We start from the raw sequence: 115,343 nt of genomic DNA on the forward strand, positions 1-115,343 counted from the left end.
GCGGAATGGAGACGGAGGAGGAGATAAAGGAGTCAGGGGATAATCTGAATTATTTGTTTCAACTGGGGCTTTTAAAAGCTGATTTTTCAGAGCGGAACCGGTTATACATATATCACTTTTTGGAACAGGGAGATATTTTCCGGACATTTTACTCTAAATATAAGGGAATCCCGGATACGCGTCCCATAGTGGAACGAGGTACGGTTATACTGACAGAAGCGGGGAAAACGGCTGTCTTAGTTGGCAGAGAATAAACGGTGCCGCATAAAAATCCGATTATAAAAATCCGATATCGGTGGATCATAACCGATATCGGATGCATTTTACAAGTCTGAACTCTTTTTCTATTCAGTGAATTCTTTTAGAGCTTTGCCCATACGCATAATTCCATCAGATATTTTGTCTTCCGGCATATTAGAAAAGTTTATCCGAAGGGTATTGCGCTTTTTCGTGTTGGGGAAAAAGGAGTTTCCGGGGACAAAGGCCACGTTGTGTTCAAGACATTTTTCGAGCAGCTTTACAGTGTCTGTTTTTTCATTCAGCTCAATCCAGAGAAACAGTCCGCCCTCGGGCCTGGTGAATTTAATATCTGAGGGAAAAGCGCGGTGTATGGCTTCTATGGCTGTGTCGCGCCGTTTCCGGTATACTTCACGTATTTTATCAATATGAGCGTCAATATCATATTTTTCCAGATAGGCAGAGATGACCATCTGGGCTATGGTGTTGCACTGTAAATCTACGCCCTGTTTTACCAGGACATATTTGCGGATGACTTCTTTTTCTCCCGCGATCCATCCAATCCGGTAACCAGGGCAAAAGATTTTTGAAAAGGTACCGGTGCACAGGACATTGCCTGTTCGGTCAAAGGATTTGATGGAGGGCAGGAATTCACCTTCATATCTCAGCTCACCATAGGGATTATCCTCTACAACTGCCACATTGTATTTTGCGGAGATTTCAGCAAGCTGCTGTCTGCGCTTGAGACTCCAGGTCCTTCCTGTGGGATTTTGGAAATCAGGGACCACATAGATCAGCTTTGCGGTGGGGTTTTCCTTCAAAACTTTTTCCAGTTCAGATATGATCATTCCGCTGTCATCTGTGGGAACCTCCGCAAAGCTGCATCCATATGCCTTGAATGCACTGATGGCGGCAAGATATGTAGGACTTTCGCACAGTACCACATCTCCTTCATCCAAAAATACCTTTCCCGAAAGATCCAGGGCCTGCTGGGAACCGTGCGTGATCAGTATGTTTTCATGGCAGAAGGAAGTGCCAAGCTGTGCGTTCATACGTGCAGCGATCCACTCCCGGAGGGGCTGATATCCTTCTGTGGTCGCATACTGCAGAGCGTGTTCTCCGTTGTGGTCCAGCACATAATTGTTGGCAGCTTTGATCTCCTCAATGGGAAACAGTTCAGGAGCCGGCAGGCCTCCTGCAAATAAAATGACTTCCGGCTGTTCTGTGAGTTTTAAAAGCTCCCTGATCTCGGAAGCGGTTACATATGACATTCTTCTTGCGTATTTATATTCCATGGAAATACTCCTTTAAAAATAATTATAATATTGGGTTTATTTCGTTTTCTGTTAAGGGATCACTCTCTGCGTGGGCTGTGATCAGTTCCCTCATCACATCACATAAAATTTTTACGCCGCGGACGATCCTGTCCCTGGGAGGAAAGGTATAGTTTAACCGGATATAGCCTTCCCCTTTCTGTTTGGTCAGGTATGCAGGCATGCCGGGCAGAATGGCAACACCGTTTTTGGCAGCCTGTGAAGCCAGCTGGTCGGCTGACAGGCCATCCGGAAGTCTGCACCACAGATAGTATCCGCCGTTTGGTATATTCCAGGAAAGCCCGCGGGGAGCATATCGGTTCAGGGCCTCCACCATCATATCCCTTCTTTCCCTATATTCCTTTCGTATGAATTCCACATACTTTTCCATCTCCCCATTGACAATAAAACGCTCCACAATCTGTTGTGAAATACAGCAGGAATGTAAATCTATAAGCTGACGGATACCGGAAAAATGGTGGATCAATTTCCTGTCTGCACAGATCCAGCCCAGACGAAGCCCGGGATAGATGGTTTTGGAAAAAGAACTGAGATAAATCACATTTCCGTTGGTGTCCATGGATTTTAAGGGGGCTGTGGTCTGGCCTTCAAAACTCAGTTCACTGTAGGGGTCATCCTCCAGAACGGGCACAGAATATTTGGCAGCCAGCTCCAGCAGCCGGACTCTCTTGGCAGTGCTCATGGTCACGCCGCAGGGGTTATGATAAGTGGGCATGGTGTAGATCAATTTCGGATGGTAGCGCATTAAGAGCTGTTCCAGTATCCTTACATCCATTCCGTCATGCTCCATGGGGACTGCCATAAGCCTGGCACCCATGGAACGGAAGCTCTGGATCGCCGGGAAGAAGGACGGTTCTTCAATCAGCACAATATCGCCGGGATTCAGAAAGGCACGTGCCGCAAGGTCGATACCTTCCTGGGCACCGGAAACGAGCATGATCTCGGAAGGATGGCAGAAACAGGAGCGCTTCTGCATGTATGAGGCCATGACCTTGCGCAGGGATGAAAAACCTGCCACAGGAGAGACCAGCATTCCCTTCGGGTTGGATAACAGCTCATGTTCAATTCCTTTGAAAGCCCGGACAGGCGGATTTTCAAAAGAGGCAATACCGGCGGCAAAGGATATGACATCCTTTTGATTCGCCATTTCCAGATATTTGTTGACATCAAAGGTGTCGCGGTTTTTTAGATAGTCGCTGAACAAATACTCCCACATGGGTTCTCTGCGGGAATCCGTTTTGCGGATTTTTTGGTCAGTTCCTCTGATGGCTGTGGTGCCCCTTCCCACATGGGAGGCCAGCAGACCATCCGCTTTTAATTCTTTATACGCGTTCAGTACAGTTGTCCGGTTCACGCCCAGTGTATCCGCTAACTGACGTTCCGATGGGAACTGAAAGCCATCCGGGATCTCACCGGAAATGATCTGGGCCTGGATCTGTTCTGTGATCTGTCTGTATAAAGGTGTCTTTTTTGATTTGTCTATTTGAATTTGCATGGGTTCCTCCAATTGGTTTGGTCCAATTTGTATTATATACAAGGATTGGTGGGGCATCAACCACCAATTGAACTTAATTTTTTACCACCAATTTGAAAGATGGGAGGGGGACTTTTGTTTTATATGCCGCCTTTACGCAAAAGCAGGACCATATTTTCGCTGAAGAAAGTAAATCCGGATCGGAGTATGACCAGCGTTCTTCAGGGGATTGTTTTATTGCAGACAGAAAATATGTATGCTATATTTTATATAATCCTAAGGATCGTAAATGTAATATATACAGCATGATTTTTTATCCGAAATATGAGTGAAAGGGGTGTATTACCGTTCTCTATGCCGCTGCCGGAATGTAAAGTGTGCTGGCGTATGCGGGTGAACGGTAACAGTGGTATTTTATTATGTATGAACTGATACAGATCGGAGAGCGGAGTTATTATATCCAGAGTCCGGCAAAAATCGGGATCTATCTGGCAAATGATCAGGAGGTTTATCTGATCGACAGCGGCAATGACAAGGATGCAGGGAGAAAAATCCGTAAAATTCTGGAGCAGAATGGCTGGTCATTGAAAGCTATCCTAAACACACATTCCAATGCAGACCATATCGGCGGCAACCGTTATCTTCAGCAGCAGTACGGCTGTGACATATTTGCAAATGGGATGGAGGCTGCTTTCACAAAATACCCGCAGCTGGAGCCGGCGCTTCTGTATGGCGGATATCCCTTTCAGGATTTAAGGCATAAATTTTTGATGGCAGCTCCCAGTGAGGCGAAAGAGCTGACAGACAGCGGCTTTCCAAAGGAGATAGAAGTGATTCCTCTGCCGGGGCATTTCCTTGATATGGTAGGGTTCAGAACCCCGGACCAGACAGTGTTTCTCGCTGACTGCCTAAGCAGTGCAGCTGCTCTGGAGAAATATCAGCTCACTTTTATTTATGATGTGGAAGCGTACTTAAATACACTGGAACGAGTAGCGGCTATGCAGGCGGAGATGTTTGTTCCGTCTCATGCAGAGCCTGTAAAAGATATCCGTCCGCTGGCAGAATGCAACAGGAAGAAGGTTCTGGAGATTGCAGATCATATCACAGAGATCTGCCGGGAGCCAATCACATTTGAAGCATTGCTGCAAAGGCTCTTTTCCGATTATCAGATTACCATGACCTATGAGCAGTATGTGCTGGTTGGAAGTACAGTCCGTTCTTATTTATCTTATTTGAAAGACAGCGGAAAAATAGAGGGATACATTGAGAATAACAGTCTGTTGTGGAGAAAAATTCGGGAGGAAGGATAACCATGTCGGAAAAACATCTGAAGTTCAGATACGCGGAAAGAAAAGACACAGCTCTTATACTGAAGTTTATAAAAGAGCTTGCCGCTTATGAAAAGATGGAACATGAGGTGATCGCCACAGAAGCGGTTTTGGAGGAGTGGATATTTGACAAAAAGAAAGCGGAAGTGATTTTTGCAGTGGTAGATAATGAAGAGATAGGTTTTGCACTGTTCTTTCATAATTTTTCCACCTTTTTGGGACGTGCGGGGCTTTATCTGGAAGATTTATATGTAAGGCCAAAATACCGGGGAAATGGCTATGGAAAGGGAATATTGAAAAAACTGGCTCAAATTGCAGTGGAGAGGGGATGCGGGCGCCTGGAATGGTGGTGCCTGGACTGGAATAAACCAAGCATCGACTTCTATTTATCATTGGGAGCGGAGCCAATGGAAGACTGGACCGTTTACCGTATTGCCGGTGATACACTGAAGCAGTTATCCGTAAAATAGAAAAACAGTTACTTTTATCTCGGCCCAGAGGGCTGCCGTACTACCACGGCAGTCCTTTTTTGTTTTCACAAATCATAAGTGCGTCGGAAAAATGTCGAAAAACGTCGGAAAAGTGATTGACAATATTGAATACAAGAAATATAATAACTGTATACAGGTGATATGCGGGAGGAGGAATATTATGGAGTTAACGCAGGAACAACAGAATATGCTGGACGGTAAGTATGGGGAAGGTACAGCATACGCAATGAAAATCCAGGTAGCTATCGGAGAATCCTTTGATGCGCCCCGGATGGTGCCCATAACAAGGGCACATGTAGCTCTGTCCAATCAGGACGCGGATTTGTGGTTCGCGGAGAAACTGCTGAATGCAGGTGCATACTGCAGGGTCTCACCGACAGTGAACCCGGGGTTCTGTATTTCATTCTTTCAGGAGCGGAATATGGTGTCAGAGGAGGATGCTGATTTTATGCAGAGGACACATAACGCATATAAGGGGTTAGGTGCGACTCTGACATATAACTGCACTCCCTATGTTGCAACGAATGTCCCCAATTTCGGAGAGATCGTGGCTTTCTCGGAATCCAGTGCGACACCCTATGTGAATTCCGTGTGGGGAGCCAGAAGCAACCGGGAGGGAGCAAACAGTGCGTTATGCGCAGCCATCACGGGCTTTGTGCCGGAGTACGGTCTGCTTCTTGATGAGAACAGAAAGGGAAATATTCTGGTAGAAGTTAAGGCAGACATGAAATCCGATTTTGAGTATCATCTTCTCGGATACTGCGGACGAAAGATCGGAAGCGGGATTCCCGTATTTACCGGGCTTCCGAAACACATAGGGAAGGAAGCACTGACCAATCTGGGGGCCCAGCTCAATACTTCCGGTGCTTATGGCATGTACCATATTGTCGGCTGTACACCGGAAGCCCGGACTTTGGAACAGGCTTTTGGGGGAAAGGAACCGGAGCGCACAGTGACCATTACCAATGAAGATTTAGAGGAGATTCTGGAGGAAATATCAGCTGAAGGTAACAGGAAAATTGATTTTGCAATGTTCGGATGCCCCCATTTTACATTGGAACAGGCAAAGCATATCGCCGGAAGATTACAGGGTAAGAAACTGAAGAAAGAGATGTGGATTCTCACATCCTATCATGTGAAGGAATTGGCTGACAGGATGGGCATTACAGAGGTGATCGAGAAAGCCGGGGGGTATATTGTACCGGATTCCTGTCCGGATCAGCCCTGCTGGAAACATTTACAGGGAAAGACAGGCGTTACGGAATCACCCAAGTGTGCATATTATCCCAAACGCAGAGGAATCAATTTCGTCATACGTGATCTGGACACATGTATTGATGCAGCACTGAACGGGGAGGTGGTCTGATGGAAAAGAAATTCAGATGTCATAAAATTTCAGAGGGGATTGTAGAAGGGGAAGCCTTGGTATCAGGCGATAATATCATGTTTTATCTCATCGAGCCGGACACGGGTAAAGTCATTGAGCCGGCCCATGCACTGGAAGGGCAGAGTATAGCGAAAAAGATCTTGATCTTCCCAAGTGGTAAAGGTAGCTCCGTAGTTCAGGCAGACGGTCTTTTTCAGCTTAACAAAAAGGACAATGCGCCGAAAGGGATGATCATCAGATATCCGGAAACCGTTCTTGTTTCCAGCGCCATCATTATGGATATCCCCATGGTGGATAAGGTGGATGAAGCGTTCTATGAAACAGTAAAATCAGGGGATCACATTCGGATCAATGCCGATGCAGGTGTAATAGAAATCTTAGATTAATGTTTCCGCGCGGGATGCGCAAGGAGGATAAAGAATGAAAAGATTAGCGGTTTTATTGGCTTGTGCACTTTGTGTTACCACTCTCTACGGATGCGGCAGCTCCGGCAGTGATGAGAAGAAAGAGGGGGCATCTGACACAAAACAGGAGCAAAAAGAAGAAGGCCGGCAGGAGGAGAGCCAGGAGGCGGATGCAGAGCTTGACGGGCTGGACCCTATCACCATAAAGTTTGCCAGTATAGGACCCGAAAGCGGTACCACACAGGCGGACGGGGAAGCTAAGTTTATAGAATATGTGGAGAAAGCGTCAGGGGGAAAGATTAAAGTGGACCATTATCCCAACGGAGCGCTGGGAGGAGATACGGAGATGCTGGAGGGCTGTGCCATGAATACGATCCAGGTCTGTAATCCTGCTATCTCTGTACTGACCACATATGATGAGAAATTTGGTATTCTGGATATGCCGTTTTTGTTTGATGACTATGAGTCCGAATTAAAGGCAGTGAACGAAGGTAAGCTGGGTGATGAATTTGACAAAATGCTGCAGGGCACTGGAATCTGCATCGGCGATACTTATTATTTTGGAGGTTACAGAGGGTTAAGCAACAGTGTGCGCCCGGTAGAATCGCCGGATGATATGAAAGGTCTTAAAATCCGTGTTATGGAGAGCCCTGTATATATTACAGCCTTTACGCTTATGGGAGCAAATCCCACACCGATGAGTTTCTCAGAGCTGTTTACAGCACTTCAGAACAAGACCGTGGACGGACAGGACAATGACCCGTCACTGACTTATACTTCACAATATTATGAGGTGCAGAAATATTACAGCAATCTGGAACATACCATATCCATCGGCTGCCTTGCCATGAGCGAAGAGTGGTACAACGGTCTGCCGGATGCCTATAAGAAAATTATTGACGAAGGGATTAAACAGCAGTCTGAGCTTGTCACAAAAGAGAGCCTCGAAATGTATGAATCCTACCTGAAACAGCTTGAGGATGCAGGCATGGAGGTGACAAAGATCACAGATGAAAACCGTGAAAAATTCAAAGAAGCGGTAGAGCCCATGTATGAAGAATATAAAGAAAAACTGGGGAACGAAATTTTTGACATTGCACAGGAGTTTAACAAGTAGACCGGACGGCAGCAAAAGGGGGAAGTTTTTTGAAGAAGGCTAAAGTTCTTGTTACCATATGGAATAAAATCGAAGAATACTTTCTCGTTTATTCCTTGATCCTGATGGTGGCGCTTGTTTTTATTCAGGTCATTATGAGGTACATATTTAATAATTCCCTGAGCTGGAGCGAGGAGCTGGTCCGCTATATTTTTATCTGGCAGATCTGGCTTGGCGCCAGCGTGGGGGCAAAAAACAATGACCACATCAGGATTGAAATATTCAGTAATAAATTAAAGCAAAAACCAAGAGAGGCACTGGAGATTGTCATTAACCTTATGATCTTTGTATTCTACCTGTTTCTCATATGGCAGGGGATTCAGTATCTAAAGACCGTGATCTCTACAAGTATGACTTCCACAGGACTGCAGATACCGTTATGGATCGTGTATATTTCACTGCCGGTTGGGTCAGCGGCTGTGGCAGTCCGTCTTGCCTGCAGGGTGGTATATGAAATCACACATTTCGGACATCTTCCTGTGCAGGAGACATCACAGGCAAAGGGGGTGGAGTAGAGTATGGAAATAGCAGTATTGTTCGGCAGTTTCTTTATCCTGCTTCTTTTAAGTGTTCCGGTGGGACATGCCATCGGAATCTCGGGTTTACTGAGTTTTCTTTTATGTACAGATTACTCACCTATGGTATTTATTAAAAGTTCCCTGTCAGGTACAGATTCCTTTACGCTTCTGGCTGTTCCGTTTTTTATGCTTGCCGGAAATCTTATGGCAACAGGCGGAATTGCCAAAAGAATCGTGAACTTTGCCGACAGCCTTCTCGGCTGGATGACAGGAGGTCTCTCTATTGTGACCACGATTGCCTGCATGTTTTTCGGCGCTGTTTCCGGTTCTGCCGTTGCGACAACCTCTGCCATCGGCTCTTTCATGATACCGGAGATGGAGAAAAAAGGATATGACAAAGACTTTTCAGCAGCATTAGCGGCAGCGGCGGGTTCTGTAGGCGTTATCATTCCGCCCTCTGTGCCTCTTGTCATTTACGGTGTGGCTGTCAATGCATCTGTCAAAGACCTGTTTACAGCAGGTATCTTGCCGGGCATCATGATGGGCATTGCCATGATCATCGTCTGTGTCATCACCTCCAAAAAACATGGATGGAAAGGTGACGCAAAACGCCCGGAACTGAAGAAGGTGTGGAAGGCATTCAGGGAAGGGTTCTGGGCACTGCTGATGCCGGTTATTATCCTGGGTGGAATCTACAAGGGTATCTTTACTCCCACAGAGGCATCTGTGGTATCGGTTGTCTACTGTATCTTTGTCAGTATGTTTGTGTATAAAGAAATGGACCTGAAGGGCCTGTATAAAGGATTTCTGGGAATCGTGAATCTTTGCGGCATTACCCTGTTTATGATGGGGTTTGCCAATGCTTTTTCCTATTTCCTTACCATTGAGCAGATCCCTAACAGACTGACGGAACTGTTCCTGGGAATCAGTCATAATAAATTCGTGATCCTGCTTATGATCAATATTCTGCTTTTGATCGTGGGATGTGTGATTGACAATATTCCGGCTACAATCATTCTGGCCCCTATTCTTCTGCCGGTCGTAGAAGCGATTGGGATGAGCCCTATTACATTTGGTGTAATGCTCACCATGAACCTGGCGATCGGATTCATTACCCCGCCGTACGGCATCAATCTTTTTATGGCAACTGCCGTTTCGGGGGTTCCCATGGATGCCATGATGAAGAGGATAGGCGGTCTGCTGGTATCGCTTCTGGTGGTATTGATGCTGATCACCTATGTGCCATGGTTTACAATGGGATTCCTGGGATAGGAGAAGCCTAAAGGAAAGCGAGGTTGGAAATGCCGCTATTATTGCCTGAAGATTATGATATAAAAATCCCCCCTCTTTACAAAGTACGCCAGGTGTTCGGCAGAGATACTCTGCCGGACATCAAGGCGGCAGTGCAAAAGGAGTTTCAAAGGGAAGAGATACGTGATAAAATAAAACCGGGAATGCGTGCAGCAGTTGCTGTAGGCAGCCGTGGTATCCGCAATTTGCCGCTGATCATAAAAACGATTCTGGAGGAACTGAAAATACTTGGCGCAAAGCCCTATATTGTCTCCGCCATGGGCAGCCATGGAGGGGGAACCGAGGAGGGACAGAGAGAAGTTCTGTATGGCTATGGGATTACGGAGGAAGCCATGCAGGTACCGATCATCACTACTACAGAGGTGGTATGTCTGGGAGAGATTTCAGGCGGAAGAAAGGTATATTTTGACAAATCCGCTTTGGAAGCGGACGTGATCATTCCGGTCAACAGAGTGAAGCTGCATACGGATTTTGTGTCCGACATACAGAGCGGCCTCTGTAAAATGCTTGTCATCGGTCTGGGTAACCACAGGGGATGTACGGAGATTCATGAGGCTGATTTTTCCATATTTGGGGAAGTGATAAAAGAGGCAGCATCCTTGATATTGGAGAAGGCACCGGTTGTTTTTGGGGTTGCCGTTTTGGAAAATGCCTATGATGAGACTTGTCGGATCGAAGCTGTCCCGGCGGAGATTCTGATCAGACGGGAAAAAGAGCTGGTGAGGGAAGCAAGAAAAAACATGCCGGTTCTGATGATTCCGAAGATTGATATCCTCATAGTTGAGGCTATCGGAAAAGACATATCAGGAGCCGGATTTGACCCCAATATCCTTGGGAAAAGTTATATTCTTAAAGAATTTGTCCTGCCGGTTCCAAGGATAGACAAGATGATACTTCTGGATATATCCCCGGCCTCCCATGGTAACGGAATCGGTCTCGGGATATTTGATATCATCACACGGAAAGTCTTTGAGCAGCTTGATTATGAAGCTATGTATGCAAATGCGATTGCGGTAAAATGTGTGGATGACTGTAAAATCCCACTCATAGCCGAGGATGAGGAAGAAGCGGTGAAAATCGCAGTAAAAATCCTGAGAAATGCGGATAAAGAGAATCTCAGAATCGTAAAGATAAAAAATACCATCGAGCTGGAAGAAATTATGGTATCCCATGCGCTTCTGGGGGAAGTGGAAAAAAATCCCTGCCTGGTTCTGGAAAATAAGTCGTGAGATGAGGAGGCCGAGATGAAGGTCAAAGAAAATTTGTGGGAAACGATCCGATATGGAAAGCCGGATGCCCTGATCAATGAATGGGAGGCATTCTCTTTTATATCGGATCCTGTTACAGCATATATGTCTGTAGCTGAGAGGGGAAAAACGAAAGTAAATCCATGGGGAGTGACCGTATACTGGGGGGAAGACGAACCGGGCTCCATGCCTCTGATCAATGATAAGACAAAGGTATGTAAAGATATCTGCAGATGGAGGGAATATGTGAAGGTACCGGATATCAGAAAGGTTCCCATGGACTGGAGTAGAGCGGTGGAAGATACCCGGAGGATACGCGGGGAAGGCAGGCTTTCTATAGCTATGATGGCCTCCGGTTTGTTTGAACAGACCCATGCGTTAATGGGATTTGAAGACGTTTTTATTGCCATGCTGGAGGAACCGGAGGCCATGCATGAACTTCTGGACTGCATTTTGGATTTTAAATTGAACTGGTGCCGGATGTTGGTAGAAAACTGCAGGCCTGATGCCGTTCTCTTTCATGATGATTGGGGTTCTAAGAAAAGTCTTTTTGTAAGCCGGGATACATGGGCTGCATTTTTTAAAGAGAGATACAGAAAAATATATGGTTATCTCAGAGAAAACGGGGTACTTGTCATCCACCACGCGGACTGTTACTGTGAGACGATCGCAGAAGATATGGCAGAGATCGGTGTGGATGTATGGCAGGGTGTTACTCCTGAGAATAATATTCCGAAAATGCAGAAACGCCTCAGAGGGAAAATGGCTTTCATGGGCGGACTGGATGCATCCGTGATCGATGTGCCGGATCACAAGGAGGATATCATAAGGGGGGAGGTAAGAAGGGCCTGTGAGGAATACGTGCCTGGAGGAGGATTCATTCCCTGTCTGACATACGGAGGTGATGACGGCAGTATTTATCCGGAAGTGGATGAGATTGTCAAAGATGAGATTGCAAAGTGGAGCCGGGCATATTTCCACAGTTAATGACCGGGATTTACAAAATGCGTCAGGAATGCGGCTTGACGGAGCAGTATAAATGATGCTAAACTAATCCTAGTCTAAAAGCAGGTGGTAAAATATGGAAGTCAGTAATTTTGTAAAGAAAGGAAGTACCAGAAATCGTACGGAGATTGCCTATGATAAGATAAAGGATTCCATATGCAGTGGTGCGATTAAGCCGGGGGAGATTCTCAGTGAATCCCAGATTGCGGCAGAGCTGGAAATGAGTCGGACGCCTGTCCGGGAAGCGCTGCGCATACTGGCCAGTGAAGATTTGGTAGTGATTAAAAACGGCATTGGAGCCTATGTGACAGAGATATCGGAGAAAGGAACGAAAGATTTGTTCGCCGTCCGTAAGCCTCTTGAGATATTGGCATCCAAGTCTGCCATCCATAACATAACAAAAGAGGAAATCCGGCAGATGGAAGAAATCTTCCAGAAGCTGCGGGTACTGGATGAGTCAGGGGCCCGGGTGGACAAAAAGATGTTCACGGATATGGACTGGGCTCTTCATGATTTGATCATTGACAAGTGTGACAATCAATATGTAAAAAATATTATGGCAAACATCAATGCCAATATTAAAAGGCTCCAGATATCGTCCTTCTATGCATTAAATGATATGCAGGAAAGTACGGCCCAGCATCTGAGGATTTTGCGTCTTCTTGAAAAAAAAGAAGAGGACGCGCTTGAGAAGGCGCTGGCGGATCATGTGGAGTGGTCTATGCGGGCGCTTCTCAGAAGCTGAACATAAGAGCTGTTGTAAATAAGGCTGTCTATGATAAGGAATTTATCATAGACAGCCTTATTGTATACCGCATTGTTCATTTTACAGGGAACCGGTATCAAAAACCGGTTCAATATATTCTTTGATCAATCCAATCCTGTCTTTTGCCTTTGGTGTAAAAAGAGCGGCGATGGAAACCACCAAGTTTTTCTCTTTGTTCACATAGATCGTATTTCCCCCGTCTCCCATGGCAGCAAAAGTATTCGCATTCTCATCGCATAGCCACCATAAATATCCATAGGGAAGATCCTGTTTTTTCCATCGGCTGTGTTCTTTTGTACTCTCGTCTATCCAGCTTTTGGATACGATTTCCCGGCCCTCCCACATGCCGCCGTTTAAATATAATTGTCCTATTTTTGCCATATCAGCCGGTGACAGGGTAAGCCCCCAGCCCGCTGCGTTGTTGCCGGCCTCATCCGAGACCCAGCCGCTTATATCCGTGGCGCTGTTGAACGCCATCTGTTCCTCTTTGCTGTGAAAAATAATATTTTTTTCAACAGTGATTCCCAGAGGAGAGAATAAATGTTCAGATGCAAAGGCAAAGACAGAGCAGCCCGAGGTCTTTGCGAGGATACCGGATAAAAGGTCCGGCCCGATGAGCGGTGCATAACGGAATTTACCAATCTGTCCTTTGCCGCCCAATTGCTCAAGGCTGAATTTCACCCAGTCATCGCTGGTAAAATATTTTAGGTAGGGGGCAAATTTGTATTTGTAGGGTGCAGTCATTGTGAGCAGGTTTTCAAGGGTAATGTTCCGGATGGAGTCCATAGTATTCTTCACAGTGTATTCCGGGAAAAAATCCAATACCTTCTGATGGATGTTTTTGATATATCCCCGGTCCAGCGCGATTCCGATCAATATGGACAGAATGCTTTTGGTGACTGAGTAAACATGAATGCGGCAGTTGGATGTGCAGCCGTTAAAGTAGTTTTCATATTCTGTTCTGCCGTTTTTTAAAACAACGATGCCTGCAGTATTGCTGTAATCCCTGCAGATGGTTTTTTCAAGTTCTGTAATCTTTTCCTGATTCATTTTTTCTCCTTACTGTTTGGGTGAAATGATGCCTTTTTCTTAACGGGATAATAAATTTCCGTGGTCAGTTCGCTTTCCGATGAGACCTGGGAGGGGTCGGTGATGTACACTTCGCAGAGCGGGCCGTTTCCCTCGTATCCTTCCATCTCTGCCCATCTCCGCTGCTTTGCATAGACAGAGGGCAGCGCGGAGTAGGGACCGTGCAGGACAGTTTTTAGGCAGAGACCGGGAGTGTGGTTCCTTGTCCCTGTGACATATTCTTTAACCGGAATGGCAAATTCGGTATCCAGGCCAAAGGGACTGAATTCCTCACTGTGGAACAGTACCATTGGAGGCGCGGTGACTGTCAGTTTATTCTCCCGGATCACTTTGAATAATCTTCCGTAGCATTTTGCATATTCCTGTGGATACTCGCCTTCCCGTACCATCTTCCGGACAGACAGAAGATACATTTGGGGAACCTCCGTGAGCTGGATCTCAATGGTATCCAGATAGGACATAATGGATTTTCCCTGCTTTAGGTTTTCTATATCCTGATTCATCTGTTCCAGGGTTTTTTCATATTCCAGGAGCTGTTTTTTCATGTCCTGCTCCTTTTTTATAAGCGCGAGGCAGAGAGCTTCCTCCGGCAGTTCTTCGGAATGAAGAATGGATTTGATCTCATCCAGAGAAAAGCGGTAGGATTTCAGACGGTTGATGAAGAGCATGGTTTCCAGCTGGCTGATAGAATAATACCGATATCCGTTTTCCGGATCGATCTCTTCCGGATGGATCAATCCGATTTCCGCGTAGTAGCGGAGTGTCTTGGCAGACACCTTGCAGATGGATGAAAATTCACCTATTGATAACAAAGCATATCCTCCTTGCGGCGTGTTTCTGATCACCCTTATGTTACACCTTGCCCTAAGGGCAAAGTCAACAGGGAATATAAAAGAAAAGATGTAAATTTCTGCCAATATTTGTTATAATGAATCTGTTACAAATTATGTGGTAAAGTAGATGAGAAGATGGGATTATTAAAGTTTGAATCAGAACCGGAGTTTGGGAAACTGGCGGAATATGTATCTGCCTGTCAGCCCTGCGGCGCATTAGAGGCAGAAGGATACTGTGCGCCGGAGAAAAGGCTTTTTCGGGAATATACCGGGTTTACTGTGGATTTTCTGTATGCATCTGTTCAGTTGGATGACAAAAAGATATTTGAGGACTACGTTTTGTGGTTTTATGAGCTTCTCTGTCCTGTTATGGCAGATATGCCGAAACATAGAGTGCGTGCCCTTCTTCTGAGCCACTTTTCAGTGGTCGAAAACGGCGCGGAGCAGATTTTTGCCGGGGCAGGGCTGAAAAAACTGAAAAGGTTTATCGGGTACGGGAAGAGGGCTGCAGCAGACGCCGTAGTGACAGAGAAATCTCCGGAGCCGTTAAGGTACGGGAAATACGAAAAAGAGCGGCAGCGGTACTTAGATGCGCTTATGCGGTCAGATACAAAAAGTGCAGTCGCTGTGGCAGCGGAGTTTTTACAGACCGGAATTCCTGTTGAGGATATTCTGGTGGAAATCTTGGGGGAAACCATGAGAGGGGTGGGAGAGCTATGGCACAGCCATCAGATTTCCGTGGACATGGAACATTATTGTACATCCACCACCCAGCTTGCGTCAGCGCAGCTGTATCCTGTTATTTTTCGGCAGAGGCGGAAGAAGAAAAAGGTACTGGCAGCATGCGTGGGAAGTGAGCTGCATGAAATGGGAGCCCGCATGACAGCGGATCTTTTTGAATACAATGGATGGGACAGTATCTATCTGGGGGCGGGGGCAGATATTTCTTATGTCCTGAAACAGATACAAGACCACAGGCCTGATCTGGCGGCGTTTTCAGTGACTATGCCTCAGTATTTGGTTCAGTGCCAGGAGATGGTTGACAGGCTGAAAGCATGTTATCCTGACCTGAAGATCGCAGTGGGAGGCAATGCGTTTCAGAGTTTGAGTAAAATACAGGGGAACTGGAGGATAGATGTATATGCCCGGGATGCAAGGGAACTTGTGCGGTGGGCGGATGATACATTTGCAGATGAGATATGATTGGTTATCTTGCATTATGTGATTTGCACTGGAAGATTACGAAAGTAATCCGCAGCATTCCTGTAAGCCTGGCAGAGCCGGGACAGGATGCAAGGGAGATTTTTGCGGACAGGGAGGTTCTGGACAGGCTTTTGGAGCAGGATACAGAACAGATGGTTTCTGCCCGCAGGCAGCTTCGTGGAAAAGAGCACCTATCTGTATTTGTCACAGTAAAGCCTGTCAGGGAACAGGTACTGCTGTCTGTATACGATATGGAAAATGCAGACTGGCTGCCCCGGATGGCAGAGCTGCAGCTTTCTGCCCTGGATGAATTGGCTTCTCTTGGAACAGGACCTTACGGGGAGTCATATTTTGAAATCCAAAAGGTAAACAACCGGCTCATCAATTCCCAGAGAGCGCTTGCAAAAGCAAATGTACTGCTGAAAGAGACGCTAGAGGAGATGCGCAGGGCGGAAAACACCATTGAGATCCTTAAAAGAGATCCGGTTACCAATCTTCTCACGGAGAAGATATTTTATGAACGGGCACAGGTAATGCTTGAGGAGAATCTGGGACAGGCGTTTGATATAATCGCAGTGGATATAGAGCGGTTTAAAATTATCAATGATGCATTCGGAACGGCTGCGGGAAACCAGCTTCTCAGCGATCTTTCCGTCTGCTTACTGGATATCAGAGTGGACGAAAAGTCTCTGTTTGCAAGGATAAGGGCAGACCTTTTTGCGGTGCTGGTTCCCCGTGAAGAAGGGGTGTATGGAAGGCTGGAACACAGTCTTAACTGTTTTTTGAAAAATTATCCGCTGCCTATGCGCCTCACTGTAAAAATCGGCGTTTACCAGATTGAAGAGCGGGATATTCCTGTGGAAAGAATGTGTGACAGGGCATTTATCGCAGCAGGCAGCATTAAGGGAATGTATGCGGAAAAGATAGTCTTCTACAATAATGCCATGCGGGAAAAAATGCTTTTTGAACAGAAGATTTTAGATACCATGGTTGAGGCGCTTGAACAGGGACAATTTCAGATCCATCTGCAGCCAAAGGTCAGAGTAAACACAGAGGAAGTTGTTGGCGCTGAGGCTCTGGTGCGATGGGAACATCCGGAGCTGGGGCTGCTGTCACCGGCCGACTTTTTGCCTGTTTTTGAAAGGAATGGATTTATCTATTCCCTGGATCTGTATGTCTGGCATAAGGTCTGCTCTGCCATGCAGCGGTGGAGGCAGATGGGAGGAGCGGATATTCCTGTGGCCGTAAATGTTTCACGCATGGACATCTATCATGGAGACCTTCCGTCCCTCTTTACTGAACTGGTAAAGGATTACGGCCTGGAGCCGAAAAACCTTCATCTTGAGATAACGGAATCCGCATACATATCAGATTCCAGGCAGCTTCTTTTGGTAGTGGAACAGCTCAGAAAAACAGGATTTGTGGTTGAGATGGATGATTTCGGAAGCGGATACTCGTCCTTGAATATGCTGTCAGAGCTGCCGGTTGACGTGCTGAAGCTGGATCTTAAATTTCTGCGCACAGGGACAGATGCCGGTCGAAGACACCGGATCATGCAGGCGGTCATTGACTTGGCCCATACGCTCCATCTTCTGGTCATAGCGGAAGGTGTGGAGACAAAAGAAGAATCTCTGCTCTTGGAAGAGATGGGCTGTCAGTATGCACAGGGATATTATTATGGGAGGCCTGTGCCGGAAAATGAATTTGAGAAACGTTTTCTTCATTTGGAGTGCCAAAAGAAAGAGTATTAAATCCCGGAAGGTATATAATAAGAATATGGATTTATTAAGGTACCCTGAATAAAAATGGAGGAAACAATGAGTAAGAAGCTTAAAATAACAATACGTTTGGTTTTACTGTTTTTCATATTAGCGGTGGGAGCGGTCATTCTGTATATAAAAAAGACAGCGCCGCCCGGTGAGGAATGGATCGCATACAACAATGATAAGGTCATAGAAGCCATTGACAGACAGCTTCAGGCCATAGATACGGATTCCCTGATCAGAGAAAAAGAGCAGTATGTGGTCGGAAAAAGTATTGAGGAGATCCAGAAGGCTGTAAAAGAAGGGCAGATCACCTATGAGGAGCTTACAGCGGTGTGCTTATACCGTATAAAAACGCTGGATCAAAAGGAAAAGGGGTATAATTCGGTCATATCCATCAATGAACATGCTATGGATGAGGCAGCAAAAAGAGACTCCGGTATCAGGGAAACAGGGAAAGAGACCTCCGGAATTTACGGTATCCCTGTCATGCTTAAGGATAACATCAATACTTCTGACATGCCGACCAGTGCCGGAGCGGAGGCATTTTCCGCTTTCTGCCCGTCTGAGGATGCCGAACTGGTAAAAAAGCTGAAGGAAAATGGTGCGGTTATTTTAGGGAAAAACAATCTGTCTGAGTTTGCAAACTATGTATCCAGTGTTATGCCATCCGGATACAGCGGAAATAAAGGGCAGACGGTCAATCCATTCGGGCCGCTGAAAATATCTCCCTCCGGTTCAAGCAGCGGCAGCGCGGTGGCGGTTACAGCGGATCTGGTTCCGGTTTCCGTAGGTACAGAGACGGATGGCTCGATTGTGGCTCCATCCTCCGCTAACTCAGTGGTAGGATTCAAGCCCACCAGAGACAGCATATCAGGGGAGGGAATCTTGCCTCTGATCAGGAAAATAGATACAGCCGGGCCCATTGCAAAAAGTGTGACGGATGCCGCCATCGCTTACGAGGGGGCGACAGGTGCACAGATATCCCAGGATTTTGACAAAGATGCTTTGTCAGGAAAAACCATCGGCATTGTCTCATATGAATATAACGATGCCGGGATGCTGTCAGAATTAAAAAAGAAACTGCAGGAACTGGGGGCAGACACTGTTGACGTGGAATTAGATGCCGGTAAGGTTACTGTTTTTAATCTCATCCATCTTACCTTCCGAAAAGATTATGAGGATTACGCGGCAGAGTATGGCCTTCCCATGAAGACTTTAAAGGATTTGCTGAGATACAATGAAGAAGAACCAAAGAGAAGAATCAAATACGGGCAGGACTGGCTGGAAGAAGCGGAAAATGCTCCGGGTACGGATGATGAGATCAGCAAATCCATTCAGACTGCAGATCAGGTATTAGACACACTGTTCCGGGAAAAAAATCTGGACGGAATCGCCTTTTTGAACAGTACGGCTTCCACATACCCCGCAGCGGCCGGATATCCGGAATTGACGGTACCGTTTGGTGCGGATAAGAACAACGTGCCGCAGGGAATAACCTTTGCGGCTCGGCCGGGAGAGGATGAAAAGCTGTTAAATTTGGGGTATAGTTTTGAGAGCCATGTAAATGGACGTTTAACACTTTAGGGAAGAAAGCCGCCGCGGGGAAGTAAAACATGTCCCCATGGCGGCTGTTTTTATACTGTTTTATCCACGTTCCAGAGATTTTCTGAGGTATCTGGCGGTGATGGTATCGGCGTTTTGGACCATTTCCTGAGGCGTTCCGGTAAATACCACACGGCCTCCGCCTGTTCCGCCGTCAGGCCCCACATCAATAATATAATCTGCCTGTTTCATCACGTCCAGATTGTGCTCGATCACAATGACTGTGCTGCCGCGCTTTACAAAGCTGTCCAGAAGTCTCATGATATTCTTCACGTCTGAGGCATGCAGACCTGTGGTGGGTTCGTCCAGCAGATAGATGTTTCCCTTTTTATCCAGGTGTTTTGCCAGCTTTACCCTCTGACGTTCTCCTCCGGAGAGGGTGGACAGGGGCTGGCCGAGGGTCAGATAGGACAGTCCTGCCTCTATCATGGCCCGGAGCTGTTTATGGATTTTTTTGTTGTCCCAAAAGAACTCTGCAGCCTCCTCAGCGGTCATATTTAAAATGTCCAGTATGTTCTTTCCCCTGAAGCGGTAGGACAATGCCTCGTCGCTGTACCGGCTTCCCTCGCAGACCTCGCAAACAGTGGTGACAGGGTCCATGAAGACCAGTTCTGTTACAACCATACCTTTGCCCTTGCAGGCAGGGCAGGCTCCCTTGCTGTTAAAGGAGAAGAGGGCGGCATCTACTCTGTTTTCGGCAGCCAGCAGTTTGCGGATATCGTCAAAAAATCCCAAAAAAGTGGCGGGAGCGGAGCGGCCCGTGGCAGTGATGGGAGACTGGTCCACCAGTACCACACGGTCTTCGTACTGCTTTGCGAATACATCCCGGATAAGACTGGATTTGCCGGAGCCGGCCACGCCTGTGACCACGGTCAGTACATTGGTTGGAATGTCAACAGATACATGCTTCAGGTTGTGGATATCCGCGTTCCTTACGGGAAGGAACTCTTTTGCTGTTCTCGGATTTTGTTTGACGGGAATGTATTCTGACATGGCGTTTCCCGTCAGGGTTTTTGACCGGAGCAGTCCTTCATAACTGCCCTGGTAGAGAATCTGTCCGCCGTTTCTGCCTGCCAGAGGGCCTACATCAATGACCTCATCGGCTATGGAGATCACATCCTTGTCGTGCTCCACCACGAGGACCGTGTTGCCTTTGTTCCGCAGGCTCTGCAGAAGTTTGGTCATGCGGTGGACATCCCGCGGATGCATTCCGGTGCTTGGCTCGTCAAAAATGTAGGTCATGCCTGTAAGAGAACTTCCCATATAGCGCACCAGCTTCAGACGCTGTGCCTCACCGCCGGAGAGCGTTGTGGATTCCCGGTTCATGCTCAGATAGGGAAGTCCGATCTCAATCATGCGTGTCAGGGAAGCAGTCAGGGTATTGACAATGGTTTCGCCTCTGGGGTCTTTGATCTCCCGCAGGACGTTGCAGAGCCTGGTAAATTCCATATCACACATTTCATCAATGCTGTATCCGTTTATGCGGCAGGAGAGCGCTGCGGGATTCAGGCGTTTTCCGCGGCAGACAGGGCACTCCCGTTCTTTTACCAGCTTCTTCAGACGGAGGAGGGAGCGGTCGCTGGAGTTTGACAGGTCACGTTTGATGAGCAGACGGTTCAGGTGGTTGTAGATGCCTTCTATCTTTTTGTTTATCTGTGTTCCGCCTTTTTCATATGCTCCGTACAGCAGCAGGTTTTTCTCTTCTTCGGAATAATCCCCCCACTTTTTATCAAGATCAAACAATCCGCTCTGTGTGTATTGCTTCCAGTACCAGTTGCCGGAATGGAAGGCAGGCAGTTCCACCATACTTTCATTCCAGCTCTTATCCGGATTCAATACCTGGTCCATGTCCAGATCCAGGATCTTTCCGATACCGGAACATTCCGGGCACATACCGTTGGGGTCATTAAAGGAAAAATAAGATGCCGTCCCCACGTAAGGTTCTCCGATACGTGAAAAGAGCAGGCGCAGCGCAGAATACATATCACTGATGGTCCCCACTGTGGAACGCGCGTTCCCGCCCAGCCTCGTCTGGTCTATGATAACAGAGGCAGTGAGATTGTCTATAAAATCCACTCGCGGTTTTTTGTATTTGGGCAGCCTGCCCCGGATAAATGCCGTGTAGGTTTCATTCATCTGCCTTTGGCTTTCCGCGGCTATGGTGTCAAATACAATGCTGGATTTGCCGGAACCGGAAACACCGGTAAAGACAACTATCTTTTCTTTTGGTATTTCTAAAGATACGTTTTTTAAGTTATTCTGCTTTAATCCCTGGATGATGATCTTATCCTTATGAGACATATCGTTCCTCACTTTCATTTAGACATATGATCCATTATAACAGCATAAGAAATAAATATCCTGACTTTTTTTGCTGTTTTATGACAAGAGCAGAATAAGCCTCCGGTCAGACAAGGATTCCGTCCTGTACGGTTATGATCCGGCTGCTGCTTTTGGCTGCTTCGGGCGAATGGGTCACCATAAGGATCGTCTGCCCGCTTCTGCGGTTGATATCACGAAGCAGGTCCATGATTTCCGCTCCGGTTTTGCTGTCCAGATTTCCTGTGGGTTCATCCGCAAAGAGGATTTCAGGGTTTCCGATCAAAGCGCGGGCGATGGCCACACGCTGCTGCTGGCCTCCGGATAATTCCCGGGGCGTATGCCTGCGCCGGTCCGTCAGACCTGTGACCTCCAGAATCCGGGAGAGCTGTTCTTGGTGATTCGCTGTCTTTTGGCCGTCCAGAAGCAGGGGGAGCATAATGTTCTCTTCCACATTCAGATTGGGGATGAGATTGTAGAACTGAAAGACAAATCCAATTTTCCGCCTTCGTATCCGGCTCATCTTTTCATCATCAAAGCCTGAAATATCGGTTCCGTTCAGATATACATGGCCGCTGGTAGGCGTGTCCAGCCCGCCGAGAATATAGAGCAGTGTGCTTTTCCCGGAACCGGATGGTCCCATAATGGAAACAAATTCACCGCGTGTCACCTGCAGGGAAATATCTCTCAGCACTTTTGTGACCGCATTTCCCATGGGAAATTCTTTTATGAGATGTCTGCCCTCAATGGCAGTTTCGCTGACTGTATGTTTCATGTTATATCCTCCCGTTAATATATTATTCACTTTTGATCTCCTCCACCAGTTTCATCTGCCTGCTTTTGACGATGGGCACAACTGAGCCCAGCAGTGTGATTACAATTCCCATTGCTGCGGAAAAAAAGAAAGTGACGGCATTTAGTCTGGGAACCATTGAGATTTTGGGTCCGGCTACCAAAAAGATGGTTTGTATTTCAAGATAAGAGACAAAGACAGCTATGGCAGCACCGATCAGCCCGGAAGAAAAGCCTTCTGTCAGTGTCATTTTTATATTCTGGCGGCTGCTTAACCCTACAGATTTATACATGGCAGTAATTCGCCGCTTTTGGATATAGTTGATCAGCAGATTATTGATGATACCTACGGCGGCCAGCAGTAAAATAAAATAAGTCATGCTGTGCATGGGCTGTAAGAAGGTGCCCACAGTGGAAAGGGCGTCGGTGTTGAATTCCTCCACCGTACGGCTCCAGTTTGCCGTTTCACCAAACAGACTGCGGATCTGTACCATGACTGCATCCGGGTCAGCGGCAGTGTAGGCGAGAAAGTCATATGCCTGAGCTCCAAAATCCGAAACTGCGCAGGCAGAGGGAATGACTGCCTCCGCATCGGTAGCCCTTGATTTGAAACTGCCGATCACCAGATAATGATACCGGTTCGTGCCGTTTGACAGAACAAGGGTATCTCCCTTTGAAAATCCGGTCTGCTTCATACAGTCTTCGCTGAGAAGGATGACGCGTTCAGACCCAAAAGCAGCGGCAGCCCGGGACTGCTCTGTATTTTTCGTATAATGGATGGCAAGCATGGAGCTGTACAGGTCCAGGTCATCCGCCGCCTCTACACGTCCCAGGGCGATACCTTCTGCCTGCAGCCGGTTATCCAGGATATGGAGCGGGAGCACTTTTTCAACCCCATCCATCCCTTTTACCTGTTCTACAAATGCCGGTTCCATATGCCCGTCAGCAAATCCCTGAAGTTCGGCGCCCCTGAATACATCGCTGACGTAAGTGGTTACAAAATCCCCCACAACGGATATGGCAATCACAGCGGAAATGCTGATGAACAGAAGTGTGATATTTTGTATCACATTTTTATTGCCGCGCATATTGCGGGCAGCCAGTTTCCCTTCGTTTCCCAGAATGATTCCGTAAATACGCTCCAAAACCACGGCAGTCCGATCTGTGAGCAGGGGTACAAGGATAATGGCAGCCGCGATCAGTCCCAGAAGGGATATGCCTCCCATGAGGTACAGCATATCTCCGGAGACAGTCCTTGGAAGGATGACAGAGAACAGGAATAACAGGATGCCGGCCGCGGCAGTCAGGCGTCCGGATATCTGCTTTTCCTCCGTAATACCCAGAACCACTTCTTTTACAGGCAGGCGGCTTGTCCGGTGTATGGGCAGCCACGCAGATAAAAGAGAGGCGCTTACAGCCACAGCAAATGAGAAAATAACGCTGAAAGGGGTGATGACAGCCGGAATCTCAATGCCTTGTGAGAGGGAGCAGCTCATGCCCTGCAGAATGCATTTCAGGACCAGTATCCCTGTCGGAATGCCGAGCAGTCCGCCGATACATCCGTACAGGCTGCTTTCCAGCATGAGAATGCCTGTGAGGGTTTTTTTGGCTGCCCCGATGCTGCGGAAGGTTCCGATTATGGGGAGCCGTTCCAGGGTTATCACTTTGTAGCTGCTGTAAATGATGAATATACTCATGGTCAGCGAGAAAAAGCTGATGAGGAAAAAGGGCATGGACTTTTGCCGTGCATCGGCGGTTACCTGGTCTTCGCTGAACGTTTCGGTTATCCGGTATGTTTCAGCCGGCAGGGCTGTTTCCAGATCTTTTTTCAAAGTCTCTGCGGAAACTCCCTGGGAGGGCTTAATGAGAATCTCGCTGTATCCGTCTGTATAACCCAGGAGGCTGTGCAGAAAGGAGAGGGGAAGCAGCGCGGTGGCCCCTCTTGTATGCCGCAGGAAGAAGGTGTCATAGGCGGCAATCTCAGCTACATCCAGTTTTATGGATTCCCCGTTTATCTGCAGGGTTATGGCATCTCCTTTTTGAATGCCGTATTTTGAGGTGAATCGGTCCGGCAGAATGATTCGGCTGCCGGAGAAATCCGAGATATCTTTCCCGTCAGCGAGCCGCGGGGGATTGATCTTTTTAAGTTCTGAAAGCTCGGCGGCTGCCAGGTCAATGGTCTCGTAATAACCGTTTTCGTGGTACAGAGCACTGCCCTTTAGTATACCGGCTTTCGCGTCAATGGACAAAAGATCGGGAATCTCATCGGTATGGATGAGACCTTCTTTTGCGGACACGGAAACCGCCGCGCTTCCCGCCATTCCCCGTGCCATTTTTTGCTGGGCACTTTCATAGGAAGCGCCAATGGAGAAGGAGACAAACAGCAGAGTGGACGACAGGAGTATGGACAGGATCATAACGCCTGTCCTCATCTTTTTTTCTTTCACATTTGTCAGAATGTATTTTATAATAATCTTCAAGATACACCTACTTTCTGCCGGAGGAATCCTTTGATTCCTTCAGGGCGTTTAGAATTGTTGTATGTAGTTTCCAGATGCATACGGCGGTCTTTTTCCATTTCACTTTCTCACCTCCCGGTATTAAAGAAAAAGGCTGACAGTTATCATAGATACATGATAAACTGTCAACCTTAACGGGAGTTGCAGATAACCTTAATTAACCTTAATGCAGAGGAAATGCGATCGTAAATACAGTTCCCGTGCCGGGAGAACTGGAGACGGAAATCCTTCCGCCGTGGAGTTCCACAATATCTTTTGCTATGGCAAGACCAAGCCCGGTTCCTTCTCTTTTCTGTTCTGTGGAGGTTCCACGGTAATACCGCCGGAAGATCTGTTTCGTTTCCGCGGCGGTCATCCCTTTTCCGTTGTCACTTACGGTTATCTGCAGGGTGGAATCGGGGACAGAGACGGAAATGGCAGCTTCCGTATCCGATGTTCCGTGGGCAAAAGCATTGAGAATCAGGTTTTGGAATGCTCTTGTGAAAAGTGTCCGGTCAAAGGAATAGGGAATCGTCTCTGCGGCAGCTTCAAAGCGGATCGTGCGCTGTTCATATTCCGGGGAGTTGAGAAGATCGATCACCAGTTCTTTTAAAAAGCGCACAATATTTTCTTCCCGGGGGTCCATGGGAACCATATTGTTTGTCAGCTGATAAGTGAGCTTCAGGTCATTGATCAGTGTTTCCATGTAGGCGGAGTTTTTCAATATGATGTCTGCATACTGCCTGCACTGTTCTTGGTTTATACTGCCGGAGTCCAGAAGCAGTTCCGCGTAACCTTTTATCGGTGAGAGGGGTGTTTTCAAATCATGGGTGATATTGGCGATCCATTCCTCCCTCATCCGGTCCGTTTCAGCCTGCAGGCGGTCGCTTTCCCTGATTTCTTGGTCCATCTGGTTCAGACTGTCATAAATCTCGAAAAAAGTTCCCTTTCCCTGAACGGGAAGATAGCTGCGCGCAGCGATCTCCCGGATGGAGTCAGTGAGCTGCTTCACGGCCTCAGCGGTCCGAAAGCCGTAGAGCATGCCGGATATAGAGAGGACGAGAAAGAGTATGGCTGTCACCGGCAGGATCACAGCCTTACCGGCAGTAAAATGCTCTCCGTTCAAATACATGGTGACTTTGGAAACTTTCACAGGAAAGAAAAGGATGTAACTGTATTCTCTGTCCTTAAGTGACAGGGTTTTTATAACTGCTGTAAGGCTGCTGCTTTTGAGCCTGCCTGTTTTGGAGATGGAAAGCAGGCTTGCAGCAGAGTAGGATTGCTCAGCCTGACTCGGTTTTTGATAATGAAAAAGCTCAAAACCGGTGGAGTCGAGAATCTGAATGCCGATTTCATTTTCCCGAAGAAGTTCCAAGCCGTTTTGCTTAACCCCGGGGCCATCCTCTTTAAAAATGATCTGCTCCTGGAAGCTGTCGGAAAACTTCACGGGCCAGTCACTCCGCACAAAGGTACCGTCGGGTTTTCGTAAGGTGATAAGCCAGCAGATGAGCGCTGCCGCTGCAAGAAGGGTTCCCAGCAGAGACAGGAAAAAAATGAGATACATATGAAACATGGTGCGGCATCCTGATTTTTTCATCTAATCAGTCCTTTTCCTGAGCTTGTATCCCAGGCCTTTCACTGTGATCAGTTGTCTGGGTCTGGAAGGGGCATCCTCTATTTTTTCCCGCAGATGGCGGATGTGTACCATAATGGTATTGTCACAGATGCTGCTGTACTCCCCCCATACCTGTTCATAGAGACGCTCTTTGCTGATGATTTTATCCGTATTTTCCATAAAATAGGCGAGGAGAAGAAATTCCCTTCCTGTCAAGGGGAGCTCCGCACCGGATTTGTATGCCCGTCCGCTCTCCCTGTCAATGGTAAGAGGACCCGCACTCAGAACAGCGGTGCTGCAGGAGAGACCGGCCGCATATTTCTGCCGGCGCAGCTGAGCCTTGATTCGGAAAACCACTTCCCGGGGACTGAAGGGCTTGGTGATATAGTCATCACCGCCGCAGGAGAGCCCTAATATTTTATCAATTTCATCGTTCTTTGAGGAGAGGAACAGGATGGAACAATAAGAGAATTCCCGGATCTTCCTGCAAACCTCCAGTCCGTCAAGGTCCGGAAGCATAATGTCCAGAATCATCACATCGGGCTGAAATTCCCGGCAGACTGCCAGCGCATCCATTCCGGTACAGGCCTTCCGGATGTTTCGGAAACCGTCCTGTATCAACACCTCTTCCAGCAAATCAGCGATATCTTTTTCGTCATCTACCAATAGGATCTTTTCGTCCATAATTTCCACCTGTTCTTTCTGCGTAGGGATTTGTGCTGCTGTTATGCAATATTATATTTCGTAAATGAAAAAGATACAAGACTAAAGATGCGCGGAATGCAAGACCTGTGGATCAAGCAGAAATTATGCCATAAATCAGGGTATCCGAAGCAGCACGTCTCACGGACTTTCCATGATATAAGTCCGTTTATATCGCGGTGGAATGTCAGGAGAGACTGGATATGAGCTGTTTGGAGACAGCGCGGACGGTTCTGTCATCTGGCATGAGGTGGCAGAAGCAGGAAAAGAATTTGGTCTTCGCCAGCTGGGAATGCGCAGTCTGATGCTGAATCATCTGCAGGCGTATTTTCCGACTATCTGGGTAGATTTTATTCCGGCGGTTGTTCCTGGCGCAGAAGCACTCCATCGCTCTCCTGTGGACTTTGGCTGGGAACATCTGGTGGATAAAACCCGGGATTTTCCGGGTAAGGATGCTGTTTTAGAGGAAGCGGCTGATCCGAAAACAAAATGTGTGACCCTGGAATGGAATACAGAGGACTGTATAACTATCTTCACATCTCTTTTTGATGAAGACGAGGAACCTTTTGAACAGATGGGGCTGCCGGTAAATACCTCTGATTTTTCAAGTGCAATCCCTCAGTTTATTCCGGCATTTAATAAGAAACATGAAATGATAGGTCTTGTATCCAACCGGGGATACAGCTGCCAGTTCAGAAAGGTAATCTCCTTGGCAGACCTTGACATCCGTTATACTCAGGAAGGAACCGAAGTTTATGTACTGTACGGTTCTGAGGGCTGCCGGCAGATGATGGTCCGCGCAGTAGTTACCCGCACACCGTACAAAAAGGATAATCGAAAATAAAGAATGCAGGATGGGACAGAAAGGCGGATGGTTTGCATCCGCCTTATATGATTTGTAAATGATCAGAGCCCCGTTACTTTTTCCGTCTTTTGCCAGCTTAAGAATCAGCTATGTATCCATCTCAGAACGAATTCCCCAATCGTCATAACCAATAGAGTCTATGCACACTGTTACTGCACATGACTTAACCCGGCATGCCATGCTGGGTTTTTAGGGGCTTTTTGCTTTATATCTGCAGAACCATTTCTGCCGGAGCGCCTCATGAACTTGCAGGAGAAAAGCAGAGCATAAAGAAGCCCATAGTATTTCCTACCCCGTTTTGGTATAATAAATACACTTACATAAAACTAGTTCAGTTAGCTGAACAGTCAGATAATACCAATGAAATATGAAAGTGAGAGCAGAGAAATGATAGATCTGTATTACGCGGAAGATGACGAGACTGTTGCACAGGCGGTAAAAGAATATCTTGAGCAGGAAAACTTCCGGGTAACGGTTTTTTCCATGCTTGCGGGCATGAAACAGGCATTGAGAAGCAGGCAGCCGGACCTGGTCCTTTTAGACTGGAACATGCCGGATGGGCAGGGGAGCGAACTGTGCGGCTGGCTCCGCGCGAGATGGCCCTGGCTGCCTGTGATCTTCCTGACTGTCCGCGGCGATTCCCATGACGTGGTTGGCGGATTTCAAAAAGGTGCCGATGATTATGTTGTCAAACCCTTTGAACTGGAGGTGCTGCACTCGCGTATCCTTGCTTTGCTGCGCCGTACAGGCCAGGTGAAAGTGAACTGTTATCATTGCGATTCCCTGACACTGGATATGGATAAGATGTCTGTTTTCTGTGATGGCGAGGAACTTGTTTTAAGCCAGCCGGAATACCAGATTCTTCTTCTTTTGATGGAAAACAAAGGAAAGACCGTAACAAGGAAACAGCTTCTGGAAAAAGTATGGGACAGCAACGGTAATTATGTGAATGATAACACACTGACGGTGACCATAAAACGCTTACGGGCAAAATTGCATCAGCCTGCATGTCTGAAAACCATAAGGAGTTTTGGCTACCGTATGGAGGATACGCTATGACACAACAAAAGAAACAGATGCTGATGACCATACTCCCCATAGTGGTCTGCGCAGCAGGAATCCTGTTTTTGAACAATATGTGGCAGTGCCGGTATGAGAGGGATTCTTACAGGGGTATTTCAGCGCTTTGTCAGACCATACTGGAAAATGACCCGGGAGCAGAAGAACTTTTACTTTCTTCTCTGAAAGAATATCAGTCACAGGAAGAGTGGAAAACCGGCAGAAATGTATTCCTGGAGCAGTTCGGATACACGGAGGAGGATTTTTCCGGCAGTAAAGGCTGCGGTGTATTATTTGCAGTCAATGCTGCTGTTTTAATATCGGCAGCATTTTTTCTGTCCTCCCGGTCTGCAAAAAAGCACATTGAGGTGAGGGTATCCGGGCTTACGAAATATCTGGAACAGGTTAATGCGGGAAAAACAGGGACCATTGTTCAAACTATAGAAGATGAATTTTCTCATCTGCAGGATGAAATTTATAAAACCGTCACCAGCTTGTATGTGACAAGAGAAAATGCATTAAAAGCAAAAGAACGTTTTGCGGATAATCTGGCCAACATTGCTCATCAGCTTAAAACACCGCTTACAGCGGCACTTCTATCCCTGCAGCTGATGGAGAAAACAGCTCCGAATACTTATACAAAACCTATCAAGAATCAGTTAGAGCGTCTGAACCGGCTGGAAGAATCCCTGCTGACTCTGTCTAAGATTGATTCCGGGGCACTGCTGCTGGAGCATTCACCTGTGGATGTTTACACTGTACTGAATCTGGCTGTCGAAAATCTGGAAGAGCTGATGCGCAGGGAAAAGGTCATGGCAGACATTCCGGACAAAGGATGCGTGGAATTTCAGGGGGATATGGAATGGACCATGGAGGCTTTGATGAATCTGATAAAAAACTGTGCGGAGCATTCTCCAGAGGAAGGCAGGATTCACTGTGATTATTCCCAAAATCCACTTTATACGGAAATTTTAATCTGGGATGAGGGGCAGGGGTTTGCCCCGGAAGATATTCCCCATCTTTTTGAACGGTTTTACCGGGGGAAGAGAGCCGTTAAGGGCGGAATCGGAATCGGGCTTGCGCTCGCCTGCTCTTTATTTGAACTGCAGGGCGGCACCCTTTCGGCCAGAAATCTGCCGGCAGGAGGCGCTTGTTTTGAAATCCGGTTTTACAGTCACTGAGATGTCATCTTTCTTTGTTATAATATAGCTGCGGGGCAATACAACTGCTTTCCCGCAGTTCGCAGACATATTTTACAGAAGGGAGAGATGAACTTTGGAAGTGTTAAATTGTATTGGAGTAAGGAAAATATACGGCAAAGGCAGCAGTCAGACAGCGGCTCTTAACGGGATTGATCTGTCAGTGGAAAAAGGAGAATTCGCAGCTATCGTGGGGGCCTCCGGTTCCGGAAAATCCACTCTGCTGCATATTCTTGGCAGTGTGGACCGGCCCACAGAAGGGAAGGTCATTGTGGAGGGAACGGATATCTCTTCCATGAATCCCACGCAGGCCGCCATTTTCCGGCGGAGAAAAGTGGGGCTGGTCTATCAGTTTTATAATCTGATTCCAACGCTTACGGTCGAAAAGAATATTCTTATGCCGCTTTTGCTGGATAAAAGAACTATGGACAGGGAGTATTTTAAACAGGTCATTACCTCACTGGGGATTCAGGACAAACTGGATGCCCTGCCCAGCCAGCTGTCCGGCGGGCAGCAGCAGAGAACGGCCATAGCGAGGGCGTTGATTTACCGTCCGGCTATCCTTTTAGCTGATGAACCAACCGGAAGTCTGGATCGGAAAAACTCCAGGGAGATTATTGATCTGCTGAAATTATCCAACCGGAATCTGGAACAGACGATTCTGTTGATTACCCATGATGAAAAAATAGCACTGGAAGCAGACCGTATCATTGCCATTGAAGATGGCCGCATTGTCAGCGACCGGAAGCGGGGGTAAAAGGTTATGTGGAAAGAATATTCCAGGAGTTACATAAAAAACAACCGGTCATCCGGTATCTCCGTTATGGTGGCTGCTTTTATATCCGCGTTGTTTCTGTCACTGCTCTGCAGCCTGTTTTATAACCTTTGGAAATATGAGGTCGAGAGGATTCAGATAGAGGAAGGAAGCTGGCAGGGGCGTATAGAAGGGAGTTTCGATGAGGATACGCTGGCTGCTGTGAAGAATTTTCCCAATATAGAAAAAGTGGTCATAAATCAGGAAGGGATAGAAGGGGAGAAGGCTGCAGTTGATCTTTATTTTGAAGATATGGGAACGATTCTTGAAGATCTTCCCAAAATCGCCAAATTAGCAGAGGTACCGCCGGAGGCAGTTTCCTGCCATCATTCCCTTTTGGCCATGTATCTCATTCGGGACCCGCAGGATACTGCTCCCAGACTGATCTTTCCGCTTTTTCTGGCGATAACCGCTATGGCCTGTATATCTCTGGTCATGATCATACACAATTCCTTCGCTGTGACTATGAATGCCAGGGTGCATCAGTTTGGCATATTTTCCAGTATAGGAGCTACACCGGGACAGATTCGGACCTGTCTGCTGCAGGAGGCTGCCGCATTGTGTGCAGTACCGGTAGTGTCCGGTAATTTACTGGGTATTATGATTGCAATGGGGCTATTGAAACTGGCAAATATCATGGCGGGAAATCTGGCAGAAGGACGTCATGAAGCAGAATGGGGATATCATCCTCTGGTATTTATATGTACATTTACTGTTACTGTTTTTACTGTCTGGCTCTCGGCCTGGTATCCTGCAAGAAAACTGAGCCGGCTGACACCACTGGAAGCCATCAAAAATACCGGTGAACTTCCTCTGTACAAGCGGAAGAATTCACGATTATTGTCTTTTTTCTTCGGGTTGGAGGGCGAACTTGCCTCCAATGCGCTGAAGGCACAGAAAAAAGCATGGCGTACTGCTACTTTATCTTTGACCTTTTCTTTTATGGCTTTTACGTTAATGCAGTGTTTCTTTACCCTTACTGATATCAGCACGCGAATGACGTATTTTGAAAAATACCAGAATGTCTGGGATGTGATGGTCACGGTAAAGGATACAGAGATGGATACATTTGGCGGGACAAAACAAATGCAGGAGCTTTTGGATGTGAGAAGCTGTACCGTATACCAGAAAGCGGAAGCAAAACGGTTGATCACAGAGGAAGAAATAAGCGGGCAGTTCCGTGCAGCGGGCGGTTTTGAAAACGCAGATCAGACCTTTGTGTCAGATACAGACAGCGGATGGATGATCCATGCGCCTGTGGTCATATTAGATGATGCCAGTTTTCTTTCGTATTGTGAACAGATTGGTGCAGAACCAAGACTGGATGGCGCTGTGATCCTGAATCGGATCCGGGACAGCAGGAATCCCAATTTCCGCGATCCTGATTACATTCCGTACCTGAAAGAAGACCGGGGAATTACTGTCCTGAGAAGTACAGCAGATGATAAGATGGCAGCAAAGATCCCTGTGATCACCTATACACAGGAGGTTCCGGTTCTGCGGGAGGAGTACGGTACATTGGATTATTATGAACTGGTACATTTCCTGCCGGTTTCCCTGTGGAAGCAGATAAAAACGCCGATTGGCGGAGCAGAGGAAGATTTTTATATCCGGGTACTTGCCGGGGAAAATGCGGCGATGGATGAACTGGACAGATTGGAAAAGGAGGTCACCCGGCTTGTGGGCAGCGGATATACAATAGTAAGCGAAAACCGCATACAGGAAAAGCTTTCCGATGATAAGATGAAAGATGGCATGATGTTGATCTTTGGCGGCTTTTGTGTACTGCTTGCTTTCATTGGAATCGGCAATGTGTTTTCCAATACGCTGGGGTTTGTGCGCCAGCGAAGACGGGAATTTGCCCGTTATATGTCCGTGGGGCTGACACCCGGAGGGATAAAAAAGATGTTCTGTGTTGAGGCTCTGATCATTGCCGGACGCCCGGTATTGGTGACCCTGCCTCTTACCATCCTTCTGGCTGCGCTTATGCTGAAGGCAAGTTACCTGGAGCCCATGATTTTTATAAGAGAAGCTCCATTCATACCTGTGCTGGCATTTATAATCGCTGTTTTTGCTTTTGTGGCGCTGGCTTATTATATTGGCGGGAAAAAAGTTCTGAGGTATAAGCTGGCTGATATTTTGCGGGACGATACCATGAACTGAACCGGCAGAGTGTTCACATGATCCCTGTCAGGGTTCCCTCTCGAATCCTGTCAGTCCAGGGAAGACAGCAGGAGTTTTCAGCTGATACCCACCGAAAAAGCGGTGGATTTGGCAGAATACACCTATATGGAGTATTATAAAACAATGGAGAGCATCGCTGTTATTATCAAAATAGCAGCGGTGCTCATTTTATTATCCGCTGGATAAACTCATCCATTGTAACTTCCCTGCCATTATCATATAATGTTAACACAGATATAAGCAGAATGACGACTACATACAGCAAAGGAAGGGCGGAAAACATATGAAAAAATCATTCAGGGGACTGCAGAAATACCGTATAAGATTAAAAATATTTATACTGTTCTTGATATTTGTTGTGATACCATATATTGTTTTGATTTTTGCTACATACAAAGTGTTTCAGGACTATGCGGGGGACAATTTCGGAAGCAGTATGCAGGAGACCATGATTTCCGTATCCAATCAGGTTTCCTCCTCTTTGAAGACATATGAAGACAGTACCATGTCTCTGTATCACAATGGAAGTATCGACCAGCTGGAGTCAGGAAATGCAGACAGGGATTTTATCGAACATTCCCTTGCGGCCTGTTGTTATTCCTACAGTGGTATTAAGGCAGCCTATCTGTCCAGTGGGGACGAGATATATTTCAGCGGAACCAAAGTGTATAAAAATCTGACAGATATCATGAAGAAATACAGCCGGGATATTTCGGAAGGCGGCGGGAAATACATGTGGTTTACATCAAATGAACTGTACGGCAAGGCCAGTACAAGACAATATATCCTTGCCAGGTCTTTAAACGGAAAGGAAGAGAAGAATATAGGTATCTTGTACTATATCATCAGTGACCAGATGATTAGAAGGGCATTTGACCGTCTGCAGATGGAGGATAATACAAAATATATGCTGGATGCGGATGGTACGGTTTTGTACAGTTCAGATAAGTCTGCAGTGAATCAGATAATGCAGACAGAAATTTTGGATTCAAAAAATAAGAATGGATATCAGATAACCGATGACGGCAGTGGAAAAAACGTGGAAGCTTACAGCAGAATGGAGAAGACAGGATGGGTTTTTATGGGGAGCGCCTCCATGGCATCTATGATGCGCTCCATGCAGCCATTGAAACAGGTGGTGGTGGTTATTTCCATTGTTTACTGTCTTTTTCTCATTTTGGTATTTTACACATTTCAAAGGTATTTTTTGAAACCGATCAGCGAACTGAAGTATGCGATGGATCAGTTTGCCAAGGGAAACAGAGAGGTACAGATGGGGGAAATAAGCAGCGGGGAGCTGAAAAGCCTGTCCGGTCATTTTAACAGTATGACAAAAAGGATCAATGAACTTATTCTGAACAATGAAAAAGAAGTAAACGAAAAAAATAATTTTAAAATGCAGGCTCTGGTAGCCCAGTTACAGCCTCATTTTCTGTATAATGCTCTGAACACCATCAAGTGGATGGCAGTGATCAATAAACAGGAAAATATCAGGAATCTGACGGAAGCCCTGATCTATATTCTGATGAATGCTGCGAAAAGTGATAAAGAGAATTATACTTTGAAAGAAGAGATAGAACTGATCAAGCGTTATGCTGTGATTCAGAAAGCCAGATTTATGAATTTTGAGATGGATTTTAACATTGAGGAGCAGGCGCTTTCGTGTCGAATCTTCAGATTTCTTATACAGCCAGTGGTGGAGAACGCTATCATACACGGGTTTAAACGTGGAATGACCCGGGGAGGGAAAATATCAGTATGTGCGTGGGTAGAGGGAGAAATCCTGAAGATCAGGGTTTCGGATAACGGATGCGGGTTCGATATGACAGAATGGAAAAACAGAGGCGCAGTGAGAGAAAACCACACCAATATCGGTCTTACTAATATCGAACAGATTATCAGTTTGGAATATGGCGGGGAATACGGAATGGAGATTACCAGTGAGCCGGAAAGAGGAACTGTGGTGGAATATAGACTTCCGGCAAAAGGAGAGGAGAGCAAATGATTCGTGTAATTATCGTGGAAGATGAAATTTTGTCCAGAATAGGGATTCAGTCTCTTCTGGAGGAACAAAAGGATATAGAAGTTGCCGGGACATTCGGATTTGCAAAGGATGCTCTTGAATATCTAAAAACCAATCTGGTGGATATTGTCATTACAGATATAGAGATGCCGGAGATGAATGGTCTTGAATTCATCCGTGAGATCAGGAAACAGGAACTGGCTGACGGAATTATTATTTTAAGCTGTTATGACAAATTTGAATATGCCAGGGAAGCCATCGCACTGGGGACAGATAACTATATTTTAAAGCAGGACATCAATGAAGAAAACTTAATGAAAGCTATCTGTGAGGTCAGGGAAAAAATATCCGGCAGGACAGGAGAACGGAGGAGGCTGCACAGTCTGGATGAAATACCGGCTGATGAAACAGACATAAAAGCAGTAGGCGTCATCAGATTAGAGCAGGATCATGTAGATGAAAAGATGATTCTGCATCTTTTAGATGGAATCATCAGCAGATATCACATGGGTTCCCTGATAGACTCCTATAACAGAAATCCCTTTATTGTTTTCAGGCTGCCGGCGTCCGTTCCAAAAGAGGAAAGGAAACGTATACTGGGTGATTATATAGAAGAAATTCAAAAAAATATACTTCAGTATACAAATAAACATCTTCTAATGGGAATCAGCAGAGAATTCAGGGATATGCAGGGAATCCCCGCAGGATATCAGGAAGCTGATGAGGCGGTGGAGATGAGATTTTATCATGAATCTATATCTGTATATTACAGCGAAGATATCTGCTGGTCCCGGGAGACACCGGAGTTTATGTTCAGCACCAAATCCTTTATGGAAAAATCCGGCCTGGAGATATTTGAAAAAGAACTAAACCAATTTTTAAGTACATGCAGAAGGAAGCAGATATGGGTGAAGACAGCCAGGGATGCGCTGAGTCAGGCCGTGAGCATTTTTGTCTACAGTATTTTGAAGGAATATCTGTATGATATGGCGATTGTCAGGAGATGGAGCGGAAAATACCCCTTTGTAGATGCGGTCACGACATCTGCATCGTGTACAGAAGTGAATAGAAAAGTTCAGGAACTGATCGGGCAGTTCAAAGAGGCGCTCACAGAGATTTTTGAAGAAGATGATTTTGGCAGGATACTTTCCTATATTGACAAAAATATCAGCACAGGTCTTCCCCTGGAGGAACTTGCTGAGCTGGGAAATATGAGTATCTCAGCGTTCTGCAGAAAATTTAAGGATAGAATGGGTGTGACCCCGGTACAGTATATCAACCAGAAGCGGATAGAGAAGGTAAAAGAAATGATAAAAAAATCCGGCTGTACTTTAGGTGAAATTGCTGCAGCCGCAGGCTTTTCCAATGAAAATTATATGGTGCGGGTCTTCAAAAAAATCACCGGAAAGACCATAACAGACTACCGCAGGGATATGGGAAACGTAAAATTTTGAATCAGGAAAGCAGATTTTGAACCAATAGGTGAAAGCGGTATAAATATTTGAATCAGACGGGGAAGATAGTTGATGGTTCTCTGCGTGATATTTTCCTATAATTATCGTAGATGAAAACAAAGGAAAAGTTTAAGGAGGTAAATTATGAACTGGAAAAAAACAGTATCATTCATCTGCGCAGTATCTGTGATGGGGGTTTCCCTGGCTGGGTGTGGTGACAATTCACAGAGTACAAAAGGAAAAGGAAATGCCGATGGTGAATCAAAAGAAAACGATGGCGGGGTGTCAGGTACCCTGACAATCTGGGAACATGGCTACGGTTTTGAGGCCAGCCTTCAGCAGATTATTGAGGGATTTCAGAAAAAGTACCAGGACGTGGAAGTGGAGTATGAAATCAAGGACGGGGACAACTATTACAGTCTTCTGTCAACCGCAATTCAGTCAGGGGAAGGGCCGGACATTTTCTGGACAAACGGAACTGCTACGGCAAATATGAAAGATTATGTATCAAACGAAGTGTGTATGGATTTAACGGATAAGGTAGATTACAGTCTTTTTGGTGAAGATGCAATGAAACTGACTGAGGTAGATGGAAAAAATTATTCAGTACCGTGGCTTACTATGGATACCAGAGCTGTATATTACAACAAGGATATATTCGAGGAAAACGGCTGGGAAGTACCGGAGAAATTCAGTGAATTTGAAGAATTGCTGGAAAAGATCAAAAAGGCCGGGTATACTCCCATATCCTTGTCAGGGGTAAATGTCTATTCCCTGCTGTTTACTTTTGAACCGATTCTCTCTGCAATGGATGTGGAATATACCAAGGGGCTGTCAGACTATTCTGTAAAAGCCACGGACAAGCCTGCAGCGGATGCATTAAATAAAATGCTGGAATGGGCAGACAAGGGATATTTCGGAGATAACTGGCTGGGTGTTGCAGACAATAATGCCCAGACACTGGCGTTTACTTCCGGAGAGGCCGTGATGGATATTGCAGGTTCCTGGGAAGCGGCAACGATCAGTGAAAATAATCCGGATCTGAATTACGGGGCGTTTGAAATTCCATCAGAAGAAGGCATCAGAGGTATGGTAGGAACACCGGCAAATGGTTTTTCAGTCAATACTGCAACAGAAAATGAAGCGGCGGCTGTTGCGTTTATGAATTATTGTGCTTCTCTGGATGCCCAGACTGTCTGGGTCCAGTCTCAGGGGGCAGTGTCTGCCAGTGACGAGATTGAGGCTTCCACTGAAATTGCCAAAGAAATCTCAGAGAGTGGCGCAGGCAATATTTATACAAGCTGGCAGTCTGTTCTTGTAAACCACTCAACAGACGGCACGGCGGTGAGTCTCTGGGACGAGGATTTTACAAAAATTTTCTCAGGGGACATTACAGTAGAAGAATTCATGGACAACATAAGCAAAGTTATGCAGTAAAGGCTGTGCTGCCGGTCCTCAAAAGAGAACCGGCAGTATTTTTAAGGAGACGGATGTATGAATAAAAGACATAAACAGGTTAAATTTATCCTGCCCGGGTTTATTTTTTATACCTGCTTTATTATCCTGCCGATTATCTATGTGTTTTATCTGAGTTTTTTCCAGTGGTCAGGGTTGGGCGAAATGAAGTTTAATGGGATTCAGAATTTTGTCACCATCTTTACGGATGAGAGATTTTCACCGGTGTTTTTTAATGCGTTATGGAACAATATAAAATATCTGCTCTGTGTTTGGCTTATTATCACGCCTTTTCAGTATTTGATGGCATATCTGTTTTTTATCAAAATTCCGGCTTACAAGTACCTGAAATTTATGATATTCATGCCATATGTCATCAGTACAACGATCATAAGCTTTTTTGCAACTCTGATTTTTAACCCCAATATAGGTTTCCTGAATAAATTCCTTGAGGCGGTTGGTCTTGAGCATCTGCAGGGAGCATGGTTCGGAGATCCGAACTGGGCCTTCAAACTGATGATCTTATTGATCCTATGGCAGGGAGCCGGTTCGGGAGTTATGATATTTTACTCGAATTTTATGGATATCTCCAAAGATGTCATGGAAGCCAGCAGGATTGACGGTTGTACGGAATGGCAGCGGTTTACAAGGATTCTGGTTCCGCTTTCTCTGCCGTCCTGTGCGTCGGTCATCACTATGAGCACGATCTGGGCTCTGGCTCTCTTTGACCTGCCCTTCATTCTGGGCGGTGCAAAAGGCGGGGTCAGCGGCTCTCTTGATTTTGTGAATCTGGTATTTTACCGTTACACTTTTGGCAGTGCTTTGAATGGTAAGTCCGAAATTGGATTTGGAGCATCCATCTGTGTGGTGATGTTTGCTGTCATGCTGATCATCACGACAATTCAAAACAAAGTCCTTAAAAAGTTTGAATATGACAATTAGGAGAATGGATATGAAAAAGGAGAAAAATACAGAAATACTTTCGCCGGGCGCCAGGGTTGTCAGATGGGTCTTGTCCATTATTCTGATGATATATACCGGAATCACTATTTTTGCACTGTCTATTACAGTGATGGATTCCCTGAAATCAAAAGGGGATATTGTAACTAATTTTGTCGGATTTCCGAAACAATTGACTATGGAAAGTTATTTCCGGGTTCTGAAGGAAGCAAACCTGCTACTGTATCTGAAAAATAGTGTGGTGCTTACGGTAGGCGGCACTCTGGGCTGCATTTTGCTGGCGGGACTGACCGCTTATGGAATTTCCAGATTTGATTTTAAAGGAAAAAATTTTCTGAGCGGATATTTTCTGATGGGTATGATGGTGCCGGTACAGGTCAGTGTACTGCCTCTGTTTCTGATTTTGAAAAGAATCGGCCTTCTGAACAACATTTTTGGAATGATGTTAGTGTATGCTTCAGGTATTTCCATGGCCTGCTTTATTTTCCAGAAATTTTTCCACACGATTCCTGTGGCACTAGAAGAATCAGCGCGGATAGACGGAGCAGGGGACTTCCGTATTTTTTTTCAGATTATTGCGCCGTTATGTAAACCGGTCGTAATGACGGTTGCGTTGATCACAGCAATTTCTCAGTGGAACGATTTCTATATGCCCATGGTGCTTCTTGGGAAGAAGACTTCAAATACCCTCACATTAGTTATCTATCAGTATATCGGCCAGTTCACAAAATATATGAGTGAATCCATGGCAGCCGTAGTTATCACGTTGATTCCTGTCATTGTGCTGTATTTCCTGTTCTCATCTAAAATTGTGGAAGGTCTGACAGGAGGAGCCGTCAAAGGTTAGAGGAAAATATATGGAAAGAAAAGAATTTGCACCGCTTAGCTTCTGGGCATGGAATGAGTTTATGGATGACGAGAGTATATGCCGCCGAATAGAGGAATTTCATGAGGAGGGCCTGCGTGGATTTTTCATGCATTCCAGGGCCGGACTTATGACTTCCTATCTGTCAAAAGAGTGGTTCCATGCCTGCCGGACAGCCGTGAAAAAGGCGGAAGAGCTGGGAATGGAGGCCTGGATTTATGACGAAGACGGATGGCCCAGTGGTTTTGCCGGCGGTCTGGTAAATGGCTGCGGACAGGAATATCAGGCAAAGTATATAAAAATCTGCAAAGCAGATGATGAAACAGCAGGACACCGCATATTGGCGTCCTTTCGAAAAACTTCCCACGGCTATGATTTTACAGAGCCGGCAAAGGCGGATGTGCTGTTTGTTTGTGTCACAGAACCGAATTATGTGGATTTACTGTCTAAAAAAGTTACGGAAAAATTCCTGGAAGTGACACACGAACGTTATAAAGAGGAGCTGGGTGAATTTTTCGGTACAGTAGTCCCCGGATTTTTTACGGATGAACCGCAGTATGACCTGCATGGGTTTCCTTACAGTGATGAATTGGAAGAATATTTCCGGAAACGAAATGGGTATTCCTTTTTAAAGTCCATGTATCTTTTTTTGGAAACAGAATCCCCGGAAACGGGGAAATTCCGGAAAGATTACTGGGATACGGTGCAGGAGATGATGGAATTTCATTTTGCACGGCAGATTTATGACTGGTGCGAAAAAAATCATGTGAAGTTTACGGGACATTTTCCAGGGGAGGACAGTTTTATCCAGCAAATGCAGAGCACGGCAGGCGTGATGCCAAAATATAAGTATATGCAGCAGCCGGGCATTGACCATTTGGGAAAGAGAATCACCTCTGTGCTCCTGACAAAGCAGGTTACCAGTGCGGCAAAGCAGTATGGGAGAAATAAAGTGCTTTCCGAGACTTTTGGCTGTGCGGGGTGGAATATTACTTTTGAGGAGATGTGTTATATCTGGGGCTGGCAGGCAGCCTCAGGGATCAATATCCCTGTATTGCATATAGGTGCCCACACAATGAAGGGAATCAGAAAAAGAGATTATCCTGCCTTTTATTCTTATCAGGAACCCTGGTGGGAGCAGTTTCATCATGTTGCTCATTGGATGGAAGGCATAGGCTATTTTATGGAAAAAGGAGAATGGACTGAGGATACATTGGTATTGAGTCCTTTAAAATCCATATATCTGCTCCACAGGGAACGAAGATCAGAGGCGGAACAAGAGTATGCGGCTTCCTACCGCAGCCTCTTGGAGAATTTGATGGATATTCAGGTAGGGTATGATATTGGTGATGAAGAAATCATACGTGACTGCGGAGCAGTGGAAGACGGGAAATTTATAGTTGGCAAATGTGTTTATCATACCGTAATTGTACCAAAGTGCCTGATATTGGAAGAAAATACGGTATGTCTCCTTAAAAAATTCAGGAGCCAGGGCGGAACTGTCTTGTTTACAGGGGAACTACCAAAATGCGGGCCTGCTGATATGACATGGGCCAAAGATTGTCATGTCATTCAAAATAGAAGAGGATTTTGGGATAAATGCTTCGCAGCATTACACAGTAAAAGGGATATGGTTGTCTTTGAGAAAGAAGGACTTCATATAGCGAAAGACCTTTGTGTATCGGTAAAACAGGCAGAAAAAAAATATATTTATATATGGAACCGTCATCAGGACAGCGTAAGGAAGCTGATGCTAAAGATATCCGGACAGCAAAAGGTTTGCGAAATAAATCCGGAGACTGAGGCCAGAACTTTTATGGAGGTGCAGTACAGCGGCGGAGATTCCATGGTGTATTTCCAGATGGAAGGCAGACAGTCCATACTGCTGGAAGCCGTGGAAGGGATGTCACATTACAGGGAGCCGGAAGAAATGTATACCTGCAGCCTCAGAGGAAACTGGAAGCTGTCCGGAAGAAATGCCCTGACTCTGGACTATGCGGCTTTCTCTTTTGACGATAAAATCTATTCAGAAGAAATGCCGATGGTAAAAATGCATCCTGAATTATACCGCAGGGCAGCAGAGGAAAAGGCAGATAAGTTTTATATTCGTTACAGTTTCCATAATGAAATGGAACATCCTGTTACGCTTCAGGCAGCAGTAGAAGATGATGACTGTATAGGAGTGTGGTGCAACGGAACTGAAATCACCTCATCCAGAGCAGACTGGTATATGGACGAAAAAATCCATGAATATTCTCTGGAGGGAAAATTGAAAGAGGGATGGAATACAGTAAAAGCAGCTTACCGTATCCCGTCAGAGGAAGTCAGGGACGTGGACGGACTGTTTGAGACGGAAGTAAACAGATTTTTTTATCCGGTTGAACCGGAGGCCATTTATATACTGGGAGACTTCTGGGTCCAGCCGCAGGCACTGCCTGTTCAAAAGCCGGCATATATACAAGTAAAGCGCTGTACTTTTAGTCTAAGGGACAGAAAAGAAATTTCAGGATTCCAGAACGTAACTACTCAGGGATGCTGGTTTTACAGAGGAAATCTGAAGACCGTGCTTGAGATTGATAAGATGGAGGAATGCATACAGTATCTGAAATTTTCTGACCTGAGGGCAGCAGCCGTTTTGATTCGATGCAACGGGCATTCTGAACTGCTTTATATGTCTCCTTTCAGGGTGAAGCTTACTCCAATGCTGAGAGAGGGGAAAAATCATGTGGAGGTAATACTGTATGGCACCAACAGGAATCTTTTAGGCCCTCACCATCACTGCAAAGGGGAAGTGTGCTTTGTGGGACCCAACACCTTTAAAGGTATTCGGGGATATGAGGATCATGTAGTAAGCCCGGATATAGATTTTGAGGATACCTGGACAGATTCCTATTCATTTCAGCCTTTTGGCGTGGGCAAAATTATACTTGAACAGAAAAAAGCGGTACGATCAGAAGGATGCTGATCAGTTAAGCTTCCGAAACCCCAAAGGCGTGACCCCGGTTATTTTCCTGAAGATAGAGATAAAATGGCTCGCATCCGCAAACCCCACCTTATGCGCAATATCCTGCACTTCCATACGCGGATTTGTGAGCAGATACTCCTTGGCCTTGTTGATCCTGTAAATAGTCAGGTATTCATAAGCGGAGCATCCCAGAAAACGGTGGAACAGCCGTGACAGGTACTGGGGCGAGATGTATACCTGGCGGCTGAGTTTCTGTACGGTCAGCTCGGAATGATAATTTGTTTCGATTTCCTGTATTGCCGGGGCCACATACCTCTGATACAGGGAATCTTCCAGAAGGTCGCGAGTATTGATACCATCTGCAAGAAACATCAGGAGCCGATAGCAGTCTGCCGATAAGGCCTTGACATCCATGGGCGGGTTCTCATATTTCTTTACTATGCCGGAAATAAAAGACGCTATCTCGGCGCCCTGCTCCTTTCCGATAAAGATAAACGGCCTGTTTCCTAAAAGTCTGGGAATGCTGCTTTCAATAGTCCCTGTAAAGGTGGCAAACAGGGTGAGCCATTCCTCTGTCTCCTTTCCATAGGAATGCTGGATGAACGGCGTGATCAATACACCTTCTCCCTCCTGCAGAAGGTATTCCTTTCCCTGTATGGTGATTCTGCCGCTTCCTTTTTCGGACTGGAGATAGTGGCAGAGCGGATAGCCCTTGGGACGGGAAGTGTGTTCCTGTACCCAGTGGTTTCCTATGGAATCAAAAGTAAACGGTTCGCTGACCGGTGTATTTCTAAAATAAATCGGCATTGTTCTCACCTGTTTCAAAATGTTATATTATTTAGCTTAACATATTACACAATCCTTTGTCTATCTATAATATAATCAAACTAACCGTAAGAGAAAGCAGAAGTAACGGTTCAGCTTGTCTGAATTGTTACAAGCAGAAATAAGGAGACAGGTGACATGAAAGGTAAATTTAAAAGAATTTTATACGGCGGGGATTATAATCCAAACCAGTGGCCAAAGGATATCTGGCAGGAGGATATGAGGATATTTAAGGATGCGCGGATCAACAGCGCCACCATCAATGTATTTTCCTGGGCAAAGATCCAGCCCTCAGAGGAAGTCTATGACTTCAGTGAACTGGACGAGATTGTGGAGATGCTGAGCCGGGAGAATTATGACATTGTGCTTGCCACATCCACGGCTGCGCTTCCCGCATGGATGGTGAAGCGGTATCCTGAAGTTGCAAGAACAGACTATGAGGGAAGGCATCACAAATTCGGACAGAGGCACAATGCGTGCCCGAATTCTCCGGTCTATCAGAAGTATGCGGAGGCGCTTGCAAAAGAACTGGCAAAGAGATACGGAAGCAATGAACATATTGCGTGCTGGCATATTAATAATGAATACGGCGGCGAATGCTACTGCGAGAATTGTGAAAAGGCATTCCGCGTCTGGCTGAGGAAAAAGTATGGAACCATAGAAGCTCTGAATAAAGCGTGGAATCTGGAATTCTGGGGACATACCATTTATGACTGGGATGAAATCGTACTGCCTAATGCGCTGAGTGAAGGGCTGGGGAGCGATAAGACGGCATTTGCGGGGATCTCTGTGGATTACCGCAGATTTATGTCAGACAGCATGCTGGGTAATTATGTGATGGAGCGGGATGCGGTACGCTGTTATGATAAAGAGACTCCAATCACCACGAATCTCATGGGAACCTACAAGGGGCTGGACTATTTCAAATGGGCAAAAGAGATGGATGTCGTGTCCTGGGACAATTATCCCAGCTATGACACACCGTGGAGTCAGACCGCTATGTGCCATGATCTCATGCGCGGTCTGAAGGATGAATCTTTTATGCTGATGGAGCAGACACCGAGCCAGCAGAACTGGCAGCCATATAATTCTCTGAAAAGGCCGGGACAGATGCGGGCCCAGAGTTATCAGACCATTGCCCATGGTGCGGATACCATCCAGTTTTTCCAGCTTCGCAGAAGCGTTGGCGGATGTGAAAAGTTCCACGGGGCAGTCATTGCCCATGTGGGTACTGAGGATACGAGAGTATTCAGGGAGGTACAGCAGCTCGGACAGGAACTGGAGATGCTGGGAGACCGGACACTGGATTCCGTCAATGAGGCAGAGGTGGGCATTGTCTTTGACTGGGATAACTACTGGGCACTGGAATATACTAGCGGACCGAATGTGGATCTGACATATGTAGACCAGATACACCAGTATTACCGGTATTTTTATGAGCGCAATATTCCTGTCAATATGATACCCTTTGACGCGGATTTTAGCAGGTATAAAATGGTTGTAGCGCCTGTTCTTTACATGGTGAAAGCCGGTATGCAGGAAGCCCTGGAGGATTTCGTAAGCAAAGGCGGCGTTCTGGTCACTACATATATGAGCGGAATCGTGGACCAGTCGGATAATGTATATCTCGGCGGCTATCCCGGAGTTCTGAGCAAAATGGCCGGAGTGTGGGTGGAAGAGATTGACGCCCTGGCACCGGAGCAGGAAAATACGGTGATCTTTGACGATGGTGTCAGTGTGCCCGGCAGATTGGTGTGTGATATCATACATCTGAGAGGGGCAGAATGCATCGGCCGTTATGGAAAAGATTTCTATGCAGAGAGCCCGGCAGTGACCAGGAATCTGTTCGGGGACGGATCCGTATATTACATCGGAACAGAAATGGACTGCCGGGGGCTTGCGAAGGTCCTTGACATGGCAGCAGAAGATGTAAGCGTTAAACCGGTTGTGGAAGAGAAGACAGGTCTTGAAATCACCTGCAGGAAGAAAGACGGACAGAGATATTATTTTGTGATCAATTTTAAGGATGAAGATTTTGAAATTCCCTCCTGCTTTGTGGGAAACACAGATGTGCTGACAGGGGAATGTGTGAAAAGCGGCGAGATGCTTTCAAAATATGATGTAAAGATCATCTGCACAGAAGATTAGATATTAGAATTATTATAAAGTTTCTGCTAAAAGAGGACAGTGACACTGAGAAGTGTGCGCAGTCCTCTTTTGGCATAGACGATGTATGGCCCATATGGATTGACAAAACCGAAAGATGGGATATAATGAAAATAGATTTTAACATAAACGGATTTATATAAATACATTTTTAGAGAAGGTGAGATATTGCCGCGGACACAAATCCCAAAAGAAGCCATATTGAAAGCCGCCCTGAGGAAACTGATCCGGGATGGGTATTCCAGCTTGAACATTAAAAGTATTGCGGAGGAGATTGGCTGTTCCACACAGCCCATTTCCTGGCATTTTGGCAATATGGAGACACTGCGCAGAGCGCTGGCAGAATTTGCTTTGAACTATGCCAATGAGAAAATGTACAGAGGCGGGAAACAGGGGATGGATGCCTTCTTTCATGTGGGCAGGGCTTACATAGAGATGGCATTTGATGAACCTAATCTTTTCCAGTATCTGTTTATGAACGGCGGAAGCGGAAACCGTGGAATCGGATTTAGACAACTTGTAAATACGGATGAGAAAAAAGAGATGATACAGCAGATCACAGTTGATCTGCAGATACCGGAAGAAAAGACCAGCCAGTTTTTTCATAATATGATAATCTACACACACGGTCTGGCCTCTTATATTGCCACAGGACAAATCACAGCACCCAAAGAAGAGGTGTGGGATATGCTCAAAAAAGCCGTCTTTTTGTTTCATGAGGAACAGGCGCAGTCAGAGAAGGGAAAAGAAGGATGAAAAAAACAATTTTATTTGTAATACTGGAGCAGTATGCGGATTGGGAATCAGCCTACCTGGCATCAGCGCTCTATATGCTGGGACAGGGAAAATATGAGGCAAAGACAGTATCCCTGACAACAGACAGGGTGGCATCCATCGGCGGTTTTCATGTGGTACCGGATTATGATATCTGCTCAGTGCCGGAGGATTATGAAGCTGTCATTCTGGTTGGAGGCATGTCCTGGAGAAATGCAGAGGCCGGGAAAATCGCGCCTCTGGCAAAACAGTGCTTTGAAAAGGGGAAGGTTCTTGGTGCAATATGTGACGCGTCAGCTTTTCTGGGAACCATTGGCCTTTTGAACCACGTTGAACACACAAGCAATGATTTAAATGACTTAAAACAATGGGCAGGTGAGGCATATACAGGGGAAGCGAATTACATTGCAAAACAAGCTGTGAGCCATAAAAATGTGGTTACCGCCAACGGCACAGCAGCGCTGGAGTTTGCAAAAGAGGTACTGCTCGCTTTAGAAGCGGCACCGGAGGAGAAGATAGTGGAATGGTTCCAGTTCCACAAACTGGGATATTATGCTTCCGCAGTGCCTAAGGACGCCAATAGCTGGAACGACTAGAGAAGAGGTGAGGTGCGGTGAAACGTTGTATTGCAGCAGCCGGAATAGCTGATAAACCAAATTGTGATTACAGGAGGATTTTTTATGACTATTCCGGAGAAAGAAATTTATCCCAGAACAGGCGATAAACAGACGATTTATTTAAAGAACGTGATCCATGATCCCAATATAACGGTTGGGGAATACACGATGTATAACGATTTTGTCAATGACCCGGTGCTGTTTGAGAAAAATAACGTATTATACCATTATGCCATCAACAGGGATAAGCTTATCATCGGGAAATTCTGTTCCATTGCCTGCGGCGCAAAATTTTTGTTTAACAGTGCAAACCACACATTCCGTTCGTTGTCCACATACCCGTTTCCTCTTTTCTTTGAGGAGTGGGAGCTGGATAAAAAGAATGTAACGGATTCCTGGGACAACAAGGGAGATATTGTGATCGGCAGTGATGTGTGGATCGGTTACGAGGCTGTTGTAATGGCCGGCGTAACCATCGGTGACGGGGCGGTCATAGGGACCAGGGCAGTGGTGACAAAGGACGTTCCGCCCTATACGATCGTAGGGGGGATACCTGCGAAACCTATACGAAAACGTTTTTCGGAGGAAACCGTTCAGGCACTGCTTGACTTAAGGTGGTGGGACTGGCCGAAAGAAAGGATCATGCAGAATCTGCAGGCCATTCAGTCCGGCTGTATAGAGAAGCTTTGAAAGTGGGGCCCTTCGGGGCCCTGCATGAATATCTCTGCCTGCCGGGGTATGGAACCGGCTGCCAGGGAAATATCAGCGAACGGCAGAGCTGTCCGCAGCGTTTTGCAGATATGGAGTGACTATGGAAAATGAGAGAAGAAACAGACTGACGGATCATCTGGATAAACTGCATACAACAGAGTTAGGGGCAATGCGGATCAGAAGGAATCTTGCCCTGGATACGGATCAGGTGACTGCATGGTGCAAAGAAAAAATAAGGTCGCCCCATGCTGTTATCACCAGAAAAGGAAAGAACTGGTATGTAAGCGCTGATGGCTGCGTCATTACGGTTAACGCCGGCAGTTGGACGATCATTACAGCACATCGGGAAATACATAGAGCGGATACATCCGTAAATTATATCAGCGGAAATAAAGCGGCATGGGAGGAAGCCTTTGAGCACAGGCATCCCGGCTGGGGAGAGGAAAACCATGTAAAATTAATGCATGAGAGGCTGCCGTTTTTCTGTCCGGATGTTATAAAAGAACTGGAACAAATAGATTTTAAAGAGAAAACCATATCCCAGTTTTGCTGCAACAACGGACGGGAACTGCTGTCCCTGATGCAGCTTGGGGCCAAAAATGCGGTGGGGTTTGATATTGCGGAAAATATTATAGAGCAGGCAAGAGACACCGCGGAGAAGGCCGGCATGGACAACTGCCGTTTTGTCTCATGCAATATACTGGAGATTCCTGAAACATATAACGGTCAGTTTGATTTTATTCTGTTCACCATAGGAGCGCTGACGTGGTTTGAGGATCTAAAACCGCTTTTTCGGAAAGTGTCAGACTGCTTAAAGCCAGGGGGAATCCTGTTAGTCCATGATTTTCATCCGGTGATGAACATGCTGCCATTGCCGGGGGAACCGGAATTTGATGAGAAACATTTGAATAAAACAGCGTATTCTTATTTCAGAAAAGAGCCATGGAAAGAGAATGAAGGGATGGGATATATGTCAGAGACATATGAATCCAAAACCTTCACCAGCTTTTCCCATACAATGGCTGATATTATCAGTGGGGTAAGCTGTGCAGGGATGCGCGTGCTGAAGCTGGAGGAGTTCGATTATGATGTGGGCTTGACTGAGGCATATGATAAAAAAGGATTACCGCTGTCTTTTCTTCTGACCGCGGAAAAATAACGGCAGGAGTGGGGCAATGCAGGAAAATAAAGAAGCAGAACGAAACAGGATCACATATTTGATATGGATCATAGTGACCATGATACTCGGCCTTTCATCGAGAAAATTCGGTCCTTATCTTCCGGTATTTGTCAGGGATTATGCGGGGGACACGCTCTGGGCATTGATGGTATTCTGGGGGATTGGATTTTTATTTGTAAAAATGTCCACAGGAAAGGTGATGGCCGCAGCGCTTCTTTTTTCCTACGCCATAGAATTTTCTCAATTATATCAGGCAGAGTGGATCAACGCGCTGCGCCATACCACTTTGGGTGGTCTGGTATTGGGGTTTGGTTTTTTATGGAGTGATCTAGTGTGTTATACTGTCGGAGTCCTGGCAGGCGGGCTGATGGAATATACTGCTGCCCCTTTCTTCTTCCGCAGTATCGTTTGCCTGAGAAGAGGAAAGGGGCGGCGGGAGTAAAACAATATTAGGCTATAGCGTTTCGGAGGCAATGACTGCGGCTCCTATGGCTCCGGCATATTGTGCCATTTGATGGGTATGTACCTCTAACTGCAGATATTCTTCAAGGGTCTTTCGGAATATTTCATATTTGGACAGGCCGCCTGTGAAGAAAACTTTTCCTTCCAGATTCATCTTCTGGGCAAAAAACGAAGTTCGTTTGCAGATGGCGTGTATCATTCCCAGTGCGATATTACCGGCATCCTCTCCCTCAGCCAGGAGACTGACAATCTCACTTTCAGCAAAAACTGTACACATACTGCTGATACTGGCTGGCTTTTTTCCTTGTACAAAAGTATCGATACTGTCCAGCGGTGCATCCAGAGTACGCATCATCATTTCTATAAATCGTCCTGTTCCTGCCGCACACTTGTCATTCATCAAGAAGTCTGCTACCTGCCGCTGTTCATTGAGCAAAATAGCTTTACAGTCCTGCCCTCCGATGTCTATGACAACCCGGATGGAAGGATTCAGCCAGGCAGCTCCTCTGGCATGGCAGGTGATTTCCGTGATTTTCTTGTCCGCCTGCTCCAAAAGTCCCCTTCCATAACCGGTAGATATGGTAAAATCCACACCATTTTGGGATAAGGCTTTGTATACGGTGTTCAGGCTTTCCTTTGGTCTGGCAGTTGTAGGCACCAGCAGGGCAGACACGATTTCGGTTCCGTCAAACAAGATTCCCTTTGTGGTTGTAGAGCCTGAGTCGATTCCTAGACTTAACATATGGTCCCTCCTACAACATTTCAAGAAATGCAGCCATTCTGGTATTCAGCTGTCCGATATCGCTGACGGAATAGTCAGTCTCCAGAGACATGTATGGCAGATGATAGGTTTCCGTTACGAACCGCTTGATTCCAATGGTTTCCACGTTATATGTATGACATGCCTGCAGTACAACATCAACGACTGCGTCCGGCCGGAATTCTTCGATAAGCTGTCCCATCAGTTTATATCTGCTGGGGTTAGGTGACATACAGGAACATCCTATATTCAGATAGCGTTTTGCCAACGCTTCATATACATCAGGATTTTGTTCATCTACCAATTCCTCCACAGATTTGGCTCCCCCGCAGTTTTCAAATACAACAACCACTCCGCCATTGTCTTCAATGGCCTTGATAACCTTTGAGGCCCCGCCGCTGACAGGGGAACCGGTGATCATGATTCTCGGTCTTTTTTCCAGGTGATTTCCTTCCTCATATTCTTTTTCGATTTTGTCACAGATGGCGTAAATTTCCAGGGCAGACTGTTTTTTGTCAAATTTAAAGGTGGCGCCGTAGAGTACTTTATATAAATCGTCTCCAAGCATGGGGGCAGGGTCTTTTTTCATGAGTTTGTAAAGACGCTTCAGTGCTTCCCGTTCCCGGTTTCTCTCTTTTATGGCAGCTCTGATTTGATCTTCTGTTATGATAACTTTAAATTTTTCCTCCAGGACTTTTTTGAAACGGATGATCTCATTCTTATACATGGTACATCCGTCCTCGCTCTGTCTGTTCGGCAGTTCCATCACGTGCACAGGTTTAAAATTTGCCAGATATTCGTACATCTTCTTTTTTCCGTCGCATGTAGTTTCCCCTACTACCAGGTCGGAGAAATAAAAAAACGGGCACTTATCTGTTTTGGCAAATCCATAACTGGATTTGATCAGCGGACAGAGATTTCTTGGCAGGTCTTTTTCGGCATCGGGAATGGTTTCATCAGAAGTTGAGCATAATCCTACTACAGCGGCGCCCATGGCGGCAGGAATTTCCTGTGGGAAGTAGGTACAGAAAACACCGACGATGGGGACACCTTTTTCCTTTAGACTTTTTATTCCCAGGAAAGATTTCTTTCTCTGCTCTGCAAATTCTTCGTATATTTCCGGTAAATCCTTGATTAATTCCATGTTTTTTCTCCCTCATGTTCTATGTTATTTTTAAGCTGTTCCAATTCGTTATTCTTTTAAAAATATAACGAAGGATAAATAAAAAAGTCCGGTATATGAAAACCATATATTATTCCGAAGCAATTTTCCTGACAGCATCTATGGCTGCCTGCACTTCCTCCTCTGTGTTATAATAGGAAAAGCTGAACCGTACAGCGCCCTGTTCGGCTGTTCCCAGTGCCTGATGCAGTCTGGGGGCACAGTGTGCTCCGGGTCTGGTGGCAATATCATAGACCTGGGACAGTTCATCACTGACTTCTGACGAATCATAATCCCAAATATTCAGAGCTACAATAGGAGCGCGCATCCATGTGGAAAAGTCCCCGTATACCGTTACACCATCTATATCCTTTACCCCCTCATAAAAGGTTCGGGTAAGTCTCTGCTCATGTCTGAAAATACGGTCCATCCCGGTTTTTTCAATAAATGCGGCGCCGGCGCCTAAACCGGCGATCCCATGTCCGTTCAGAGTACCCGCCTCAAGGCCTGTCGGCAGTTCTTTCGGATGTATCCTGTCAAAGGTCCGGATTCCGCTTCCTCCCACTTTTAAAGGTTTGATCTCCAAGTTACCGCACACAGCCAGTCCGCCTGTCCCCTGAGGGCCGAAGAGACTCTTATGTCCGGTAAAACACAATACATCGATGTGCATTTCCTCCATGTCAATGGGGAACACACCTGCAGTCTGGGAAGCGTCCAAAATAAAAAGCGCGCCATATGTATCCGCAATTTTACCGACTCTGGCAATATCGACTAAATTACCTGTAAGATTTGAGCCGTGTGTACAGACGATCGCTTTTGCGTTATCTTTTACAAGAAGCTCCAACCGGTCATAGTCAATACATCCCCTTGTGTCTGCTTCTGCAAAAGAAAGCCGGATCCCCTTTTCCTGTTCCAGCCGATAGAGGGGTCTGAGAACAGAATTATGCTCCAGATCGGTAGTGACAACATGCTCTCCGGGGCCGACCAAACCCTGTATTGCAGTATTTAATGCCTCTGTAGAGTTTAGAGTAAATACAACATTCTGAGCCTGCGGACAGTGAAACATCTCTGCCAGGATCTCCCTGGTTTCGTAAATCCTTCTGGAAGCTGTTAGTGCCTCCTCATGGGAACCCCTGCCGCTGTTTCCCATATGCATCATAGCCTGCAGCACTGCCTCTGCCACCTCCGGGGGTTTATGCAGTGTAGTAGCCGCATTATCAAGATAAATCATTTCCTTCTTGTATGATGTTTATAGAAGCTAAAACATCACATTTTCCTTTCTTTTAGTGATGTGACATAATACATTCAGATGCTGTGGACTTTTGATTTTCTTCTGTAGTCCAACTACTTAAAGGAGTGTATTGCCACGGTTTTATCTGAATCATTTATAAGCTGGATATTGCCACGAGGGAATTCCTTCCCGAGCATTTATTTCAATCAAGTCTATGAGGGTAAACACCTGTGGAATTGTCACAGTATCACACTCAGAAAGGAGATCTTATGATTTACGTAGGCATTGATATTGCCAAACTCAACCATTTCGCCTCTGCCATTTCTTCAGATGGTGAAATTATGCTTCAACCGTTCAAATTTACAAATGACTATGATGGCTTCCATCTGCTGCTTCACAAGCTCGATTCTTTCGATCCTGACAGCCTCATCATAGGTCTTGAATCAACGGCTCACTATGGCAACAACCTTCTTGAATTCCTTGTCAAACATAACTACAAGGTCTGTGTCATAAACCCTATCCAGACCTCGGCAATGCGAAAGAACAACATTCGCAAAACAAAAACGGATAAGGTAGATACTTACATAATTGCTAAAACTTTAATGATGGATCCTCACCGTTTCTTTTCGCAGCATGATCTTTCAATCATGCATTTAAAGGAATTGGGGCGTTTCCGCATGAAACTAATCAAGAAACGTACCCAGGGCAAGATTCAACTAGTCGTATGTTGATCAGGATTTTCCTGAACTGCAGTATTTCTTCAAATCTGGCATCCACCAGAAATCTGTGTATGCAGTTCTTAAAGAAGCACCTACGACCAAAGACATTGCTTCTATGCACCTGACCCATCTGTCACACTTGCTTGAGGTTTCCTCCCACGGTCATTTCAAGAAAGACACAGCGACTGAATTAAGGATTCTGGCACAAAAGTCTGTCGGTTGCAACGACAGTTCTATATCTACTCAGATAACTCAGACCATTGAACTGATCGAGTTACTGGATAGCCAGGTTCATGACGTTGAATCTGAAATGGAATTGATTGTCAATTCTTTGGCTTCCATCATTATGACCATTCCGGGCATTGGTTTTATCAATGGCGGAATGATACTGGGCGAGATTGGCGATATTATGCGCTTCTCCAGCCCATCAAAAGTGCTTGCATTTGCTGGTCTTGATCCGACTGTCTATCAGTCTGGAAACTTTAACGCCAGCCATACCAAGATGTCCAAACGTGGGTCTTGTCCCCTTCGCTACGCTTTGATAAATGCAGCACATAACGTTGTCAAAAACAACAAAACCTTTAAAGATTACTATGATCAGAAAATCTCAGAGGGAAAATCCCATTACAATGCCTTAGGTCATTGTGCCGGGAAGTTGGTTCGCATCATTTATAAAATGCTCACTGACAACGTTTCGTTTAATTTGGATTAATATCTGACCGTTCATATATATTTTTAAAAAGCACCCTATGGGAGCTCTATTAAAGTTAGCCATTTTTCCGGTCAGAAAATAAATATAATCTTTTGCTAATTTAGGGTTGACTTTTCATAGCTGGTCTCCTTTTACCAATATTTTTTGAACAGTTCCTCCACGATCAGGCCGGATTCCCTGTCAAAAGCCTCGTATTTTTCCAAAAAGCTGCGTCCTCTGGGAGTCAATACCGAACCTCCGCCATTCTTGCCCCCACTTTGCTTTTCTACCAGTTCAAACCCAAGCTGTTCCTCTGCATTGTGGAGTATCTTCCAGGCTTTGCTGTATGCGATTCCCATCTTTTTGGCGGCCGCATTCAAGGAGCCTTCCTTATCGATCAGACGGAGAAGCTGAGCGACTCCCTTTCCGAAAATCTTCTCCCCTTCCTCATTGCACAGCCGCAGTGACATACTGATTTTCAAGTAGTGATCCTCCCCTTCCGGTATACTGCTTATTTTTACATTATACCAACATCACCGTGCAGGAAGCAATACCTTTGGCATATTCCTTTCATGATATATTACGATCGTACTTCGTTTGTTTCCTTTAAGTGCTTGACTCTCACCTTACGTGATACAGTATAATCAGAAAAAAGAACAGACACACCGGTGTATGTTTGAAAGGCGGGATGTAATTATGAAGGAAAATCTGGATATGAGCAGGTATTTTGCTGCACTGGAGGCATTCAAAGAAGAACATCATGATGAGGTGATCAAATACTGGAAAACGGAGAAAGCCTTTGACAACATGATAAAACGATTCAGGAAAAAAGAAAAACAGATGGCCAGGGACGCCATAAAAAGCTTTGGGAGCATAGACAAATACACGGATGCCATGATAGAAAATCTCGGACATCTGACAGAAGTCGTTGAAGAACTCATGCGTATGTGATAAAATAACCCTCCACTATAACACCAGACTTGATATCCATGTTACGGTAGTCTTTGTAAGGAGGCATAAAAAAATGAACACATACAGGACTTCGGAAATTGCAGAAATCATCGGCGTACATCCCAATACGGTGCGTTTGTATGAAGAGCTGGGGCTGATTCCAAAACCCGGACGGCTTCCAAATGGCTACAGGGTATTTACAGAGCTTCACATAGAGCAGTTCCGCCTTGCCCGTCTCGCATTTCAGATCGAAGTGCTGCAGAACGGGCTGCGGAAGAAAATAGTACAGATGGTAAAAGTGTCTGCGGCAGGTGATTATGAGAAGGCACTGGAACTCACACGGGAATATCTGCTGCAGATTCGGCAGGAGATTGCCAACGCGGAGGAGGCCACCCAGATCGCTGAGCAGATTTTAGACGGCAGAACAGAAGAAAATCTGCACACCATGAAACGGAAGGAAGTGTCCGAATACTTAAATGTTTCCATGGATACCCTGAGAAACTGGGAGATGAACGGTCTATTGACAGTCAGACGCAGGCAGAACGGGTACCGCGTTTATACAGATGGAGATATCAAGCGCCTGAAGATTATCCGTTCCCTTCGGTGTGCCAACTATTCGCTGGAAGCTATTTTGACCATGCTCGGGCAGGTATCAAAAAATCCGGGGATAGATATCAAGAAAGCGCTGGATACACCGAAGGAGGATACTGAGATCATTACAGTGTGCGATAAACTGGTGACCTCCCTCACCGCGGCAGAGTTAAATGCGGAAAAAATGATGGAGAAGCTCACGGAAATGAAAATCAGATTTTCTGAACCCTCCATTTAACCGCCAATGTTTTTTCCTGTGATATCCTTGTCCTTGATAAAACAAGGAGGTAAAAGATATGCAGGAAGTAATCAAAGTAGAACAGCTCACCAAATCCTACGGTAAGCTGCATGCAGTGGAAAACATAAGTCTGTCCGTTGACAGGGGAATGGTATTTGGCCTGCTCGGAGCAAACGGCGCAGGAAAATCCACCACGATCGAATGTATCCTGGGAACGAAAAAAGCCGACACAGGGACGATTCGCATTCTGGGAGCAGACCCTTTTAAGGACCGGAAAAAACTCTTTGAAAGGGTAGGGGTACAGTTCCAGGAGAGCAGCTATCAGGAGCAGATCACAGTGGCAGAGCTGTGCCGGGTGACTGCCTCATTATACAAAGAAGCCGCTGACCCCTTTGCACTGCTTGCTCGGTTTGGAATTGCGGATAAGAAGAACAGCCCTGTCAAAGATCTGTCCGGAGGACAGAAGCAGCGTCTGTTTATTGTTCTTGCGCTGATACCTGATCCGGAAGTAGTTTTTTTGGACGAACTGACAACCGGGCTGGACGCAAAAGCACGGCGGGAGGTATGGAAAATACTTTCTGACCTGAAAGAAAAAGGTCTGACCATTTTTCTGACTTCACATTTCATGGATGAAGTGGAAGCTTTATGTGACGGTATCTGTATTTTGAAACGAGGAAAGATCGTTTTCTATGGAACAGTTTCAGAGGCGATAGAAAAAAGCCCGTATGAGAAATTTGAGGACGCTTATCTTTGGTATACAGACGAGGAGGAACAGGCCAATGAAAACATTTAGAACCATGCTTAAGACAGAACTGAAATTGTCACTGCGAGGAATGGATATGTTCATATTTGCCATCTGTGTCCCTGTTGTGGTGTTGGTGATACTGGGAATCATATACGGAGAAAAGCCGGCCTATCCGGGGGCAGACTATACCTTTTTGGAACAATCCTTTGGCGCCATTGCCACTATATCTATTTGCGCCGGCGGGGTAATGGGACTGCCCTTGGTGGTCTCGGATTACCGGAGTAAAAAGATTCTGAAGCGCTATCAGGTCACCCCGGTCAGTCCGGCCATGATCCTGTTTGTGCAGGTAGTCATTTATACCCTGTATGCAGTGGTTTCTTTTTTGCTGCTGTATCTTACAGGTGCGCTCTTTTTCGGGTATCGGTTTAACGGGTCAGTGCTTCATTTTCTGGGAGGCTACCTGCTGGTGCTGGTATCCATGTTCAGCATCGGCATGATGGTGGGAGGCATAGCGCCGAATACGAAAATAGCGGGTGTGATCGCCAGTATTCTCTACTTCCCCATGCTGATATTTTCCGGGGCAACACTTCCCTATGAAGTTATGCCGGCAGCCATGCAGAAGGCAGCCAATATCCTGCCTCTTGCACAGGGGATAAAATTACTGAAAGCAGCATCTCTTGGGCAGGGCACAGAAAATGTGACGGTATCGGTCCTCATTATGATCGTGATCGCGGTACTCTGTACAGGGATAGCTTTTCGATACTTTAAATGGGAATAAAGCGGATGCAGCAGTGCTTTGTATAGATTTTGCAGACCGCCTATGATACAATGAAGAATATTAGAAATTCAGAACCCGGTCCTATACAGGAAAAGCCGGTATGACTTTTTGATGTTGGAACTGTGGTATCTTATAGAAAGCGAGACTGCATTATGAGCGAACCTATACTTTTTAAGGCACGTGAGGAGTTCAGAGATTGGCTGAAAAACAATTGTATGACCAGCGGCGGCGTCTGGCTGCTTTTCGGAAAAACGAAGGAGCTGGTAACCGTCAAAGCCGGAGAAGCACTGGAAGAGGCTCTTTGTTTCGGCTGGATTGACGGCCTTATGAAACGGGTCGATGAGAAATCTTATGTGAAATACTTTTCTGCCCGCAGAAGCGGCAGCAAATGGTCAGAAAAAAATAAGGCGCTGGCAGAGGCTCTTGAAAAAAGTGGTTTGATGACGGATTTCGGAAGAGCAAAGATTGAGGAAGCGAAGAAAAACGGGCAGTGGGAGGGCACTGCCCTAAAAGTGGTTATAGGTAAAGAGCAGATAGACTCTGTGGCGGAACTGCTGAAAGGAAATGAACAGGCATATGCAAACTTCCTGAATATGTCCCCGTCAGTGCAGAAGACCTATACCAGAGCATATCTGGATGCCAGGACGGAGGCCGGACGCGTCAAACGGCTGGCGTGGATGACGGAGAGGCTGGAAAAGAATTTAAAACCCATGTGAAGGTTTTGCTCCGGACTGCCTGATCTGTCAGATAAAAAACTTTTTAATCCTCAGCGGGAATCAAATTACTGTTGTATTTGGTTTTGCCCGACATAACATCATCATAAAAGGTCTGTTTCCAATCTATGTAGTCAATGGAATCCTGAAGTTCCTGCATAGAGAGGAGCAGGTCTTTTCTTTTTTGCTCCAGAATGACTTTCCGCTTAGGTATGGAAGACTGCCCCTGGAGGCACAGAGCGAGATATTCTTTCATTTCTTTCAGGCTCATACCGCATTTCTTCAGACAGGTCAGACTTTTGATCCATGCAATATCATGCGCATCAAAGACACGGCGATTTGTCTTGTCACGTTTTACATTGGGAATCAGACCCTCATTGCAGTAGAATTTCAGTGTTTCATAATGCATGCCTGTTTTCTCACAGGCCTGTTTCATTGTATACATGATAACCTCCGTAAAATAGGAAAACTTAAAAAAGCTATTGACCGGTAGCAGCTACCGGAGAGTACAATGCAAATGATATCAATGGAAATACAGAATGTCAAGTTTGCAGTATGTTAAAAAACAGGAGGATTTGCTGATGTATAATATTAAGAAAAATTTTGGCTTCGGATGTATGAGGCTTCCCATGATTGACGGGGAGGTGGACCAAAGGCAGTTTTCAGAGATGGTGGACACTTTTTTGGAGGCCGGATTTAACTATTTTGATACGGCACACGGGTATCTGGGAGGCAAAAGCGAATTGGCACTAAAAAGCTGCCTGACCAGCCGGCAGCCCCGGGACAGCTATATCCTTACCAATAAACTGACGACGTTTTTCTTTGAAAAGGAAGAGGAGATCCGGCCGTTTTTTGAAAACCAGCTTGCGTGGTGCGGCGTGGAATATTTTGATTTTTATCTGATGCATGCCCAGAGTGCGGAAAACTTTGCAAAATTCAAACGCTGCCATGCGTATGAAACGGCATTGGAACTAAAGAAAGAGGGAAAAATCCGCCATTTCGGCATATCCTTCCACGACCATGCAGATGTGCTGGAACAGATTCTGACGGAATACCCGCAGATTGAAGTCGTACAGATTCAATTCAATTACCTAGATTACGATGACCCTGCAGTACAGAGCCGGAAATGCTATGAGGTCTGCCGCAAATATGGAAAGCCGGTGATCGTTATGGAGCCGGTAAAGGGCGGTAATCTTGTCAATCTGCCGGATGAGGCCAGAGCCGTATTGGATGAGTTAAAGGGCGGCAGTCCGGCCAGCTATGCAATCCGGTATGCAGCCGGATTTGACGGTATGATGATGGTGCTTTCCGGTATGAGTACCCTGGACCAATTGGAAGACAACATCAGTTACATGAGAGAGTTTCAGCCTCTTTCCCAGAAAGAAATGGACGCAGTGGATAAAGTACGGAATATTTTCCGCTCCATGAATCTGATCTCTTGTACTGCCTGTCGGTATTGTACAGATGGATGTCCGAAACATATATCTATCCCTGATTTGTTTGCCTGCATGAATACAAAACAGCTCTATCATGACTGGAACGCGGATTATTATTACAATAACGTCCACACAAAGAAAAACGGAAAAGCATCTGACTGCGTAAAATGCGGAAAATGTGAGGATGCCTGTCCGCAGCATCTTGAGATCAGGAATCTCCTGGAAGATGTTGCAAAAGAGTTCGAGAAAACCTGCCGTTAGGCAGCAATTATCTCCAAGAGACAACAGCGGGTTATCAGTGTGGCACAGCACGCTGCGCCTGAACCATCCGATTTTTGAGCAGACAGTTGTAGATGGAAGAATAGGATTGCAGTGATTGTGTGTGATAATGTATAATAAAGATAGTAAAAGATAGAAACAGAAATTCAAGAATGGAGTTTTTCGGATTATATGAGTATCTTCAGGACGAATTCCAGAAATTATTTTAGGAGATTGCTCATATGGAGAATTATGGAAGTATTGAAGTGAAGATTGATGAAATGCTCGAAAAGAGAAATTTAAGTAAAAATAAATTATGTTTTAAAGCACAATTAGAACGGAAGCAATTAAATAAACTTTACAAAAACGAAGCGGTAAGAATTGATTTCGGTGTTCTTTGTCGAATATGTTTTGCTTTGGATTGCGACATATCAGATATATTGATATATAAAAAGCCTGAGTAAAGGCCAATAATAAAAAGATGTAAAGAGGGGATTCTACTAATGAAGATACTAAGTATATCAGCAACCAATATTCAACATTCCCAAAAGAACAGCATGTCACTATTACTATGCAACAAAATAGCGGAATTTTTGAATTGTAAAGAAATACAATGTGAAGTAATCGATTTAAGAGACTATACTTTGCATCCGTGTATTGGATGTGGTAAATGTTTTAGTAGTAAAAGATGTAGTGCTGATTCAGATTTCAATAAGATTTACAATAAAATTACCAGGTCAGACGGAATCTTTTTTATTTCACCTCATTATGCTCCCATTCCTGCCAAACTTAGTATGGTGCTGGAGAAAATGGAGCAGATCACCTTTTTACATTGGTGGAAAGATAATACATATAAGTCTGAATTATATGGACTGCCCGCGGGAATAATTTCGCATGGTGGTGGGTCTGATTGGGCATTAAAAAGCTATAAAGCAATGGTTAATGATACAATCGCAAATGCTTTAGACACAATTCAATGTAAAGTAGTACCATATGACGAAGAATGGAATACTGGAATTTCCATACCAGTACAAAGAGTTATGGAAGATAGCGATATCTTCCCAATACAAGAATATGATTGGCCTATGATCGATCAAAAAATAAAAGATTATATCGAAATTTTCTTGAGAAAGATTTAATATTAATGAAAGACAGATGTTATTGTTGAATGTGTATCAGACGGCAATAATATTTAAAAAGAAGATAGGAATCACCGTTTCTACTGTTAATTGATTCGGTGATTCCTGTCTTGTTTATCCGTAGTTCTCGCTACATAATTCTTTCAGCATATGCATGAAGAGGTGTAAAAAGTTGTTTTAACTCCATCGGATATATCGGAAATATTAAGCGGAGGCGCAGGTTCTATTGATGTAAAATAAAAGCAGGCTGTCTATAGGCGGTGTATGACATGGCATAATGCATCTGACAGCGCTTCAGAAAACTCTTTTTTCCTGTCAATGAATGGAATATGTCCGGTGTTCCTTATTGTTATAAATTTCTTATAAGGTGCGGAAATAGCATTAAAATATTTAACTGCCATAGGATAAGGTGTTGTCCAGTCGCAGTCACCGGCAATGATGATAACCGGAGTTTCATACTGCAGTGTATAATCGTACATGGTTGATTTTTGGTCCGCTAAAAGTGTCTCATAAAGCGCACTGTTTGCTGCAATGAGACTGCCAAAACTGAACATCCATCTTAAATTTCGGAAGGTCATATACGGAGAAAAAAGCTGTAGGATGAGCATTTTACTGCTGTATTGGGAAGGCAAATACTTCTCTTTTAACTGACGGAATTTCAGCAGTTTTGCTGCTTCCGGTTTATCAAATTTTCGGCACTTCATTATCGGTTCAAGCATTTTTTCTATTTCATATGCATCCTGAGGGCGGCCCGCTGCATAAGCCAAGTGGACGGCTTCCTGTGCGGATACCTGTTCTGATTTTTTAAAATCCAGCATTTGGCTGACGGAAATACAGGCCAATACCTTTTCAGGGTGCTGACCCGCATAAATAGCACCGGGAAAGGTTCCCCACGAGTGCCCCATGAGGATAACCTTTTCTTTTTGAAACTCCAAACGAATATGATCGACAAGCTCATCTAAGTCCGACAGCAGTAAATCCAGAGTAGGTTTTGCGGCTGTTTTATTCTGATAAAAGGTATTTCCACAGCCCCGCTGGTCCCAGTGGATCACGGTATAATCCTGTTCCAGCTCTGCCTGCCAATCATAGGAATAATATGCCATCGGATTGCCTGGCCCTCCGTGCAGCATAAGAATAACCGGATTGGAACTATCCTGTCCCCGGATTTGTATGTACTGTTTTATTTTGCCTATGGTTATATATTCAGATCTTTGAATCCCTGTTTTTGAACGGATTTTATATTGATGGGCAAAAGTGATTTTGCCTGTAATGATCGTGAGTACAAATAATAATATACATCCCATCAATAGGAGCAGTATGCTTTTCATTGACTTTCATCCTCTAATACCCTTAATATTTCTTCAATAAACTGCTGCTGCCTGCGGATAATGGCAAACATGTTTTCTATAGTGATCCTGGAGATTGGAGAAATCGGTTCATTAGCATTTTCGTTACTCTTTTCCCCCTGTTTCAGTTCGCTGTATTCCATTTGCAGCTTCTCTTTTTGTGATTCCAGGGCCTGCCGGGCATTTTCGCGGGGGATTTTATCGATGAGAGATAATCCGCTGTACAGTGTTGTAGGATATAGGACAGAGGAAGCGCCCAGTGCATCAAATATTAAGGATTGCAGATAAGCTGTTCCCTTATCTGTGATTTTATATACAGCTTTTTGCCGGTGGCCCGTGTATTCCACATCAGCTATCTCAATATAGTTATCCTGTTCCAGTTTTTTTAACGCATGATATATGGAACCAACCAATACACCGCCCCATCTTTCAGCATCTGCCATGCTTATCTTTTGCTGAATATCGTAGCCGGACATAGGGTGTTCCTCTAATAAGCCGAGTACCAGTAACTTTGTCACAGTTTCTTTACCTCCGATTCATATACTCAATATTGAGTATACAACAATGAGGAAATTTGTCAAGGTATTTTACAAGACTGCATTATCCGTAATACTTTATAGGATTACTTGACAGAATCCACATTAGAATTTACAGTTAAAGACAAATGATAAGTTTTTCTACAGGCTGTTAATATGGTGGGAGAACTGATAGGAAAAAAGCTATATGCTTATATTTGACAGAGCATGGAAAAAAACGGATAAAGGATGAATATTATGAAAACAAAACTGGTTTGTTTTGATTTAGATGATATATTGATCAGAGGAATCCATTCAGTTATGCTCCCCTGCATCTTGAACGGCAAAGAGGAGGAACACGCCATAATCCAGGAACAGGAAGAAAACTGAAAAATAAGCAGGAGCAGAAATATATTATATGAATGTTTATGACAATATTTTCAAATTCAAAGGTTCCTGGAGATCCTACCAGGAACGGGTATTAAAACATGCGGATACATATCTTCAGGATGGAAAAATACATATTGTGGCGGCTCCGGGGTCAGGGAAGACAACCCTTGGTATTGAGCTTATAAGGAGACTGGGGTGTCCGGCGCTTATCCTGTCGCCCAGGCTTGTTATCCGGGAACAATGGCTGGAACGTATTCGGGAGGCGTTTTTGACAGAAGATGCGGAACACGGAAATATTCTGTCAAATGATCTGAAGTCTCCGGGATTGGTGACCTCCATAACATATCAGACCCTGTACAGCGGAATGAACCGTTATAAGGGTGAGCTGCAGGAGGAAGATACGGCGGGGGGCAGCCAGTCTGTGGATTTTTCCGGATTTGATCTGCTGGAGGCAGTCAGGACAGCCGGGATACGGGTGATTTGCCTGGATGAGTGCCATCATCTGCGCAGCGAATGGTGGGCTGCGCTGGAACATTTTATGCATGAGATGGAAAACGCCGGGGTGAAGGTCATATCTCTGACTGCAACACCGCCCTATGATTCCACACCGTCCCAGTGGGAACGGTATATACAGCTCTGCGGACCGATCGATGAGGAGATCATTGTTCCGGAACTGGTTCGGGAAGGGAGCCTATGCCCGCATCAGGATTATGTCTATTTTAATTTTCCTACCGGTGAGGAGGAAGAAAAAGTCAGGGACTTCAGAAACCAGGCGGAATCATTGCTTCAGAGCCTGATGGCAGACCGTGAATTTTTAAATATCATGGCTTCCCATCAGAAAATGCTGGATTATGATACATATGCGGAAACGATGCTGGAGGAACCGCCGTATGTATCCGCAATGCTGATTTTTTACACCGCAGCCCGGATTCCTTTTGATACAAGATGGAAAAAGCTTTTAGGCGTCAGGAATTTTCCGGAAATGGATGTGCACTGGATGGAAATATTACTGCAGAAGCTGCTGTTTGATGACAAAGACAGTTTTGTATGCGATGCGTATTACCGGGAAACACTGACGAAACAGCTGAAGAAGCAGCAGTTCCTCGTACGGCAGAGAGTCGGTCTTGTATTCAACAGTGGGATACAGAAATTACTCACAAACAGTCTGGGAAAGCTGGAAAGTATCAAGGCAGTTGTGAAAACAGAATTCAGGTCCATGAAATCAGAGCTGCGGATGCTGATACTTACCGATTACATACGGAAGGAATTTAAAACAATCATTGGAAACCCGGATGCGGAGGTCAAAAGTATCGGCGTAGTTCCCATTTTTGAGATGCTGCGCAGGGAAGTGGCACCGGACTGCAGACTGGGGGTTTTGTGCGGCAGCATGATCATTCTTCCGGTCACAGCGCTTCCCTGCCTGGAGGCCCTTTTGCGGGGAAGCACCGAAAACTGCAGTATGTCTGCCAGGGAGTTCGCAGACCGGGAAGGCAATCCGACGGGATATGCCCAGATAGATATCAGCGGCAGAACCTCTGATACGACAAAATGGATCACACAGGTTTTTGAAGCAGGATATGTGCAGGTTTTAATTGGCACAAAGTCACTGCTGGGAGAAGGATGGGATTCCCCGGGAATCAATTCCCTGATTCTGGCCAGTTTTGTGGGTTCCTATATTTTAAGCAACCAAATGCGCGGAAGAGCGATTCGTGTGATGCAGGGCAATCCGGAAAAGACAAGCAATATCTGGCATCTGGTCTGCATTGAAAACCAGAAAGAAGTGCGTGCAATGCGCAGGCTGGGATGCGATGAAGAAATGCTGTCGGAGGACTTTGCCACACTAAAACGGCGTATGAAGGGATTTATCGGGGTCAGCTATGATGGGACCAGTATTGAGGGCGGTATGGAGCGTCTGGATATTATCCAAGGTCCTTTTGACAGGAAACGAGTTTTGGTGATCAATCAAAAAATGGAGGAACTGGCCGGGAACCGTGAGGGGCTGCGGCAGAAATGGAACGATGCCATCTTGATGTATGACGGTATGGAGGTCATGGATGAAGTGGAAGTGGAACAGGGAAGGTTAAAGACAAAAGCTGTATTTTTCAATATTATGGGGCTGGTTTTTCTGGATGTAGCTTCTATGGTTATTATCCAGGGCATCCATATATGGGGAGAAAGTGCCGGCAAAAAAGATGTTTTTTCCCTGCTCCTGTATCTTGCTGCTATGCTGTTTCTCTCAATAGGCATGATTTTTCTGGTGTGGAAAGGGATAAAATATCTGACGCCGCTTCGATATTTACAGCTCATTGGAAATGGGGTGCTTAAGTCCCTGGAGTATAAAGGGCTGATTTTATCAGCGGCGCGGGTGGAAGCCAGTGACTTAAACGGCGCGTTTTATGAAGTATATCTAAAGGGCGGAAGCGTACGGGAAAAAGATATTTTTTCAAACTGTGTGGAAGAGTTTTTTGGTGTAGTGGATAACCAGCGCTATCTGCTGTACAGAAGGCACGCGGGTGTGGGAATGATGAAATATTTCTGTGTGCCGGAAATCTTTGCAAAGTCAAGGGAAGATGCCCTTTTGTTTTCAGAGTGTATGAAAAAGACAATGGGAAGTTATAAGCTTATTTATACCAGAAACCCGGAAGGGCGGAAGATTTTAATACAGGCCAGGGCCCATGCCTATGCAAACCGGGCTGACTGGGAAGTGCAAAGGCTGGTAACCGGGAGAAAGCGGAAGGTGAAGAGCAGGCTGGAATAAAAATAACCGATATACGAAAGTTTCCTATAACAGATATTCGTAGAGCATGTAGTCCGTCAATCCGGTGTCTTCATAAAACAACTGAATGGTATCCCTATATTGAAATCCCATGCTGCTGTAAAGTTTCTGCGCAGGGATATTGGTGCCGAGCACGTCTAAGCGGACTGCTTTTTGGCCGTTTTCCCCGGCAGTCCGAATGGCTTCCCGTACCATGAATTTCGCGATGCCCTGTCCCTGAAAAGCGGGAAGTACACCCAGTGCGTGCACTACGGTTACTTCCCGGGGATTGGCGGAAATACTCCACTGTATTTTTTCATATCCCTCTGTACTTTTATGATTTAAGATCATTGCAGCCGCATAAGTGCTGCCGGAGAGAAGTACATACAATTCTTTCCCGCGGATCGAGCGCATCAGAAGTTCATCCGATGGATAAATCCCCTTTTTCCATCCCGGTTTATATAAGGCAGAGTCCATCGAATCAATCAGCTGCCAATAAAAATCCCTCACTTTTTCCCATTCCGTTTCGTTTGCTGTATACAGTTCCATATGCAGAATCCCTGTCCCTTTAATTTATACAGCAATTGTATCACAACAGGTAATAGCAAAACAAGTACGGAACTTTTTTATTTTGACTGAAAATTGACTTTTCTGTGTTATAAGTCAGGTTATCATTTATAAGAAAAGGAATGTGATAAATATGAGCAGAACATACAAAATATTACTGATTGATGATGAGCAGTCAATCTTAGATATGCTGGCGCTGCAGCTTCAGTCAGAGGGATATAAAGTCTATACAGCGGCAAATGCAGATCAGGGACTGGAAAAGCTTTCCTGTGAGCCGGATATGATTCTTCTGGATATTAATATGGCCGGCATGAACGGGCTGGATCTATGTGCAAAGATCAGAGGATTTGTTGTCTGCCCCATTCTGTTTCTGACAGCGAGAATAACCGAACAGGATAAGGTAAACGGTCTGCTTGCGGGCGGTGATGACTATATCACAAAACCTTTTTCCATGGATGAGCTGCTGGCAAGAATGACAGCACACTTACGGCGGGAGGAGAGATATCACACAAAAACACAGGGCAGGTTCTCAGAAGAAATGATGATTGATTACGGTAAAAGAAAGATTTATATCAAGGGAAGTCCTGTAGAACTGTCAAATAAGGAATTTGAGATCATTAAGCTGCTATCCAGGAATGCGGGACAGGTATTTGATAAAGAACGGATCTATGAACATATATGGGGATTTAACGCGGAGGGTGACTGCAGTGTTATCAAAGAACATATCAGGAAGATCAGGATAAAGTTTGCCGAATATACCGATAAAACTTATATTGATACCGTTTGGGGAGTGGGGTACCGATGGAAAAATTAAACGGAATGATACAAAAAATGTCATTAAAAAAAGCACTTTTATCTATATCAGCCGTCAGTATTATTCTGATAGCGGCTTTATCTGTTGTGACCATCTTTTTACTGCTGAATTTGAATCAGAAAATTTTAAATACCAGGCCCATCACCATCAGAAATTCGGATATACAGTATGAAGCCGGCGAAAAGGAAGAAGGTGATTCACTGCAATATATCGTAAAACCGGATCAGTATGTATATGGAAAACTGACAGCGGAAAATCAATTGAAATATAATGTAATAACGTTTCTCATGGCAGCACTGCCGGTGTTGTATGTGGCCATCGGTTCCCTGGCAGTTGCCGTTTTTTATTATCAGGTAAAGCTGCGCGTTCCCATAGAAACCCTGAAGCGGGGGATCAGTCATATAGCTGACCAAAACCTGGATTTTGAATTGCATTACCATGCGGAAGATGAACTGGGTATGCTGTGCAGTACCTTTGAAAGTATGAGAAAAGAGCTGTACAAAAATAATCAGAGGATGTGGGAGGCGATGCAGGACAGAAAGGCTCTGACAGCTTCCGTATCCCATGATCTGAGAACACCGATTACGGTGATCAAGGGATATCTGGATTATCTCTCTAAAACCATGCTTAGAGAGCAGCTGACCGAAGAAGTATTAGAAATGACGCTTCATAACATGATGCAGTCAACAGAACGCCTTGAAAGATATGTAAGCTGTATCCATGACATTGAAAAAATAGAAGAAATAGAGATTGAAAAATCTTCTGTCTGCATGAAGGAGCTGATGTCATGTCTGGAAAAAGATTTTTCACTTATGGCTGAACAGCGAAATATCACTTTTGTGCTGGATAATAAAGCAAAAAAGGAAGTGATATACACAGATAAGAATATGCTGTTTAAAGTACTGGAAAATCTGTTCAATAATGCCTTACGGTTTACAAGAGACAGAATTCTGCTGACCATCACGGAGCATGAGGATGCGATCGCGTTTGTCATGGAGGATAACGGAAACGGTTTTTCACAGGATGAACTGGAGCATGCCGCTTCTCTGTTCTACACTTCCAATGGAAATGCAGATCATTTTGGACTGGGACTGTCAATATGCAAAATCCTCTGCGGGAAACTGGGCGGCAGCTTACATTTGAAAAATTCCCCGGACGGCGCCAGTGTCATAATTAAAATCAAAAAGTAATAGAACTTTTCAAAAAATTGACTTTTCTATGAAAAAATCTCCTTATACAAAGCGTAAGGAGGTTTTTTTATGGAAATCAGAATCGAACATTTATACAAAAAATATGGCGGACAGGAAGTTTTAAGAGATGTCTCTTTCAGGATTCCCGCAGGCATGTATGGCCTGCTGGGGAGCAACGGAGCCGGAAAAACGTCGTTCATGCGCATTCTTGCCACCATTTCAGAACCTACAGCAGGAGCGGTGACAATAAATGATATGGATATCCGAAATAAAAAAGAGATCAGAAAAATAGTAGGGTATCTGCCCCAGGAGTTTTCTGTTTACCCATCCATGAAGGTTTATGCTGCGCTGGACTATCTGGGTATTTTGGCTGAATTACCGAAAGCAGTGCGGAGACAGAGAATAGATACGGTTTTAAAACAAGTGAACCTGGAATCAGAGAAAAATAAAAAGTTTAAAAACCTTTCCGGCGGTATGAAAAGACGCTTCGGCATTGCGCAGGCGCTGCTGAATGAACCGGAAATACTGATTGCCGATGAACCGACAGCAGGTCTTGACCCGGAAGAACGCATACGGTTTTATAATCTTTTTTCCGAACTTGCAAAGGACAGAATCATACTTCTGTCAACACACATTGCCGGTGACATTGAGGCGGCCTGCTCCCGAACGGCGGTACTGGACCATGGAAAAGTCATGTTTGAAGGAAGTATTGCTGAAATGCGGAGGCTCTCAGAGGGAAACGTATATCTGACGGAAATAAAGCCCGGGGAAATAAATGATTTTAAAAAGAAATATAAAGTGATTCATCTGCAGCAGAATGGTCCTGATATCCTGTGCAGGTTCCTTTCCGACACAATACCCGCTGTAACACATGTTTTGTGTGAACCGACAGTGGAAGACAGTTACATGTATCTGCTGAAACAATGCGGGGAGGGAGAATGATATGCTGTACTTCAAAGAGTTGAAGAGAATTTGTTTTAGTGTTGTGTATGGTCTGTTTTTATTTCTGCTTGTTTTCGGATGGTATCAGAATTTTTATCATGCGACAGATAAGGAAATTCTCGCCTCCAAAGATAAGGATACCTCTTACCAGTCACAGATCACTGGAGGCTCCATTCTGGAAAAACCGGATAAAAATGCAGGATCATTCGGCAGGAAGAGGAAGGAGGTGCCGGATACCGTTATGCTTGGCGGAACAGACCATCTGCTGATGGAGTACCGTGAAAATTCTTATGCGGTGTATCCTTTTGGGTACTATAAAGAAGTTGTCTTAAATGACGCGGAACAGGATGAAATATTAAAAATATTATGTGAGATAACAGGACTTGACGAAGAGAATCTTTGGAATCTTCCGGATGATTATTTCCCGTATGTAAACGGTAATATCGTTCATTTTAAAGAAGATAACCCGGATGAAAACGGAACCATAACCATAGAGGCAGGGGAAAAAGAAGAACGTATACAAGAGGCAGAGGATAAGACAAAACATTTTGTTCCACAGGTATCCTATGACAGATTTAAAGAGCTTATGAAAAAAGCGGAGGATATGATCGGCAGAGGTTCTAATTACTCCATGGATATGCTTTTGACATATTATGGGCAGGCAGAAATGAATTATGAAGAAGCAGCAGAAGAGTACCGTAAGACGATTTATGAGGATAAAGTAAGCAGAGCTTTTGCAAGATTATTTTGTGATTATATAACGCGGTCTCTGGGGCTGTATCCTGTATTTGTGGCTGTTGTGTTCTGGATGAAGGACAGAAGAAATAAAATGAATGAGCTGATTGACAGCAGGCAGTTCGGTACTGCCAAACTTGTCATGGTAAGGTTTCTGGCTATGCTGACAGCGTGTATGCTGCCTGTATTCTTATTGAGCTTTGAATCCCTGCTGCCGCTCCTGCAATACTCTTCGGAATCCGGGATTTCAATAGATGCGCTTGCTTTTGTAAAATATATTCTCTGGTGGCTGCTGCCCACAGCGGCAGTTGTCCTATCGCTGGGAACATTTTTGACGATTCTTACATCTGCCCCGGCGGCTGTTTTAGTCCAGGCCGTATGGTGGTTTATGGATACCGGTATGACCGGATTGTGGGGAGATACAGGGTATTTTACATTGATGATACGCCATAATACACTGCGTGGTTCTGAACTGATAAGACAAAACTTTACAATCCTGTGGGTGAACAGAGGGATCATGCTCCTTTTTACTTTTATTTTTTTACTGCTTTCCTGTGTTATTTATGAGAGGAAAAGAAAGGGGAAATGCAGTCATGGGTATCAAGGGCAGAGATATTACAGGATTCTTAAAAAGAGATTTTTTACTGGCATTCAAAAGTAGTGTGATACTTGCACTCCTGTATCTTTTCTGCATTCCGATAATAAGAGGAGTGAAAAACCTGGACAGCATACAGTCAGCCCAATGTCTGGAACAGTCGGTATCCCTTATTGGAATCATTCTGTTTGTTCCGGTTACGAGATGGGAACACAGTCTGGGAATTAAGGAATTGATTTTGTCTAAGCCATGGACGTATGCAAAGACAGTTTTTATCCGTCTGCTGTCTGCGTTTTTTCTTGTTTCCTCCATGGTATCCGGATTCGCTTTCATGATGTGGCTGAACCATTGTGAATTTCCTTTTTGGAGGTTTGTATCTGTGGTGATCCTGCTTTCCTGTTTTCTGGGAATCTCCGGACTTTTTGTATCACAGATATGTCAGAATGTGGTTGTTGGGTACTTGTGGGCACTTGGATATTTTGCACTGTGCAAAATGGATGTTCTGAGCGAAGGAGATACGCTGTATTTATTTGGGCTGAGCGAAAGTGTGGAATCCGGCGGCAGGTTATGGTGCTTTTTGAGCCTGTCGATACTATTTTTGTTTTCGCTGCTGCTCCTTATCCGAATACAGAAAAGATGAGCTTTTCCTGTGTTCATTTCTTGACGCAGAACGGTAAAAGGATATAGAATGAAAGTAAAGAAAGGAATCAAAAATATGATATACACAACAGAATATAACTCACCGGTGGGACGGATCATGATAGCGGCGAAAGACGAAGCACTGACTGGTCTTTGGATAGAAAATCAAAAATACTATCCGGCATCTGTGAAAGAAGAAATGAAACAATGCGATGATCTGGCAGTTCTCGTACAGGCCAAAGACTGGCTGGACCGTTACTTTGCCGGAGAAAAACCGCAGATCAGGGAATTAAATCTGGCGCCTGTCGGAAGTGAATTTCGCAGAGCTGTATGGGAGCTTCTCACAGAAATCCCATACGGTGAGGTCACTACATACGGAAAAATAGCCGGGAAGGTAGCAAAAAGTCTGGGGCTGGACCGGATGTCTGCGCAGGCTGTAGGCGGAGCTGTGGGACATAACCCCATCTCCATTATCATACCCTGCCATCGCGTGGTTGGCACAAACGGCAGCCTGACGGGTTACGCCGGGGGAATAGATAAGAAAATAGCATTGCTGACACACGAGGGCATTTCCATGGATCGATTCTTCGTGCCAAAGAAGGGAACTGCTTTGTAGAGAAAGCAAAATGAATAAGGAGGATAAGATATGTCCATAGCAGTTGTATGGTCAAGTGCAAATACAGACGGGCTGACCGCGTCGGCAAAGGATGCATTTATTGAGGGAATCCGGGAAAACGGTACGGATGTGGAGGAAATCTATTTAAATGGACTGAAGCTGGAGCACTGCCGCGCCTGCGGCAATGGCTGGGGCGCCTGCCGGGCTAAAGGCGTCTGCATTATAAAGGATGATTTTGAGGAAACCTATAAAAAACTGGCAGAGGCAGACGGTATTGTGTGGATCACTGCCGTTTACTGGCATGATACAACAGAGGTCATGAAAGCATTTGTGGACCGCCTCAGAAGATGTGAAACGGCACATAACGGCTATTTAAGCCAAAAGAGATGCTTCCTGGCTGCCTGTGCAGGAGGAACCGGGCTTGGGGCTGTGGAATGCCTTCACAATATGGAGGAAGCACTCAAGCATATGGGAATGCGGGCTTACGACCGTGTTCCGGTGATTCGCTTCAATAAGGATTATATGCTGCCTGCACTCAGGGAGGCAGGAAAGATATATGCCGGGCGTCTTGTGGAAGGGTTTGATATGAGATATTAGGACTGCTGTACAGTGGGGGAAACTATGAGGCTATATAATTATGATACAAAGCTTCTCTTAAACATGCAGATACTTGTTGATAACCTGGAAGAGGACTATAATATCTCTTTTTTCTGCAGATGGCATGATGAGCAGAGACTGACCGGTGCTTCTATTTACTATGGGCAGAAGGAGCTGTCTTCCGACCTGGTTTATGTGGCAAAAGCAGAGGTATATGCCCGATTTCCGATTACAGAAAAAGGTATATGCCGGGTTATTGTGGGAAAATTGAAAGAAAAACCGGACGCTCTGTTGTGTTCCGTCATTGAACTTGAGGAATCTGTATGCTGGGAAAGTGTTTTTAACTATATACAGGAAATTTTTATTCGATACGCCTCCTGGTCCCAAAAGCTGGAGGATATATTAAACAGCGGCGGCGGACTCCATGAATTGTGTGTTTCTGCCATGGATTTTTTCCAGAATCCACTTTATATCCATGACAATAATTTTTATGTTCTTGCCATGCCTACTTGGGTCGTAGGTATGGGGAATATTCAGGTAGATGAGAATTCCGGTAATATTTTCTTCTCCCAGGAGAAAATACAAAAGCTGCAGAAGAGTCCGGCCTACATACAGACGCTCTCCACCCGCGGCGCACATATATGGGAACCTTCTTACGGAACCCATCGCATGCTTTATACAAATATCTGGACAAGTGACCATCATTACTGCGGTCGTTTTTTGCTCCATGAGCTGAATCGTTCCCTAAAGCCGGGTGATTTTCTTATGGTCAATCATTTTGCGACCTTTCTGCGCATGGCATTTGACCGCAATCTCTTTAAGCGAAACGATGTGACCTCTTTTGAAAAAATCATATTGAAGTTGATCAAAGGAGAGGCGATCGAACAGAGGTATTTGGTAAAACGTCTGGAAATGCTGGGGTGGGAGCTTACACACGAATATATCTGCTTGAAAATAGAAATACAAAAAGAAAGCAAAGAAATACTAAGACATCAGAAAATATGCAGTTCTGTGAATATCATATTAAAAGATGCACTTTCCATATCCGTAGAAAACGGAGCTTTAACCATCTGCAATCTGACGCTGTCACAATATTCTCGTACAGAACTTCCGGTCAAATTGGAGGGCCTGTGCAGAGAGATGAATCTGACCATGGGGTGCAGCAATCATTTTTATGATTTTACGGAAGTAGGAGAATACAGCCGGCAGGCAGAAGAGGCGATTCAACTGGGCCTGCAGCGGAAGCCCAAAGAATATTTTTTCTATTTCTCTGACTATGTACTTGATTACATTATCGGACATTTTACGGAAGAATTCAGCATTCGTTCCATATGTTCCGATTCTATACTTGCCCTGGTCGAGATTGACCGGCAAAAAGGAACGGAATATATGGAGACTCTGGCCAGCTATTTTAAAAACGGAGGAAACCAGACGCCTACAGCAAATGACCTTTTCATACACCGCAGTACGCTGATGTACCGTCTGGAACGTATTCAGAAGCTGATCGGAATAGATTTGGAGGATTCGGATACCAGACTCTTTATTCAAATCGCTATGCGTCTTCTGGGGTATCTGAATTAATTTATAAGGGATAACAGTTCAGGGGCTGTTGTTCCTTATTTTTTTGACTTTAATGTTCTCCGCATTTTGCGGAAATTTAAAAGTTATTTTAAAAATTCGGCGGATTTACATCGCTTACATGCGAAGATATAATGCAGTTATAAAAATTCGACGAGCGGAGGTAACATTATGGCGATTCCTTTTCATGAAGATGAGCTGACTGTAGTAGAAATATCAAAGGCATTCCGAGATGCCAGTGTACCGGTGTTTCATTATCCGATCACCATGAGAGAGGCCTGGAAAAGAATGGCTTTAGACAAAAAACCGGTATGGATGTGTACCGGTGTGGAAACTTTTAGCTTTTATCCGGATATCATTCCCGATAATCGTGCCAGAGGCTATGTCAATGACGGCGGAAGACGTATCAAAGAGGAAGAAAAGGGCGGAAGAGATATGTTCGGCATTGAATGGATTTATGTTCCTGTGGCAGAAGGTTCTATGGAAAAGCCGGGATGTCCCCACTTATTTGAGGATGCCAATGATTGGAAGGCAGCCGTCAAATGGCCGGATATAGATTCCTGGGACTGGGAAGCAAGCAAAAAAGAGAATGCAGAGTTCCTGAAAAATGACCAGTTCCGGTATATAACATTCCTGAATGGTTTTGGTTTTGAGCGTCTCATTTCTTTTATGGGATTTGAAGCGGCTGCCATGGCACTGGTTGACGAGGAGCAGCAGGATGCTTTAAAGGAGCTTTTTGACAGGCTGTCCGATTTATATTGCAGAATCATTGACAAATGCTGTGAGGCATATGATATTGACGGATTCATAATCCATGACGACTGGGGAACCCAGAGAGCGCCGTTTTTTTCTTTTGATACAGGCAGGGAACTGCTCGTTCCTTATATGAAAAAGGTGACGGACCATATCCATGCAAAAGGAAAGGTGGCCGAACTGCACAGCTGCGGTTGTAATGAAATGCAGATTGAAAATTATATTGCCGGCGGATGGGATATATGGGGGCCTATGAGCAATATAAATAATACACAAAGACTTTTTGAAGATTACGGAGATAAGATTATTCTGGGAGTAATGCCGGATCTTTACGATCCGAAGGTTGATTCTGAGGAAACCATCCGTGAAAAGGCGAATGCCTTTGTTCAAAAGTTTTGTTCTGACCCAGATAAAATCTGTATTATCAATCGGTACTTCGGGCCATATCTGCAAGGGGTATATGCAGAGGAACTTTATAAAGCATCTCGTATGAAATATGAAAACTGCTGAAACAGACTTAGGGAGGGGTAAATATGGGTGACGCTATCCGCATTCTTGTTACACTAGTCATGATTGCCATGATCTTGATCATTGTGGCAAGAAAGTATTATACTGCAACAGCTTTTCTTGGTATTGGATTTGTGGTTCTGCTGGTGACAACACTGATAACCGGCCAGAGTGCCATTGCCGAGGGCGGTTCCGGTAACGCGGTTGTAGATGTTTTTGAAGTAATGGCAAATGCTATTACCACATCGCTTGGTTCTACAGGCCTTGTAATTATGGTAGTCATGGGATATGTGGGCTATATGACGCATGTAAAGGCAGCAGAATTGTTCAGCATCGTAGTGGCAAGACCGCTGCGGAAAATAAAACATTCGGAAATATTGATTTTTGCCACTTTTGTGCTGGTCGTAATCGTGAAGCTTGCCATTCCTTCCAGCTCGAGCGAAGTTTCTCTTCTGATAGCAACTGTCTTTCCGGTTTTGATAGCTGTGGGTATCAGTAAAGAGACATCGGCATCCCTTTTAATGGTTGCAACAGCTATTGTCTGGGGGCCTTCCAACACGCTGGCGCTTACTGCTTTTAACGGTGCAGGACTGGAGAATATTTCTATTCCCGTTTATTTTGTGACAAAAGAGATTCTTCCGGTGATTTGTATGATCGTAGTGGGGACCATTGTATTTATTCTTGTGAACAAATACTTTGATAAAAAAGAAGGAGTGCTGGTAAGCCGTTCAGAACTTCCGGAATTAAAGGATGTGAAAGAGCTTGGGATTCCTAAATTCTATGCAGTTTTTCCGGTACTTCCGGTATTACTGGTGATTGTTTTCAGCCCTATTGTACAGCAGTATATTACAATCTCCGTAGTAGCTGCCAATTTTATGTCGTTCCTTTTGGTCATGATCATTGAAATTATCCGGAAACGTAATATACGCCGGACTTTTGAAGATTCCAAGGCTCTTTTTGAAGGAATGGGTAAAGCATTTGTCAGTGTCGTATCTATTCTTATCGGTATCAATGTATTTTCGGCGGCGCTGAATCAGGTGGGTGGTTTGAAAATACTGGCCGGAGCATTTGCGGGCGCCGGGGGAGGGACAATTACCATTGCAGTGATCGGTGCCATTGCGGCATTTATCCTGATAGGTATCGGCAGTTCCATCAGCGGAACACTTCCTTTGTTTTCATCACTGTATGCGGCTTTTGCTGCATCAGAAGGCGAACTGGTCAATATGGTGCGTATCCTGATTTTTGGCGGAAGCCTTGCCAGTGCTGTCAATCCCATTGCGCCTACGACCATGATCGTCAGCGGCGGCTGTAATGTACCTATTACGACAATTATCAAGAGAACCATTATTCCTGCACTGGCATGTCTGCTTACAGAAATGATCGTGTGTATTCTGATTCCCTAAACAGAAGGACGTAAAATTTTCCGGAGGTAAAGTGTTATGAATACAGAAATTCTGATCACGTTGGTCATTCTGCTTTGCGCAGTGGTTTTTTATTCCACAACCTGGATGAATATGACTGCCACATCCCTGCTTATTCTGGCTGCACTTTATCTCTCCGGGATTGTATCTGTATCGGAACTGTTTGTCAATCTGGTAAACAGTTCTACGCTTCTGGTCATCTTTATGTTTATCATCAGTGGTTCGCTTTTGAAATCAGGAGCCTCCGCATTTATCGGAAAATGCCTGCTTTGGCATGCAGTGTCTGAAAAACAGATCGTTATGCGCCTGCTGCTGCTTTCCATGCTGCTGTCTGCATTTTTCAGCAATATGGCAACCGCGGCAGTGGTGGCTACCTTTGCAGTAGGTATAGCGAAATCAAGCAAAGCATACCGTCTTCCCAAAATGACAATGAGCATAGCGGTGGGGAGCATCCTTGGAGGCATGCTTACTATTATAGGTGTTTCCGGGAATGTAATGGTAAGAACATTTTTGGAAGAGGCGGGGGCAGGTACTGTCGGATTCTGGGATTTTGGGAAGATAGGTCTTCCTCTCTGCATTACGGGTTATATTTATATGTATTTTATCGGCTACAGGCTGTCGCCTTCTCAGTCTGTAACGGAGTCTGCCATAAACGACACAGAAAAGCAGGATAACGTATACAGGAAAGGACAATGCATATTTACTTTGATGGTATTTGCATCGGTGGTTATCTGTATGATGTTGGAAAATATAATCCATCTTCCAATCCACATGGCGGCATTTTTCGGAAGTCTGGTACTGATCGTCAGCAGGACGGTAACGGAGAAAGAGGCGTTTTCCTATGTGAATTGGCCTACAACACTTATGTTTGCAAGTCTTCTGACTCTGGGCGCTGCAATTTCCAAGTCCGGAGCAGCCCCTTTGATTTCCGACACTTTTTTGCGGTTGTTTGGGGAGGAGACGAATAAGACATTTATTTTGGTCGTTTTCTTCGTTTTTATTGTGATCATCACGCAGTTTATGTCCAACGGTGCCACGGCAGCCGTTTTTTATCCCATTGGTCTTTCTGTTGCACAGCAGTTGAATGTCAGTCCTGTGGCAGCCCTGATGATGGTCTGTGTGGCAGCGGGCAGCTCTTTTGCAACGCCGATGGCGACACCGCTGAATGCATACTTAATGTCGGTTTCCGGATGTCGTTTTTCTGATTATATGAAAGTAGGAGTACCTTTATTGCTGCTTACAACGATTGTCTGTGTGATTTTGTGTCCTTTGATTTGGCGTATTGGCTGAATCGAAACGCCTCCCCGGGAGTACGGGGAGGCGCCAATATTAATAGTTTTCTTTCCTTACTTCAAAATAACTCTGTGAATACTTGCAGACAGGGCATACCTCAGGTGCCTTTTTCCCCATAACCAAATGTCCGCAGATACGGCATTCCCACATGGTTTCCTCCCCTTTTTCAAATACCTGCTGCATCTCTACATTTTTAAGAAGGGCACGGTAACGCTCTTCATGGGACTTCTCGATTGCGCCTACTCTGCGGAATCGTTCTGCCAATTCCGGGAAGCCTTCTTCTTCGGCGTCTTTGGCCATGCGGTCATACATGTCCGTCCATTCATAGTTTTCTCCTTCGGCTGCTGCCAGCAGATTCTGGGCGGTGTGTCCCAGATGCCCCAGCTCCTGATACCAGATCCGGGCATGCTCCTGTTCATTGCGGGCCGTTTTAAGGAAGATTTCCGATAACTGGTCATAGCCTTCCTGACTTGCAATATTGGCAAAATAGGTGTATTTGTTGCGTGCCTGGCTTTCACCGGCAAAAGCTTCCATCAGGTTTTTCTCTGTTTTCGTTCCGGCATAAGGATTTTCGGATGAAGCCTGTTTTTCTTCGATTTTTTCAAATGCGGTTGCCGGCTGTTTGCACACAGGGCAGGTAAAGCCTTCTGTTAATGGTCCTTCATGTATATAACCACAGATTTTACAGCGATATTTCTCCATTGTTTTTCCTCCCAGATCTTTGCTTCTGTCTATATAGTTTGTATGTAACATTTCTTCTGCCAGCCTGCTGAGCGGCTGGCCGTAAAATTCTCGATACAATTGCTGGATTTCAGCATTGTCATGGCTGTTGCGCAGCTTCATCTCATCATCGCGCTTATATAATCCGGCAATCCGTTCTTTGCGCAGTTCGTCTCCCTTTAACAAAGTTCCCTTTGGCTGACCGCCGCCGCCGATGCAGCCGCCCGGACAGGTCATGACTTCGATAAAATGATAGGTTTGTCCGCTGCTGCGCCATTTTCGGATGAATTCTGTGGCTGCCTTTGTGCCAAAGATGACAACAGCTTTTAATTTGAGCGGGCCGATGGTCACTTCTGCTTCTTTTACGGATTCCATACCGCGGACGGGTTTTAGATTATAAAAATCAGCAGGGGCGGGATTGCCTGTAATGAACTGATGGGCAGTGCGCAGAGCAGCCTCCATGACACCTCCTGTATTTCCGAATATGACACCTGCGCCGGAGGCCTCCCCCATAAAGGAATCGTAGTCTGAGTCTTTCAGGGACGCAAAATCAATGTTCTCTTCTTTCGCCCATTTTGCCAGTTCCCTGGTGGTGATCACATAGTCCATATCGCGCATATCCTCAATATCAAGATATTTGGAGGCTGCGTTCATTTCCCCGCGGCGGATCTCGAATTTCTTGGCAGTACAGGGGGTGACAGCTACATTGACGATTTTTGCCGGGTCCAGCCCCATTTTTTTCGCAAAATAAGTTTTGACTGTGGGACCCTGCATACCGATAGGACTCTTGGATGAAGAGATATGTGCCAGGATATCCGGATGATAGGTTTCTGCGTATTTTACCCAAGAAGGGCAGCAGCTTGTGAACTGGGGGAGAGGCGCAGTCTTCTTTGTAACACGCTCAATTAACTCACTGGCTTCCTCCATGATTGTCAGGTCGGCTGCAAAATTGGTGTCTAATACATAATCACCACCCAATTTCCGCAGTAAAGCGATCATTTTTCCCTGTACAAAACTTCCGCCGGACAGATCAAATTCTTCCCCTAAAGCGATTCTTACGGAGGGGGAGGTGTTGAAAATGACAATTTTATCCGGATCAGCGATTGCATTTCTTACATCCTGGTATTCATATTTTTCGGTGATACTGGAGACAGGACAGACATTTGCGCACTGACCGCAGTTGATACAGACTGCCCGGTTGTTCGTATCTTCTAATTCGTAGGTATCATGAACACCTATATAATCTGTGCAGATGATCTTGCACTGTCCGCATTTTATGCACAGCGATTCGTCACGCATAATGGATGGGTTATCCGGCTCGATGGGGACACGCACACTCTTTGGTAAATGATTCATGGAAACCTCCTTTGATAAATGATAATTGTTACTGTTATTATTATATTATACCAAAATTATCCAGTTTGTCAATGAAAATGGATAAAATTAGTTAGGTAAAAGTGAACGCTGAAAAGCGCTTGCTTTTTAAGCGGGTTATTGTATACTACTTTATAAAGTCGTACATAACAGATAAACTTTTAAAACCCAAAAGAGGAGAATGCAAATGAATACAAAAATTTTTCAGGAGGCCATGGAAATACAGGAGGAATTGACAAAATGGAGACATGAGCTGCATAAGATACCGGAAATCGGTCTTGTACTTCCAAAGACCAGTGCCTTTGTTCAGAAAAAGCTGGAGGAATTTCAAATTCCTTTTGAGACGAAAGTAGAAGGAAATTGTGTTGTGGGATGTCTGGGAAAGGGAGAGCAGTGTCTGATGCTCCGGGCAGATATGGATGGGCTGCCTATGCAGGAGGAGACAGGACTGCCTTACGCCTCAGAGAATGGGAATATGCATGCCTGCGGTCATGATCTGCACACAGCAGCCCTTCTGGGAGCAGCAAAATTGCTGAAAGTGCATGAGAGGGAACTGAAAGGATGCATCAAGCTTTTATTCCAGCCTGCGGAAGAAACTTTTCTCGGAGCAGAGGCAGCCATACATGACGGTGTATTGGAAAATCCTAAAGTGGATGCAGCGGTTGGTCTCCATGTAGCCTCCGAGTTTCCGGTAGGTGTTGTGGCATATGGAACACAGGAATACGCTTCTGTCTATGGATTTAAGATCATACTGACAGGAAAGGGAACTCATGGAGCCATGCCGCAGAATGGTATCGATCCTATCAACGCAGGGGTCCATATTTACCTGGCTCTGCAGGAATTGATGGCGCGTGAGTGTGATCCTGCGGAAGAGGCGGCGCTGACGATCGGACAGTTTACCGCCGGAAATGCAGCGAATGTGATTCCTGAGCAGGCAGTCCTCCAGGGTACGCTCCGGACATTTGATGAAAAAACGCATGTACAGATGATCCGGCGCATTGAAGAAGTTGTCAGCGGGGTAGCGGCCACTTACCGTGTCCGGGCTGAAATTGAAGTGCTCAGTGATGTTCCGGTCCTCAACTGTGAGGAATCACAAAATGAACATTTTGCCAAAGCGTTTAAGGAAATGTCTCCGGAGCTGAAAATCTTCCCCGATGTTCATACCATGGGCTCCGAGGATTTTGCATTCTACGCACAAAAAGTACCCTCCTCCTATTTTATGGTGGGAGCAAAGCAGGAGGAGACTGCTATATCCTATGCGCATCATAATCCAAAAGTCTGCTTCAGTGATAAAGCGCTTCCCATAGCGGCATCCATCTATGCCTGCGCTGCGCTGAACTGGCAGATTGAGTAAGAGAAGCTAACCGTTTCCCCATTTCAGACACCGTTTGGCGGACAATGAGATGACATGCAAAAAGCTGCCAGGCTCTCCGAAAAAGAGCGGCAGCTTTTTGCTATTTTATAAAGGTTCATTCTGATTTGCGACTGCCGCCGGTTTTTAAAACATTCCGGCTACTATATGTACAAGCAGTGCCGCAATCCAGGCGATCACGCATTGCCCGGCTACAACTGCGCAGGCCCATTTTCCGCCAAGTTCCCTTTTGATGGAGGCAACCGCCGCTACGCACGGCGTATACAACAGACAGAAGACAAGAAGAGCAGCTGCGCCTGCGGTTGTCAGTGTGCCGAGCAGCATATCTGTCCTGCCAAAAAGAACGGTCAGTGTAGAAACAACGCTTTCTTTTGCCATAAATCCACTGACCAGAGCTGTGGAAATCCTCCAGTCTCCAAACCCAAGGGGTGAAAAAACAGGAGCGATCACACCGGCAATGGCAGCAAGAATACTGTCTTTGGAGTCTGAGACCATATTCAGACTCATATCAAAGCTCTGCAGGAACCAGATGATAATGGTTGCAATAAAAATAACGGTAAAAGCCCTTTCAAGAAAATCCTTTGCTTTCTCCCAGAGCAGCTGTCCCACGTTTTTTGCTCCCGGCATGCGGTAATTGGGAAGCTCCATCACAAAAGGAACCGGTTCTCCCCTGAACATGGTACTCTTAAAAAGCAATGCCATCAGTATGCCTGTCAAAATCCCGAACACATACAATCCGATCATTACAAGCGCTGCCCGATCCGGGAAAAATGCCTCTGTAAAAAACGCATATATGGGAAGCTTTGCAGTACAGCTCATAAACGGGGTCAGTAAAATGGTCATCTTCCGGTCTCTCTCTGAAGACAGAGTCCGGCTGGCCATCACGCCGGGAACCGTACAGCCGAATCCGATCAGCATGGGAACGATACTTCTGCCGGATAAGCCGAGTTTACGCAGAAGCTTATCCATAATAAACGCAACTCTTGCCATATAGCCGCTGTCCTCCAGAAGGGACAGAAAGAAAAACAGAGTCACAATGATGGGAAGAAAGCTTAGCACGCCTCCCACACCGCTGAAGATACCGTCAATGATAAGAGAGTGTACAGCTTCATTTACGTGTGCTGCCGTCATGGCGCTGTCTGCAAGTTGTGTCATCCATGTGATCACCGCTTCCAGCGCACCCTGAAGCCATGCGCCTATCACATTGAAGGTCAGCCAGAAGACCACAGCCATGATTCCGATAAAAGAGGGAATCCCTGTGTATTTTCCGGTAAGTATGCGGTCCATTCTTTTGCTCCGCAGCCGTTCCCTGCTTTCTTTTGGTTTCATGACTGCTGTGTCACAGGCGCGGTTAATATAGGCAAACCGCATGTCTGCCACTGCCGAGGCGCGGTCCATCCCTGTCTCTTCCTCTGTCTGGATCACAATGTGTTCCAGCATTTCTTTTTCATTCTGGCTTAAATCAAGCTGCTCCAGAATCCGGTTATCGCCTTCCATGATTTTGCTGGCTGCAAAACGTATGGGAATGTTTTCGGTCCTGGCGTGGTCTTCGATCAGATGCATCACTGCGTGGAGTCCTCTGTGAATGCCGCTTCCGGTGTCTGCGCAGAAATCTGTTTTGGCAGGAGCTTCCTGATATTTGGCAACATGGACTGCATGTTTTACCAGTTCTTCGATGCCTTCTCCCTTAGATGCGGAAATGGGCACTACCGGCACACCCAGAAATGCTTCCATATCATTGACCTTCACGGAACCTCCGTTCTCCAACAGTTCATCCATCATGTTTAACGCTACGACCATGGGCATGTTTAATTCCATCAACTGCATGGTCAGATACAGGTTGCGCTCCATATTGGTGGAATCCACGATATTGATGATTCCTTTGGGTCTGTCTTTCAACAGAAATTCCCTTGTCACAATTTCTTCGCTGCTGTAAGGCGACATGGAATAGATACCCGGAAGGTCTGTGATCCGTGTGTTTTTATGGCCTTTTATCACCCCGTCTTTTCGGTCTACGGTAACACCGGGAAAATTTCCCACATGCTGATTGGAGCCGGTCAGCTGATTAAACAAGGTGGTCTTGCCGCAGTTTTGGTTGCCCACAAGCGCAAAGGTAAGGATTTCACTGTCCGGAAGGGGATTTTCCTGCTCTTTTACGTGGTATTTTCCGCCTTCTCCGTATCCGGGATGGGGTGCTTCCGTGATCTTTATTTTTTCCTCTTCTTTTTCAGAAGTGCGGTGGATTTCTTCCACCTGGATTTTTTCCGCGTCATCAAGCCGGATGGTCAGTTCGTATCCGTGGAGCTTTAATTCGATGGGGTCTCCCATAGGTGCGTATTTGACAACCGTTACCTCCGTCCCCTGAATCAGTCCCATATCCAGAAAATGCTGGCGCAGCGCCCCGCTTCCGCCGACAGAATGTATAATGGCTGTTTTTCCAATCTTCAGTTCTTTTAAAGTCATTTCGTTTCTCCTTATGTTAGCGTCTTCTAACTTTATGTTCCTACTATATTTCAGCGGCTTTGTTTGGTCAACTGATTCCGGTGTCATCCTTCCATTTGGGTAAAAAGTATTTCCGATTGGATTAATATTATATTTTTTCTCATAAAAATCAGGTGACGGAATAAAAACCATATGGTAGAATTGAGCCTGAGAATACGAGGGAAAGAGGAGAGATTATGAAAGATAGTTTAGAGGTCCTTCCCGGGATTGAATTGTCTGTTATCCATTTTCATTCTGAAAGGTTCACCATGCACCATGAGCTGTTTTCTGATGTTCTGGAGGTGAATTATTGCCATAGAGGAAGGATCGGATGGGATATGAGGGACGGTTCCTCTGTCTTTTTAGGCGCCGGTGATCTGGAAATCCACACAATGGACTGCTGTGCTGACTCCACGATCACTCTGCCCCTGGGAGGTTATGAAGGGATTACCGTTCTGTTTGATATGGAAGTTCTGGAAAATCATGTTCCGGAATTGCTCAAGGATGCCGGCCTGAATGGCAGGGCACTTTTGAAGAAGCTCTGTCCCGTGCAGACACCTCTGTCCCTGCCTGCAAGTCCTGAAATCTCCGGCATTTTTTCCTGCCTTTTTGAAGTTCCCCAAAAGCTGCTGCCTTCCTACTACAGAATCAAAATGCTGGAGCTTTTACTTTACCTGGAGCAGCTTAAACCGTCCCATGTGAACAGGCTGACATCCTATCAGTCAGAATTAACGGTTCTGATCCGGGAAATCCATGATTTTATAACCGCTGACTTATCAAAGCGATTTACCATAGAGGAATTGTCAAAAAAATATCTGATCAATACCACCACCCTGAAAAAGATTTTCAAAGCTGTGTATGAGAAACCCATAGCTGCTTATATGAAAGAGTACCGCATCCGCCAGGCCATGCTCCTGCTTTCTCAGACGGATGACAGCATGGCGGATATTGCCGGGCAGGTAGGGTATGTGAATCAGGGGAAATTTACGCAGGCTTTTAAAGAGCAGACACAGATGCTTCCAACGGAATATAGAAAACGCTGCCGGTTACGCAAAATGGAAAAAGAATAAACATTAAGCGGTATCGTATTTTATTGACCACATTATTCCCGCCGGGGAGGAAAATCCACACTGCAGGCCGGAATCTATCCTCCGGTGCGTCAGATCCTTAAGATACGGCTAATGCCTTCCTTCGTTATAGTTATCCGCTGACGAAATATATTGTGTTTCCCGTTTTAGACGATAATCAAAGTAAGCGGCAAAAAAAGCCATGACAACAAAGGTAAGGCATTTCGTTATTAAGGCCGGTATGGGTATTGAAATACCTGCGGACAGTTGGAAAAAAGTCTGAACAGGGAGCATAATACCAATACACATACATATTTTAAAGATCATTCGGAGAAAAACATATCCGATAAAATCTCCATGTCTGACTAAATAATATGTAATGAATATTAAGGGACTTATAATGCCCATATCGAGTACATATGTGATTTCCGTTGTGTATACTTCAATCAATTCCAGCGATGTTCCTTTTGCAATGGATATTATAATATCGGGAAGCCATGCAGCAAACAGTGAAATGCCTGCCGCCAGTAAAAATACCTTCATTCCTTTTGTAAAAGGATATGAGCAGACCTTTCCCTGCCGGACACCGGCTGCATGAAATTTTGCAAATAATACACTTACGCTGAAAGAGCACATACCAAATAGTGCGATATATATTAAATGTAAACGGTTATAGGTAACACCAAAGGCCAGACTTGCAGAATAGTAAAGCAGCAAACTGACAATTCCAAAACTGCGTATATCATATTCCATACTCTGTTTTTTCTTTGCTTTAAAAAAAGTGACAATTGACAGCGGAACAACAAATAACAGGATTGTAAAATCAGAGCCAATAAAAATAGGTGCTTTAAAATAAGAATCATGAGCATAGATACCGGCTCCCCACATTTGTACTTTCTGGCCATATTGATTCACAAACTCATAGGAAAATGAAGTATGAAAAGAACATACACCTAAAATTGTTACAATCAACAGCAGCAGAATTATGAGTACATCTAAATACTTAATGATTGGTTTCGTATTATCCATATCTTTACCTGTCCTTCCCATAAGTTTCAAAACAACCGAGTAATTTTTCAAGAGCATAAATGAAACTGTCAATTTCATTGACTGAAAATGATGAAAATAATCGGTTGGCTTCACAAGCAGTGGGTTCATTATTTTCAGCAAAATACTGATATGCTTTTTCTGTCAGTTCAACTTTTAAAGCCCTCGCATCTTTCTTGGATTTTCCAATCATCACATATCCCTTGTTTTCCAATGGCACCAGCATTTTTTTGACATTTTGTCTTGTGGTTCCTACAAATTCAGCAATATTATTGAGATTCTTATCCTGGAGTTCCATTTTAGAAATCATCATCAGCAAGAACCATTGCTTGAAAGTGATATCAGGGAATATAGAATCCCCAAACAGTGTTATTTTATTTGAAAGCAAAGAAATACTTCCGATTATAAACTCTTCTTTTTCTGTTCTGTTCATAAACACGCCTCCGATATGCAACTGGTTACCTATTCATTATATGCAACTAGTTGCACAAAGTCAAGACTTATATAATAAAACCATTTAGCTGACTTTATATTGAATATTGTGTCATCTTCCGGTGTGGGAACACAATACAGTTTAAACATGGGGAAAACAGACAGCAGAACCGTAAGAATATTCATTGGTAAATGTAACGCAATCGGATGAAAATAAGCTCTGTATATGTTATCATAGAGTTAGCCGTATCAAGGGCAGTATGCCGGAAAAGGAAGAGATAACAGAGGCAAGATACCCCGGTTGGAGAAGGAGAATTTCAGAATGAAAGAAATTATTAACTTTATTGAGGCGAATGTGAATGGCAGAACGCTGTTTACAGAGGAACTGATTTACAAATTGGAAAACGGTGCGCTGCAGGGTGTATACTCGGATCAAATATCTTTTTCTAATCTGAAATATTCTCAAAGTGGATTTCAGTTGGATATGTTTATCATATCAAATGAGAAAATATGGCTTATGGGAGAGGATGGCCAACGGGAGGAACTGCGAAAGGATTTTAGTGCGGTATCCTTGTTCCGATTTGAATTGGCAGAACGGAAGAGCACGAATGCTGTGACCGGATTTTTTCGGTTTGTTTCAGCTTCAGGAAAAAGTGTGGCGGCAGAGGCTGTGGTAAGTGGGATTTATGATGTCCGTCTTGAAGATAATGTGCTGAAATTATCAGAAGATCAGGTGCTGTATCGGGATCAACCCATACAAGGTGAGCGCTTCAAACCTGTGGCGTTTCAAGCGGAACATCGTTTTTATAATGAAGACGGAAAACTGCACTATGAATACAATGGCAGATGTTTTGATGTGCACACAGAAACAATGCAGCGCAGCCGGAGTTCCGATACCTTTCCCCCGTTTCTTTCAGTCGAAAAGTAAACGGAGGCATTGTCAGACAATATTAACTTGCAGAACAGGAAAATCGTGGAGGCAGCAGGATGAGAAAATGTATTAGATGTGAGGTTGAACTAAAAGAGAATTTTGATGTAAAAGTGGAAGGCGCGGCATATGGACTGAAAATAACAAAGCCCGGTATTTTTAAAGAAACTCTGGGTAAGGTACATTGTGCAGTATGCCCGTCCTGCGGATACATTGAGTTTTATTTGGATGATCCTTCTAAAATATCAGAAAGTTAAATATCCGTGAGAACAGGTGCATAGCAGACTTATAAATGCGAAGACAGCAGCGAAGAAGATTTTGGAACACTGCCAATAACAGTTTCGTGTGGGTTCACATTGTTTGATTCCGAAAACAGCCGCTATGATCTTTATAGAAAACCATGATATAAAAGCGGGAATTCGGGAAGGATGGAAAGCAATGAGGAAAATGTGGAAGTTCATTTGAGCTGTCGGCATTATAGAACATAAGGTGTAGCGAAAAGGGGTAAATTGTGAAAGGGGCAATAGATGATTGGAATATATTTTAGCGGAACGGGAAACTCGAAATATTGTATTGAGAAGTTTCTACAGGAATATGATTCGGGAGCAGAGGCGTTCAGTATTGAAAATGAAGAACTGCTCATAAAAATCAGAGAACATGAGGATCTCGTATTCAGTTATCCCGTACAGTTCAGTAATCTTCCGAAAATCGTGAAAGATTTTGTGGATCAGCATCATCAGCTGTGGAAGAACAAGCGGGTTTTTGTCATTGCAACAATGGGCCTGTTCAGCGGTGACGGAGCCGGCTTGCTGGCACGTATGTTACATCAGCACGGTGCTGTGATCACTGGTGGGCTGCATTTGAAAATGCCGGACAGTATCAGCGACGAAAAAGCACTCAAACGTTCAATTGAGAAAAACAGGCATCTTGTTGCAGATGCGGGAAAAAAGGCCGCTGAAGCCGCATACAAAACAAAAAATGGAACTCCGCCTCAGGAGGGCATCGGACCCTTTTATCATCTGGCAGGCCTATTTGGACAACGGCTTTACTTTTATAACCGGACAAAGCACTATACAGATCAATTGAAAATAAATACTCATAAATGTACCGGCTGCGGACTATGCGCGGCAGTGTGTCCCATGAAAAACATTACTCTGGTGGATGGCAGAGCTAAGTCGGGTAATCAATGCACAATGTGCTATCGCTGCATCAACCGCTGCCCCGGACAGGCCATCACATTGTTGGGAAAACGCGTTGTAGAGCAATGCAGGATAGAGAACTATCTCTGATAAAAAGCGTATCTCCTACAGCGGAATAGAAGTATGAGCCATGAAGCTATAGAAGTGATTTTCAGGTTAACCGGTTGAATATTTGAAAGTGTGAGGATAAAATATGTTCCATGATAAGAGAAGTAAAAAAGTTGTTTTTATTGCACATTGCCTTTTAAACCAAAATTCTATTTCCGATGGAACGGCGGTATATCCGGCAGCATTTAAAGAGGTTATTGATTTTTTCTTAAATTCTGATGTTGGTATCGTCCAAATGCCTTGTCCGGAGTTTTGCTGTTTAGGACTTGACAGGGGAAATATCTACGGAGCAGATAGTCCGGTAGTGGTAGAGAATACAAGAATACGTTCAGCAATGAAAAATGACAGCTTGAATATAAAACTGGCAGGGCTGGCAGATCTTGTAGTACAACAAATTGTGGAGTATAAAAAATACGGATTTGAAGTTATCGGCATGATTGGGGCAAACCGATCTCCAAATTGTGGTGTAGACACAACATCAGACTATAATGCAGAAATCAATGGAATGGGGTTATTTGTAGAAAAAATTGTTAAGCGGCTTTCGGAAGAGAACATATCTGTTCCTATGATAGGTATAAAAGGAACGAGACTATGAAGAAAAGTCTGTAAATAAGATTCTTCTATGATAATGAGTGGTGAAAAGTCTTAAGAATAGGCTTTTCACCCTTACTTTATATATAACAGTTACAAAAAGGCATGTCAACAGCAGGCGGTAAATCCGCCTGTTATTTGCTCATGTTCAATCACTCCGGAAGCCGTCCTTCGTACATGATACTTAATTCTCCATACACCTGAGCCCAGTTCCGGATGGTTGTGGTCCATTTCTTTGTAGCCTCAAAGGTTGCTAAATATAACGCTTTGAGCAACGCTGTGTCGCTTGGAAATACGCTTCTCTGGCGGTTCAGCTTTCGATAAGTGGAATTCAGCGATTCAATGGCATTTGTCGTATATATGACCTTCCTGACCATTGCTGAAAACTTGAAAATTGGGGATATGGCATCCCAGTTATCCTTCCAGCGCTTCATGGAATTCGGATATTTGGGCGTCCATTTTTCTGTTACCCGGTCAAGTGCTGCCAGCGCCTTTTTTTCATCAGCTGCCTGGTAGATGGTCTTTAGATCTGCAGCAAATGCCTTCCTGTCTTTATCTGGAACATATTTTAATGTGTTTCTTACCTGATGGACAATGCATCTCTGATATTCTGTTTTGGGGAATGCGGCAGCAATGGCTTCCTTTATTCCCGTAAGGCCGTCCGCACAGATGATGAGGATGTCTTTTACCCCCCGGTTCTTCAGTTCATTTAAAACAGACAGCCAGTATTTTGAACTTTCATTCTCTCCCACATGGATTGTCAGTACCTCTTTCTTTCCTTCTGTATTGATCCCAAGGATGACATAGGCGGCAAGCTTGCGGATCACACCATTGTCACGGACAGAATAGTGGATGGCGTCAATGTAAAGGATGGGATAGACATTATCCAGAGGACGGTTCTGCCAGTCTTCGATCTGAGGAAGGATCTTGTCTGTAACATCAGAAATAAATCCTTCCGAGGTCTCAAATCCGTAGATATCTTCAATAGCTTCAGATATCTGCCGGGTAGTCATTCCCTTCGCATACATGGAGATGATCTTCTGGTCAATATCAGAAATGTCTTTCTGGCGTTTTTTGACCACCTGTGGTTCAAAGGTAGATTTTCGGTCTTGCGGCACATCGATTTCCATGGAACCGAAACTACTGTTGACCCGTTTTCGTTTGTAACCGTTCCGGTAATCATCATTGTCTGAGCGTTCCGATTTTTGATATCCCAGGTGATCATCCAGCTCAGCCTCCATCATTTCCTTGATGGTTCCGCCAAGAAGATCTTTCAGGGCATCCTGAATGTCTTCAGCTGTCTGAATATCGTATTCTTCCAAAAGCTGATGGATAATGCTGCGCTTTCCTTCCGTCATTTGTACTCTGTGTACTGGTTTCTTTTGTCTTGCCATAATAAAAGGCCCTCCTATGATTTTTATTTTATCATAGAAGAACCTTATAAATCCTATTTTACAGAAAAAGTTTCACACTCTCAAAGGAACTGACAACATTCGGGAAAAACTTCAGCAGTTAATATAGGAATAGTGTTGCATGCTATTGCCATGCAGAAAAAGAATGAAAATGTGATCTCAATTGCTGCCTTTTTGACCAATTCTAATATTTCTTCAATATCTCATCTGCTTGTTTGCACAAGGTCATTCCTTCTTCTGTCAGAGTGACCTTTCGTGAATCGTTTGTTCCCCATATCAGAAACTGCTTGCCAAATTCCTCCTCCATATTTTTAATTTATGTCGAAAGTATTGAATGTGCTGGCTGGGAGAGGAAGCGATGCAGCTGTCCTTACAATACTCTATTTTCTTGCTATCTCCAGAAAATCATGAAGTATCCGTAATTCCATCTGGAAATTTCCTTTACAATTAGATTTATAATACATTAACACAAAATAGTATAGGTTTTAACTATAAAAATGAATACAATATAAGTATTGGCTATTTTATTACTTACAGATTATACTGATATGGAGAACAGAAGTTGCCGTATATTGCCTGAAAGATCAGAGAGAAGGTGACTATAGTAGAATGATAAATCTTGAGACCAGAGAAACAGTTGTTCAAAATCTCAAAGATGCGGGATGCAGTATAGATATGATTGAATATTTCATGAAATGCTATGACTCGGAAAATTTGAGTGAACAGCTGTTTTTACTGGAAAAACACAGAAAGCAGCTTCTAAGCAAGGTACATAAAGAGGAAGAACATATCTCCTGTCTGGATTACCTTGTTTACCAGCTGAAAAAATAAACAGCTTATAGAGTGAGTAGAAAGAAGGGCATTTATGAATATCTTAGTGTTGAACGGCAGCCCCAGAAAGAATGGGAATACTGCCGCATTGGTCTCGGCTTTTTTAGAAGGAGCGGCAGAGAAACATCACAATATCACAGTTATCCCGGTCTGCAGCAAACATATATCCGGATGTCTGGCATGTGAATACTGCCATACAAAAGGAAACGGAGTCTGTATACAGAAGGATGATATGCAGGAGATCTATCCCCTTTTATCAGAAGCTGAAATGATTGTACTGGCATCCCCTGTTTATTACCACAGCTTTACCGGACAGCTGCAATGCGCCATTAACCGCATCTATGCCTTAGATAAACCAAAGAACCTGAAAAAAGCGGCGCTGATTTTAAGCTCCGGCAGCGACAAGGTTTATGACGGAGCAGTCTATGAATATGAGAATTCATTTCTGGATTATCTGAATTTGAAAAATATGGGAATCTTTACGGCATTTGACAAGCAGAATAAATCCGAAGAGAAGTTGGACGAATTAAGAGCGTTTGGAAGAAGCTTGTAAACAGGAATTCAGCAGATTAAAAAAGGAGCTTTGAATATTATGGAAGCAAAAATGTTAGATGGAAAAGTGGCAATGATTACCGGGGCAAGTTATGGAATGGGGCAGTCTATGGCGGAACTGTTTGCCGAAGAAGGCGCCAGTGTTGTGCTCACTGCCAGAGGAAGAGAAAAACTGGATCAGGTAGTAGAAGGAATACGTCCACAAAAGGGGCACTCAATACCCTGACAAAAAATGTTGCCATGAGGCTGGTGGATACCAATATCAGATGCAATGCGGTGGCTCCGGGGGCAACGGTTACGCCGGCGCATCTGGCAAACAGGGCTGGTGAGCAGCCGGGCGGAGCAAAAATGCTGGAATACAGCGGACATTATGTGTATTTTCCGGGACCGGAATGCGACCCTATGGATCAGGCGTATGCCTGTTTATATCTTGCGAGCAAAATGGGAAAAGCAGTCCGGGGACAGGTGCTGCAGGTCTGCAATGGGGCATTTCTATAAAATTGGCATTTCCGTGATAAAGCTCAGGTTCCGCCCCTTTGTATTGACCGGGCGGCCAAGGCAGAGCACAGAGCCGATTCCGTACACCACTATAAATGCCCGGAAAAGGTCTGCTCTGCCGGAATCAGGAGGATGGATATGAAAAGAATGATAATTTTAATCGCTGTAATATTCCTGCTGCTTGGGATGACCGGATGCGGGAATTCAAACAGCACGGGAATCCCGTATAACACATCCGCGGATCCGGCACAGCAGGACAATCCGGAAAATCATAAAGCAGTTGAAAAAAATGATATACAGCAGACGGAACAGAATGAAAGCGGACCAACAGACAAAGAGGAGAACAATACTATGAAAATATCTGTAAAATCAGCGAATTATGAAATGATTTATAAACTGAACAACAGTCAGGCTGCCAAAGCATTGTATGCACAGCTGCCGCTGACAATGGAAGTGAAGCCTTTCAGCAGCAATGAAATGACTTTTTATCCTACGAAGAAGCTGGATACATCGGGTACCCCGTTAAGCGGTGGTGAAACTGGGTCTTTGTCCTACTACGAACCGTGGGGAGATATAGTGATGTTCTATGCTCCCTGTGACCCGAACAGCAGCCTGTATGAGCTTGGAACTATTCTCTCCGGTAAAGAGGATATTGATAAACTGAATGGTACCATTACAATTTCAGTTTATAAGGAATAGGATATCCCTTCCGATTCGGAAACCGTGACATCGGAAAAGGCCGGGGAAGTCTATTACTCGGACCCTAACCGCATTGTATTGTTTTACCGGGACGCTGAAATTACGGGAGAATATACCAGGATAGGGACATTTGATGCAACGGATGACTTTGTGGCCGCGGTAGAAGAAAAACAAAATGATAATATTTCAAAATAAAAGGAGAGACAGGAAATGAAAGAAATCAGACAGGAGTATCTAACAGGGGAACGTGCACTTTTTAATGGTGAGAATTTAAAAATATACGACACCATATTTGCAGATGGGGAGTCACCGCTGAAGGAAAGTCATGATATTGAACTTTACGGCAGCATGTTCAAGTGGAAGTATCCCTTATGGTACTGTAAGAATATTACCGCTGAGGACTGTACATGGTTTGAGATGGGCCGCGCTGGTGTTTGGTATACAGACAATATCACGGTAAAGAATGCAGTTATTGAGGCACCGAAGAATTTCCGACGATGTCATGGCGTGACCCTTCAAAATGTGAATTTTCCCAATGCGACAGAAACTCTGTGGAACTGTGAAGATGTTATTATGGAGCAGGTAAGGGCCAGGGGTGACTACTTTGCCATGAACAGCCGGAATATGAAGCTTCGGGATTTTCAGTTAGTTGGTAATTATTCCTTTGACGGGGTTAAAAATATGGAAATCCATAATGCCAGACTGCTTTCAAAAGATGCTTTCTGGAACAGCGAAAACGTGACTGTATATGATTCCTTTATTTCAGGGGAATATCTGGGCTGGAATGCCAGGAACCTGACTCTGATCAACTGTACGGTAGAAAGTCTGCAGGGAATGTGCTATATCGACAATCTTGTCATGAAAAACTGCAGACTGCTGAATACCACCCTTGCATTCGAGTATTCTACTGTGGATGCAGAAATTAACGGGAAGATTGACAGCGTCATGAATCCGTCGGGAGGAAGCATCCGGGCGGATTACATTAAGGAATTGATCATTGAAAAAGATAAAGTAGATCCGGATAAAACAGTCATTACCTGCATAATGGACCAAGATTCGGAGAAGATGGCGGTTTAGCAAAAAAAATCCGGCAGATGAACAGACAGGAATGGAGAGGAAGGAACAGATGGGCATTTTTTCTGCTTCAGCATGAAAGTGTTATGAACATGATCGGAAGCTGTTTGATTCTGGGCATAGGCATCAGCATGTTCACGAAAATAAACGCAGGATCCCAGGATATGCCGGACAACGCCGGAGGTTTCCGGATGTTCGCGGCTTTCTTTGCAGTGGGAATCACAAACCCGGCAGCCATCCTTACGTTTCTGTTTGCGTTTTCCTGGTTTGGTATTGATGGACGGATAGAACCTGCCGATGGGATCGGATTGGTTTGCGGTGTGTTTATCGGAACTTATATTTGGTGGGGAACGCTTTCCGGTGTGGTTACCTTATTAAAGAAAAAAGCCGGGAACAGTCATCTGTCAGCCATGAACCGGATATTTGGAACGATCCTGATCCTTTTTGGGGCAGTGGTGTTGGTTCGTAGTTTTCTTCACTGAGGATATGAGTTTGGCAGTATCCATACAGGAGACATTATGCTCTTTGGCTCTGACTGCCTTGTCTTTTTTTGAGGACTTCAGCACATCTTACAGCTATACCAGGATCGGCCATATCGAAGATGCAGGATGCAGCACCCTGACAAGCGGAACCGTAGAAGTCACGTTTGAGACAGGGGAACAGGGGGAGAAGAAATGAAATTTCTATTTGATGAAAAGATAGACCGCAGAAATACAGGATCCATGAAATGGGATGTGAATGAAAATGAACTTCCCATGTGGGTGGCTGACATGGATTTTCAGACAGCGCCGGAAATAACGGCAAGTATGATGGAAAGAGCCGGACAGGGAGTATTCGGATATACGATAGTGACAGATGAGTGGTACGAGGCTTACAAGAATTGGTGGAAAAACCGGCATCAGTTTGAAATCAGAAGAGAGTGGCTGGCTTTTTGTACCGGTGTCGTACCCGCTATATCCAGTATTGTCCGTAAGATTACGACTGTCGGGGAGAATGTGATAGTAATGACTCCGGTATATAACATATTCTTTCATTCCATCGTGAAACGGCTGCTGTGATTGTTCCGAATGACAATCTGAGGCATAAAGTTGTTCGAGGACTGAATACTGATGAAGTGGCAGAGCCTAATGTATTTGCAGCCATAGCCCCGATCGCGGCATTTGGCAGGGGCGGTGAATGGCTGGATGCCCTGAGAGAATATCTGTGGGAGAACAGGAGGTATGCAGAGGAGTACATAAAAAATGAGATTAAGGTGTATCCGCCGTTCCCGCCAGGGCAACATATCTGCTCTGGATTGACTGCAGGTCTATAACTGGAGATTCATCGGAACTCTGTCGTTTTATCCGCAGCCACAGCGGCTTATACCTGTCAGACGGAAACGATTACCGGAACGGGAGTGGCTTCCTGCGTATGAATCTGGCATGTCCAAGGCAGCAGGTGGAAGATGGAGTGAAACGTCTGAGGGACAGTGTGAAAGCTTACGAGTCATGGGTCTGTGAACCGAGTTAAAACCATGCGTGTATTTTAATAAAGAGAGAACATATATTCGACAAAGCCTTGATTTAAGTGAATAAATATACTATGCTATATAATATAAAAAAACTATTCAGATATGCCTTATACATTGTGTAATCAGTATGGAAACACTGAGGCAGAAAATGAAGGAGGAATTTTATGTGACCGGTAATCGTACTTATATAGCTATAGATCTTAAGTCCTTTTACGCTTCGGTGGAATGCCGCGAAAGACAGCTTGACCCATTGACCACAAATCTTGTTGTAGCGGATGCAGGCCGCACGGAAAAGACCATATGCCTTGCTGTGTCACCATCCCTAAAAAACTATGGGATTCACGGACGGCCAAGATTATTTGAAGTAGTGCAGACCATGCGAAAGGTTAATGCCCGACGTTTAAGTGCATCGCCCGGGTACACCTTCACAGGTTCCTCATATGATGCGAATGAATTAGATGCGTCACCGGAACTTTCAGCGGACTATATCATTGCTCCGCCGAGAATGTCCTGCTACCTGGAATACAGTACACGTATTTATGATATTTATTTAAAATATATTGCCCCCGAGGACATCCATGTCTATTCGATTGATGAGGTTTTTATGGATGTTACAAATTATTTGAGCACATATGCCGTTTCACCCCGTAAACTTGCAAAAAGTATCATGCAGGATGTGCTTAAAAATACCGGTATAACGGCAACGGCGGGAATCGGAACTAATATGTATCTGGCGAAAGTTGCCATGGATATTGTTGCCAAGCACATCCCCCCGGACAAAGAAAGGGTCCGTATTGCAAGCCTGAATGAAATGTCTTACAGAAAAATACTTTGGGACCATCAGCCGTTGACCGACTTTTGGAGAGTCGGAAAGGGTTATGCAAAAAAGCTGGAACAAAATGGACTGTATACCATGGGAGATATCGCACGCTGCTCCATGGGAAAACCAAATGATTACCATAATGAAGAGCTGCTGTATAAGCTGTTTGGAGTTAATGCGGAATTATTGATCGACCATGCCTGGGGATGGGAACCCTGCACAATCGCTGATATTAAAAATTATAAACCGGCAGAAAAAAGTATCGGTTCCGGCCAGGTGCTGCCGTGTCCATATGCATTTCAAAAGGCAAGGCTTGTCGTTCGTGAGATGACGGACCAGCTGGCACTTGACCTAGTTGACAAAGAGCTTGTGACAGACCAGCTTGTGCTGACTGTTTCCTATGATATAGAGAATCTGAAAGACCCTGACATTAAAAAGATGTATAAGGGTGAAATTTCTGCAGACCGCTATGGCCGGAAGGCTCCAAAACATGCCCATGGCACAATAAATCTAAAGAAAAAGACGTCTTCTGCAAAGCTGCTCCTGAATGCGGTTACTGAGCTGTATGACAGAATTGTTGACAGAAATCTGTTAGTAAGAAGAATGTATATTTCTGCAAATCGTTTGGCTGCAGAAGGAACAGCAGAAATGGGAGAGAAAGAATATGAGCAGCTTGACCTATTCACGGATTATGAGGCACTGAAAAAAAAGAAGGAAGAGGAAGAAGCGGAGCTTCAGCGGGAAAAGAAAATGCAGCAGGCGCTGCTGAGTATTAAAAAGAAATACGGGAAAAATGCAATTCTGAAAGGCATGAACCTGGAAGAAGGAGCGACAGCGGTAGAACGCAATAAGCAGATTGGCGGCCATAAGGCATAGAAGGGAGATAAATGATGTTAAATAGAAATTCACATGCTTATGACGATATTATCAGTCTGCCGCATCATATCTCATCCCACCATCCTCAGATGCCGATACATGACAGGGCAGCGCAATTTGCTCCGTTTGCAGCTCTCAGCGGACATGAAGACGCTATTTGGGAGACGGCAAGACGGACAGAAGAAAGAATGGAGCTGGATGAGGATGCAAAGGCTGTTTTGGACGAAAAAATGGCAATGTTACAGATACTGCTTCCCAGACAACCACAGATAACCGTGACTTATTTTAAGCCGGACGAAAAAAAGAGCGGCGGCTCCTATATTACGGTAACCGGGAATATAAAGAAGATAGACGAGTATGAGGATACCATAATGCTGGCTGATGGTTTGAAGATTTTTGTGAAAGAGATATGCAATATCGAAGGGGATATATTCACCGGGAAACTGCCGAAAACGCACAATATACGCTGAAAGAAACTATAAATGAAAGTCTTGAGGAAACTAAAAAATTTTACTATGAAAGATACGCAGCAAAATATGAATTACCACAAGCATACGCATACGCCATTTGCCTTAAAAGTGATAACCTTCCGATCGGTTATATTAAAGTTGATATGGAAGAACATCACGACTTTGGTTATGGACTCCGAAAGGAATTTTGGCATCAGGGAATTGTGTCAGAGTCGGCGAAAGCTGTTGTTGAGCAGGTAAAAAAAGACGGTCTTCCCTATATCACGGCAACTCATGACAGAAAAAATCTGAGAAGCGGAAAGGTTATGCAAAAAGTGGCCATGAAATATTGTTATTCGTATGAAGAACAGTGGCAGCCCAAAAATATTCCCGTAATATTTAGAATGTACCAATTAAATTTTAACGGCAATGAGGATTTTGTGTATAAAAAGTATTGGGATATGTATGAAAATCATTTCGTTGAAGAATTGTAAACGGACCGCGTAATACAAAGCCCGGCTTTTCGGGATTAAGAGTTAGAATTTTCGTTAATAACTGCCGGACCAGGAAAGATTCCGGCAGTTGGTGTAAGATCCATTCTTGTTTTATACTTTATATTGTTTTCTTATTTCCGGCGAATCCAATCACCGTAAATGCCACTGCCAGTACAAGTAATATAATAATAGAGAACAGCATGGCTCCCTGTGTTCCGGATAGTTTCCCGGAAGCTGCAAAGGCTGCGCCGCCGGCTGTCACCAGGTACGGGCACACGGTCATACCTGCATTCTGCATGCAGGTGGCAATGGAAACTGCCATACCGGAAGAAGCCTGTGGAACCGCTCCGCCTGCGCCGTTTAAGATGCACGGCATACAGATGGAGAAGGCAAGTCCGCAGATAAACGCGCCCAGATAGGACATGGGAAGGTTAGCGGCAAATGTCATGATCAGGAAGGAGAATGACAGAACCACACAGCCAACGGTAAGCGTAAGTTTCTTGAATATATCTGCAATTTTGCCGAAAATAAATCCCATAACAAATCCGCCAAGGGCGAAACATGCCAGTGAATAACCGGCTGCCACCGTGTCACCCAGACCTTGTTCCGTGATGAGGGAGGACGCAAAGTTGGCATATGTCTGTGCACCGGACATATAGACAAAGAACGCCGCGCACCATACCCACATCATAGCGGTAGGCCGAAATTTCCCCTTTTCACCGGAAGAACTTGTCTTAACCGGCTGCTTGTAGGGGATACAGGTGACAGCGGCTATCAGGGATACCATTGCGATGAGATGAACTAAAAACGCAATATTCCAGCTGATTCTGCCCAGGTTGCCTGATACCAATGAAAAGAAGATCGCACCGAGCATCTGGAATGCGGTCATATTCCCCATGACTTTCGCCCTCTCGGCCGGGTCTTCAAAATTCTCAATAACCAGTGCCGGACAGAGGGACTGGACGATTCCCACGCCTACGCCGAAGATAAGGCGCATGACAAGGATCAGCCCCAGACTGTCCATAAAGTAAGGCAGAACTCCCCCCACAAGCCAGAAGAGAACGCCTGCAATCATCAATGTCTTTTTCGGGACAAAATCCATCAGTTTTCCTGTAACCAATGTGACCAGTATAACCACCAGACAGGGCGCGGAAATCAGATATGCGACAACTTTTGTCTGGCCTGCCTCGGGGAAGGCTGCGGCAATACTTGCAATATTGCTTGCCACAGCGATAGCCCCCATCATCAGGATGGCACACAGGTAAATGGCGGTTTTCACCCTTCGGTTGCTACCTTTTTCCATAATGTTAATCCTTTCATGTTCCAATATGGAGTAGTTAAGTCATAAATCGAGTCTTTAAATATCAATTGCCCGGTAATAACCCGTAGTGACAGCTTCCACAACACGTCCTGCCTTGATACAGTCACCTGTTTCAAATACACGCGGTGCTGCATTGTAAAAGCTTTCGGCAGCTTTGCGGTCAGCTTTCATTCCGGCTGCCAGCAGGATATTATCTGCGGGGATAACAAGCTCGCCCTCAGGAGTCTGGCATACAAGGCCTTTGTCAGTGATTGCCTTTGCAGTGGTATTCACATGGATCTTGATGTTGCTGTCGCGCATATAAATCTTCATGGCATTTTTGTGCATGAAATAGGAATCTGCTGCCCAGTCCTCTTTCATTTCTACGATCGTTACGTCTTTGCCGAGTCCGTCCAGGTAAATGGCGCATTCGGAACCGACAAGTCCTCCGCCGAGGATGACAACCTTCTGTCCAAGGGCCGGTTCCGGCTGATGAAGAGCGGTAAGCCCCACAACTTTTTCATTGTCAATTCCCGGAATCGGCGGAACAATGGGTTTGGCACCGATGGCAGTGATGATAACGTCAGCATTTTCTGCGGCTGCCTGCTCTGCGGTCAGCTCTGTGTTCAGGCGGACATCCACACCTGATTTGGCAAGGCGGCCTTCCAGTACTTTGACAAAATTATACATATCCTGTTTAAATGGTATGTACTGCTCGGAGAGAAGCTGTCCTCCGAGACGGCTGTTTTTCTCGTAAAGAGTGACAGAATGTCCCCGTCCTGCGGCTGTGATGGCTGCTTCCATACCGCCGGGGCCGCCGCCCACTACGATGACTTTCTTCGGTGTTGTAGGCGGAAAGGCATGTTTGTGTTCCAGCTCATTGCCGACAACCGGATTGAAAGCGCAGCAGAAGGTTCTGTTTGTCAGGTAGTTGTAGAAGCAGGTGAAGCAGCGGCAGCAGCGGGTGATGTCGTCTTTGTTGCCGGAAAATGCTTTTTCCGGGAAGTAGGGGTCACAGATGGACTGACGGGCAATCTCTATGATATCCGCTTTGCCTGTGGCGATGATTTCCTCCATCATATCCGGGTCGTTGAGGCCGCCCAGGGTAGCCACCGGTGTCTTGACGTGCTTCTTGATCTCTGCGGCCAGATATACGTTGCAGCCGTGCTCAATGAACATGGACGGATGTGTACGCACAAATACTTCCGGGTCTTCGTGAACGCCGGCGGATACGTGGATAATGTCAACTTTGCCGTCTATGGCTTTTGCCATCTCGATTCCCTCTTCGATACCGTATCCGCCTTTGGTAAACTCGGCACCGCTCATACGGAATTCGATGGGGAAATCAGGACCTACGGCTTCCCTTACTTTTTCAATGACAAGAAGAGAAAAACGCATACGGTTTTCCAGGCTGCCGCCCCATCTGTCTGTTCTGTGGTTCATAGCCGGGGAGCTGAACTGTCCAAGGAGCCAGCCGTGTCCGCCGTGAATCAGTACCATATCGAATCCGGCTTCTTTTACCAGTTTGGCAGCCTGACCAAAGCAGTCGGCAACTCTGTAGATGTCTTCTTCCGTCATGCTGCGGACCGGATGTCCTTCTCCGTTGATCTCGTCGTTGGGGCCCATATTGACACCTTCTGCGCTTCCATGGCCCCGGGCATTGGCGAATTTGCCGCCGTGGGCAAGTTCCATAACGGCATTGCAGTTATGGCGGTGCATGGCGTTGGCAGCTTCCTTCAGGGAGGGAAGCGACATAACATCGTAGAGCTTGACTTCCTTCGTGTGGGAACGTCCGATGGCATCCACGATGCCGAGACCGATGGCAACGCCTGCCAGGCCGCCGCGGGCACGGTTCTCGTGAAATGCGATTTCTTCCTTGCGCATATTACAGTCAGAGTCTAATTCGGGATTAGACATGGGAGCGCCCAGGATTCTGTTCTTGAATGTCAGGTTGTTGATGGTGATTGGGCTGGCAAGATGCGGATAATACTTGTTTTTCATTGAGAAACCTCCTTAGTTTCGTTTACGTTTGTTTGATAAGTTAAATATATAACAAATTCCGCGATTGAAAAAGAAGAAAAAACATTGTACTATTACAAGGAAAAGGTTGTAGCGGTAAAGGAGCCTCAATATCTTTTCCGGCAGAGCGTTAGAGGCATTCTTTCTGATTTAGACAGGAGATTAGGACATGACATTCAGGCAAATGGAGTTATTCGTAGCGGTATGTGAATATAAGAGCATTAATAAGACATCTGCCGCGTATCATATTTCGCAGCAGGGGATATCAAAGACCATCCGGGAAGTGGAGGAGGAGCTTGGTTGTGTGCTTCTGAACCGGGATATTAACGGTGTGTCGCCGACAAGGTTTGGGACGTATTTTCTGAATGAGTGCCGTATTATTCTGGAGAGGAAGAATTATGTGTGCTCCCATATCACGCAGATTGAGGATATGCCGCAGGAAACGATTTATCTGGGTATGGCATTCGGGGTGGTTTCTTCGCTGCCTTACCGGCTGATAGGGGATTTTGAAAGGCTGCATCCCCATGTGAAGATCGAGTATTCAGACCATACGGATTATTATCTGGAAAGTCTTGCGAAGAAGGATGAATATGATTTTTGTATCACGACGGGAGTGGTGGACAGGGAGAGGCTTTCATCGGAGCTGTTGTTTCAGGAGGGTGTGTATCTGTGTATTCCGTGTACCCATGAATTGTATGAAAAAGAAAAGATTTCCATGGAGAATTTGAAAGGGCAGAGATATGCCATGTTCAGCACGCAGTTTCATATCCGCCATAATTTTGACACTGCCTGCAGGAATGCGGGCTTTGAGCCGGAGATAGTGATTGCGTCCAGTGATTTTAATTCGCTGAAAGAAATTGCTCAGCACAATAATCTTCTGTTTGTGGTTCCGGGCCATACGATTCGGCCGGATGATGCCAGGCTTCGGTATGAGAAGTTCCCTGATGACAGATTTACCTGGGATGTGAATTTTGTCAAGAAAAATAATAAAGTGCTGACAGAGAATATGATGGCATTTTACCGTTATCTGAAAGAACAATTTCCGAAAAAAAATGTGCCCCCTTTGGGGGAGGAATCTCCGGTAAGTAATCTCCCTGCGGATTGTTGATGATTCCGGTGTTTTGCCTGCACAGACCAAATTTTACTTGAAGTTCTTCCTCAAACTGCGTATAATTGAACAAGCATGCATCACAGTGATACAAATTGTGTTTGTGAGGCAGCATTCATATGGACAGTATACTGCATGGAGCTATAATTGTGTCGGCCTGTGTTGAGATGTGGGCTGAAGGAATAGTTTGATATTGTGTATATTTATAAAAAATATCAAGGAGAAATAATGAGAAAATTAGCTTTAAGTGATGAAATATTACTAAAAATCGAGAAACCCGCCCGCTACATTGGTAATGAGGTAAACTCGGTAAATAAGAACAAAGATGAGGTGGATATACGTTTTGCCATGTGTTTCCCGGATGTGTATGAAATCGGAATGTCCCATCTGGGAATACAGATATTATATGATATGTTTAATAAAAGAGAGGATGTATGGTGTGAACGTGTCTACTCTCCATGGCCGGATTTAGATGCGGTTATGCGCAAAAAGCAGATTCCGTTATTTGCGCTGGAATCCCAGGATCCCATAAAGGACTTTGATTTTCTCGGCATAACCATCCAGTACGAGATGTGTTATACGAACATTCTGCAGATTCTGGATCTGAGCCATATGCCCCTTCGCGCGAAAGACAGAGGGGAAGAATACCCCATCGTCATAGGCGGAGGTCCTTGTACCTATAACCCGGAACCGCTGGCCGAGTTCTTTGATGTGTTCTATATCGGTGAGGGCGAAACGGTTTTTGATGAATTTCTGGACATCTATAAGGAATATAAAAAAGTTGGAAGAAGCAAAAAAGAATTTTTAGAACGCGCCGCCGAAATACCGGGTATTTATGTTCCGGCATTTTATGACGCGTCGTACCATGAGGATGGGACACTTGCGTCCTTTATCCCCAATAATCCGCATGCCAAAGAGATAATTGAAAAACAGGTTGTCATGAACCTCTCAGATGTCTGTTATCCGGAAAAACCGGTGGTGCCGTTTATCAAGGCCACACAGGACCGTGTTACCCTGGAAATCCAGAGGGGATGTATCCGGGGATGTCGTTTCTGCCAGGCAGGGATGATTTACAGACCGACCAGGGAGCGCGATGTGGAATTCCTGAAGAAGACGGCCCAGGCTATGCTTGAAAGTACCGGGCATGAAGAAATTTCCCTGAGTTCCCTAAGCTCCAGTGATTATTCCAAACTGCCGGAATTGATAGATTATCTGATTCAGGAGTGTTCCGCAAGAAATGTGAACATCTCCCTTCCTTCCCTGCGTATTGACGCCTTTTCTCTGGATGTTATGAGCAAGGTTCAGGATATCAAGAAGAGCAGTCTGACTTTTGCCCCGGAGGCGGGAACACAGCGTATGCGCGATGTGATCAATAAAGGACTGACAGAGGAAGTTATCTTAAACGGTGCGGCAGAAGCATTTGCGGGAGGCTGGACCAGAGTGAAGCTGTATTTTATGCTGGGACTCCCCACGGAGACAGAGGAGGATATGAAAGGCATTGCCCATCTTGCTGAAGAAGTCGCCAAGAAATATTATGAAATACCAAAAGAACAGCGCCGGGGCAGATGCCAAATCGTAGCCAGTACGTCCTTTTTCGTGCCGAAACCGTTTACCCCTTTCCAGTGGGCTTCCATGTGCCGCAAAGAGGAGTATCTGGCAAAAGCAAAAGTTGTGAAAGATGAGATCCGTGCGCAGCTAAACCAGAAGAGTATCAAATACAATTACCATGAGGCAGATGTCACGGTGCTGGAAGGGATTTTGGCAAGGGGTGACAGACGTATCTGTGATGTTCTGGAGCTGGCCTACAAAAACGGGGCTGTTTTTGATGCATGGTCCGAATATTTCCGTTATGATATCTGGATGAAGGCCTTTGAAGAACTGGGCATTGATCCGGAATTTTATACGCTTCGAGAGCGTCCGGCTGATGAATTGTTTCCTTGGGACTTTATTCACGCGGGGGTAGCAAAAAAATTCCTTCTAAAAGAATGGGAGAGAGCAAAAGAGGGAGTTGTGACACCAAACTGCCGGGTAAAATGTTCCGGCTGCGGAGCAGCTTCTTATAAAGGAGGTGTCTGCATTGAAGGTTAGAGTGAAATTTGCAAAAGAAGGGGCCATGAAATTTATCGGTCATCTGGATATCATGCGGTATTTCCAGAAAGCTGTAAAACGCGCAGGACTGAATGCGGCATTTTCAGAAGGATACAGTCCTCACATGATCATGTCCTTTGCCTCACCTCTGGGTGTGGGGATAACCAGCACAGGTGAATACTTTGATTTAGAGCTTAAGAGTGCCTCTTCATCAGAAGAAATGGTAAAAAGGCTGAATGATGCCATGGTGGAGGGAATGCGCATTTTAAGCATCCGCCAGGTAGAAGAAGGCAAGGCGGGAAAGGCCATGTCTCTTGTGGCTGCTGCTGACTATGTACTCACCTTTCGGGAGGGAAAAGAGCCGTCAGAGGACTGGAAGAAGAAAATTGCGGAATTTACGGCCCAGCCATCCATCACAATCTTGAAAAAGACAAAGAAAAGTGAAAAGGAAGTGGACATCCGCCCCTTTATATATCATATGGAAGAAAATGAGGGGAGCATTTACCTGACTCTGGCGGCGGGAAGTTCCAACAACACCAAGCCTGAGCTTGTAATGGAAGCTTTCTGTGCATTTTTAGGTGTGCCTTACGATGAATGGGCCTTTATGGTGCATAGAAGCGAACTTTATGCCGACAACGGCACAGAGGAGGAGCGGCATCTCGTGCCGCTGGAAAATTTAGGTGAGGAAATTGAGTAAGCTGATTCTGACGCCTATGGATATTTCCGGCAGAAAACGGCTGGCGGCGGCCCTTGTGCAGGACGGGCGTGTCTGCCAGCTTGACTTGTGCCGGTTTGAACATAAGAATATTTTGGGCAATATTTATGTGGGAAAAGTAAAAAATATCGCTGAAAATATACGTGCGGCCTTCATAGAAATAGCGGATGGCATCATGTGTTATTACTCTATGGACGAAAAGGCAGTTCCTATCTATACCAACCGGAAAAAAAACGGGAAGCTGAAGCCGGGTGATGAACTCCTGGTGCAGGTGTGCAGAGAGCCCATCAGGGGAAAGCTTCCCTGTGTGACCTGTGATCTGAATTTCTCGGGAAGATATCTGGTTGTGACCGCTCTTAAGGCTGTGCCGGGGTTCTCGGGGAAATTAAACGCAGAGGAGAAAAAGAGGCTGAAGGAAATACTCAGTCCCATTCTGCCGGATGATGCCGGTATCATTGTGCGCACTAACAGCAGAAACGCATCAGAGGAAGAACTGCAGTCCGAGCTGGAATGGCTGATGAAATGCCTGCATCAGGTAAAAGAAAAAGCCCTGACAAGAACCTGTTTTTCCCTGATACATGAAAATCTGCCGGAATACCTGCAGGTTTTGCAGAATGTGTATGAACAGGACCTGGATGAGATCGTCACAGACGACAGAGAGCTTTGTGACCAGGTTTCACGCTATCTGGAATACTATGGAATGCCGGCTGATAAGCTGCGTTTCTATGAGGATAAGCTTCTGCCTCTGTCACGCTTATATTCACTGGAATCAGTACTCAAAGAGGCGGTTTCTGAAAAAGTGTGGCTGAAATCAGGGGCGTTTTTAGTGATCCAGCAGACAGAGGCATTTGTCTCCGTTGATGTGAACACCGGAAAATATACCAGTAAAAAGGATTCCCAGGAGACCTTCCGGAAAATTAATCTGGAGGCAGCCAAAGAGATCGCAAGGCAGCTCCGTCTCCGCAATCTGTCCGGAATGATCTTAATAGATTTCATTAATCTGAAAGAGCAAAAAGATAAAGATGAGCTGCTGCAGGCCCTGCAGAGATACCTGAATCAGGACCCGGTCAAGGGGAATGTGGTGGACATTACGAAACTGAATATTGTGGAAGTGACCCGCAAAAAAATAAGGAAATCCCTGGCAGAAGAGCTTCGGGAAGAATATCAGGAAAGTGTAAGGTAATCATAGTTATGAAAGTAAAATCCATGCTTACAACGCTGTGTTATATTGAGAAAGGCGACAGTTATCTGATGCTGCACCGGATTAAAAAAGAGTCTGATGTAAATAAAGACAAATGGATTGGTGTGGGCGGACATTTTGAGGAGGATGAAAGTCCGGAGGACTGTCTTTTACGGGAAGTAAAAGAGGAAACGGGCCTGACGCTTACTTCCTACAAATTCAGAGGCATTGTCACCTTTATTTTCAAACCCCTGACAGGGGAACCGGACACAGAATATATGTGTCTCTACACAGCAGATGGATATGAAGGCACTCTGTGTGCCTGCAATGAGGGCACTCTGGAATGGGTACAGAAAAAAGAAGTGCTGAATCTGAACCTTTGGGAGGGGGACAAGATATTCTTCAAGCTTTTAGATGAGGACCATCCTTTCTTTTCCCTGAAATTAATGTATCAGGGAGATACATTACGTGAGGCGGTGTTAGATGGAAAACGGATACGATGATTTCGGAAACCTGCAGAAGAAAAAACTGAAGCCTGTACACGGAATACTCCTGTTTGTACTGGTTATGGCTTCCTACTATACAATTATTGCCTGGATGCAGATGAAGTTCGGTATGTACGGGCTGGCAATGACGGAGCTGTACCTGCTTTTGCTGTCCGTGGGAATCACGGTGCTTTGCGGTGCGGATCTTGCAGAGGTCTTTCCGGTCAGAAAACCGGCATGGAGCAAAGTCTTCGGGACACTGCTTTTGTGGGCAGGAGTCTACGCCCTGGTTCTGCCGGCTACCATGGTGATCGCATGGCTGTTTCCAAGGCAGATGTTCGGTACCGGCAGCGCTCTGAATGATATGATCGCCAGTGTGCCGCTGCTGCTTTCTGTATTCATAACGGCTGTAATGCCTGCTGTCTGTGAGGAGGCAATGCACAGAGGCGTGATTCTGCACAGCCTGAAAAGCCTGAAACGCGAATGGCTGATCGTGCTGGTCATGGGAATCCTTTTCGGCCTGTTTCATGGCAGTGTATGGCGCTTTGTGCCAACTGCGCTGCTGGGCGGAGCCTTGTCCTGGCTGATGCTTAAAACAGAGAATATGGTTTATCCGGCACTGTTTCATTTCGCAAATAATTTTCTGCCGACGCTTCTTACTTTTGGACAGACTGAAAATGATGCAGCGGCAGGTGCGGAATACCTCATGGAAGCAGGTATCCCCATGGCAGCACTGGGAATCTATGTGGCGATCGGCTGCGTGGCACCATTTGCCATTTATACGGCGGGTTATCTGATACGAAGGGAAAAAGGAAGAAAAGTGCCTTATTTTCCAAAAGAACATCAGACATTCTGGATCGTATTTCTCACCATCTGTTCCGTGATACCGGCAATGATAGGCGGCGTGTTATTTTTGTATGGGATTTTCTTTGATGACTCCCTGTGGGAGATGATAAGGCAGAGTCCGGTGGAAAATTTCACCGTTTTTCTGAAATACCTGTAACGGTTCGGTACAAACCTCCTTTGGTGATGGCTTTTTTGTACAAAATTCTTACAAAATTTTCAAGAATATATTGACGAACAGATATTCTTGTGCTATTATAAGCGAGTATGCCGCACAAAGAGGTTTGAAGCGCTGTGAAATAGTCAGCCACCATAATTTGGCGAGTAATGATAATAGGAGGTGCCATATGTACGCAATTATTGCAACAGGTGGTAAACAGTACAAAGTAGCCGAAGGCGATGTTATCAGAGTAGAAAAACTTGGAGCAGAAGCTGGAGAAACTGTTACATTTGACCAGGTCCTTGCCGTAAACAATGATGGGTTAAAAGTTGGTGAAGACGTAGCAAGCGCTACTGTAACCGCGTCTGTAGTTGAAAACGGTAAAGCAAAAAAGGTTATCGTTTACAAATATAAACCGAAAACCGGATACCACAAGAAAAACGGTCACAGACAGCAGTACACCAAAGTTAAGATTGAAAAAATCAACGCTTAATTATGACGTACATTACGTTTTATCAGGACAGTGACGGTGTTGTGACAGGCTTTGACACCAGTGGACATGCCGGGTATGCCAAGCAGGGTGAGGATATCATCTGTGCAGCTATTTCCGCTCTTGTCATCAATGCGGTGAATTCCATTGAAGAGTTTACAGAAGATGCTTTTAAAGTGGATGTAGACAGAGAAAATGGCGGTATCGTATTCAGGCTGGAGGCAAAACCTTCCAAAGAAGCAGCATTGTTGCTGAATTCCCTCATTCTCGGATTGCAGAGAATGGAAGACGAAGAAGAAAACAGACAATATATTGATGTCATATTCGAGGAGGTGTAAGGACATGTTAAGAATGGACCTTCAGTTTTTCGCTCATAAAAAAGGTGTGGGTTCTACCAAGAACGGTAGAGATTCCGAATCCAAAAGACTGGGCGCAAAGAGAGCAGACGGACAGTTTGTAAAAGCCGGAAATATCCTTTACAGACAGCGCGGAACAAAAATTCATCCGGGTGTGAATGTAGGACGCGGCGGCGACGACACTTTATTTGCATTAGTAGATGGTGTTGTTCGTTTTGAGAGAAAAGGCAGAGACAAAAAACAGGTTTCTGTAGTACCGGTAACAGCAGAGTAACAATGGAATCTGCGCTTGCAGGTTTTCTATTGTCATGAATTAAGGGAGGCTTCAAATCGTTCTGGTTTGAAGCCGCTTTTTTTAGCAATATATCTGCTAAGGCAGATTTAGAAAGTCAGAGGTTTTTATGTTTGCAGACAGAGCAAAAATCACAATCCGTTCCGGAAAAGGCGGTGACGGCCATGTGAGCTTCCGAAGAGAACTTTATGTTCCAAACGGCGGTCCTGACGGCGGCAACGGCGGCAGAGGCGGAGACGTTATCTTTGAAGTGGATAAAGGTCTGAATGCCTTGACCGATTATCGGCATAAACGAAAATACGCGGCAGAGAACGGACAGGAAGGCGGCAAGAAGAGATGTCATGGCGCCGACGGAAAAGATATTATTTTGAAAGTTCCGGAAGGAACCGTCATCAAGGAAGCAGCTTCCGGAAAAGTCATTGCTGACATGTCCGGAGAAAACAAAAGACAAGTAGTGTTAAAAGGCGGAAGAGGCGGCAAAGGAAACATGAACTATGCCACAGCTACCATGCAGGTGCCCAAATATGCCCAGCCGGGACAGCCGTCCCAGGAGCTTGAGGTGATGCTGGAACTGAAAGTGATAGCAGATGTGGGACTTATCGGATTTCCAAATGTTGGAAAATCCACCCTGCTGACAAGAGTGAGCAATGCCCGGCCGCAGATAGCCAACTATCACTTTACAACTATCAATCCTCATCTGGGAGTTGTAGATCTGGAAGGCTGTGACGGATTTGTCATTGCGGATATTCCGGGTCTGATCGAGGGTGCATCAGAAGGTGTGGGACTTGGCCATCAGTTCCTGCGTCATATTGAGAGGACCCGCGTACTGATCCATCTGGTGGATGCAGCATCCACAGAGGGAAGAGATCCCATAGATGATATTTATAAAATCAACAAAGAACTGGAAGCTTATGATCCAAAACTCATGGAGCGTCCCCAGGTGATCGCTGCCAACAAGACAGATATGATCTACAGCGAGGACGAAGATCCGGTTGAACGTATCAGACAGGAGTTTGAACCTCAGGGAATCCGAGTGTTTTCCATATCCGCAGCTACAGGAAAAGGTCTGAAGGAACTTCTCTATTATGTGAAGAGTCTTCTGGACAAGATCGACAAAGAACCGGTTATATTTGAACAGGAATTCTTCCCGGAAGATGTGCTGATCACAGAGAATCTTCCGTATACCGTAAAACAGGATGAAGAGGACGAGCACTTGTTCTATATAGAAGGGCCGAAGATTGAGAAGATGCTGGGATATACCAATCTGGATTCAGAGAAAGGATTTTCTTTCTTCCAGAAGTTCCTTAGGGAGAGTGGTATTCTGGCTGACCTGGAAGCAGCGGGAATTGAAGAAGGCGACACTGTACGGATGTACGGCTTTGATTTTGATTATTACAAATAGGAGATAACATGACAAGTAAACAGAGGGCGTATTTAAAAGGTCTTGCAATGACCATGGACCCCATCCTGCAGATTGGGAAATCCAGCCTGACACCGGAAAACACGGCGTCTGTCGCTGAGGCGCTGGAGGCCAGAGAACTGATCAAGATAAATGTTCTCCAGAACTGCATGGATGATCCGAGACAGATTGCAGAAATGCTGGCTGAGAGGACTAAATCCCAGGTGGTACAGGTGATTGGCAAGAAAATTGTTTTATATAAAGAAGGAAAAAAAGAAAAGAAGAAAATATTTCTTCCATAATAGGATATCCTGATAAGAGGAACAGTCATGTGCGAGAAAAGAAAACGAGTGGGCATCATGGGCGGGACTTTTGATCCCATCCATATTGGACATCTGATTTTGGGCGAGACAGCCTATGAGCAGTTTGACTTAGACCAGGTACTTTTTATGCCTGCAGGAAATCCTCCCCACAAGAGGAATCGTCTTCACCGGGCAACGGATGAACAGCGCAGTGAAATGGTGAGAAGGGCGATCGCTTCCAATCCGCACTTCTCCCTCTCTTTGGAGGAGATGAATGAGGATGGATTCACCTATACTTACAGAACGCTGGAACGTCTGAGGGCTGAGCACCCGGATACAGATTATTTCTTTATTCTGGGGGCTGACTCTCTCTTTGATTTTGACAAATGGAGAGAACCGGGCAGAATATGCAGAGCGTGTACTGTGGTGGCGGCGACCCGGAATCATACCAGTCAGGAACGGCTGGATGAGGCGATTCGTTTCCTGGAGGAAAAATACAGCGGAACCTTCCGCAAACTGAATTCCCTGAACATAGACATTTCATCGGCTATGCTCCGCTCCTGGATAGCAGGGCAGAGGACTATAAAGTATTATGTGCCTGACAATGTCATTGCATATATCAGGGAGAACCATATTTACGAGGAATGTGATACGGATGAACTATGATTTGAAAGCCTTTTCAAAAAAGCTGAAAAAGCATCTTGATGAAGAACGGTATGTGCATACTCTTGGAGTTATGTACACAGCGGCAGCGTTGGCTATGGCCCATGGCTGTGATTTGGAAAAGGCGCAGACAGCAGGCCTGCTTCATGACTGTGCGAAATGCATACCAAATGAGAAGAAGCTGAAGCTGTGTGAAAAAAAGAATATTCCGGTATCTGAGATAGAAGAGAAGGCACCCTTTCTTCTTCACTCGAAACTGGGAGTTTATATAGCAAGAAAAAAGTATGAGGTAGAGGATAAGGAGATTCTGTCTGCTATCCGCTGGCATACCACAGGCAGGCCGGAGATGACACAGCTTGAAAAGATCATCTATCTGGCAGATTATATTGAACCGGGCAGGGATAAGGCGCCTAATCTTGATAAAGTGCGCAGGCTGGCCTTTGAGGATCTAGATGCGTGCATGTATGAGGTGCTGAAAGATACCCTGGATTATCTAGGGAGCAATCCGAAGACACTGGACCCGGCTACAAAAGAAGCATTTATCTATTATGAAGAAATTTATAACAGAAAAACACAGAAGGAGGCAAATATATGAACAGCAAGGAAATTGCACGGATGGCGTGTGAAGCACTGGAAGACAAAAAAGCGCTGGAAGTAAAGATCATTAATATAGAGAAAGTCTCCACTTTGGCAGATTATTTTATTATTGCCAGCGGCAGCAACCGGAATCAGGTGCAGGCCATGGCGGATAATGTGGAAGAAATTCTTGGAAGAGCGCAGATTGAGCCAAAACAGATTGAGGGATACCAGAACGCAAACTGGATTCTCATGGATTACAGGGATGTGGTGATTCATATTTTTGATGAGGAAAACCGCCTTTTCTATGATTTGGAGAGAATCTGGAGAGATGGCTCCCTGATCGAAAAGGAAGAACTGGATAAATAAAAAAGTTTCGTGTTTTGGATAATTTGGTATTTTAAGGGGCTGCCGTACAGATGGTTATTTCTGTACGGTAGCTTTTGCTGTCCTGTAAAACGATTATCACCCAACAGGACTTTTTTGTTTATTTGATAACTCTGCTATATGTATATCCTTTAGATGGTACGGATTCTGAACCTTTATTTCATAAAACGGAATACTCCGATCACTTTGCCGAGAACCTGAAACTGCTGGTCCGGTGATATGACAATGGGGTCCATAAAATCATTTTCCGGCTGCAGACGGATATGATCTTTTTCTTTGTAGAAGGTCTTGATCGTTGCGGAATCCTCCACAAGTGCAACAACCTTATCGCCATTTTCGGCATTCTCCTGCTTCTCCACCACTACATAATCTCCGCTGAATATTCCGGCATTGATCATGCTGTCACCCTGTACGACCAGCATAAAGGTCTGCTTGTTGGGCATGTATTCGGAAGGAATAGGGAAGTAGCCTTCTACGTTCTGTACTGCCAGAAGCGGTTCGCCTGCGGCAACCTTTCCGATGATGGGTACATTTACGGTCTCTCTTCTCACCAGATTGAAGTTGTCATCCACAATTTCGATTGCCCGCGGTTTGGTGGGGTCCCTTCTTATATAACCGTTTTTCTCCAGCGTCTCCAGATGGGAGTGGACAGAGGAAGTGGATTTTAAATTGACTGCCTCGCAGATCTCGCGTACAGACGGCGGGAAACCGCGGTTCAGGATTTCATTTTTCATATATTCTAAAATTTCGGATTGTTTTTTACTGATTTTTCCATATGACATAAGTGATACCTCCGGTTCTGTTTGAGTGGGGTTTATGATCGATGTGATATTGTCTGATACTCTCACAGTTATTTAAAAATATAATAACATATTTCGGCATAAAATGCAAACAGATATTCGGAATATTTGTTCGATTCCTATTGACAAACATGTGTTCTTGTATTATGATGGGTTATAGAAAAAGAACGCATGTTCGCGAACATATATTTGCATGTACGGAGGAGAAAACTATGAGGGAAAACAGGAGAAGAGTAAGAAAACAGAGAGCAGACAGAGCAAAACTTTTGGGGATTGGTTTTTTGGCTTTGGTGATAACATTGTTTTTTTCTGTCAGGGCAGCCGCTACAGCCAATGCGGGAACCGCTGACAGCAGCCGGACCAAATATTATACCAGTATCCGGATTGAAAAAGGTACCAGTCTGTGGGATATTGCCGGGGATTATATGACAGAAGAATACGTCTCACAGCAGGAATATATTGATGAAGTCATGCAGATGAATCATCTGAAAAGTGATGTAATATATGAAGGGGCTTATCTGTGCGTTCCATATTATTCCGCCGAACAAAAGTAAGACTAGAGTGTGTTTGAAAATTGCTTTCAGCAAACTGGGGCGTGCAGATTGTCGGAATGAATTTTCAAACACGCTCTAGCAATGACTATTTGACTATTCGGTAAGTCTGCGCATTTACTGCGCTGACCGTAAGAAAACATTTAGGAGTCAGGCGAAACCCCATCGCCAAAGGCGATTTTCCTTGGATTTTGGTTTGTGACTGTGGGGGTACATAACCGTTACGACTTACAGAAAATATGCGGGAGAACATGTAATGAAAAGAGAATTAGGTATTGCAAGGTGCGGACTTGCCTGCTGTTTGTGTTCTGAGAATGTAAATTGCGCAGGCTGCAATTCCGGTGAATGTCCGGATAAAGAATGGTGTGAAAACCGAAAGTGTTCATCTGATAAGAATATCAGTCATTGCTTTGTGTGTACTGAGGATTGCAAGAAAGGGTTATTGGAAAAAATCAAGCCGTATGGATTTACACGGTTTATGAAACGATATGGGGAAGAGGGATTGCTTGATTGTCTTGAGAAGAATGAAAAGAATGGTATTGTTTATCACCGGGAGGGCTTAAAGGGTGACTATGATGATTTCGATGATGTGGAGGAGCTGATCGAATTTATCAAAACAGGAAAGAGATAACTTTTATTTTTGAGATAACACAATAAAATATCAGTTTATATACATATGATTCTGGTCACGCCTGCTTTTTTGTGATAATATAAAAACCAAAGTAGAGAGCAGTCTGCGGCGGCAGCCATGGAAAACGATGGGTTTATGGTATGC

Annotated in this window: 113 protein-coding genes and 2 pseudogenes (1 of these 115 only partly in view); 89 read left to right on the forward strand and 26 right to left on the reverse strand. The window is 45.1% G+C overall.

From position 1 onward, the window contains the following. Window positions 1-254 carry the 3' portion of a hypothetical protein gene (locus LC508_RS03870; protein ID WP_033139493.1) on the forward strand. Its footprint begins 241 nt before the window's first position, so the window shows 254 of its 495 coding nt (coding positions 242-495); its start codon lies off the left edge, out of view; it ends in the stop codon at window positions 252-254. Between the two features lie 90 nt (window positions 255-344). Here the strand turns inward: LC508_RS03870 and LC508_RS03875 are convergent, their stop codons facing one another. Together LC508_RS03875 and pdxR are read right to left on the reverse strand one after the other, a co-directional pair. Continuing rightward, window positions 345-1,532: an aminotransferase-like domain-containing protein gene (locus tag LC508_RS03875; RefSeq protein ID WP_103730974.1), complete on the reverse strand. Its 1,188-nt coding sequence runs from the start codon at window positions 1,530-1,532 to the stop codon at window positions 345-347. A 22-nt stretch (window positions 1,533-1,554) separates the two neighbouring features. Then, window positions 1,555-3,066: a MocR-like pyridoxine biosynthesis transcription factor PdxR gene (pdxR, locus tag LC508_RS03880; protein WP_103730975.1), complete on the reverse strand. Its 1,512-nt coding sequence runs from the start codon at window positions 3,064-3,066 to the stop codon at window positions 1,555-1,557. A 398-nt stretch (window positions 3,067-3,464) separates the two neighbouring features. Between pdxR and LC508_RS03885 the strand changes: the two genes are divergently transcribed. From LC508_RS03885 to LC508_RS03930, 10 genes are all read left to right on the forward strand, one after another. Then, entirely contained in the window at window positions 3,465-4,355 is an 891-nt protein-coding gene (locus LC508_RS03885; protein WP_103730976.1) for an MBL fold metallo-hydrolase, read from the forward strand. A gap of 2 nt (window positions 4,356-4,357) precedes the next feature. Next, window positions 4,358-4,843: a GNAT family N-acetyltransferase gene (locus LC508_RS03890; RefSeq protein WP_103730977.1), complete on the forward strand. Its 486-nt coding sequence runs from the start codon at window positions 4,358-4,360 to the stop codon at window positions 4,841-4,843. A gap of 181 nt (window positions 4,844-5,024) precedes the next feature. Next, entirely contained in the window at window positions 5,025-6,230 is a 1,206-nt protein-coding gene (locus LC508_RS03895; RefSeq protein ID WP_103730978.1) for an aconitase X catalytic domain-containing protein, read from the forward strand. Next, window positions 6,230-6,637, forward strand: a complete 408-nt coding sequence (locus LC508_RS03900) for an aconitase X swivel domain-containing protein (protein ID WP_103730979.1) — start codon at window positions 6,230-6,232, stop codon at window positions 6,635-6,637. Before LC508_RS03895 ends, LC508_RS03900 begins: the two co-directional genes overlap by 1 nt. 34 nt (window positions 6,638-6,671) lie before the next feature. Beyond that, the gene (dctP, locus tag LC508_RS03905; protein ID WP_103730980.1) at window positions 6,672-7,772 is read left to right on the forward strand and encodes a TRAP transporter substrate-binding protein; all 1,101 of its coding nucleotides are present in this window, start codon (window positions 6,672-6,674) and stop codon (window positions 7,770-7,772) included. A 29-nt stretch (window positions 7,773-7,801) separates the two neighbouring features. Continuing rightward, window positions 7,802-8,326: a TRAP transporter small permease gene (locus LC508_RS03910; RefSeq protein WP_054351325.1), complete on the forward strand. Its 525-nt coding sequence runs from the start codon at window positions 7,802-7,804 to the stop codon at window positions 8,324-8,326. A 3-nt stretch (window positions 8,327-8,329) separates the two neighbouring features. Then, a complete protein-coding gene (locus LC508_RS03915) occupies window positions 8,330-9,601 on the forward strand; it encodes a TRAP transporter large permease (RefSeq protein ID WP_103730981.1) in 1,272 nt (423 codons plus the stop codon). Window positions 9,602-9,630: 29 nt separating this feature from the next. Next, window positions 9,631-10,869, forward strand: coding sequence for a nickel pincer cofactor-dependent isomerase, group 22 (locus tag LC508_RS03920; RefSeq protein ID WP_103730982.1), 1,239 nt, complete (start codon window positions 9,631-9,633; stop codon window positions 10,867-10,869). Window positions 10,870-10,884: 15 nt separating this feature from the next. Next, a complete protein-coding gene (locus LC508_RS03925) occupies window positions 10,885-11,874 on the forward strand; it encodes a uroporphyrinogen decarboxylase family protein (protein WP_225305310.1) in 990 nt (329 codons plus the stop codon). 94 nt (window positions 11,875-11,968) lie between these two features. Then, a complete protein-coding gene (locus LC508_RS03930) occupies window positions 11,969-12,637 on the forward strand; it encodes a GntR family transcriptional regulator (protein WP_103730983.1) in 669 nt (222 codons plus the stop codon). A gap of 81 nt (window positions 12,638-12,718) precedes the next feature. On the opposite strand, the gene LC508_RS03935 is transcribed toward LC508_RS03930, so the two are convergent. After that, entirely contained in the window at window positions 12,719-13,708 is a 990-nt protein-coding gene (locus LC508_RS03935; RefSeq protein WP_054351331.1) for a serine hydrolase domain-containing protein, read from the reverse strand. Further along, entirely contained in the window at window positions 13,705-14,559 is an 855-nt protein-coding gene (locus LC508_RS03940; RefSeq protein ID WP_103730984.1) for a MerR family transcriptional regulator, read from the reverse strand. The genes LC508_RS03935 and LC508_RS03940 overlap by 4 nt, the downstream gene beginning before the upstream one ends. Window positions 14,560-14,715: 156 nt before the next feature. Between LC508_RS03940 and LC508_RS03945 the strand changes: the two genes are divergently transcribed. The 3 genes from LC508_RS03945 to LC508_RS03955 all read left to right on the forward strand — a co-directional run bounded on the left by LC508_RS03945 (window position 14,716) and on the right by LC508_RS03955 (window position 19,133). After that, window positions 14,716-15,783 carry a cobalamin B12-binding domain-containing protein gene (locus LC508_RS03945; RefSeq protein WP_033139500.1) on the forward strand — a complete coding sequence of 356 codons (1,068 nt, stop codon included), beginning with the start codon at window positions 14,716-14,718 and terminating at the stop codon, window positions 15,781-15,783. After that, a complete protein-coding gene (locus LC508_RS03950; RefSeq protein ID WP_052098912.1) occupies window positions 15,780-17,534 on the forward strand; it encodes a putative bifunctional diguanylate cyclase/phosphodiesterase in 1,755 nt (584 codons plus the stop codon). Before LC508_RS03945 ends, LC508_RS03950 begins: the two co-directional genes overlap by 4 nt. A 66-nt stretch (window positions 17,535-17,600) precedes the next feature. Further along, entirely contained in the window at window positions 17,601-19,133 is a 1,533-nt protein-coding gene (locus tag LC508_RS03955; protein ID WP_103730985.1) for an amidase family protein, read from the forward strand. A gap of 60 nt (window positions 19,134-19,193) precedes the next feature. Here the strand turns inward: LC508_RS03955 and LC508_RS03960 are convergent, their stop codons facing one another. The 5 genes from LC508_RS03960 to LC508_RS03980 all read right to left on the reverse strand — a co-directional run bounded on the left by LC508_RS03960 (window position 19,194) and on the right by LC508_RS03980 (window position 27,059). Then, window positions 19,194-21,452 carry an ATP-binding cassette domain-containing protein gene (locus LC508_RS03960; RefSeq protein ID WP_103730986.1) on the reverse strand — a complete coding sequence of 753 codons (2,259 nt, stop codon included), beginning with the start codon at window positions 21,450-21,452 and terminating at the stop codon, window positions 19,194-19,196. A gap of 106 nt (window positions 21,453-21,558) precedes the next feature. Then, window positions 21,559-22,245 (reverse strand): ABC transporter ATP-binding protein, encoded by a 687-nt coding sequence (locus LC508_RS03965; protein WP_033139503.1) that lies wholly within the window; start codon window positions 22,243-22,245, stop codon window positions 21,559-21,561. A 22-nt stretch (window positions 22,246-22,267) separates the two neighbouring features. Then, a complete protein-coding gene (locus LC508_RS03970; protein WP_390555356.1) occupies window positions 22,268-24,694 on the reverse strand; it encodes an ABC transporter permease in 2,427 nt (808 codons plus the stop codon). A 250-nt stretch (window positions 24,695-24,944) separates the two neighbouring features. Next, window positions 24,945-26,357 carry a sensor histidine kinase gene (locus tag LC508_RS03975; protein WP_103730987.1) on the reverse strand — a complete coding sequence of 471 codons (1,413 nt, stop codon included), beginning with the start codon at window positions 26,355-26,357 and terminating at the stop codon, window positions 24,945-24,947. After that, window positions 26,358-27,059, reverse strand: coding sequence for a response regulator transcription factor (locus LC508_RS03980; protein WP_054351336.1), 702 nt, complete (start codon window positions 27,057-27,059; stop codon window positions 26,358-26,360). A 196-nt stretch (window positions 27,060-27,255) separates the two neighbouring features. Between LC508_RS03980 and LC508_RS03985 the strand changes: the two are divergent. From LC508_RS03985 to LC508_RS04035, 11 genes and pseudogenes are all read left to right on the forward strand, one after another. Next, a pseudogene (locus tag LC508_RS03985) lies at window positions 27,256-27,921 on the forward strand (hypothetical protein); the annotation flags it as partial. 408 nt (window positions 27,922-28,329) lie between these two features. Beyond that, window positions 28,330-29,001 (forward strand): response regulator transcription factor, encoded by a 672-nt coding sequence (locus LC508_RS03990; protein WP_054351358.1) that lies wholly within the window; start codon window positions 28,330-28,332, stop codon window positions 28,999-29,001. Then, complete coding sequence (locus LC508_RS03995) at window positions 28,998-30,182, forward strand: sensor histidine kinase (protein ID WP_103730988.1); 1,185 nt, start codon at window positions 28,998-29,000, stop codon at window positions 30,180-30,182. The genes LC508_RS03990 and LC508_RS03995 overlap by 4 nt, the downstream gene beginning before the upstream one ends. A gap of 94 nt (window positions 30,183-30,276) precedes the next feature. Next, the gene (locus tag LC508_RS04000) at window positions 30,277-30,957 is read left to right on the forward strand and encodes an ABC transporter ATP-binding protein (protein WP_033139508.1); all 681 of its coding nucleotides are present in this window, start codon (window positions 30,277-30,279) and stop codon (window positions 30,955-30,957) included. Window positions 30,958-30,963: 6 nt separating this feature from the next. Beyond that, a complete protein-coding gene (locus tag LC508_RS04005) occupies window positions 30,964-33,177 on the forward strand; it encodes an ABC transporter permease (RefSeq protein ID WP_103730989.1) in 2,214 nt (737 codons plus the stop codon). 304 nt (window positions 33,178-33,481) lie between these two features. Further along, a complete protein-coding gene (locus LC508_RS04010; RefSeq protein ID WP_118743535.1) occupies window positions 33,482-35,203 on the forward strand; it encodes a cache domain-containing sensor histidine kinase in 1,722 nt (573 codons plus the stop codon). Next, window positions 35,200-36,675 carry a response regulator gene (locus tag LC508_RS04015; protein WP_103730991.1) on the forward strand — a complete coding sequence of 492 codons (1,476 nt, stop codon included), beginning with the start codon at window positions 35,200-35,202 and terminating at the stop codon, window positions 36,673-36,675. The genes LC508_RS04010 and LC508_RS04015 overlap by 4 nt, the downstream gene beginning before the upstream one ends. A gap of 144 nt (window positions 36,676-36,819) precedes the next feature. Beyond that, window positions 36,820-38,112 (forward strand): ABC transporter substrate-binding protein, encoded by a 1,293-nt coding sequence (locus LC508_RS04020; RefSeq protein WP_033139512.1) that lies wholly within the window; start codon window positions 36,820-36,822, stop codon window positions 38,110-38,112. 57 nt (window positions 38,113-38,169) lie between these two features. Next, complete coding sequence (locus LC508_RS04025) at window positions 38,170-39,072, forward strand: carbohydrate ABC transporter permease (RefSeq protein WP_033139513.1); 903 nt, start codon at window positions 38,170-38,172, stop codon at window positions 39,070-39,072. A 10-nt stretch (window positions 39,073-39,082) separates the two neighbouring features. Further along, on the forward strand, window positions 39,083-39,937 hold the full coding sequence (locus LC508_RS04030; protein ID WP_033139514.1) for a carbohydrate ABC transporter permease: 855 nt from the start codon (window positions 39,083-39,085) through the stop codon (window positions 39,935-39,937). A 10-nt stretch (window positions 39,938-39,947) separates the two neighbouring features. Beyond that, window positions 39,948-42,920, forward strand: a complete 2,973-nt coding sequence (locus LC508_RS04035) for a glycosyl hydrolase (protein ID WP_118594210.1) — start codon at window positions 39,948-39,950, stop codon at window positions 42,918-42,920. Here the strand turns inward: LC508_RS04035 and LC508_RS04040 are convergent, their stop codons facing one another. Next, window positions 42,921-43,727 carry an AraC family transcriptional regulator gene (locus tag LC508_RS04040; protein WP_054351354.1) on the reverse strand — a complete coding sequence of 269 codons (807 nt, stop codon included), beginning with the start codon at window positions 43,725-43,727 and terminating at the stop codon, window positions 42,921-42,923. 156 nt (window positions 43,728-43,883) lie between these two features. Between LC508_RS04040 and LC508_RS04045 the strand changes: the two genes are divergently transcribed. The 6 genes from LC508_RS04045 (at window position 43,884) to LC508_RS04075 (ending at window position 49,635) form a co-directional block, all read left to right on the forward strand. Then, a complete protein-coding gene (locus LC508_RS04045) occupies window positions 43,884-45,893 on the forward strand; it encodes a beta-galactosidase (protein ID WP_103732183.1) in 2,010 nt (669 codons plus the stop codon). A gap of 186 nt (window positions 45,894-46,079) precedes the next feature. After that, on the forward strand, window positions 46,080-46,667 hold the full coding sequence (locus LC508_RS04050; protein WP_103732182.1) for a TetR/AcrR family transcriptional regulator: 588 nt from the start codon (window positions 46,080-46,082) through the stop codon (window positions 46,665-46,667). Beyond that, complete coding sequence (locus LC508_RS04055; RefSeq protein ID WP_054351356.1) at window positions 46,664-47,281, forward strand: type 1 glutamine amidotransferase family protein; 618 nt, start codon at window positions 46,664-46,666, stop codon at window positions 47,279-47,281. Before LC508_RS04050 ends, LC508_RS04055 begins: the two co-directional genes overlap by 4 nt. Before the next feature lie 84 nt (window positions 47,282-47,365). Then, complete coding sequence (locus LC508_RS04060) at window positions 47,366-47,992, forward strand: CatB-related O-acetyltransferase (protein WP_103732181.1); 627 nt, start codon at window positions 47,366-47,368, stop codon at window positions 47,990-47,992. Between the two features lie 121 nt (window positions 47,993-48,113). Then, window positions 48,114-49,172 carry a DUF3781 domain-containing protein gene (locus LC508_RS04070; protein WP_330425263.1) on the forward strand — a complete coding sequence of 353 codons (1,059 nt, stop codon included), beginning with the start codon at window positions 48,114-48,116 and terminating at the stop codon, window positions 49,170-49,172. A gap of 16 nt (window positions 49,173-49,188) precedes the next feature. Next, a complete protein-coding gene (locus LC508_RS04075; protein WP_052098919.1) occupies window positions 49,189-49,635 on the forward strand; it encodes a ribosomal maturation YjgA family protein in 447 nt (148 codons plus the stop codon). 12 nt (window positions 49,636-49,647) lie between these two features. Here LC508_RS04075 and LC508_RS04080 read toward each other — a convergent pair whose 3' ends face one another. The 3 genes from LC508_RS04080 to LC508_RS04090 form a co-directional block, all read right to left on the reverse strand. Continuing rightward, a complete protein-coding gene (locus tag LC508_RS04080; protein ID WP_033139520.1) occupies window positions 49,648-50,397 on the reverse strand; it encodes an acyl-CoA dehydratase activase in 750 nt (249 codons plus the stop codon). A gap of 10 nt (window positions 50,398-50,407) precedes the next feature. Further along, window positions 50,408-51,559 carry a double-cubane-cluster-containing anaerobic reductase gene (locus LC508_RS04085; RefSeq protein WP_033139521.1) on the reverse strand — a complete coding sequence of 384 codons (1,152 nt, stop codon included), beginning with the start codon at window positions 51,557-51,559 and terminating at the stop codon, window positions 50,408-50,410. 109 nt (window positions 51,560-51,668) lie between these two features. Next, window positions 51,669-52,808, reverse strand: coding sequence for an aminotransferase class V-fold PLP-dependent enzyme (locus LC508_RS04090; RefSeq protein ID WP_103732180.1), 1,140 nt, complete (start codon window positions 52,806-52,808; stop codon window positions 51,669-51,671). 269 nt (window positions 52,809-53,077) lie between these two features. On the opposite strand from LC508_RS04090, the pseudogene LC508_RS04095 reads away from it, so the two are divergent. After that, window positions 53,078-54,239, forward strand: a pseudogene (locus LC508_RS04095) (IS110 family RNA-guided transposase). A 131-nt stretch (window positions 54,240-54,370) separates the two neighbouring features. Here the strand turns inward: LC508_RS04095 and LC508_RS04100 are convergent. After that, window positions 54,371-54,700 (reverse strand): winged helix-turn-helix domain-containing protein, encoded by a 330-nt coding sequence (locus LC508_RS04100; RefSeq protein ID WP_225305311.1) that lies wholly within the window; start codon window positions 54,698-54,700, stop codon window positions 54,371-54,373. Window positions 54,701-54,914: 214 nt separating this feature from the next. Between LC508_RS04100 and LC508_RS04105 the strand changes: the two genes are divergently transcribed. From LC508_RS04105 to LC508_RS04125, 5 genes are all read left to right on the forward strand, one after another. Continuing rightward, entirely contained in the window at window positions 54,915-55,169 is a 255-nt protein-coding gene (locus LC508_RS04105; protein ID WP_103731870.1) for a hypothetical protein, read from the forward strand. A 73-nt stretch (window positions 55,170-55,242) separates the two neighbouring features. Continuing rightward, a complete protein-coding gene (locus LC508_RS04110; RefSeq protein ID WP_103731869.1) occupies window positions 55,243-55,998 on the forward strand; it encodes a MerR family transcriptional regulator in 756 nt (251 codons plus the stop codon). A 58-nt stretch (window positions 55,999-56,056) separates the two neighbouring features. After that, window positions 56,057-56,791 carry an ABC transporter ATP-binding protein gene (locus LC508_RS04115; RefSeq protein WP_103731868.1) on the forward strand — a complete coding sequence of 245 codons (735 nt, stop codon included), beginning with the start codon at window positions 56,057-56,059 and terminating at the stop codon, window positions 56,789-56,791. Next, window positions 56,778-57,521, forward strand: a complete 744-nt coding sequence (locus tag LC508_RS04120) for an ABC transporter permease (RefSeq protein ID WP_054353646.1) — start codon at window positions 56,778-56,780, stop codon at window positions 57,519-57,521. The genes LC508_RS04115 and LC508_RS04120 overlap by 14 nt, the downstream gene beginning before the upstream one ends. Window positions 57,522-57,673: 152 nt before the next feature. Further along, a complete protein-coding gene (locus LC508_RS04125) occupies window positions 57,674-58,237 on the forward strand; it encodes a YdeI/OmpD-associated family protein (protein ID WP_103731867.1) in 564 nt (187 codons plus the stop codon). 43 nt (window positions 58,238-58,280) lie between these two features. Here the strand turns inward: LC508_RS04125 and LC508_RS04130 are convergent, their stop codons facing one another. Further along, window positions 58,281-58,679 (reverse strand): MerR family transcriptional regulator, encoded by a 399-nt coding sequence (locus tag LC508_RS04130; protein WP_033139529.1) that lies wholly within the window; start codon window positions 58,677-58,679, stop codon window positions 58,281-58,283. A 136-nt stretch (window positions 58,680-58,815) separates the two neighbouring features. On the opposite strand from LC508_RS04130, the gene LC508_RS04135 reads away from it, so the two are divergent. The 3 genes from LC508_RS04135 (at window position 58,816) to LC508_RS04145 (ending at window position 61,067) form a co-directional block, all read left to right on the forward strand. After that, complete coding sequence (locus LC508_RS04135; RefSeq protein WP_103731866.1) at window positions 58,816-59,931, forward strand: aldo/keto reductase; 1,116 nt, start codon at window positions 58,816-58,818, stop codon at window positions 59,929-59,931. A gap of 239 nt (window positions 59,932-60,170) precedes the next feature. Then, window positions 60,171-60,392 (forward strand): helix-turn-helix domain-containing protein, encoded by a 222-nt coding sequence (locus LC508_RS04140; protein ID WP_033139530.1) that lies wholly within the window; start codon window positions 60,171-60,173, stop codon window positions 60,390-60,392. 39 nt (window positions 60,393-60,431) lie between these two features. Further along, window positions 60,432-61,067 (forward strand): flavodoxin family protein, encoded by a 636-nt coding sequence (locus LC508_RS04145; RefSeq protein WP_052098923.1) that lies wholly within the window; start codon window positions 60,432-60,434, stop codon window positions 61,065-61,067. 251 nt (window positions 61,068-61,318) lie between these two features. Here the strand turns inward: LC508_RS04145 and LC508_RS04150 are convergent, their stop codons facing one another. Continuing rightward, entirely contained in the window at window positions 61,319-62,395 is a 1,077-nt protein-coding gene (locus LC508_RS04150) for an alpha/beta fold hydrolase (protein ID WP_103731865.1), read from the reverse strand. Further along, entirely contained in the window at window positions 62,392-62,931 is a 540-nt protein-coding gene (locus LC508_RS04155; RefSeq protein WP_033139532.1) for a PadR family transcriptional regulator, read from the reverse strand. The genes LC508_RS04150 and LC508_RS04155 overlap by 4 nt, the downstream gene beginning before the upstream one ends. A gap of 255 nt (window positions 62,932-63,186) precedes the next feature. On the opposite strand from LC508_RS04155, the gene LC508_RS28220 reads away from it, so the two are divergent. Both LC508_RS28220 and LC508_RS04160 read left to right on the forward strand, forming a co-directional pair. Then, complete coding sequence (locus LC508_RS28220; RefSeq protein ID WP_255611234.1) at window positions 63,187-63,318, forward strand: hypothetical protein; 132 nt, start codon at window positions 63,187-63,189, stop codon at window positions 63,316-63,318. A gap of 28 nt (window positions 63,319-63,346) precedes the next feature. Next, the gene (locus LC508_RS04160; protein WP_103731864.1) at window positions 63,347-66,076 is read left to right on the forward strand and encodes a DEAD/DEAH box helicase family protein; all 2,730 of its coding nucleotides are present in this window, start codon (window positions 63,347-63,349) and stop codon (window positions 66,074-66,076) included. 24 nt (window positions 66,077-66,100) lie between these two features. Here LC508_RS04160 and LC508_RS04165 read toward each other — a convergent pair whose 3' ends face one another. Beyond that, window positions 66,101-66,622, reverse strand: coding sequence for a GNAT family N-acetyltransferase (locus tag LC508_RS04165; RefSeq protein WP_033139534.1), 522 nt, complete (start codon window positions 66,620-66,622; stop codon window positions 66,101-66,103). Window positions 66,623-66,773: 151 nt separating this feature from the next. Here LC508_RS04165 and LC508_RS04170 point away from each other — a divergent pair, with 151 nt between their 5' ends. The 11 genes from LC508_RS04170 (at window position 66,774) to LC508_RS04220 (ending at window position 78,317) form a co-directional block, all read left to right on the forward strand. Next, window positions 66,774-67,454: a response regulator transcription factor gene (locus LC508_RS04170; protein WP_033139535.1), complete on the forward strand. Its 681-nt coding sequence runs from the start codon at window positions 66,774-66,776 to the stop codon at window positions 67,452-67,454. Then, the gene (locus LC508_RS04175) at window positions 67,442-68,644 is read left to right on the forward strand and encodes a HAMP domain-containing sensor histidine kinase (RefSeq protein WP_103731863.1); all 1,203 of its coding nucleotides are present in this window, start codon (window positions 67,442-67,444) and stop codon (window positions 68,642-68,644) included. The genes LC508_RS04170 and LC508_RS04175 overlap by 13 nt, the downstream gene beginning before the upstream one ends. A 69-nt stretch (window positions 68,645-68,713) precedes the next feature. Further along, window positions 68,714-69,586 carry an ABC transporter ATP-binding protein gene (locus LC508_RS04180; RefSeq protein WP_118594163.1) on the forward strand — a complete coding sequence of 291 codons (873 nt, stop codon included), beginning with the start codon at window positions 68,714-68,716 and terminating at the stop codon, window positions 69,584-69,586. Between the two features lies 1 nt (window position 69,587). After that, entirely contained in the window at window positions 69,588-70,982 is a 1,395-nt protein-coding gene (locus LC508_RS04185; RefSeq protein WP_054353655.1) for a hypothetical protein, read from the forward strand. Between the two features lie 49 nt (window positions 70,983-71,031). Then, on the forward strand, window positions 71,032-71,556 hold the full coding sequence (locus LC508_RS04190) for a hypothetical protein (RefSeq protein ID WP_147396182.1): 525 nt from the start codon (window positions 71,032-71,034) through the stop codon (window positions 71,554-71,556). 75 nt (window positions 71,557-71,631) lie between these two features. Next, on the forward strand, window positions 71,632-72,171 hold the full coding sequence (locus LC508_RS04195; RefSeq protein WP_103732884.1) for a methylated-DNA--[protein]-cysteine S-methyltransferase: 540 nt from the start codon (window positions 71,632-71,634) through the stop codon (window positions 72,169-72,171). A 30-nt stretch (window positions 72,172-72,201) separates the two neighbouring features. Continuing rightward, on the forward strand, window positions 72,202-72,768 hold the full coding sequence (locus LC508_RS04200) for a flavodoxin family protein (protein ID WP_033139539.1): 567 nt from the start codon (window positions 72,202-72,204) through the stop codon (window positions 72,766-72,768). A 24-nt stretch (window positions 72,769-72,792) separates the two neighbouring features. Further along, entirely contained in the window at window positions 72,793-74,349 is a 1,557-nt protein-coding gene (locus LC508_RS04205; protein WP_225305312.1) for a PucR family transcriptional regulator, read from the forward strand. A gap of 168 nt (window positions 74,350-74,517) precedes the next feature. Further along, window positions 74,518-75,609: a uroporphyrinogen decarboxylase/cobalamine-independent methonine synthase family protein gene (locus LC508_RS04210; RefSeq protein ID WP_033139541.1), complete on the forward strand. Its 1,092-nt coding sequence runs from the start codon at window positions 74,518-74,520 to the stop codon at window positions 75,607-75,609. A 23-nt stretch (window positions 75,610-75,632) separates the two neighbouring features. After that, window positions 75,633-77,009 carry a C4-dicarboxylate transporter DcuC gene (gene dcuC, locus LC508_RS04215; RefSeq protein ID WP_033139542.1) on the forward strand — a complete coding sequence of 459 codons (1,377 nt, stop codon included), beginning with the start codon at window positions 75,633-75,635 and terminating at the stop codon, window positions 77,007-77,009. Between the two features lie 36 nt (window positions 77,010-77,045). After that, complete coding sequence (locus tag LC508_RS04220) at window positions 77,046-78,317, forward strand: SLC13 family permease (protein WP_033139543.1); 1,272 nt, start codon at window positions 77,046-77,048, stop codon at window positions 78,315-78,317. Between the two features lie 39 nt (window positions 78,318-78,356). On the opposite strand, the gene rbr is transcribed toward LC508_RS04220, so the two are convergent. Beyond that, the gene (rbr, locus tag LC508_RS04225; protein WP_033139544.1) at window positions 78,357-80,396 is read right to left on the reverse strand and encodes a rubrerythrin; all 2,040 of its coding nucleotides are present in this window, start codon (window positions 80,394-80,396) and stop codon (window positions 78,357-78,359) included. A 205-nt stretch (window positions 80,397-80,601) separates the two neighbouring features. On the opposite strand from rbr, the gene LC508_RS04230 reads away from it, so the two are divergent. Then, window positions 80,602-81,768: a M20 metallopeptidase family protein gene (locus tag LC508_RS04230; RefSeq protein ID WP_103732418.1), complete on the forward strand. Its 1,167-nt coding sequence runs from the start codon at window positions 80,602-80,604 to the stop codon at window positions 81,766-81,768. 144 nt (window positions 81,769-81,912) lie between these two features. Here LC508_RS04230 and feoB read toward each other — a convergent pair whose 3' ends face one another. After that, the gene (feoB, locus tag LC508_RS04235; RefSeq protein ID WP_118594164.1) at window positions 81,913-84,249 is read right to left on the reverse strand and encodes a ferrous iron transport protein B; all 2,337 of its coding nucleotides are present in this window, start codon (window positions 84,247-84,249) and stop codon (window positions 81,913-81,915) included. 215 nt (window positions 84,250-84,464) lie between these two features. Between feoB and LC508_RS04240 the strand changes: the two genes are divergently transcribed. Then, a complete protein-coding gene (locus LC508_RS04240; RefSeq protein WP_054353663.1) occupies window positions 84,465-85,337 on the forward strand; it encodes a helix-turn-helix domain-containing protein in 873 nt (290 codons plus the stop codon). A gap of 108 nt (window positions 85,338-85,445) precedes the next feature. On the opposite strand, the gene LC508_RS04245 is transcribed toward LC508_RS04240, so the two are convergent. Both LC508_RS04245 and LC508_RS04250 read right to left on the reverse strand, forming a co-directional pair. Then, window positions 85,446-86,363, reverse strand: a complete 918-nt coding sequence (locus LC508_RS04245; protein ID WP_103733096.1) for a hypothetical protein — start codon at window positions 86,361-86,363, stop codon at window positions 85,446-85,448. Window positions 86,364-86,367: 4 nt separating this feature from the next. Next, window positions 86,368-86,814, reverse strand: a complete 447-nt coding sequence (locus tag LC508_RS04250) for a MarR family winged helix-turn-helix transcriptional regulator (RefSeq protein ID WP_052098935.1) — start codon at window positions 86,812-86,814, stop codon at window positions 86,368-86,370. 321 nt (window positions 86,815-87,135) lie between these two features. Here LC508_RS04250 and LC508_RS04255 point away from each other — a divergent pair, with 321 nt between their 5' ends. From LC508_RS04255 to LC508_RS04270, 4 genes are all read left to right on the forward strand, one after another. Then, window positions 87,136-87,741, forward strand: a complete 606-nt coding sequence (locus LC508_RS04255) for a hypothetical protein (RefSeq protein ID WP_033139551.1) — start codon at window positions 87,136-87,138, stop codon at window positions 87,739-87,741. A gap of 59 nt (window positions 87,742-87,800) precedes the next feature. Continuing rightward, on the forward strand, window positions 87,801-87,998 hold the full coding sequence (locus LC508_RS04260; protein WP_033139552.1) for a hypothetical protein: 198 nt from the start codon (window positions 87,801-87,803) through the stop codon (window positions 87,996-87,998). A 270-nt stretch (window positions 87,999-88,268) separates the two neighbouring features. Further along, entirely contained in the window at window positions 88,269-89,030 is a 762-nt protein-coding gene (locus LC508_RS04265) for an EFR1 family ferrodoxin (RefSeq protein WP_054353665.1), read from the forward strand. 103 nt (window positions 89,031-89,133) lie between these two features. Continuing rightward, window positions 89,134-89,643: a CD3072 family TudS-related putative desulfidase gene (locus LC508_RS04270; RefSeq protein ID WP_103733154.1), complete on the forward strand. Its 510-nt coding sequence runs from the start codon at window positions 89,134-89,136 to the stop codon at window positions 89,641-89,643. A gap of 148 nt (window positions 89,644-89,791) precedes the next feature. Here the strand turns inward: LC508_RS04270 and LC508_RS04275 are convergent, their stop codons facing one another. Next, window positions 89,792-91,033 carry an IS256 family transposase gene (locus LC508_RS04275; RefSeq protein ID WP_225305313.1) on the reverse strand — a complete coding sequence of 414 codons (1,242 nt, stop codon included), beginning with the start codon at window positions 91,031-91,033 and terminating at the stop codon, window positions 89,792-89,794. Window positions 91,034-91,660: 627 nt separating this feature from the next. On the opposite strand from LC508_RS04275, the gene LC508_RS04285 reads away from it, so the two are divergent. From LC508_RS04285 to LC508_RS04345, 13 genes are all read left to right on the forward strand, one after another. Next, window positions 91,661-91,882: a MerR family transcriptional regulator gene (locus LC508_RS04285; protein WP_033139555.1), complete on the forward strand. Its 222-nt coding sequence runs from the start codon at window positions 91,661-91,663 to the stop codon at window positions 91,880-91,882. 34 nt (window positions 91,883-91,916) lie between these two features. Continuing rightward, the gene (locus LC508_RS04290; RefSeq protein ID WP_103732761.1) at window positions 91,917-92,435 is read left to right on the forward strand and encodes a flavodoxin family protein; all 519 of its coding nucleotides are present in this window, start codon (window positions 91,917-91,919) and stop codon (window positions 92,433-92,435) included. A 39-nt stretch (window positions 92,436-92,474) separates the two neighbouring features. Next, entirely contained in the window at window positions 92,475-92,660 is a 186-nt protein-coding gene (locus LC508_RS04295) for an SDR family NAD(P)-dependent oxidoreductase (protein ID WP_033139557.1), read from the forward strand. Between the two features lie 14 nt (window positions 92,661-92,674). Further along, window positions 92,675-92,932, forward strand: a complete 258-nt coding sequence (locus LC508_RS04300; RefSeq protein ID WP_199687335.1) for an SDR family oxidoreductase — start codon at window positions 92,675-92,677, stop codon at window positions 92,930-92,932. Between the two features lie 138 nt (window positions 92,933-93,070). Beyond that, complete coding sequence (locus LC508_RS04305; RefSeq protein ID WP_103732760.1) at window positions 93,071-93,631, forward strand: cyclophilin-like fold protein; 561 nt, start codon at window positions 93,071-93,073, stop codon at window positions 93,629-93,631. A 3-nt stretch (window positions 93,632-93,634) separates the two neighbouring features. Next, window positions 93,635-93,826 carry a cyclophilin-like fold protein gene (locus LC508_RS28520; RefSeq protein ID WP_158587358.1) on the forward strand — a complete coding sequence of 64 codons (192 nt, stop codon included), beginning with the start codon at window positions 93,635-93,637 and terminating at the stop codon, window positions 93,824-93,826. 15 nt (window positions 93,827-93,841) lie between these two features. After that, window positions 93,842-94,708: a DUF3737 family protein gene (locus LC508_RS04315; protein ID WP_103732759.1), complete on the forward strand. Its 867-nt coding sequence runs from the start codon at window positions 93,842-93,844 to the stop codon at window positions 94,706-94,708. A 17-nt stretch (window positions 94,709-94,725) separates the two neighbouring features. Continuing rightward, window positions 94,726-95,187 (forward strand): LysE family transporter, encoded by a 462-nt coding sequence (locus tag LC508_RS04320; protein WP_103732758.1) that lies wholly within the window; start codon window positions 94,726-94,728, stop codon window positions 95,185-95,187. 10 nt (window positions 95,188-95,197) lie between these two features. Then, window positions 95,198-95,383, forward strand: coding sequence for a hypothetical protein (locus LC508_RS04325; protein WP_054353210.1), 186 nt, complete (start codon window positions 95,198-95,200; stop codon window positions 95,381-95,383). Beyond that, window positions 95,380-95,763, forward strand: a complete 384-nt coding sequence (locus LC508_RS28325; RefSeq protein WP_054353211.1) for a beta C-S lyase family protein — start codon at window positions 95,380-95,382, stop codon at window positions 95,761-95,763. The genes LC508_RS04325 and LC508_RS28325 overlap by 4 nt, the downstream gene beginning before the upstream one ends. Before the next feature lie 600 nt (window positions 95,764-96,363). Next, entirely contained in the window at window positions 96,364-97,911 is a 1,548-nt protein-coding gene (locus LC508_RS04335; protein WP_054353213.1) for a Y-family DNA polymerase, read from the forward strand. An 11-nt stretch (window positions 97,912-97,922) separates the two neighbouring features. Further along, the gene (locus LC508_RS04340; RefSeq protein ID WP_225305315.1) at window positions 97,923-98,381 is read left to right on the forward strand and encodes a YolD-like family protein; all 459 of its coding nucleotides are present in this window, start codon (window positions 97,923-97,925) and stop codon (window positions 98,379-98,381) included. Continuing rightward, window positions 98,321-98,854, forward strand: a complete 534-nt coding sequence (locus tag LC508_RS04345; protein ID WP_054353214.1) for a GNAT family N-acetyltransferase — start codon at window positions 98,321-98,323, stop codon at window positions 98,852-98,854. Before LC508_RS04340 ends, LC508_RS04345 begins: the two co-directional genes overlap by 61 nt. A gap of 118 nt (window positions 98,855-98,972) precedes the next feature. On the opposite strand, the gene LC508_RS04350 is transcribed toward LC508_RS04345, so the two are convergent. Then, window positions 98,973-100,157, reverse strand: coding sequence for an MFS transporter (locus LC508_RS04350; RefSeq protein WP_103732824.1), 1,185 nt, complete (start codon window positions 100,155-100,157; stop codon window positions 98,973-98,975). A gap of 54 nt (window positions 100,158-100,211) precedes the next feature. Continuing rightward, entirely contained in the window at window positions 100,212-102,155 is a 1,944-nt protein-coding gene (locus LC508_RS04355; protein WP_103732823.1) for an oxidoreductase, read from the reverse strand. 187 nt (window positions 102,156-102,342) lie between these two features. On the opposite strand from LC508_RS04355, the gene LC508_RS04360 reads away from it, so the two are divergent. The 14 genes from LC508_RS04360 (at window position 102,343) to rsfS (ending at window position 113,199) form a co-directional block, all read left to right on the forward strand. Continuing rightward, a complete protein-coding gene (locus LC508_RS04360) occupies window positions 102,343-103,281 on the forward strand; it encodes a LysR family transcriptional regulator (protein WP_103732822.1) in 939 nt (312 codons plus the stop codon). A gap of 228 nt (window positions 103,282-103,509) precedes the next feature. After that, window positions 103,510-105,369, forward strand: a complete 1,860-nt coding sequence (locus LC508_RS04365) for a TIGR03960 family B12-binding radical SAM protein (protein WP_103733173.1) — start codon at window positions 103,510-103,512, stop codon at window positions 105,367-105,369. Beyond that, window positions 105,359-106,066 (forward strand): TIGR03936 family radical SAM-associated protein, encoded by a 708-nt coding sequence (locus LC508_RS04370; protein WP_118594133.1) that lies wholly within the window; start codon window positions 105,359-105,361, stop codon window positions 106,064-106,066. Before LC508_RS04365 ends, LC508_RS04370 begins: the two co-directional genes overlap by 11 nt. Continuing rightward, complete coding sequence (locus LC508_RS04375; RefSeq protein WP_103732821.1) at window positions 106,050-107,267, forward strand: ribonuclease E/G; 1,218 nt, start codon at window positions 106,050-106,052, stop codon at window positions 107,265-107,267. Before LC508_RS04370 ends, LC508_RS04375 begins: the two co-directional genes overlap by 17 nt. An 8-nt stretch (window positions 107,268-107,275) precedes the next feature. Continuing rightward, window positions 107,276-107,767: an NUDIX hydrolase gene (locus LC508_RS04380; protein ID WP_033139568.1), complete on the forward strand. Its 492-nt coding sequence runs from the start codon at window positions 107,276-107,278 to the stop codon at window positions 107,765-107,767. Beyond that, window positions 107,748-108,752: a CPBP family intramembrane glutamic endopeptidase gene (locus tag LC508_RS04385; protein WP_054353215.1), complete on the forward strand. Its 1,005-nt coding sequence runs from the start codon at window positions 107,748-107,750 to the stop codon at window positions 108,750-108,752. The genes LC508_RS04380 and LC508_RS04385 overlap by 20 nt, the downstream gene beginning before the upstream one ends. A gap of 187 nt (window positions 108,753-108,939) precedes the next feature. Then, window positions 108,940-109,245 carry a 50S ribosomal protein L21 gene (gene rplU / locus LC508_RS04390; RefSeq protein WP_033139570.1) on the forward strand — a complete coding sequence of 102 codons (306 nt, stop codon included), beginning with the start codon at window positions 108,940-108,942 and terminating at the stop codon, window positions 109,243-109,245. 2 nt (window positions 109,246-109,247) lie between these two features. Further along, window positions 109,248-109,580 carry a ribosomal-processing cysteine protease Prp gene (locus LC508_RS04395; RefSeq protein WP_033139571.1) on the forward strand — a complete coding sequence of 111 codons (333 nt, stop codon included), beginning with the start codon at window positions 109,248-109,250 and terminating at the stop codon, window positions 109,578-109,580. 4 nt (window positions 109,581-109,584) lie between these two features. Further along, a complete protein-coding gene (rpmA, locus tag LC508_RS04400; protein ID WP_018598162.1) occupies window positions 109,585-109,872 on the forward strand; it encodes a 50S ribosomal protein L27 in 288 nt (95 codons plus the stop codon). A 127-nt stretch (window positions 109,873-109,999) separates the two neighbouring features. Then, entirely contained in the window at window positions 110,000-111,292 is a 1,293-nt protein-coding gene (gene obgE, locus LC508_RS04405; RefSeq protein WP_103732820.1) for a GTPase ObgE, read from the forward strand. Between the two features lie 8 nt (window positions 111,293-111,300). After that, a complete protein-coding gene (gene yhbY / locus LC508_RS04410) occupies window positions 111,301-111,591 on the forward strand; it encodes a ribosome assembly RNA-binding protein YhbY (RefSeq protein WP_033139573.1) in 291 nt (96 codons plus the stop codon). A gap of 27 nt (window positions 111,592-111,618) precedes the next feature. Beyond that, window positions 111,619-112,257 (forward strand): nicotinate-nucleotide adenylyltransferase, encoded by a 639-nt coding sequence (nadD, locus tag LC508_RS04415; protein WP_033139574.1) that lies wholly within the window; start codon window positions 111,619-111,621, stop codon window positions 112,255-112,257. Continuing rightward, window positions 112,247-112,849 (forward strand): bis(5'-nucleosyl)-tetraphosphatase (symmetrical) YqeK, encoded by a 603-nt coding sequence (yqeK, locus tag LC508_RS04420; protein WP_103732668.1) that lies wholly within the window; start codon window positions 112,247-112,249, stop codon window positions 112,847-112,849. Before nadD ends, yqeK begins: the two co-directional genes overlap by 11 nt. Beyond that, window positions 112,846-113,199 (forward strand): ribosome silencing factor, encoded by a 354-nt coding sequence (gene rsfS, locus LC508_RS04425; protein ID WP_054353217.1) that lies wholly within the window; start codon window positions 112,846-112,848, stop codon window positions 113,197-113,199. Before yqeK ends, rsfS begins: the two co-directional genes overlap by 4 nt. Before the next feature lie 173 nt (window positions 113,200-113,372). Here rsfS and lexA read toward each other — a convergent pair whose 3' ends face one another. Then, window positions 113,373-113,999 (reverse strand): transcriptional repressor LexA, encoded by a 627-nt coding sequence (gene lexA, locus LC508_RS04430; protein WP_033139577.1) that lies wholly within the window; start codon window positions 113,997-113,999, stop codon window positions 113,373-113,375. Between the two features lie 230 nt (window positions 114,000-114,229). Between lexA and yneA the strand changes: the two genes are divergently transcribed. The 3 genes from yneA to LC508_RS04440 all read left to right on the forward strand — a co-directional run bounded on the left by yneA (window position 114,230) and on the right by LC508_RS04440 (window position 115,199). Next, on the forward strand, window positions 114,230-114,571 hold the full coding sequence (gene yneA / locus LC508_RS04435) for a cell division suppressor protein YneA (protein ID WP_103732667.1): 342 nt from the start codon (window positions 114,230-114,232) through the stop codon (window positions 114,569-114,571). A 20-nt stretch (window positions 114,572-114,591) separates the two neighbouring features. Then, on the forward strand, window positions 114,592-114,675 hold the full coding sequence (locus LC508_RS28705; RefSeq protein WP_390555355.1) for a DUF6783 domain-containing protein: 84 nt from the start codon (window positions 114,592-114,594) through the stop codon (window positions 114,673-114,675). Window positions 114,676-114,824: 149 nt separating this feature from the next. Continuing rightward, window positions 114,825-115,199, forward strand: a complete 375-nt coding sequence (locus LC508_RS04440) for a hypothetical protein (protein WP_054353219.1) — start codon at window positions 114,825-114,827, stop codon at window positions 115,197-115,199. Window positions 115,200-115,343: the final 144 nt, after the last annotated feature.

Origin of the sequence: Blautia parvula, from assembly GCF_020215665.1 — a bacterium.
Taxonomy (GTDB): Bacteria; Bacillota; Clostridia; order Lachnospirales; family Lachnospiraceae; genus Blautia; species Blautia celeris.

Excerpts from the sequence above, each read along its gene's own strand:
- rbr (WP_033139544.1), bottom strand. The coding sequence starts at position 80,396 with ATGAATCATTTACCAAAGAGTGTGCGTGTCCCCATCGAGCCGGATAAC.
- LC508_RS04210 (WP_033139541.1), top strand. The coding sequence starts at position 74,518 with ATGGCGATTCCTTTTCATGAAGATGAGCTGACTGTAGTAGAAATATCA.
- LC508_RS04365 (WP_103733173.1), top strand. The coding sequence starts at position 103,510 with ATGAGAAAATTAGCTTTAAGTGATGAAATATTACTAAAAATCGAGAAA.
- LC508_RS04030 (WP_033139514.1), top strand. The coding sequence starts at position 39,083 with ATGAAAAAGGAGAAAAATACAGAAATACTTTCGCCGGGCGCCAGGGTT.
- LC508_RS04085 (WP_033139521.1), bottom strand. The coding sequence starts at position 51,559 with ATGGAATTAATCAAGGATTTACCGGAAATATACGAAGAATTTGCAGAG.
- LC508_RS04230 (WP_103732418.1), top strand. The coding sequence starts at position 80,602 with ATGAATACAAAAATTTTTCAGGAGGCCATGGAAATACAGGAGGAATTG.
- rsfS (WP_054353217.1), top strand. The coding sequence starts at position 112,846 with ATGAACAGCAAGGAAATTGCACGGATGGCGTGTGAAGCACTGGAAGAC.
- LC508_RS03945 (WP_033139500.1), top strand. The coding sequence starts at position 14,716 with ATGGGATTATTAAAGTTTGAATCAGAACCGGAGTTTGGGAAACTGGCG.
- LC508_RS03920 (WP_103730982.1), top strand. The coding sequence starts at position 9,631 with ATGCCGCTATTATTGCCTGAAGATTATGATATAAAAATCCCCCCTCTT.
- LC508_RS04035 (WP_118594210.1), top strand. The coding sequence starts at position 39,948 with ATGGAAAGAAAAGAATTTGCACCGCTTAGCTTCTGGGCATGGAATGAG.
- LC508_RS04320 (WP_103732758.1), top strand. The coding sequence starts at position 94,726 with ATGAACAGACAGGAATGGAGAGGAAGGAACAGATGGGCATTTTTTCTG.
- LC508_RS04335 (WP_054353213.1), top strand. The coding sequence starts at position 96,364 with ATGAAGGAGGAATTTTATGTGACCGGTAATCGTACTTATATAGCTATA.
- LC508_RS28220 (WP_255611234.1), top strand. The coding sequence starts at position 63,187 with ATGAAAACAAAACTGGTTTGTTTTGATTTAGATGATATATTGATCAGA.
- LC508_RS04440 (WP_054353219.1), top strand. The coding sequence starts at position 114,825 with ATGAAAAGAGAATTAGGTATTGCAAGGTGCGGACTTGCCTGCTGTTTG.
- LC508_RS04075 (WP_052098919.1), top strand. The coding sequence starts at position 49,189 with ATGCAGGAAAATAAAGAAGCAGAACGAAACAGGATCACATATTTGATA.
- LC508_RS04260 (WP_033139552.1), top strand. The coding sequence starts at position 87,801 with ATGAGAAAATGTATTAGATGTGAGGTTGAACTAAAAGAGAATTTTGAT.
- LC508_RS03955 (WP_103730985.1), top strand. The coding sequence starts at position 17,601 with ATGAGTAAGAAGCTTAAAATAACAATACGTTTGGTTTTACTGTTTTTC.
- LC508_RS04275 (WP_225305313.1), bottom strand. The coding sequence starts at position 91,033 with ATGGCAAGACAAAAGAAACCAGTACACAGAGTACAAATGACGGAAGGA.
- LC508_RS04020 (WP_033139512.1), top strand. The coding sequence starts at position 36,820 with ATGAACTGGAAAAAAACAGTATCATTCATCTGCGCAGTATCTGTGATG.
- LC508_RS04240 (WP_054353663.1), top strand. The coding sequence starts at position 84,465 with ATGAAAGATAGTTTAGAGGTCCTTCCCGGGATTGAATTGTCTGTTATC.
- nadD (WP_033139574.1), top strand. The coding sequence starts at position 111,619 with ATGTGCGAGAAAAGAAAACGAGTGGGCATCATGGGCGGGACTTTTGAT.
- LC508_RS04305 (WP_103732760.1), top strand. The coding sequence starts at position 93,071 with ATGAAAAGAATGATAATTTTAATCGCTGTAATATTCCTGCTGCTTGGG.
- LC508_RS04130 (WP_033139529.1), bottom strand. The coding sequence starts at position 58,679 with ATGTATACAATGAAACAGGCCTGTGAGAAAACAGGCATGCATTATGAA.
- LC508_RS03890 (WP_103730977.1), top strand. The coding sequence starts at position 4,358 with ATGTCGGAAAAACATCTGAAGTTCAGATACGCGGAAAGAAAAGACACA.
- LC508_RS04385 (WP_054353215.1), top strand. The coding sequence starts at position 107,748 with ATGGAAAACGGATACGATGATTTCGGAAACCTGCAGAAGAAAAAACTG.
- dcuC (WP_033139542.1), top strand. The coding sequence starts at position 75,633 with ATGGGTGACGCTATCCGCATTCTTGTTACACTAGTCATGATTGCCATG.
- LC508_RS04005 (WP_103730989.1), top strand. The coding sequence starts at position 30,964 with ATGTGGAAAGAATATTCCAGGAGTTACATAAAAAACAACCGGTCATCC.
- LC508_RS04140 (WP_033139530.1), top strand. The coding sequence starts at position 60,171 with ATGGAGAATTATGGAAGTATTGAAGTGAAGATTGATGAAATGCTCGAA.
- lexA (WP_033139577.1), bottom strand. The coding sequence starts at position 113,999 with ATGTCATATGGAAAAATCAGTAAAAAACAATCCGAAATTTTAGAATAT.
- LC508_RS04355 (WP_103732823.1), bottom strand. The coding sequence starts at position 102,155 with ATGAAAAACAAGTATTATCCGCATCTTGCCAGCCCAATCACCATCAAC.
- LC508_RS04265 (WP_054353665.1), top strand. The coding sequence starts at position 88,269 with ATGATTGGAATATATTTTAGCGGAACGGGAAACTCGAAATATTGTATT.
- LC508_RS04340 (WP_225305315.1), top strand. The coding sequence starts at position 97,923 with ATGATGTTAAATAGAAATTCACATGCTTATGACGATATTATCAGTCTG.
- LC508_RS03895 (WP_103730978.1), top strand. The coding sequence starts at position 5,025 with ATGGAGTTAACGCAGGAACAACAGAATATGCTGGACGGTAAGTATGGG.
- LC508_RS03875 (WP_103730974.1), bottom strand. The coding sequence starts at position 1,532 with ATGGAATATAAATACGCAAGAAGAATGTCATATGTAACCGCTTCCGAG.
- LC508_RS04060 (WP_103732181.1), top strand. The coding sequence starts at position 47,366 with ATGACTATTCCGGAGAAAGAAATTTATCCCAGAACAGGCGATAAACAG.
- LC508_RS04115 (WP_103731868.1), top strand. The coding sequence starts at position 56,057 with ATGCAGGAAGTAATCAAAGTAGAACAGCTCACCAAATCCTACGGTAAG.
- LC508_RS04195 (WP_103732884.1), top strand. The coding sequence starts at position 71,632 with ATGATATACACAACAGAATATAACTCACCGGTGGGACGGATCATGATA.
- rplU (WP_033139570.1), top strand. The coding sequence starts at position 108,940 with ATGTACGCAATTATTGCAACAGGTGGTAAACAGTACAAAGTAGCCGAA.
- LC508_RS03935 (WP_054351331.1), bottom strand. The coding sequence starts at position 13,708 with ATGAATCAGGAAAAGATTACAGAACTTGAAAAAACCATCTGCAGGGAT.
- LC508_RS04285 (WP_033139555.1), top strand. The coding sequence starts at position 91,661 with ATGATAAATCTTGAGACCAGAGAAACAGTTGTTCAAAATCTCAAAGAT.
- LC508_RS04315 (WP_103732759.1), top strand. The coding sequence starts at position 93,842 with ATGAAAGAAATCAGACAGGAGTATCTAACAGGGGAACGTGCACTTTTT.
- LC508_RS04080 (WP_033139520.1), bottom strand. The coding sequence starts at position 50,397 with ATGTTAAGTCTAGGAATCGACTCAGGCTCTACAACCACAAAGGGAATC.
- LC508_RS03975 (WP_103730987.1), bottom strand. The coding sequence starts at position 26,357 with ATGAAAAAATCAGGATGCCGCACCATGTTTCATATGTATCTCATTTTT.
- LC508_RS04125 (WP_103731867.1), top strand. The coding sequence starts at position 57,674 with ATGAGCGAACCTATACTTTTTAAGGCACGTGAGGAGTTCAGAGATTGG.
- LC508_RS04090 (WP_103732180.1), bottom strand. The coding sequence starts at position 52,808 with ATGATTTATCTTGATAATGCGGCTACTACACTGCATAAACCCCCGGAG.
- LC508_RS04175 (WP_103731863.1), top strand. The coding sequence starts at position 67,442 with ATGGAAAAATTAAACGGAATGATACAAAAAATGTCATTAAAAAAAGCA.
- LC508_RS04300 (WP_199687335.1), top strand. The coding sequence starts at position 92,675 with ATGAGGCTGGTGGATACCAATATCAGATGCAATGCGGTGGCTCCGGGG.
- LC508_RS03930 (WP_103730983.1), top strand. The coding sequence starts at position 11,969 with ATGGAAGTCAGTAATTTTGTAAAGAAAGGAAGTACCAGAAATCGTACG.
- feoB (WP_118594164.1), bottom strand. The coding sequence starts at position 84,249 with ATGACTTTAAAAGAACTGAAGATTGGAAAAACAGCCATTATACATTCT.
- yhbY (WP_033139573.1), top strand. The coding sequence starts at position 111,301 with ATGACAAGTAAACAGAGGGCGTATTTAAAAGGTCTTGCAATGACCATG.
- LC508_RS04350 (WP_103732824.1), bottom strand. The coding sequence starts at position 100,157 with ATGGAAAAAGGTAGCAACCGAAGGGTGAAAACCGCCATTTACCTGTGT.
- LC508_RS04105 (WP_103731870.1), top strand. The coding sequence starts at position 54,915 with ATGAAGGAAAATCTGGATATGAGCAGGTATTTTGCTGCACTGGAGGCA.
- LC508_RS28325 (WP_054353211.1), top strand. The coding sequence starts at position 95,380 with ATGAAATTTCTATTTGATGAAAAGATAGACCGCAGAAATACAGGATCC.
- LC508_RS03965 (WP_033139503.1), bottom strand. The coding sequence starts at position 22,245 with ATGAAACATACAGTCAGCGAAACTGCCATTGAGGGCAGACATCTCATA.
- LC508_RS03885 (WP_103730976.1), top strand. The coding sequence starts at position 3,465 with ATGTATGAACTGATACAGATCGGAGAGCGGAGTTATTATATCCAGAGT.
- LC508_RS04270 (WP_103733154.1), top strand. The coding sequence starts at position 89,134 with ATGTTCCATGATAAGAGAAGTAAAAAAGTTGTTTTTATTGCACATTGC.
- LC508_RS04205 (WP_225305312.1), top strand. The coding sequence starts at position 72,793 with ATGAGGCTATATAATTATGATACAAAGCTTCTCTTAAACATGCAGATA.
- obgE (WP_103732820.1), top strand. The coding sequence starts at position 110,000 with ATGTTTGCAGACAGAGCAAAAATCACAATCCGTTCCGGAAAAGGCGGT.
- LC508_RS04345 (WP_054353214.1), top strand. The coding sequence starts at position 98,321 with ATGCAATATCGAAGGGGATATATTCACCGGGAAACTGCCGAAAACGCA.
- LC508_RS04045 (WP_103732183.1), top strand. The coding sequence starts at position 43,884 with ATGAAAGGTAAATTTAAAAGAATTTTATACGGCGGGGATTATAATCCA.
- LC508_RS04395 (WP_033139571.1), top strand. The coding sequence starts at position 109,248 with ATGACGTACATTACGTTTTATCAGGACAGTGACGGTGTTGTGACAGGC.
- LC508_RS04055 (WP_054351356.1), top strand. The coding sequence starts at position 46,664 with ATGAAAAAAACAATTTTATTTGTAATACTGGAGCAGTATGCGGATTGG.
- LC508_RS03990 (WP_054351358.1), top strand. The coding sequence starts at position 28,330 with ATGATAGATCTGTATTACGCGGAAGATGACGAGACTGTTGCACAGGCG.
- LC508_RS04250 (WP_052098935.1), bottom strand. The coding sequence starts at position 86,814 with ATGAACAGAACAGAAAAAGAAGAGTTTATAATCGGAAGTATTTCTTTG.
- LC508_RS04245 (WP_103733096.1), bottom strand. The coding sequence starts at position 86,363 with ATGGATAATACGAAACCAATCATTAAGTATTTAGATGTACTCATAATT.
- LC508_RS03960 (WP_103730986.1), bottom strand. The coding sequence starts at position 21,452 with ATGTCTCATAAGGATAAGATCATCATCCAGGGATTAAAGCAGAATAAC.
- LC508_RS04025 (WP_033139513.1), top strand. The coding sequence starts at position 38,170 with ATGAATAAAAGACATAAACAGGTTAAATTTATCCTGCCCGGGTTTATT.
- LC508_RS03995 (WP_103730988.1), top strand. The coding sequence starts at position 28,998 with ATGACACAACAAAAGAAACAGATGCTGATGACCATACTCCCCATAGTG.
- LC508_RS04160 (WP_103731864.1), top strand. The coding sequence starts at position 63,347 with ATGAATGTTTATGACAATATTTTCAAATTCAAAGGTTCCTGGAGATCC.
- LC508_RS03970 (WP_390555356.1), bottom strand. The coding sequence starts at position 24,694 with ATGAGGACAGGCGTTATGATCCTGTCCATACTCCTGTCGTCCACTCTG.
- LC508_RS04150 (WP_103731865.1), bottom strand. The coding sequence starts at position 62,395 with ATGAAAAGCATACTGCTCCTATTGATGGGATGTATATTATTATTTGTA.
- LC508_RS04380 (WP_033139568.1), top strand. The coding sequence starts at position 107,276 with ATGAAAGTAAAATCCATGCTTACAACGCTGTGTTATATTGAGAAAGGC.
- LC508_RS03950 (WP_052098912.1), top strand. The coding sequence starts at position 15,780 with ATGATTGGTTATCTTGCATTATGTGATTTGCACTGGAAGATTACGAAA.
- LC508_RS04290 (WP_103732761.1), top strand. The coding sequence starts at position 91,917 with ATGAATATCTTAGTGTTGAACGGCAGCCCCAGAAAGAATGGGAATACT.
- LC508_RS04255 (WP_033139551.1), top strand. The coding sequence starts at position 87,136 with ATGAAAGAAATTATTAACTTTATTGAGGCGAATGTGAATGGCAGAACG.
- LC508_RS03925 (WP_225305310.1), top strand. The coding sequence starts at position 10,885 with ATGAAGGTCAAAGAAAATTTGTGGGAAACGATCCGATATGGAAAGCCG.
- LC508_RS04200 (WP_033139539.1), top strand. The coding sequence starts at position 72,202 with ATGTCCATAGCAGTTGTATGGTCAAGTGCAAATACAGACGGGCTGACC.
- LC508_RS04180 (WP_118594163.1), top strand. The coding sequence starts at position 68,714 with ATGGAAATCAGAATCGAACATTTATACAAAAAATATGGCGGACAGGAA.
- LC508_RS04145 (WP_052098923.1), top strand. The coding sequence starts at position 60,432 with ATGAAGATACTAAGTATATCAGCAACCAATATTCAACATTCCCAAAAG.
- pdxR (WP_103730975.1), bottom strand. The coding sequence starts at position 3,066 with ATGCAAATTCAAATAGACAAATCAAAAAAGACACCTTTATACAGACAG.
- LC508_RS04360 (WP_103732822.1), top strand. The coding sequence starts at position 102,343 with ATGACATTCAGGCAAATGGAGTTATTCGTAGCGGTATGTGAATATAAG.
- LC508_RS04010 (WP_118743535.1), top strand. The coding sequence starts at position 33,482 with ATGAAAAAATCATTCAGGGGACTGCAGAAATACCGTATAAGATTAAAA.
- LC508_RS04040 (WP_054351354.1), bottom strand. The coding sequence starts at position 43,727 with ATGCCGATTTATTTTAGAAATACACCGGTCAGCGAACCGTTTACTTTT.
- yqeK (WP_103732668.1), top strand. The coding sequence starts at position 112,247 with ATGAACTATGATTTGAAAGCCTTTTCAAAAAAGCTGAAAAAGCATCTT.
- LC508_RS04120 (WP_054353646.1), top strand. The coding sequence starts at position 56,778 with ATGAAAACATTTAGAACCATGCTTAAGACAGAACTGAAATTGTCACTG.
- dctP (WP_103730980.1), top strand. The coding sequence starts at position 6,672 with ATGAAAAGATTAGCGGTTTTATTGGCTTGTGCACTTTGTGTTACCACT.
- LC508_RS03980 (WP_054351336.1), bottom strand. The coding sequence starts at position 27,059 with ATGGACGAAAAGATCCTATTGGTAGATGACGAAAAAGATATCGCTGAT.
- LC508_RS04165 (WP_033139534.1), bottom strand. The coding sequence starts at position 66,622 with ATGGAACTGTATACAGCAAACGAAACGGAATGGGAAAAAGTGAGGGAT.
- LC508_RS04110 (WP_103731869.1), top strand. The coding sequence starts at position 55,243 with ATGAACACATACAGGACTTCGGAAATTGCAGAAATCATCGGCGTACAT.
- LC508_RS04135 (WP_103731866.1), top strand. The coding sequence starts at position 58,816 with ATGTATAATATTAAGAAAAATTTTGGCTTCGGATGTATGAGGCTTCCC.
- LC508_RS04170 (WP_033139535.1), top strand. The coding sequence starts at position 66,774 with ATGAGCAGAACATACAAAATATTACTGATTGATGATGAGCAGTCAATC.
- LC508_RS04185 (WP_054353655.1), top strand. The coding sequence starts at position 69,588 with ATGCTGTACTTCAAAGAGTTGAAGAGAATTTGTTTTAGTGTTGTGTAT.
- LC508_RS04015 (WP_103730991.1), top strand. The coding sequence starts at position 35,200 with ATGATTCGTGTAATTATCGTGGAAGATGAAATTTTGTCCAGAATAGGG.
- LC508_RS04295 (WP_033139557.1), top strand. The coding sequence starts at position 92,475 with ATGGAAGCAAAAATGTTAGATGGAAAAGTGGCAATGATTACCGGGGCA.
- yneA (WP_103732667.1), top strand. The coding sequence starts at position 114,230 with ATGAGGGAAAACAGGAGAAGAGTAAGAAAACAGAGAGCAGACAGAGCA.
- LC508_RS04070 (WP_330425263.1), top strand. The coding sequence starts at position 48,114 with ATGGAAAATGAGAGAAGAAACAGACTGACGGATCATCTGGATAAACTG.
- LC508_RS04220 (WP_033139543.1), top strand. The coding sequence starts at position 77,046 with ATGAATACAGAAATTCTGATCACGTTGGTCATTCTGCTTTGCGCAGTG.
- rpmA (WP_018598162.1), top strand. The coding sequence starts at position 109,585 with ATGTTAAGAATGGACCTTCAGTTTTTCGCTCATAAAAAAGGTGTGGGT.
- LC508_RS03900 (WP_103730979.1), top strand. The coding sequence starts at position 6,230 with ATGGAAAAGAAATTCAGATGTCATAAAATTTCAGAGGGGATTGTAGAA.
- LC508_RS03915 (WP_103730981.1), top strand. The coding sequence starts at position 8,330 with ATGGAAATAGCAGTATTGTTCGGCAGTTTCTTTATCCTGCTTCTTTTA.